The following is a 115,343-nucleotide window of genomic DNA, read 5'->3' as shown; positions in this document are numbered from 1 at the left end:
CAGCGGTGTTGAAAATGGGTGGAAATTGTGCGAAGCACCAGCATTCCGGTTAGCACCAGTGCAGCCATGAATAGCTCCAGGTGATTAAATACCCAGAAAATCGAATAGCCCGCAGCCGCAAAGCCGGGCTCGGTCAGCATTCCTGCCATCGACAGCATGGGCATAATCACCAGATCAAGCAGCAGACTAGCACTGAGCCAGAAGGCGAGTACAGCCAAAACCATTGTGCGCCAGCGGGGACGCAGAGCTTCCGAATGAACAATCGCTGACATATTTTTAATGAATGAAGCGTGTTATAAATTCCTTCTCTGAGCTTAGCGAATCTGGCTCTGCAGTAGCGTAAACGATTATTGCGCGGGTGTTAAGGGTTGTGGCGAACTGAGCGTTTGGCTGGCAGCAGATTCGTCCGCAGGATAATAGGTAAACGTGAAATTGACTCGCAACTGCGATTCAGTCGTCTGAGTCGGAAAGGGGGCAAAGGGCGCAGCCACCCGCACTGCCTGAAGCGCAACCGTATCTGCGGATGGGTCGCCGGAAGACTCCACCAGACGCAGATTGATTAAGCGACCCTGGCGATCGATCTCAAACTGCACCTTTGCCTGACGCAGTGCTGAAACCGTAATTCTTTGCCAGTTCTGGTCAATTTGGCGATTGAGCGTCGAGACATACGCACCCCACAGCTCATCGCCAGCAGCATCAAGGCTAGCGGGCCCAGGGGCTGTGCGATCGGGGTTGATTTGCCCGTCGAGCCCCTGCCCAGACTGAGGATTGATTGGCGGGGCTGCCCCCCCCACTGGAGCCGCAGGACGGGGAACCATTGCGGTCTGGGGAACGGCAGGTTGGGCAGAACGGGGGACGGCAGGCGATCGAGTCGTTCTCTGAATTTCAGATGGCTCTGAAGTTGCAGGGCTGGGACGGGGAGATGGAGGAACGGAGGACGGGGCAGGATTGGCAGCAGCAGGCTGAGGCGCAGACTGAGGCACAGATTGAGACACAGACTGAGGCGGATTAGGGGTACTGGGTCGATCGGGAATCGGTTGGGGGGCTGTGCTCTGGCTCGTCTTTCCGGCACTAGGTGGCAAAGCTTCATTTCTTGAGCCGCCTGCATTGGAATTAATTTGTGCGCGACGCGAGGATTCGGTTTCTTTGGACGGGTTGATCGCCGGATCAAGGTAAACAAATTCAACGCCGATCGGGTCTTTTTGAGCCTGCCGATTTTCGCGCTGCTCTAGCGACCATCCGACAAACAGTAGCGCATGGGCGACGATCGCGACTCCAAGACAAAGGGTGAGGCGTTTTTTCTGCCGGGTGTGGTGTTGCGATCGGGCGAGTTGGGAGAGGGACATGGGAAGAGGGGTGGGGGAAGGGGAAAGGGGGAATCTGCTTGGCGTGACGACCCTGAGTGAAGACCGTTTGCATTATGATCAGATTTGTAATACTTCGATGTCTCTCTTGATTAACTGCTCATGGATATTTTGACTTTAGGATGGGTTTCTCTGCTGTCCGTATTCACATTTTCGATCGCGCTCGTTGTTTGGGCACGAAACGGACTCTAATTCTGGAGGCATCCCGATTGAGTGATGCGGGTGTGTTGATGAAATTTATTCGGGCGGAGCGGCTATGAGTGAATCCTCTCCTCTGCTTACCGTTTTGGCGTTTGCAACTTTGGGACTTTTAATCGCGGTGACCGGTGGTGTTGCGTATCTGACCACAATCGAGTGGCGCGATCGACGCAGCAGAGAAAAAGAAAAGCGGGGAAAATAACTTTCTCCGCTCTGAATCAAAATAAAGGGCAGCGCGTCGACTCGACCTGCTGCTTTTTTGTGAGTTGCGATCATGAACTGTGTTGAGCAGTATTCATGAAATTTCGTGAAACCTTGTTTTTAAGGCAGTTTGGAGTAAAAACAGCGTGACTAAGGAGCAAGCTCAGTGCTGATTTCATTGACGGGTCGCCGTCTCAGCTCTGTTGACTCCGATCGCGGCAGCAGGTTAAACACTTCACGCAACACATCATCAATCCGCTCCAGGGAAATCGAGCCTTTTTCGTTCAGCACAATTTTGTTGGATTGATCGAATATTACGGTTTGAGGCACATAGCCTTTGTAATAGTAGCCAGGTTCATCCGAGCGATAGCGGTCTTTGAGTGGCAGCGGGTCTACGCTTAGCGCAATCATGTTCATTGCCCACCCATACAGCCCATCGATCCGAGAAACGACGAGCGCGTATTCTTTGCAGTCCAGGCTGTCGTCTGTATAAAGCATCAGCAGCGTTGGCTTTTCATTTTTGAATGCTTCTGCCAGCGTGATGTTGGGCGGAACGAGGGAGCCGTTGCCCGCATAGAGAGGGAAGATGTTGCCGTCGAAGCGATCGTCGGTCAGGAGTGCGGATGCAGGCGCAGTATGGGCACAAAAAATAACCAGCCCCAGCAGAAGGCTCAAACATAGACGAGCGATAGATCGACGGGTCAGAGAGGGTTGCCAGAATTGAAAACGCATGAACAAATCACCCGAATGGTGAATGATGGGCAATGTAGCTTGAGAGGATGTTTGAAAGTTGTCATCCGAACCGCCCGTCTAGCCCTCTTCTGAGGGGAAACCTCGCTCTTCTTCTGAATCTCAAAGTCCCCACATTAGAGAAGTTAGGGGGCGATGTAGAATACCAAATCCTGTTCAAACAACCTCGAATCAGCCACTCTCCTGATTGTAAAGCGTCAGGTGATTGTAAAGCGTCAGGGCATCGGGCATCCGACAAGGTGAGGTTCGGCAATTTGTCAGTTAGAGATTCAGTTAGAGATACTGCTATTTTCGAGGGGGGCGATCGTCTTGCATCACATTGCCAATGCCTTCGACGATGCCGCGACCGATTAAGCCAATCCCCCGCCCGATCACGTTGGTCAGGACATAGATTAAACCATTGCCGACAAACGCAACCACATTTTGCAGGCGCGGGGCAACGGCATCGCGGGTTTCGAGGGCGAGGGTGACGACAAAGGGAATGCCGCTAAGCTGCACGAGTTCGGGGTTGCGCGGTGCGTAGATTGGCACTTGCTTGATGCTGCGTCCGGTAAAGACAAACAGGCGATACTGGCTTTCAAAGATATCCTTTGGCTCACTGTAGAGCCGCTGAAGCCGATATCGCCAGGATAGATCGTTGCGAAACCGCTCGACTTCGCGGGTGGACAGCAGGCGGCGATCGTAAAAGTTTTGCTTGATTGCTTCCACATTGGCAAAACGATTCAGCAGGGGCTGAATTACGGCATTTGCGACCTGAATCATCAAGTTCTCCAGCAGAATTTCGGTTCGCGCCAGGGATTCGGGGTTGCCTGCCAGGTAGGGTGTACTGTCCACCAGGAGCGGCGTTTGAAACAGCAAATGAGACAGCAGCTCAACCACGCCCGGAACTTTGTTGAGAATGGCAGCCTGCACCGTTTCTTCGTCTTGCAGCAGCACATTGACCAGATCAAACTCGATGCCGTCTACCATCAGCGTGGCATAGCGTCCAAAAAAATCCGAGGTAGTGTTTTGCCACAAATCCCGCAGGAGGGACGATCGCTTCTGATCCAGCAGATCCGGCGATACCTGGGAATAGCGCAGCTCCGACAGCAAATCTTCCAGCTTTCTTAGAATCAGGTAGAACAGTTCGCGCTTTTTGTCTTCTCGCAGAATGTCCGTTTCCAGCGGAACGTCGGTCTGATTGACCAAACTGGTTTGCAGCTTTGAAAAAACCGCATCAAAGACGATCGACTGCACGGTGCGGGAATCCGCAGGGACGATTGCCCCAGCAGCAGCAGGGCTTTGAATCGCAGTGGTTGTCGCTCCAGGCAGCGCGAGAGAACGGCTTGCAGGGTTCGGGACATCCGCAGCGGAGCCAGCTGAGGAAGGGACTCCCTGGGCAGTACTGGGCAGGCGATCCTGCAATTCATCAGCCCCTGGAACAGGCGGCAGCAGGCGATTGAGTACCCAACGGGCAGCTCGTAGCTCACGCGATTGCCCCGCCAGAACTGCCCGATCGATCGCTGATAAATCTAAATCTTGCAGGGAAGCGCTGATTTCAGCGAGGGCACGATCGATTTGACGGTTGCCAGAGCTTCGCCAGCGTTGCAGCAGCCGAGTCACGGCAGAAGAAGGCGCGGTTCGAGGATTGGGTAAGGTTTGGGGCGATTGCTTCGCAGTTCTCCGAAGGGGTAATTGTTGCTCCAGTCTTTGATCAAATAGGCTTTCTGTTGCGTTTGCCGCCTCGACCGTTTCAGAAAAACTGCCTCGCCCGGCTGCTTGCCGAATCGCTGTTACCAAGACAGGCACATCAGCAGTTTTGGCACAGTAGCCGCTTGCCCCTGCCTGTTGCGCTGCCGCTCGGACGATCGGTTCGGAATTGGCACTGAGCAGCAGCACGGGCAAATCGGGATACAGAGCTTTGATTTGCTGACAGAGGGCTAGTCCCTGAATTTGGGTGGGGTCTGTACGTCCCAACCCGACATCGAGCAACACCAAATCAATTCCTGCGGTCAGGTTGGGATTGGCATCGATCGGAGCATCAGCAGGACGCTCGGGCACCGAATCAACCACCACCGCAATATCCGTCACGCTAAAGCGATCGGCAAGCGTAACGCTAAAGCGATCGGCAAGCAGTTGCAGAGCAGTTTCACCGTCTGAAGCCTCGGTCACCAGTTCCAAATCACGAAACGGCGCGAGTGCCAGCCGAAATCCCAGCCGAAACACGGGGTCGGCATCAATCAGCAGCAGCCGCAGCAAACGGCTTGGCAAAGCATCGCGCATGAAGGCACAACGTCACACAAGAATTATGGGACACACCATACCAGAACTGGAGTGCGAGATATAGTCTAGGGGTAAGTAATTCTAATCATGACTAGCCCTAGTTGTTGTAGCGACTGTCGTAGTAGCCGTCAAACGGAGGTTCTTCGGGGGATGGCTCTGCCTGAGGGGTGGGGGCTGGTTCGATCGCCTCTGGCGGGGGTGGCGGGGCGGGCTCGGTTTCAACGACCACTGGCGAGGATTCTGGAGCGGGCACAGTTTCGATCGCCGAGGGCAGTCCTCCGGTTGCCGGATCAGTAGAATTGGGAAATGGTTCCGGCGAGGGACTCCACTGGCTGTCCGGTGCAGGACTATATTCGGAATCGTCGAGCAATGGCTCACTGTAATCGTCAGAAACATCAGGCTGGGGGTTCCAAAGCCGATCGCGTTCTGCCTGCCAGCCTCCGATCGCACTTTGCGCCTCGCCGTACAGGGCACGTCCAGGGTCGATCTGGCTTGCCACGCTGATTGCAGTGGACAGGTCGCCATTTGCTGCCAGCGATCGCGCTCGATCGAGAATGGGACGATCGGCGGCAATTTGCGCTCGAACGATGAGTTCGGTGTTCCAGCGATCGACCAGGGATTGTGCCTCACGATAAAGTACTCGTCCGGGAGCCACCTTCTTCACCACGGTAATTGCGGTGTCGAGGTCGCCATTTTCCGCCAGTAGCCACGCCTGGTCGAGCAGCGGCTGATCTTCGATCCGTTCGATCTGATCCTGCCAGGAGGCAATCAGGGTTTGCGCCTGGAGCCGTAGTGAGCGTCTGGGCTGGACTCGTCGGGCTTGCTCAATTGCATTTTTTAGCGATCGGCTATCTCCCGGTTTTGCCAGTGCCAAGGCGCGCTCGAGAATTGGCTGGTCTTCGATCCGCTCTGATTCTTTCTGCCAGTGAGAAACCAGCGTTTGTGCCAGGAGACGGCGCGGATTTTTGGGGGGAATCTGACTTGCCTGAGCGATCGCCCACTGCAAACTATTGTGCTGTCCCACTTCTGCCGTCATGTAGGCGAATTGAAGCTGAGTCAAATCCTGAAGCTGTGCCTGCCAGTTTTTCTGGAGGCTTTGGGCCTGGGCATAAAACGGACTGCCAGAGGGAATTTGCTTGAGTGCGCCGATCGCTTCCATCAAGCGATAGAGCTGCTCTAGCGACGGCATCCATTTCGAGGTTGCCCCGCCGATCGCAAGCTGATATGCCTGCGCGAATCGGACGAGATCCTGCACTTCTGGCAGTTTGACGGTTGCGGGAACCGAGCGAAGCAGATCGACTGCTGCCTGCGGGTTGCCCTGCTGCCATTTCTGGTTTGCCAGCGTCAGCAGCTTTTGGCTCCACTGTTTCAGCAAAGGACTGGCTTCTTCAGCCGCATAGGTTCCGCCCGAAATTTGGGAAGCGGTGGCGATCGCTACTCCAAGTTGAAGCGAATCGGGATTGGCAGCCAGTCTGCGTGCCTGGGAAAGCGTTTGGCGTGCCTGTTTTTCTGCTCCAAGCTGTTGACTCAGAGCCGTTGAGCCTTTCTCAAGCTGCCAGTAGGTTTGCTCAAAATCAGACAGAGCGAGAATCTGTTCGGCAACAATATCCCATTGCTGCTGCTTGAGCGCGGTTTGGGCTTTGGCATACATCACGGCTGCCTGCTGCGCGTATTTTTGCCAGATCGCCACCGATTTTTGTGCCTCTGCGTAAACAGGCGTCGTTTTCGGAATTTTCTGAACGGCAGCCAGTGCGCCTTTGAGATCATTTTGCTTGACCTTGGCGCGGGCGATTTCGAGAAGCTGCCCAGACCACGTGGCAATTAAATCCTGGGCTTGTCCGTGAAGCGGATGATCAGAAGACCATTGATTCAGCGTCTCGATTCCTGCGACCAAATCTTTTAATTCGCCCGATCGCGCTGCTTCTTGAGCACAGTAAAGCCGCTCCATATCTGTACTCTGGTCAGACATCTGCTTGCATTCAACAGGCGGCGGCAGCATCACCAGCCAGATAAACGCCGAAGTTCCCATGCCGCAAAAGATCGCCAGCACAACCAGCCAGGTCAACGACCATCGCCAGCCCGGAACAGAACCAGCTCTTGCGGTCGAGCCTTCCATCGGTGAGCTGTCCGGCTCTGCAACTCCCTCAGCCGGAGACAAATCTGCCGGAGTATTCTGTCGCGCTGCAAAGAAGCTTCGCAGAACAGGCGGTGTTCTTTTTTTCTCCAAACGATCCCAAAACGGATTTTTCACCATATCGCCTTCATACACCCCTTCAGAGCATCTGTCAGGTTAATTTTTGAACAGCGACACCAACTGAAGAAAACGAATTTGTTTTGAATCAAGCGTGACTCTAACCGTAGCAAAGGTACAGCTATCAAAACCTTTTATTGAATCTGTCTACCGAATAGTAAACCGATCGCCCCTCGATCGCTAACCTATCTTTTGACAGAGGAAGGGCGAAGAGCTGCCTAAAACAAATCATCCGCTTCGTCTGCATCGCTGCTAAACGCATCACCATCTCGCTGCTTCAGCCATTGCCCGATCGCCCCCTGCGCTTCGAGATACAAATCCCGACCCGGCTGGATTTCAGCTGCGGTTGCAATTGCTCCGGTCAAATCCCCTTTCGCTGCAAACGCTTTTGCCCGATTCAGGATTATACGATCGGCTGCCATTTCTGCGCTGCGAATCGCCATCTTCCAGGTTTCGATCGCCTGTTGCACCTGGGGATACAGGGCACGGCTGCTGCCAATCTTCCCAACAAGGGCAATGGCTTCGGTGTATTGTTCCCGCTTTGCCAGAGTTTGCGCCTCGTTCCAAATCGGCTGATCTTCAAGCAGTTGGATCTGCTGCTGCCATTGAGACGTTAGACGCTGAGTTTCGCTCCAGGTTGCCCGATCGGACGGAATTTGTCGCAGGTGAGCGATCGCCTGTTGCAAGTCGGGAATCGTGTTTCGGGCGGCGACCGTCTCTGCTGCATTCAGAATGGGCTGATCTTCGATAATTTGAATTTGCTTTTGCCACTGAGCGATCAAATTTTGCCCCTCGTTCGTCATCGAACTTCGACCAACGATCGGTTTCGTTTGCTCGATCGCCCAATTCAACGTCGATTGCTGCCCTAGCTGTGCTCCCAAGGTTGCCCACTGAAGCTGAACACCGTCTTGAAACTGTTTTTCCCAGGTTTGCTGCCTTGCCTGCGCCTGCGGATAGAGCGGACTCGAAGTAGAAATTTGACTCATTGCCGAGATGCCTTCGATCAGGCTCCAGATCTGCTGCCAGGAGGAATCTTCATTGACCTGAGCTACCTGCTTCTCCGCATGGCTGAACTTGACTAAATCCTGCACTTCGGACGGCAGCGGCACATTCAAGGGAACCTGCTGAACGGCAACGATCGCCCCATTCAGATCGCCCTGCTGCCACTGACGCATTGCCAGATCAAGCAGCGATCGCCCCCATTGTTCAAGATCTGCCTGCGCTGCTTGCCAGGCATAGGTTTGGGGCACAATGTCTTTCACCAGCCCGATCGCCCCTGCTAAATCCGAAATCGATCGGCTTTGCGCCACTTTTCGCGCTTTGTTGAGTGCCTGCCAGCCCTGCTTTTCTGCCTGAATTTGCTGCGCCAAACGATCGGCTTGAGTCACCCGCCAGTAGTCTTGCTGAAGCTCATTCAGCGTCGCAATCCAATCAGATGCCTCTGTCCAATTTTTTGCCTGCATTGCGGCTTGAGCGGCGGCATAAATCTGCTCTCCCTTTTGCCACTGCTGTTCCCAGTGGGCGATCGTTTCCTGCGCTTCGGGATACACCGCGCTCGATGCTGGAATCTGGTTTGCCGTATCAATCGCACCCTTCAAGTCGTTTTGCGCCATTTGATCGCGAGCCGCAATCAGCACCAGTGTTGACCAATCCGAAATCGATCGCTGCACCTCATCGTACAAAGGTTCCTGCTCTGACCAGCCGTTGATTAGTGCCATTGCCGCCAGGAGATCTGGAAGCTGACCCGATCGCGCCTTTTCCTGAGCGCAGTACAGCCGCAGGTTTCCGGGCGAAGTCCGGGCTATGGAACGGCATTCGGGCAAGGGAGGCAGACTTGCCATCCAGGCAAAAGCAACAATGCCCAAGCCACCGAACGCGCCCAGTGCCCAGAGCCAGACGATCGACCACTCCCACGGTTTCGGCTGGGTCTTCAGGAAAGCGGGCATCGGGGGCAGGGGAATCGCAGGCAATTTGACCGCAGGAACGGTGAGTTTTGGTTGGGGCAGTCGTTTGAGCTGGGCTGCTGCTGGGTTGAGTAAGCCTGTTTTGAGATTGAATTTGAGATTGAACTTTGGCTTGGGCTTTGATTTTGATTGCCGCTTCCCGACTTTCCCCACCGTTGACTTTGCGGGTGGCGGCTGAACCGCTTCTGAAGGCTGTAGGGGGTGATTCGGCTCAGGGAGGGGCTGCGCCTGCTGCACTGGAGGCAGTTCGACCGATCGCCTGCCCTGGCCAGACCCATCCAACCGAGGTTTTAGAATGGGGGGCAAATTGAACTGAGACTGGGAAACATTCCTCACACCGACACTCCGCCTGAACGCACCATGAACTGATCGAACTCAATCGACATTTGCGATCGGTCTGGATGATCAGCTTACTCACAGATCACAAAATTGGATCACAGTTCAGGCAGAAATTGTGCAACTTTTTATGATTTTGACCCTACCAGTGCCGCAGTAATCGCATCTACCACTCTAGATACGGACACGATCTCCATTCCAGGGATCGAGATACCGTGGCTCGACGGAATAATCGCCCGCTTAAAGCCCAGCTTTGCCGCTTCCTTCAAACGCGGTTCCATCTGGGAGACAGGACGAATCTGTCCGCCTAATCCGACTTCCCCAATCACCACCGTTTCCGGGTCAACCACTCGATCGCGGAAGCTGGCCGCAATCGCCACTGCTACGCCCAGATCGGCAGCGGGTTCCGCCACGTTCAGCCCCCCCGATGACGCAACGTACGCATCCAGCTTCGACAAGGGAATACCAACGCGCTTTTCCAGCACCGCCAGAATTTGCAGCAAACGGTTGTATTCCAGCCCCGTCGTCGATCGCCTCGGTGAGGTATAGCTTGTCGGGCTGACCAACGCCTGAAGCTCCACCACGAGCGGACGGGTTCCTTCGCAAGCCACGATCGTCGCCGTGCCCGGAGACTGCTCATCCCGGTTGCCCAAAAACAGCTCCGACGGATTGCGGACTTCTTCTAAGCCACGGTCTGCCATTTCAAACACGCCCAGTTCATGGGTCGCGCCAAAGCGGTTTTTTACCGATCGCAAGAGACGATGGCTGGCAAATCGATCGCCTTCAAAGTACAGCACTGTATCCACCAGGTGTTCCAGCACTTTCGGTCCGGCGATCGCGCCTTCTTTCGTGACGTGCCCGACAATGAACAGCGTAATGTGGTCGCGCTTGGCAACCTGCATCAGTGCCGAGGTACACTCCCGCACCTGAGACACCGAGCCCGGAGCGGATGCAATTTCCGTATCGTAGATTGCCTGGATACTGTCGATAATGGCAACCTGAGGACGGAGCGATTCCAGTTCACGCACGATCGATTGCATATCGATCTCGGGCAGCAGGTAAAGGTCGGCATCCTCAGACCGGGGCGAATCATCCACCAGCAGCTTTGGATGAATGGGTTGGGCATCTTCGGCGAGTTCAGCCAGCCCAATTCCCAATCGCTGCGATCGAAGTTTCACCTGCTGCCCAGATTCCTCCGCACAGACGTAGAGGGTTCGATGCCGTTGAGCAAGCTGATTTGCAACTTGTAATAGCAGGGTTGATTTCCCGATGCCAGGGTCGCCACCAATCAAAACCAGCGAACCGGGGACAATGCCACCGCCCAACACGCGATCGAGTTCCCCATAGCCCGAGGAAATACGCGATCGGGGATGGTCATGAATTTGGGCAAAAGTCAGCGAGGCAACGGCTTGAGGAGCATCTGTTTTCGATCGGCTACCATTGCGGGCAGCAACTGCGGTAGCGCGTCGGTTAATCGCGGCAGGCGCGGCAACCACCTGTTCAACTAGGGTGTCCCACTCGCCGCAGTTCGGACATCTGCCAAAATGTTGCAGCGATTCTCCACCGCAGGCATTACAGACATAGAGCTTTTTGGGTTTAGGCATTCTTGGAGAGAAAATAATTTGAGAGTGCTTAAAGAATCTTCAGAAGCGAAATGACTCTTAAGAAAGAGTGAAATGTTAGAACAATGGGAGATGAAGGTCTCTCTGTTGAATTAAGTGAGCTAATATCTTAATGATAAAGTGACAAAAATTTATTGATAAAAACACGCTTCAAGGAGTGTTAAGTCAGTTGGAAAGCCATAAAGAAAAAATCCTGGTGGTCGATGATGAAGCCAGTATCCGCCGCATTCTCGAAACTCGCCTTTCGATGATTGGCTACGATGTCGTCACGGCAGCCGACGGTGAAGAAGCCCTCGAAACATTTCGCAATGCAGACCCCGATCTGGTCGTGCTAGATGTGATGATGCCCAAGCTCGACGGCTATGGCGTTTGTCAGGAGCTTCGCAAAGAGTCTGACGTGCCGATTATTATGTTGACTGCGCTAGGAGACGTTGCCGATCGCATCACAGGCTTAGAGCTTGGCGCAGATGATTATGTCGTAAAACCTTTCTCCCCCAAAGAACTGGAAGCCCGAATTCGATCGGTGCTGCGTCGCGTTGAAAAAACGGGCACGTCCGGCATTCCCAGCTCTGGTGTCATTCAAATCAACAACATTCGCATCGATACCAATAAACGCCAGGTCTACAAAGGCGATGAGCGCATTCGGCTCACGGGTATGGAATTTAGCCTGCTCGAACTGCTGGTGGGGCGATCAGGTGAGCCATTTTCTCGCGCTGAAATCTTGCAGGAAGTCTGGGGTTATACGCCAGAGCGTCACGTCGATACGCGAGTGGTGGATGTGCATATCTCCCGCCTGCGCGCCAAGCTCGAAGATGACCCCAGCAACCCGGAGCTAATTCTGACCGCTCGCGGCACGGGCTATCTGTTTCAGCGGATTGTACCACCCGGAGAAACGGAGTAATCCGCAGTGTGCAGCTCCAATTTTTTGGTAGGATGAGCCTCTTGCCCGTCCGGGTTCGGGCACCGGTAAGATAGTGACTCCAGAAGGTAAACCCAGAAGGCACGCTTATAAAACACAAGAGTTTCGCTCATCCAACAGTACAGAGCATGAAAATTTGAGCTTCTCTCCGTGAGATCTCTGCTAAATCTCTGCGTTAAGGAGTAGATTTCATCTGATAAAATTTGTGAGGTTTCTATCACTTTGATCAATGGGATCGACTCAGGCACGGATCGCAGTGGACGCGATGGGAGGGGATTTTGCCCCAGGCGAAATCGTAGCGGGCGCATTACGAGCACAGGCAGAGCTAGGGGTAGAAGTCCTTTTGGTGGGCGACCCTGAGCAAATCAAAGCTGTGATGAAGCAGCACAACACTTCGCTTCAGCTGGAGATTGTTCCGGCTGAGGGCATCATCGAGATGCATGAGGAGCCGTTGAGCGGTCTGCGACGCAAGCCCAAAGCATCTATCAACGTTGCAATGGATTTGGTAAAGCAGGGACGGGCCGATGCGGTCGTTTCGGCAGGTCATTCGGGGGCGGCAATGGCAGCAGCTCTGCTGCGCCTGGGTCGAATCAGGGGCATCGATCGCCCCGCCATTGGAACTGTCCTACCCACGATGGATGCGAATAAATCGGTGCTGATTCTGGATGTGGGCGCAAACGTAGATTGCCGTCCGAAGTTTCTGGAGCAGTTTGCGGTGATGGGAAATGTCTATTCTCAGTACGTACTGGGTGTAGATGCGCCGAAGGTCGGCTTACTCAACATCGGCGAAGAGTCTTCCAAGGGCAATGAACTGGCCCTCCGCACCTACGAATTATTAGAAAAGAATTCCAGCCTCTCGTTTGTGGGCAATGCTGAAGGGCGCGATGTGCTTTCCGGTCGGTTTGATGTGATTGTCTGCGATGGCTTTGTCGGCAACGTGCTGCTGAAATTTGCCGAGGCGGTTGGAGAAGTGCTGCTGCAAATTCTACGGGAAGAACTGCCGCGCGGCTGGCGGGGGCGTTTGGGCGCGATGCTGCTGAAGCCCAACCTGCGCCGGATCAAGCAAAGAGTTGACCACGCAGAACACGGTGGCGGACTGCTGCTGGGCGTGGATGGCATCTGCATTATCAGTCATGGCAGCTCTCAGGCTCCGTCAGTTTTTAATGCGATCCGGCTGGCAAAAGAAGCGGTGGATCATGATGTCCTCGATCGCATCCGATCGCAGTATCAAAAAATCCAGGCAACTGCCACCAACGAGGAATAATGTCAAACCAATCAGGAATCGGGGTTGCCTTCACCGGAAGCGGCTCGGCTGCACCGGAGGCAGTTCTAGATAACGAGAATATGAGCCGGGTCGTTGAAACCTCGGACGAGTGGATTGCCAGCCGTACCGGAATTCATCAGCGGCATCTGGCAGCCCCGGGGGAATCGCTCAAGCAGTTCGCAGCGCAGGCAGCTCAAAATGCCCTCAACATGGCAGGCATCTCCGCTGCCGATGTGGATCTGATCATCCTGGCAACTTCCACAGCAGACGATCTGTTTGGCAGTGCCAGTCAAATTCAGATGGCGATCGGTGCCCATCGAGCCGCAGCTTTTGACCTGACCGCAGCCTGTTCCGGTTTCGTTTTCGGCATGGTGACTGCTGCCCAGTATATTCGCACTGGAGCTTATCAAACCGTGCTGCTGATCGGGGCAGATGTCTTATCGCGCTGGGTAGACTGGGGCGATCGTCGCACCTGCGTTTTGTTTGGAGACGGGGCAGGCGCAGTCGTGATGCAGGCTTCGAGCGTGGGCGATCGACTCCTGGGATTTGAGCTTCGCAGCGACGGCAGCCTGAGCAATTATCTGACGTTGGCCCATGAGGGACAGCCAAGAGAATTAGTTGATGATGTGGCGATCGGACAGGGTAGTTATCAACCCATTCAAATGAACGGACAGGAAGTCTATCGCTTTGCGGTGCGAAAAGTGCCGGAAGTGATCGAGAAAGCCTTATTTCGGGCAAACCTGGCTGCGGAGCAAATCGACTGGCTGCTGCTACATCAGGCAAACCAGCGCATTCTTGATGCTGTAGCGGATCGGCTCGCGCTGCCTAAAGAAAAGGTAATCAGCAACATGGCGCGATACGGCAATACCTCAGCGGCATCGATACCGCTCGCCCTGGATGAAGCAGTGCGGGCAGAACATGTGAAACCCGGAGACGTAATTGCCTCTGCCGGATTTGGGGCAGGTATGTCCTGGGGCGCAGCTATTTTTCAATGGGGCAAATAGCGACTGTTGTATCACTGCCCTGAAATTTAAGTCGAACCAATCAACCCGATCGATCAATTCACTCAATTCACTAAAAATTTAGATCAAGAACTCGGACAAATTGCAATGAAAACAGCATGGGTGTTTCCGGGACAAGGTTCCCAGGCTAGCGGCATGGGCAGCGATCTGCTCGAAATCGAGTCTGCGAAAGCGCGGTTTGTTCAGGCAGAGAAAATTCTTGGCTGGTCTGTGCCCGAAATTTGCCAGAGCGCAGAAGATAAGCTCTCCAAAACGCTGTACACCCAGCCTTGCCTGTATGTGATTGAGGCAGTTCTCACCGATTTGATGCGCGATCGCGGACTCACCCCAGATGTTGTTGCCGGACATAGCCTGGGTGAATACAGCGCACTCTATGCCGCAGGCGTGTTTGATTTTGAATCGGGACTGCGCTTAGTAAAGCGGCGATCGGAGCTAATGGAACAGGCTTCTGGTGGTCTGATGGCAGCTTTGATCGGGTTCGATCGCGCCCAGCTTGAAGCGCAGCTTGCCCAAACGCCTAGCGTCGTCCTTGCCAACGACAACAGCGATGCCCAGGTCGTCATCTCCGGCACTCCCGAAGCAGTTGAGACAATCATGGCAAACGTGAAGTCTAAGAAAGCAGTGAAGCTGAACGTCAGCGGGGCATTTCATTCGCCGCAGATGAGCGACGCGGCAGCAGAATTTAATCAGGTGTTAGAGACGATCGCCTTTCAATCCGCTCAGGTTCCCGTGCTGTCGAACGTTGACCCCACCCCTGCCACCGATGCTGCGCTGCTGAGGGATCGGCTGATGCGGCAGATGACTGGCTCAGTACGCTGGCGCGAAATTTCCCTGGCGTTTACAAACCTGGAAATTAATCAGGCGATCGAAGTGGGTCCAGGCAAAGTACTGACCGGACTGCTAAAGCGTGCCTGTCCCGGAATGGAACTGGCCAATGTGAGCAGTCTTGCCGAGATCCCAGCTCAAGCCTTTTGAGGAATACAAATCCAGCATTGTTAGGATGGGTTAGGCAAAGCCGTAACGCATCAATCTTGGAAGCTTAAAGCCCCATGCCTTACGCTTTGCTAAAGTATCCTACGCGATAATCAATTTGCCATTTTGAGCAGAATCTATGCGTCAGCGTGAACCCCGAATCAGCCTTGCGCTCTACCACCTATTCAAATGGTCAGTGGTGGCTCCGATGCTGCACGGCTACTTTAGAGGGCGAATTCATGGCGCAGAAAACGTGCCTAAAGCAGGACCGCTGCTGGTGGTTGCGAATCACGCTAGCGATTTCGACCCGCCAATCGTCTCTTGTTGTGTACGTCGTCCGGTATCTTACATGGCAAAGGAAGAGTTGTTCAATGTTCCTGTGCTGAGTCAGGCAATCCGGCTTTATGGGGCGTATCCGGTCAAGCGGGGTTCAGCTGATCGCAGCGCAATTCGAGCCGCTTTGGCACAGTTAGAGCAAGGTTGGGCAGTGGGCGTATTTTTGGAAGGGACACGCACCCCAGATGCCCGGATTCATTCTCCGAAACTGGGAGCCGCAATGCTGGCCGCTAAAACACAGGTTCCGCTGCTGCCCATCAGCCTTTGGGGAACTGAGAAGATTCTTCACAAAGGGGATAAGCGACCTCGGCGTGTGCCCATTACCGTGCGAATTGGGGAGCCAATTTTGCCTCCGGTGTCTAACAAGCGAGAAGAGCTAGAAGCCGTGACGCAGCATTGTGTCGATCGCATTCATGGCCTGCATAACCTGGGACGATAACGGGGTCAAACTGCCGCTTGTTAGAATTGTGAAATGCCGATTATCCCTTTGGATTATGGACTTAAGAGCTGATTTAGAAAAAATGGTGGACGAGGCAGAGTGGGACTGGCTGATTCCCCATGCTCAGCGCGATGCCGTCGTTCTGGTCGATCCGGCTCTGGATTTAGTCGATGTGGGCATTGCGATCGCGAATGATCAGGTGGCGATCGTGCAGGAGTGGATCGTGGCTCAAAAAATTCAAAAACCCTCTCAGCAGCAGCTTTCTGACTGGGGACAGGAGCGATCACGCCGCTTTAATGCGCTGATTGTGCAGCCTTATGTGCTGATTCAAAGTCGATAAGCAAACTTTGCACAAGCCTTGAGAAAATAGCCTTCCTGCCAGAGTCAGAGCGGAATTCTTTGAATTTGTACCGCTTTGCGTCATGCTAGATCGCGTTTGTCCTGCAAATGAGAGGCAGGTCGAAGCACAAAAGACATGAGCAGAGGAGGCGTTTGATATGACGGCAGGAGTTGATCCGGTCAAGGTGATGAAGCAGGAAGTGGGCAGATTAGCCGCTAGCCGGGTGCAGTCAGGGGCGATCGTCGGTTTGGGCACAGGGTCAACCGCAGCCTTTATGATTCAGTTTTTGGGCGATCGGCTCAAATCGGGCGAACTGAAGGACATCAAAGGCATTCCCACATCGTTTCAGGCTTCAGTGCTGGCAAAGCAATACGGCATTCCGCTCACCACGCTGGATGAAGTCGATCGCATCGATATTGCCATTGACGGCGCAGACGAAGTTGATCCCCAGAAAAACCTGATTAAAGGCGGCGGCGCAGCCCACACCCGCGAAAAAATTGTTGACGGGCTAGCAGAACAGTTTATTGTCGTCGTTGATAGCTCTAAACTCGTCGATCGCCTGGGAGCTTTCCCGCTACCGATCGAAGTGCTGCCAATGGCAATGACCCCCGTAATGAAGGCGATCGAGAAGCTGGGCGGTCAACCCGAAATCCGGATGGCGGTTAAAAAAGATGGTCCGGTGATTACTGATCAAGGCAACCTGATCATCGATGTCAAGTTTGGCACGATCGACAATCCGGCTGAACTGGAAAAAACACTCAATAACATTCCGGGTGTGCTGGACAACGGGCTGTTTGTGGGCGTTGCCGATATTGTGCTGGTGGGCGAACTCAAGGATGGGCAGCCCAGTGTGCGGGAGTTTTAGGCAAGGATTGGGGGATGAGGAGACAGGGAGATGAAAGGGTGAGTGGGGAGCAGGTTGGGGAAGGGAAGGGGCAGGCCTGTGAATGGGTGAAACTATCCCTCACTCCCTTGCCCCCTTTACTCAAGCCGGCTTCGAGAGATGATTATGACGGCGGGCAAACTGTTTCATCTTTAGCCCGTATTCGATCGCCTCTAGCACCCGCACCACTCCGGTAGTGTTAATCATTTCAACGGCTTTTCCGGTTCGCTGGGCTGCCTGAGTTGCCTTGTCGGTTAGTTTGTGGCTGGTATAGGCGGTCATGACCAGAACTAGATCTGCTGTGGCGATGTGGCTTTCTGCCTGCTCTGCGATCTGGGGTCCTGCCTGAGCGGTACACCAGATTAAATTCACCTCTGAGTCGCGCAAGCGGTTGCGAATTGCGGTTTCAAGGCGATCGTGTCCGCCAAAAATTACCACCTTGCCTTCCAGGGAACTGTAAGGATTGGGGCGTTTTTCAAAAGTGCGATGGCGAACGCGAAGCTGAACATCCGGGGCACGTTCGACTCTTGCCCGGTTTTCTAGAGCCTTGTTGTAGATGAAGCCGAGCGTCTGTTCATAGCTGCCTCTGAGCCGGGCAACCGGACCTTCTTCGCTGCGGTGGTTAATCTGGGCAATCAGCGCACCCACGACGTCCTCCAGTGCCCCGATCGCTTTCAAATCATGCAGATAGGCACGCACGGCGATCGACGCCTCCGTGGCGCTATAGAAATCCTCCTGTTCAGCAATCATCTCTAGCAGGTCGGCTTTGAGTCCCTGTCGCCAGCGATTTGTCTGCTCGGCGAGCCGTTCATCAAGCAATCTTTCTTCGTGGAGAATAAGCTGGCGATCGACGGTTTGAGCTGCCAGCAGCGGGGCGTTTTCGATTTTTTCTCTTAAATCTGCAGCTTTTTCCTCCAGTTTGAGCCGCGTCATGCTTTCACCAAATGCCTCTAGGGTAAGCTGAGCCAGCATTTGTTCAACCTGCGCTAGCAGCGGCTCCAGCCGTTCCTTGATTCGGGCGGTTTCCTGATCAATCTGTGCCTGACGCTGCTGCTGTAGGCGGCTTTCTTCTAGCTCTATTTGCGCCATCGACAGTAAATCCTGGACAGCATTTTCAAGTTCATCTAAATCTGAGGGGTCCATATCAAAAGAAATAATGCGATCGTTAAGAGACAGTCTGGCTTTTCCTGTAGAAAATGCTCAAGAATTGCCGACTGCATAAAGTTTCGTTAGTTTTATTATTGCCAGTTTTAGGGCGGAGCGGCTTGCCTTCGCCATGATACCTTCCTGACGAGTCGTGGGCGAAACCTTGATGGAATACCGAAGATTTGGACGAACCAACCTGTTGATGCCTGTGTTCTCCTGCGGTGGAATGCGCTATCAGTACAAGTGGCAGGACGTTTCACCGGGCGATATCCCGGTAGATAACCAGGCAAATTTAGAGGCAACAATTCGGCGGGCACTCGAAGTTGGCATTACTCATATTGAAACCGCGCGAGGCTACGGCACATCCGAAATGCAGCTTGGACGCATTTTGCCCAAACTCCCTCGCGACCAAATCATCGTACAAACAAAAGTTGCCCCGACTGATAGCCCCAAGGAATTCGAGGACACTTTTCACCGATCGCTGGCTTACCTGAAGCTCGATCACGTCGATCTACTGGGGCTGCACGGCATCAACAACGCAGAGCTACTGCATCAATCGATTCGCCCCGGCGGCTGCCTGGAGGTGGCGCAGAAGCTTCAGCAACAGGGTAAGGTGCGCTTCATTGGCTTTTCGACCCATGCCCCGCTCGATGTGATCATCCGGGCGATCGACACCGACCAATTCGATTACGTCAATCTGCACTGGTATTACATTAATCAGACCAACTGGGCAGCGATCGAGGCAGCAACCCGGCATGAGATGGGCGTGTTTATCATCAGCCCCTCCAATAAGGGTGGAATGCTCTATCAGCCCTCGCAAAAGCTGATCGACCTTTGTGCGCCCCTGAGCCCGATCGTCTTTAACAATCTGTTTTGCCTCAGTCAGCCGCAGGTGCATACCCTAAGCGTCGGAGCCGCCCGTCCACAGGATTTTGACGAACATCTGAAAACGCTGGCTTTGCTGGAGCGCGCTGGGGAACTGCTGCCGCCCATTTTGAATCGATTAGAGCAGGCGGCGATCGAGGCACTTGGTGAATCCTGGTATCGAACCTGGCATGTTGGCTTACCGCAGCCCGAAGAAACCCCATACCATATCAACATTCCTATAATTCTCTGGCTGTTTAATCTGGTTCAAGCATACGATATGCACGACTTTGCCAAAATGCGGTACAACCTGCTGGGAAACGGCGGACACTGGTTCTTCGGCAGAAAAGCCGATTGCGCCAGCGAAGTTGACTTCACGCAATGCCTGCGAAATAGCCCCCATGCCAGCGAGATTCCTCAGATTCTGCGGTCTGCCGATCGGCTACTGGGGGGTGAAAGCGTGCGTCGCCTTTCGCAGCAGTCGTCTTAAACACGTTTTCAAGTTCTAGAGCGTGCCATTCGGAAAAAGGAGCCGAGGGATGAGCAAAAAGGTAAAATTGGGAATTCTCTTTCGCAGCATCCCTTTGCAGTATTGACGAACGGTTGATTCAAGGCTGCGGCAGTTTTGTTGTCCTTCCAATCTTTTTTCTCTGAGTTTGCTACATTCCGTTCAGGAATTCATGCTTGAGTAACGTCAGCGATAAAAGTCTGGCTGGCAATGAGGAAGCACCGCTTTCACAAAACGACTGTCCGCTATATAAATGTTTCAAGTCACTATCGTCTGGAGGTTCAATGAAAGTCGAAAAGCGCGGATTAACAGTCTGGTTCACCGGGTTGAGTGGAGCAGGTAAAACCACCATTTGCCAGGCAGTTGAAAAAGAATTGCGGGCACAAGGCTACAAGCTAGAGGTGCTGGATGGCGATGTCGTCCGTGAAAATTTGACAAAAGGGTTGGGCTTCAGTAAAGCCGATCGGGATGAGAACATTCGCCGGATTGGCTTTGTGGCGAATCTGCTGACCCGGAATGGGGTCATTGTTTTGGTCTCCGCGATTTCGCCTTACCGTGAAATTCGGAATGAAGTGCGAGAGAAAATTGGTGACTTTATGGAAGTCTACGTCAGCACGCCGATCGAAGTGTGCGAACAGCGTGACGTAAAAGGACTCTATAAGCGGGCAAGAGCAGGCGAAATCAAGAATTTTACCGGAATCGATGATCCTTACGAGCCGCCGCTCAATCCAGAAGTTAACTGCCAGACGCACCTGGAAATGGTGGAAGAGAGCGTTAACAAAGTAATGGCTCAGATCAAGTCCTACCTTCATCCTGAAGCACCGATCAGAATGGAGCCTAATTCGGCACAGCGCAGCGTCGCGTAGGGTCTGAGCTGAGGCGCGTTTTATTCGATGCTACAAGCAGGTGCGGAAGCGGGGTGAAAGTTCAGGGTAAGCGAGGGCACATCCCGTTTCCGTCCTTGCAGCGACTTATGCCACGGTTGCCGGGCTCCAGCCAGCGATCGTTCCATTGGCTGAATCAACGCCGCAGACTGCCTTTGATCTAGCAGGAGTTCGCGTCTTGGCAGTGGATGATGAAGTGCCGACGCTTCAGTTTGTCCGGTTTGTGCTGGAGCATGAAGGGGCGATCGTTAAGACGGTCACTTCTGCCGAGGCAGCTTTGCAGGCACTTGCCGCAGACGAATCAGAAAGCCAATTTGATCTGCTGATTAGCAACATCAGAATGCAGGAAATGGACGGCTATCGGCTAATGCAGGAGATTCGCAGCCGTTCGGAACTTCAGAACCATGCCCTTCCCGGAATTGTCCTGACTGCCTACACCTCTGCTAACAAACGGCAGGAAGCCCTTGCCGCCGGATACCAGTGCCACCTGGCAAAGCCTTTTGATCCTGAGGCTCTGATTCAGGCGATTGGGCAGGTTTTGAGCAGGCAGGAATCGGCTTAGGAACAGGCGCGAATTTGCTCGATCGCTTCCTGGAGCCAGTCCAGATAGGTTTGCTCTTTACGGCGGAGCAGTTCCAGCACGAGCTGATGAATCACCTTTTCGCGGCGGGCAGGCAGCTGGAGTGAGGGCATTTCCTGAGCAAGAGGAACATCGCGCTGCACGGCTTCACACTTTGCCAGCCGCATTTGATGGGCAGTTTGCTCTTGTTCGAGTAGGGCAACGATTGCTTCATTCGATAGGTCTGAGGCGAGGTAAAGCTGCATGAGCAACGGTTCCCGCACGATCGGCAAGGATTGGTGAGTCTGAAGCCACTGATTCAGTTCGGCTTTGCCTGCCTGGGTGATTTGGTAAACCTTGCGATTGGGGCGATCGTGCTGAATCTCGACGGTGCAGTCTACCCAGCCCTGGGCCTCCAGTTTTTCGAGTGTGCGGTAAATCTGCGACTGGTCTGCCTGCCAGACATGAGCGATGCAGTCGTCAAAACAGCCTGTTTTCAGGTCGTAGCCCGTCCTTTGCTGCTGCTGAAGCAGACCGAGAATGATGTGCGCGATAGACATTGATTCTTGTTAGGACGGCGACCCACCACAGGCAACGGATGAGCAGGCGGCAGTTAGTGAGCAGGGTCTGGGGTGAGAACGCCATTCAGGAAAATATCTGCCATCCCTTCTGCCATTTCGATAAATGCCTGCGGCGATGCGCCATCGGGAATAATCGAATCCTGGCTAAATCCGGCGATCGTAAACATTCCTAGAAACACCTGAGCCACAACACGCGGATTCATACGGCGATAAATTCCCTGATCCATGGCGGTTTGAAAGAAGGCTTCTGCCACGTCAGTCATTTTGACAATCACATCGGTTTGAATCTGCTGGCGCAAATCGGGGTGAAATTGCGCTTCTAGAAAGCAGACTCGCAGCAGGTCAGCGTTTTTGTGCAGGTTGAGCATTCGCTTTTTCATCACTTGAGCGATCGCTTTATAGCTGCCCATTTCGCTCAGCTCCGTCAGCAGATCGGTGAGCAGTTCCACCCAGCCTTGCGTTGCGACTTCGATCAGAATCGCCTTCTTACTTTCGAAGTGACGAAAAATTGTGCCTTCTGCCACGCCCGCAGCTTGCGCCAGATCTCGCGTCGTCGTCCCGTCATAGCCCCGCCGAGCAAACAGCTTTTTGGCTGCCTCCAGGATTCGGGTTTGCGTTTCCACTTCAGGCGGAACAGAGGGACGTGAGAAGCGCATAGTCGATCGGCATCCGGTTATGAGAAGGGATATGGCGATACTAGCGAGATTTGCGATCGAAGGGATTAATCAATCCGTAAAACTTTACAGAAGGTTAGGAAGGGGGGAGTTTGTTAAGTGAAGGAAAACAATAAAGGTTAGGGCAAATGTTGAAGGCGATCGTGATTAGCCGTTCGTGGTGATTGGCAACTGGTAATGGATCATGATTCATCAGGGTCACGAATGACCAATGACGAATAACAATTACTAAAGTACTCCCCCTGCCCTGGTTCTCCCACAATCCTTCCCTGAGTCTGCTCTCGAAACGGCTGCTCTTTCCATTGATGGATTCTCTGCTTTGGCGATCGAGGTAGGCTGAGTGCCTGTTCTGCTTTGCCTTCGCAGTTTTTTTCAGGAACTATGCAACTCGAACCGATTGTTTCCTTTGCTCTGCTGCTGGCAGTCATTCTCATTGTGCCGATCGCATTTGAGCGGATTCGGCTACCCGGACTGCTCGGACTGCTCATTGCGGGCGTGATTTTAGGTCCAAATGCGCTGCGGCTGCTCAGCAATGAGTCGGAAACAATGCACTTGCTGTCGGATATCGGCTTGGTGTACCTGCTGTTTGTTGCCGGGTTAGAAATTGACCTGGAACAGTTTCGTGCAACCAAGCATCGATCGGCGGGGTTTGGGTTTTTGACGTTTCTGTTTCCCCTGCTTACGGGAATTGCGGTCGGGCGAGTGTTTGGCTTTGGCTGGAATTCCTCGGTGCTGATTGGATCGCTGCTGGCATCTCATACGCTGCTGGCGTATCCGATCGTGAGTCGCCTGGGTTTAGTGAACAATGAAGCCGTGACGGTGACGATCGGCGCAACCATTTTTACGGACATTGGTGCGCTGCTGGTGCTGGCGATTTGTGTAGGCATCAATAAAGGAGATTTCAGCGTTTTTAGTCTGGCGAGCTTGCTGCTATCGCTGCTGATCTATTCTGCGGTTATTCTGTTTGGCTTTAACTGGTTGGGCAAGGAGTTTTTTCGGCGATCGGGCGATGCAGAGGGCAATCAGTTTTTGTTTGTGCTGCTGGTGGTGTTCATTGCGTCGATCAGTGCAGAACTCATTGGCATTGAAAAAATTGTCGGTGCGTTTTTAGCCGGGCTGGCAGTCAACACTGCGGTGGGAGAAGGTTCAGTCAAGGAAAAGATCCTGTTTGTGGGAAGTGTGCTGTTTATTCCCATCTTTTTTGTCAATACGGGGCTGATTATTAACATTCCCGGTTTTATCCGCAGCCTGGGCAATATCGAACTGACGCTGGCGATCGTCCTGGGCTTGATCGGCAGTAAGTTTTTGGCAGCACTCGGTACTAAGTTTCTCTTTGGCTACGGCTGGCGAGAAATGATTACCATGTGGTCGCTGTCGCTTCCTCAAGTTGCGGCTACTCTGGCAGCAGCGTTTGTAGGCTTTCGGGCAAACATTATCAGCGAAGATGTGCTAAATACCGTCATTGTCATGTTTGTGGTGACGGCAACGCTGGGACCGATTATTACTGCCCGTGCAGCCAGTGGCTTAACCCCCAGCACTAACCTACCCGAAGCTTTGGCGATCGACTCTTTCAGCGACGCCCCAGAAGCGCATCGCCCATTAACGATCGTTGTGCCGATTTACAACCCCCAAACGCAGCGTAACTTGCTGGAAATGGCGGCTCTTTTCGCACGGCATGAGGCAGGCAGAATTGTGCCTTTGTCGATCGCGTCAGGTCATGTCCATATGGATTCGCCCCAAGTTGACTCTGACATTCAGCAAGGCGAAGCATTTTTGCGGCAGGCAACCGAAACTTGTCAAAGCCTGGGTGCAAACGCAACGCCCGTTTTAAGAATTGACGATGACACCGCTCAGGGCATTAGCCGTGCCAGCCGAGAACAAAACGCCAATCTGATCGCGATGGGCTGGGGCAGAACGCAGGGCATCCGCGCCCGACTATTTGGTAACGTGATCGATCGCGTTTTATGGGCATCTCACTGTCCGGTGGCGATTATGCGCCTGCTCGATTCGCCCTCGAATTTCCGGCGAATTCTGGTTCCGATCGACAATCCTACTCGTGAGTCCATCCAGCTTCTGCTGTTTGCTGACATTCTGGAAGATGCCAACAATGCAAGCATTACCTTGCTGCATGTTTGCGATCGCTACAGTCCACCAGAGCGCGAAGCCTGGATCGAATCTCAGCTCAGGATGCTCGTTGCTAAATATGTGCCCTTTGTCTATCCCAATATTCAGATTGTGCGATCGGGCGATATTGCGGGGGCGATCATCGAAGCTTCACGCGCTCACGATCTGGTGGTGATGCGAAATTCACGACGACGCGATCGGGCGGCAGGCGAACTGATTCTGAGCGATATTACCAATCGCGCCCTGCGACACATCCCCTGCTCTGTTGTGATGATTGGCGAACCCCATGGCCACAAAGGACTGATGATGATGCGGCGGGCGCGACCGGTTCAAGAAGTAGGCGGGTCAATCACCTGAGGCAACCAGTCGAGGCAATTAACGAGGCAACTAATCGAGGCAATCCAGCCTAAAAGTTTCAATAAAAAACCCAGCAGCCCCCTGCTGGGTCAATTCCATGAACGTCACTTATCTTTCCTTAAGATACGGGGGTCGATCGACGTTCTACCTCGTTAGAGTGGATCACCCAGGCGGGTGATCTTGCAATTGCAGTTATTCCACGCCTTCGATCCGGTCTTCCACTTCTTGATACAGCTCCCGCAGCAGATCCAGGTTTTCCTCGGAGGTTTCCCAGTAGCCGCGCCCGTTCACTTCCAGCAGGGTTGTGACGACCTTGCGGAACGAGTGGGGGTTGAGGTTCATCAGGCGATTCCGCATCTCCTCGTCTTTGATGAACGTGGTGTTGGTGTCTTCATAGATCCAGTTGTCTACTGCCCCTGCGGTCGCAGACCAGCCCATTGTGTTCACCAATCGCTTCGAGAGTTCGCGGACTCCTTCGTAGCCGTGGGACAGCATTCCCTCATACCACTTGGGATTCAAGAGTTTGGTACGAGCATCGAGACGAACGGTTTCCGAGAGAGTACGCACCTGGGCATTTGCCGTCGTCGTGTCTGCGATGTAGGCAGTAGGCTTTTTGCCGTCCTTCCGCAGCGTTTCCACCAGCTTTGTCGGGTCAGAGTCGAAGTAGTGGGATACGTCCGTCAGCGAAATCTCCGAGGAGTCGAGATTCTGGAACGTCACGTCTACCGTCTTCAGGGCAGAGGTGAACAAATCCTGGTTTTGATCCATCATGCCCGGATTGTCCGAGTTGAAGGCAAAGGATTTGCGCGACAGGTACATATTTTGTAGCTCTGCCTCGTTTTCCCAGGTGCTGTTTTCCACCGCCAGGTTGATGTTCGACGAATAGGAGCCAGAAGCATTCGAGAAGACGCGGCTGGCTGCCTGACGCAGGTTGATGCCCATGTCTTCTGCTTGCTTGATCGCGTGTTTGCGAACAAAGTTCATTTCCACAGGCTCATCGGCTTCCGCTGCCATTTTGATGGCGCGATCGAGCAGATTCATCTGGTTAATAAACAGATCGCGGAACACACCAGAGCAGTTCACCACCACATCGATCCGGGGGCGACCCAGTTCTTCTAAGGGAATCATTTCCAGCTTGTTCACGCGGCCCAGCGCATCGGGGACCGGACGCACGCCGACGAGCATCATTACCTGCGCTAGGGATTCGCCGTAGGTCTTGATGTTGTCTGTCCCCCAGAGGACGAAGGAAATCGTTTCCGGGTACGCACCGCCGTTTTCAGCCTTTTGGCGATCGAGCAGTCTTTCAACCACAATTTGCGCGCCCTGAACGGCTGCGGTCGTCGGGATGGATTGGGGATCCAGCGCGTGGATGTTCTTACCTGTGGGCAGCACATCCGGGTTCCGAATCGGGTCGCCGCCAGGACCAGGCAGAATGTATTCGCCTTCCAGACCTTTGAGCAGTGCGCCCAGCTCGTTATCCGCAATCACCTGCTTCAGACAAAACTCCAGATACTCGAACAGGGGCTTGATATCGTCGGCATTGACCTTCGGATAGCCCGATTGGGTCAGCGATTCAATCCAGGGTTCCTTGCGTCCGATGTTGAAGAAATTGAGCTTGGTGACTTTGGAGACGCGCCCTTCGGCATCGGTTTGTTCTTTCACCATGGCTGCGACTGCCGATCGCACCGCCTGATTGATGTTGAACAGCAGCTCCACATCCACCAGCACACCCCGATCGGAGTTTCGGTAAATCTCGTCCATCTCGCGTCCGATGCTTTCGGCAATAATGCGCTGAAGGCTCTTGATGCTTTCTTCGGGGCGATCGAGTCCGGCGATATTCACCAGAGTTGCGACGGCTTCTTCGGCAGACGGCGGTTTACCCACCACATGCAGACCACAGGGCAGCAGGCGCGACTCGATTTCCATCAGTTTGATGTAGACCTTGCCGATTAGCGAATCGCGATCGTCCAGACTCAGTTCAGAAGCGTCATTTTCAGGCAGAGTGATGTCCTTATCGAGGTTGACCTGGCGGCACTTCTCGATAATCGCATTCACGATCGGAATCGCCCGTCCGCTCTCCTTCGAGGTTTGATAAGACGCGATCAGTTCGCTCAGTTCCTTCAACCCTTTGTAGAGTCCGGCGTTTTCGGCAGGCGGGGTGAGGTAGCTGATCGTTTCGGCATAGCCTCGACGCTTGGCGATCGTCGCTTCGGACGGGTTATTTGCTGCGTAGTAGTAGAGGTTGGGAATTGTGCCAATCAGCGAATCGGGATAGCACTCATTCGACATCCCCATTTGCTTACCAGGCATAAACTCCAGCGAACCGTGGGTTCCAAAGTGCAGCACGGCATCTGCCTGCCAAACCCGCTCCAGGTAAGTGTAGTATGCCGCGAAACCGTGGTGAGGACTTGCCGATCGCGAGAACAAAAGCCGCATCGGGTCGCCTTCGTAGCCAAAGGTGGGCTGAATGCCAATAAAGACGTTGCCGAAGTGCTTACCAAATACCAGCAGATTTTCGCCGTCGGTATTCAGATGTCCGGGAGGCGCACCCCAGTTTTCTTCAAGTCGCTGTGAGTAGGGGGTTAATGCCTCGTATTCAGGAACCGACATCCGGTAGGCGATATTCAGCTCTGGGCTGGTGTACTGCGCCTGAGCATCGTGGATCACTTCCTGCATCAGAGCTTCTGCTGACTCGGGCACGTCCTGCACGTCGTAGCCGTTGTCGCGCAGAGCTTTTAGCACTTCGTAAATGGAGCCGAACACATCCAGGTAAGCCGCTGTACCCACGTTGCCCTTATCCGGCGGGAAGCTGAACACCGTGATCGCTACTTTCTTGTGCAGCTTCGGCTTACGGCGCAGGTTTGCCCACTTCATTGCCCGCTGCGTGATTGCCTCGATCCGGTCTTGCAGCGCGATCGCCTTGCCTGTTGCGCCATCTCGCCCAGAGAGAATGATCGGTTCGATCGCCCCATCCAATTCGGGGATCGCAATCTGCAACGCCACCTGAATCGGGTGCAGACCCAGATCGCTGTCCTGCCATTCTTCGGTCGTCTGGAACACCAGCGGCAACGCCACCATATAGGGACGGTTCAATCGCTTGAGGGAGTCGATCGCCTTCGGGTGATCCTGACGAGCGGGACCGCCCACCAGCGCAAATCCGGTGAGGGAAATCACCACGTCTACCAAGGCCTGGTCTTTCTTGATCGGGTCATAGAAGTAGGCATCGACGGGCTTCGAGAAATCCAGACCGCCTGCAAAGACGGGCACGACTTTTGCACCCATGCATTCCAATTCCTGCACCATTGCCACATAGTGCGCGTCATCACCTGTCACCAGGTGAGTTCGCTGAAGCACCAGACCGACGCAGGGAGCCAGGGGATCTTTCACATCTTCGGGGACATCCTGACGGGTGCTGTACCAGTTCAGGTACTCCTTCAGGTCTTCGTACATCTGGGGCGCGAGGGGATGCCAGATGCCCATGTCGGGATAGGTGACGGGATCCCGATAGACGATCGCCTTCCCAGACGGATTGCCAGAGGGTTTGACGTACTTATCCGCCAGCATCAGCAAAAAGTTTTCCAGGTTCTCAGAGGAGCCGCCCAGCCAGTACTGGAAGCTGAGCATAAAGTTCCGGGCATCCTGCGCCTTGTCCATCGGCAGGTATTTCAGCACCTTCGGCAGCGTATTGAGGAGCTTTAGCATTGCGTCCTGGAAGCTGCTGCCCGACTGCTCTTTGCGCTTCCGCATGAACTGGGCGATCGCACTCTTCGACTGACCCAACTGCGCCATTGAGAAAGTCCCCATCTTGTTCAGGCGCATCACCTGCGGCATTGAGGGAAAGACCACTGCCACATCTAAGCGATCGCGGTGGGGTTCGACCGCAGCAACAACTTTTTCTGCCAGTTCTTCAATAAAGATCAGCGAGGCGATAAAGACATTGGCTTCTGAAACATCCTTCTGAAGGGCTTCGTAGTTTTCAGGGCTGCGAAGTTCTTCTAACAAATAGCCGCTAATTTCGATCGCCAGATTAGGATTGTTCGCGTTGATCGATCGGACAGCCGCCGAGAGGGCACTCTGGTACTGCGGCTCTAGCACGACATAGACCACTTTGATCAGCGATCGCCCATTGAGGTTGTCGGGCGCGATATGCCTGATCGCGGGCTTGACGTGGGTGAACATGCGGTTAGGCTCCTTGGATTCTAGGCTGAGGCACGGGCTGTCGGGGTCGGGCTGCAACTGCGGAACGCAATAAACGCCTACAGGAAGATAGCAGTTCAGTCCAAGGCTAGATGATGAGACGAACCGCCGACAGTTTGAGGTACATAGGTGTTTGTACCATGAAAAGCCTTACCAAAAGGGCGATCGGGCGCTTAAGTGACACAAATTGATAAAAAAACTGTGCGATTTCTTTACACTCCGTTACAAAATCGTGAGTGAATGCTCATTGAATATAAATTCAACTTAATCAATATTTTGGGATTGTTCTGATTAAGGGAATTTATAGAAAGGGGAGAGGATGGTTGAATCTTTGCGAATGTTTTGCATCGCCCCCTAAATCCCCCAATTTTGGGGGACTTTGAGAAGAGTTAGTTTTTTCGGAATTAAGGGCGGGGGACAACCTTAGCCCTATGCGTCGTAGAAAACGCTTTTGAACATGGCTACCATGACGATCGCTGCCTCTACTCAGTTCTGTCCCTCAGCGAGGTCTGTATCGCCTGTATTTAGCCTGTAATTAGGAAGTCTGCATCTGAGGCTGATCGCACAGGCTAAAAACTTGGCGTGTTTGGGATCTTGTAGGGAAATCAATGGATAAATTAACATCCACGCAGTTTGGAAAGGCATCCAGTAGCTCAAAGGGCTGATCTCTTGTTTTTTGCGTTAATCGAAATTTGCGCTTGCTCAATACTTCCTTATACTCGACCAGGATTTCCTGCGAGACGACCCACTCAAACTCACGCTGTTAACAATGAACTGAATTGTCAGTTCTGGATCTCGATCGCGCAAAACAGCAGAAACAAGAACGTTTGTGTCAATGACACCTCTCATTCGCCTCTGCGATCGCCCGATAGGATTTTTCACGATTCGGAGATTGGGACGATCGCTGCCGTGTTCATTTCCTAGATAAGGGATGCATCAGTTTCCACTGATTCTGTCAGGGCTTACATTATGGTTGCAGCTCGATACATTACGATTGCGACTGCTTACATTAAGATTGTGGCCCAATGCAAAGAGAATGCAAGCCGTGACATTGTGAATGGATTGCGATCGCCTCTTGTAGAGCAGGAGAAAGATTCATAGAACAGCGTCAGAGCAAAATAGTTCTATTACATCATTGGGTCGATCGCGCAAAACAGCAGTGATGAGAATGTTTGTGTCGATAACAACTCTCATTCACCTCCAATCGCCTAATAGGATTTCTCACCGTTTACACCAAAGATTGGGACGATCGCTACTGTGGTCATAATCCTTGCTTGAAATCGTTTGGCTTAAATTATAGCTCTACTCAAATTCATGCCAGGTTGTTGAAATAGGCGATCAAGACCTCAATCTTTTTCGCCAACGTTCAGCTAACGGTGCAGTTGTGCGGCGGCAGACAAGCTTGAATACTCATCAATAACCTCTGTACCGTCCGCACTAACGAAGTGTTGGACTACTGCCGGCACAAATCTAGAGAAATTAGAAGCTTTCCAGAATCTTCACCGCCAGTTTCAACACTAAAACCCAGTTTCCGCAGGTGAGACAGGATTATTTTCAGAAGTTGATCTCTAGATGCCTTGCTAAGCAAGGGGTATAGATAATGATTACTAATAGCGATTAAGTCAACGCGTCTCATGAGTGAGAATTGGTTAAGACAAGCGCAGCTTCCGAAAGCCTTGCATGGAAGTACTTTCTAGTATTCCATTCTTTATCAATCTCAATCTGCGGAATGCCGGTTGAAAAGCTCGTGAGGTAGAATAGACAGCTATCTTAATACCAGGTTAACTCTCAAGCCATCTTGTGAGACAATATAGTATAAATGAACTAACCCGAGATTGATAAGGTGCTAAATCGGCAAAAAGCTTTACTGATGATACTTCAGCAAATTGGGGGGACAGCCTCTAGTGTGCAAATGATGAAGTGGGCTTTTTTGTTGTCTTGTGAAACACCGTCTCATGGAGGCAAAACATTTTATCAATTTATTCCATATCGATACGGTCCCTATTCTTTTACTCTCAATCAGGAAACTGATTCACTCATTCGCAATGGTTTCTTAGAAAAAGGGACTGATAATCGTTGGAGACTTACTCCTTTAGGAGAAAGCCTAGATGTGACATTGCCTAGTGATGTTAGTAAAGATATTTGTCAAATTATTGCAACCTACGGAAAGCTATCTGGGCAGAAGTTAATAAATTTAATTTATGACAAATACTCTTGGTTCACGATCAATAGTGAGCTTCCCGGTAGAAGAAAAGAAAAACGCCCAGTTGCAAAGAGATGTATTTATACTGCTGGCTATGAAGGGAAAACCGTTGATGAGTTCCTGAACCTCCTTATGGAGTCCGGCATATCTCGGTTAATTGACGTGCGACACAATCCTATCTCGCGTCGGTATGGCTTCCATAAGAGTACTCTGTCTCGCTTATGTAGTTCCCTCAATATAGACTATCAACACTTTCCTGGCTTGGGAATACCGGGTTCAGAACGTGAATGTATAGGTTCTGAGAATCAATACATAACGTTGTTTGAGAATTACCGTTTGAATCTTTCTTCCTGTGAAAAGGATCTAGCTAATGTAATTAGGATGTTGCAATCGGAGCCTAGCGTCTTAGTTTGTATGGAAGCCAATCCAAATTGCTGTCATCGTAATGTTTTAGCTCAACATTTGGCAATTTCAATTGATATGTCAATTAAACACTTGGGATATTCAACATGAGTAACCAAGCAATCAGAACCAAAGTTTTTATAAATGTAATGACCTACCCACATCCATCTAGGGGTTATCAAGAGCTTGTTTGTACGGCTGGTATAACTGAGCAGGGTGAGTGGGTAAGGCTTTATCCAATCGATTACCGATATAGACCAAGAAACCAACAATTCCGAAAATATCAATGGATAGAAGTTGATTTATTCCCATATGGAGCTGGTAATGATCGAAGGAAGGAAAGCAGAAAACCAATTTTAGATACGCTCCGCGTTTTAGGAGAACCACTTTCCACGAAAAACGGATGGAGAGAACGTCGTCAGATTATTGATCCAGTTCCAGTTTACACAGTAAAGCAATTACGAGAGTTGCATGAATCCGAGCGCGTATCGCTTGGTATTGTTCAGCCTACAAAAGTACTTGATTTGAAGATAGAATCCGCTGATCCCGAATGGAAACCAGAATGGCAGTCACTGTTTGATCAATTGACTCTTTTTGGACCTGTTCAGAAGCCTCTTCGCAAGATACCCTACAAGTTTAGTTACGTCTTCGAATGCAACGATAGCAGCAGACCTCATAACGCTATGATTGAGGACTGGGAACTAGGGGTACTTTGGCTAAATGAAGTGGCTCGTTTAGGTGATGAAGAGCAAGCAGCTTTGAGCGTTCGTCGCAAATTCCTTGATGAACTATGTAACGAAACTAAAGATACCCGTTTCTTCATGGGTACAGTGTTTCCGTATAACACATGGGTTGTACTCGGTGTCTTTTGGCCACCTAAACCAAAAACTCCTCAGCCTGATGTAATTCAAGGAACTTTGTTCTAAAGAATGGGAAATTGAATTACCTTAAAATTTTAACTCTGCACCAACGTTTCCTGAGGGGTGTCTCAACCGGGAACTTAAGCAGCCCAACGGCTAGCATCACCGGCGGCAAGTAAGTATTAAAGCGAAGACAGAGGTTTTTAATTCGTCCGGTACATGCAATGGTTAGCCTGCCGCAAAAAGGTTAAAGAAACTCGAAACAAATGCAATTATAAGACCGATTGTAACCACTAAAAATAGCTTGCTACTTTGCTCTAAGAACAGATGAAGAATCTCAACATGGGGTCTTCCTGGAAGATTTAGTTGTGAACGAATATAGTCAAGCCAATCAGCTAAATCCTTATTTTGACGCGCTCCGACTTTAAAAATTTGAGAAAATCCGAAACTCAAAACGGCAGGCAGCAGGAGAGCGTATCTGAGATGAGGATTCTTTGGTGCGTGATCAAAGTAATACACAAGGATTGCACCTGTAATTGCGTAAAACCAAGTTATCACTTGCCACGTTGTGTTTACATAAAACTTGAATAAGTCAGTAAAAACGTTGTACTGCCTCCATAGCAGATTGTCTTCTTCTAAATTTTCTGATTTTTTAGCCCAGGAATTTTCTAGGTCAGGTCTATTCACAGTAAACTAATCCAAAAACTAATCCAAAACGCATCTATGTTTGTTTAGATATTACCCATTCCTGATGCCGAGTTTTTCGTTGGAATTAATCCAGTTATAATAAAACCTAATGTGATGAGGACTGTTGCTGAAAATAACAGCCACATATAGACCTGTGCCAAAGTAGACCAATTTGACCAACTTCCCTTGAAGCCAAATACTCCTAGAATTATTGCAGCAACACCATTACTAACAAATCCCATCTGAACTGTTGCTATAGCAGAGCCACCATTTCTAGCCTCTACTAGCCCATACCAATATGCCACGACAAGCGCAGCGTAGGCACTACCTAATAAGCGGTTAAATATTCCAGGTTCACAAAAAGGAATTCCCACCCAATCAAAAAAAGTCTTCGGAGCAAAAAGTAAAGGCAAGCACCAAAGTAACAAGGTTATAAAAATCTTTGCAGCGATAACATGCCAGAGCTTAATCATATTACAGAAATTTAGGGAAAAAATACTTCATTAAAATCAGGATGTGAAGGCTAACTATTCATAGACCGAATCTTTCAGCCTATCCATCTGGTTTCGAAGGATAGACTGAATCCTTCTATAGATCATTCTAATCAGGTAGATCGATAGAAATTTTCTGTATATTGGGCGATTTTGGCTGGATAGGAAGAATTCTTCCGTATATTTTCAGGTGTAGTATCTGTACATATTAGTATCATTTGCCGCAGGGTGTATCATCCTTACTGGCTCTTCTCATGCAGCAACCTCCTAAAAAGCTTCTGGATCAAGTGTGAGATGCAATCCGACTCAAACACTATGCCTCCCGCACCGAAGAAACTTCCCACTACGCTTGCATGCAGCGAATCCTTCCCTTATGCTGATCAACACTGGTTATTGAGTACCAGTAGACAAAGCTTAAGGTGAGGACGCTGATTAGGAGTGTTACGAGCACCACTAACCAGCTAACCTAACTTCCTGAGATGAGCAGGAGGCTAGGCTGTGATGATCTTACGATCGATCGCCTTGCTAATGCGAAATGAGTGGTTGGGAAAACCACGCCTTAGGCTTTTCTTCTCTACAAATCAACGCTTAGCGAGGCAAAAATATCATGTCTACAGAGTTCAGTGAACTGCTGCCGTTTTCCGATGGCGAGAAAGGGCAAATTTGGATCATTGGTTCACGAGAATGGGTGAATCACCGGATTAACGAGTTCTATGTAAAGCGGATTGCAACCGATCGCGTTCAATTCACGCCCATTATTCCGGCTCCGTTTGCGCCAGGGAAGTTTATGAGTGTGCTGGAGCAATAAGCGAGGCAAAAAAATCAGGAGTGGAACAATTCCACCCCTGATCGAAGGCTCAAACAAATTTGTCGATCGCCTGAAGCGTTACAGCTCTACTTTGACTCAGGCAGCATACATTTGTCGCTGTCACAGCCTGCCGGACCCGCTTCGCTCAGTTCTCCCGAATCGTAGCGGCTGAGGGCATAGTGGAAGTCATCAGTTTGACGACGTTCGACCACTTCACGGCTGAGGCGATCGTACTCTTCTTTTGTAATCGGCTCAAAGGGCAGACGCGGGAAGGTCTGGTGATCATCGAACCGTGCCAGCAGTGCAGCAGAGATATAGCCTTCGTTGTTCTGGATTGCGTCGTAGATTCGCTGTGCCAGTAGCTCAACTTCGGCTTCGCGGAGTTCGATCGTTGCAGACGTGTTGTGCGTCGTGTAGTGCCGCTGCACCTGCATATAAAAATCCATCTGCGCCAATGCGTTGAACTTAGAGATCTCGACGCGATCGGCTCCTGGAATATTTGCCCAGGGCACTTCGACCGGAATCTCGACCAGCCACTCGGTACAGCGCGGATCAAAAGCATCGTCTAGCAGCCGTCCCTGTTCGTCTTTGTCGGACTGAGAGGGAACAATCTTGTAGCCGTACTCCAGACAAGCAAGCGCGACCGGATCGTTTTTGCGGAACGTGATGCGGCGAATAAACCGCTGCGCTTTGGGCGGATGCCAGCCCGGACTTGCACTCGTCAGGAGCGACTTGGTTCCCGCAGGCTGAACCGTCGTACAGCGATTGGGACGCTGCAATTTGTGGCGATCGCAGTAATCCCACACCACGCGCTGCACCGTTTCCTTCCATCGCATCAGATATTCTTTTTCGCGCTGCTTGAACTGCAAACCCGTCATCGTATCAGGACGACCCTGCTCCCACCAGTGCAGCCACTCCACGCCAAATGCCTGCACAAAGAAGTCAAACAGCCCGGTGAACGAAACGCCCACAATTGGGTCGATCGATCGAGAGTAGCGATAGCGCGGCTCCTGGAACTGGTGATTCAGCAGGGCAGCAACCGAAAGGGCAGCAGCAGTAAAGGCAGCTTCCTGGTCTTCCAGATTGTTGGGATTGAGCTGATTGAGATGGACTTCCGCTAAGTTGCAGTGGAAATTTTCGCCCAGGATCTCACCACAGGGGTTTAGCCCATAGCGTCCTAGTCGATGCTGTATCTCCTCGTCAGCAATTCCTGGAACCTGCTGCTGAATCCAGGCAGCGCCATTACCCTGCACATAAGCCTGGAGGAATTCAGATTTTAATTCAGCCGTTTTTAGCAAATCGGCATTGCTGCGGGCGATCGCCTCTGGCGCAAACTGAATCGCTCCTTCTCCTGAATAGAACTGTTTACGAACGGCATCAGTGCATTCTTCCAGGGTTGGCTTGCGATGGAAGACGCGAGTGTGGTTTGCCATTCGCAGCACGTCACGTTCCGGGTCGATGCGCCAGTTCCCTTCCGCATCCTGCATCCAGAGGTTGTCTTTTGCAGTTGCGCCGAGCTGATCATCAGCATCAAACTGTCTCATCCCTGCACTGCGCCGAATGTTTCCGGCAACCACACAGGCAGCCGCTTCATCGATCAGCAAGCAGCACTCCACCGAAGTCAGCTTTCGTCCGCTCCCTCCATTCTGCGAAGCACTCGCCTTGTTCAAAATTGTCGCGCAGCGATCGTAAAGGGCAGGCAGACGAATTGGGTTTGCCATGCCGCCAAAGCCCTTGAGCCGTTCACCTGCGGGACGCACCTGGCTGAGATCGATCGTGACTTCTACAGTGTCAGTAAAGCGTTCATCTGTAGAGAGTTCCAGCAAAGTCTGGTAGGAATCGACCCATCCTTTACGGCTATCGCCCACGCGAATGAGCACCTGATTCCCGTTGATTTCAACCGTCGTTTCATCTTGTCGGGTTTCAGCGGAAGCCATCCCAACGTCGCCCTGCATTTTTACCGTGAGGCGATTGCGGATAGCAGGCAGCAGAGAAATGTATTTGGGTTCCAGCATTGCGCCTGTACCGCAGCCCATCATGGCGAGATCCATCATCAAGCCAAAGGCACGCCAATCCGTGACGTTTGTGCTGGTGCAGTTGTATGCGCCGGAGAAGTTTTCGGGCTTTTGAATCCAGCTCGTGCCGCCCACCCACAGCCAGCGACCGGAAGGTAAGCTTTTTAGCTCTTGCTGCATTCGCCGCAGCAGGTCGGCTTCTTCGGGAGTCAGGGTGCCCAGTTCAACAATGCCGCGCAGCGTTCGATCGCAAACCTCATCCCAGGATTCGCGCAGATTTGCCGTTTTCTCACCGCGACGGCTATAGGTGCGGAAAAACACTGGGTTGGCAGCAGGAGCCGCTTCAGGGAATGGTTGAACGGTGCGGTTGCGTTCGAGGTCTTGAACCATGGTGCGTCCTCGTTGGGATGACAGCAAGCGTAAATGACAGGTGATTAAAAAACGAAATCAGGCGGCAAGAAAACCCTATGGGTAGGGATGTCTGGCGTTAAGCAAAACTATCCTACTCTAGATCTAGAGATTTGACACCGATCGATCAAGAACCGATTGGAGAAAGCTTAAACGCTAATTCTGGGCAAAAATCGCAGTCCTTCTCCGCTTTATTGTGACAACTCTCCCAGGGGGGATGATCTGCCGCAAGGGACAGACTATGGGTTCGGAGAAAGTTTGAAAAGCCGTCGGGGGTTGAAACTGCAGATTGAAACTGCAAAACGCCTACGCCACATTTGCCCGTGCGCCACACTGAGCAGCATAAGCGATCGCCAATCCATCCGCACTGTCATCGGGGGAAGGCGGCTTGGGCAAGCCAAAAATGTGCATCACAGCCTGCTTAATATCGTTTTTGCTGGCTCCATACTGAGCAACGGCAGCTTTCACCTGGGACTGGTGTAGAAACGTGATCTCGCTCAATCCCCAGTCGCCTAACGCAAGTTCGATAACGCCCAACGCCCGCAGCACCTTTCCCGCATTAGTGTTATCGCGCCCAAAAAAGGGCATCTCGACCGCCGCAACATCGGGCTTCACCATGTCGCACAGAGCTTTAATATCGGTGTGAATCTGGCTGAGGCGATCATACATGGGCGATTTTGCCGGGGTTTTAATGACGCCGTATTCTAGTGCCTCACTGCCACGAATCACACCAAAGCCAATGGTCGCGATCGCAGGGTCGATGCCGAGAATCACGCAGTTGTTGAGATCGAGTGGGATAGTCATACGAGCAATTGTACTGCTCATCACGATGGTAATGAGTGATTTACTCGTTTAAGCCGCTTTTTTCGTCATTTTCTTCGTCACTACCGACTCGAAGCAAATCCGGCGATTTGGAAAGGCAGTAAAGGTCTTTCGATAGCGTGTAATCGGAGATCGACTGACCTCAAAGCCAGTAATTTTGTCAACGCTCATTGCGCGATCGAATGGAGTTAATTGATCACCTCTCCATAATGCAGCCCCCTAAATAAATAAGTAGAGTCGAGATCAGGCATTTTTTCGCCTTTCAATGGTAAATTAGACGGGATTGAAAAGCATTTAGATCGTGAGAATTATCATTCGGAGAGAGGTCTCGGAGCAAGGTTTAAAGAGTTTTAGTTCAATCAAAAATTCGGCAGAACTGGATGAGCTAAGCCTCCAATTGCTGCCGAAATTTGCAATCTTTTGTTTTTAATCGAGGATTGTCCTAAAATCCTCCAAACCCAAAAGGGGTTAGAGAATTATTCGTCAAGATAAATCTTTTCACCGTGTTCTTCGATATACATCGGCGGCTCGATCGCAAAGTTATCAATTCTGCCGGACTCGTCGATCACATAACCGTCGGTCGTGTGAAGGTCGTCTTCGCCACCTTCCTGCTTTGCAAACTCTTCGAGCTGGTGAATATTTTGCTCAACATCGACGTTGGAGGGAATCCGCGCTTCAGGGTCATTCACCGCGATCGACTGAGCGGTTTGAACGCCCCACTGGTCGCCAGGTGCGCCTCGACCGGGTTCTGCTTCTGCCGGATCACCCATGTTCGGATTTTGATTCGTTGTTTCTTCCATGACTTTTCTCCTTAAATTCAGCGCAGTATTGCTCTTTTTCTAGCAACCCGCTTTTACAACACTTCTTAGATAAGGGTGCTAATTTCGCTCGGCAATGTCCTTTTATCAGTCCTCAAAAGAGTACAGCGATCGTGAAATCGAGCGATTCTCCCGTTTGAGATAAATCCAATCGATCGTCTTCTCTCTCCCAGGTGGAATTTCATCCTGGCGTTTTACCCTGAATGAGGGTGTAACCGATTACGGCTCAAGAATTGTCGGGATTAGCACTGAATCGATCGCGTGAATCACTCCGTTATCGGTCAGAATATCCATTTGTATTACCTGAGCATCATTCACCTTAATGCAGTCTGCATTCTGCTCCACAATCACGATCGATCCTTCTGCCGTGGGTGCTTCGTGAATTTCTGCCAGATCATCCGATCGCACATCGCCAAACAAAACGTGATACAGCAAAACCTGCTTCAGCTTGTAGGTATCCTGCATCAAATCGTTCACAGTTTCTTCGGACAGCTTTGCAAAGGCTTCGTCAGTGGGAGCCAGAATCGTATAAGGTCCTTCTCCCTGGAACATTTGCTCAATATCAGCCGTTTTAAACGCATTCATGAGTTGGCTAAAAGAGCCAGCCTGCGCTGCGGTTTCAAGGATCGCGGTCATGGATTATTCTCCTGCTCAAAAGAGGGTCTCTTCCTAAGAGATAGATGGAATTAGGAAGCTCTACATCCTTCAAAGGGCAGTGTTGTGGGAGGAGAAAATATAGCCGGACCTAAACTACCCCCTACGACCCAAACGGCTTCGGCTCGATCGCCATCTTTTGCTCGATCGCCTTAAAAAACCGTTCTGCTAACACAGCATTTGCCTCATCGGTAACGCTGGTGGGACTGAGGAAAACCTGCCCGGGGGTGTTAGCGTAAAGTTGATGCAGGTCTAGCACAGTGGAGTTGGCAGTGCCTTTGGTGACCTGCTGAGCCGCAGCGACAAGTTTGGGGTAAGCCGTCTGGACTCGCTTCGCGTAGCTGTCGCCCAGTTCCGTCAGGATGGCTTTTTCTTCGGGCGTGAGGACGCTTTGCTGACGGGTGCTGATTTCGGGCTGGAGTCCGATCAGGAGCCGCTTTTTGCTGGCGGTGGTCCAGCGCACCATTTGCAAGAGATGATTTCGGTAGCGAGAAATTCGCTGATCCAGCTCGGTGGTATCGGTGGGCAGGCTAGCATCAATCGTCCCTGTTGCCGAGAGCAGATTAAGCGGAGCTGTAGGCGTTGTTGATTCTGAAGGCGATCGCAGCACAAATCGCTGTGTTCCCTGCACCAAATAAAGCTGATTCAACCAGCCCTGAACGGTTTCTTTCGCTTTTGCTCCTACTGGGTCACGATCGCCCTTCAGCAGGGCATCCAGCCCGGGAATGTCAACGCCTGCCTGAGCGCTGGGCAATAGCAGATCCTCGTAGCTGTTGAGGATAATGATCCAATCAGGATTGTAGTTCGCGACCTGCTGCATCAGCATCGACAGATCGTTGCCGGAGGCGTAGCCGGGAACCGCCGCATTAATCACGCGATACTGGCGTTCCTGAATCCGGGGAGGACGGGTAAGCACCTGCTCGACCTGATCAGCACGGTAAGGCAAAACCGTAGGCTGAAACTGGTTGGGTTTACCGCGCTGTGCCTTAACGCGATCGTTGAGCAGCGTTTCCAGCCGATGGGTAAAGGTTGCCTGATCGTTGGAGCTAAGCTGTCCAAATGCCATGCCGCCGCCCAGCACAAAGATTCGCATCTCGCCTTCTGGCTTCTGAAGCGGAACCGGATCGGGGTCACGAAATCCCTGAGCGTTAATCGTCCAAAAAGAAGTTTTTTGATTGGGCTGAAGCTGGTAGCTCATGAGCGGATTTCGCAGCGCACGCAGGTTTCCCTGATAGGGCAAATCCTCATAGGCTTGTCCACGCGGGTCAGCAAAGCCAAGCTGGTACGCCTGCACTTGCTTTGCCCAGGCGGATTCGTCGCCAAACCACCGCGTTGCACCACCCGTTGTCCCAACGATCGCCCGCATCAAAAACTCTAAGCCGATCGGCAAACTGAGAATCAGCAGCACATAGAGCCACCAGGGGCGAGACTGCGTTTTGCGTTTCCAGGGGCGATAACGAGGGGAACGGCGAAACATAGTAGCAATCCTCATTCACAACTGAACTGCATTGGTCTGTTTTTGGTCTGTTGGTTGAAGGGCGATCGATTCCAATCATTCAACCTCGATTCCGATCATTCAACCTTGCGATTGAGAACGCTGATATTGAATTCTCGGACAACTCCCTTCGGCAGCACCCAGACTAAATACAATCATTCGTCTTCGTCCTAATCTCACGAATTCTTTTCAACCCTGCTGGCAAACTGACTGAAACCTACTCCTCTAGCCCGAACCAGTAATCGATCGAGAATAGAACTCATATCGGCTAAAATTTGCGATCGACTTTCCTTGGTTACAACAGGAATATGCACAAACAAACAGTCGCAGGCTGAAGCTTGATCCCAATCATTCAAGGTGTAATCCAACATTGCATAATACAGGCTATTGCAGACATACCGCCCTGCATCTTGACTAATTTCTGTAATCAACAGCCCTTCCACCAAAGAATTGAGATCAATCAAAGTTTGATACGTCCTGCCCCGAACCGTCGCCTGCTGCTCTAAACTAATCCGCGATCGAGACTCCGCCAAGCCGCACAACACCAAAATTTTAGGCTGAAGCTGCTTGAGTTTAGCGATTGTGATTTCTTTCGCCACGGGCAAATTTACAGGTAACTGCCGCACCAGTGATACCGACTCAGGCAACCCCCGCTCCTGCAAACCCACCAGCACATCATCCGACGCATTCGATCGCTGATGCTTCCGCCAGGGCGCAAAAGAAGTCAAAATCAACGCAGTTTCCATCGCAATTCGCACCGCTTATTCAAAAATCACCAGAAGCTAGCCAAAGCGGATGTTTGAAAGAGTAATAATCCTGACTCAAACCACCTCCGTGACCCCAATCCTGGTGAAACCAAACCGCCCTCACGCTCAAAATCCCCCAGAACATCCTCAAACCCGCACAACAAATCCTACCTCATCTCCCATCCCCTCATCTCCCCATCCCCCCTCATCTCCCACCCCTCACCCCCATTCCCTGCTATAACTAAAAACATCCCAATGGAGAACGATCAATGACGATCATCGCTGTGGTGGATTACGACATGGGCAACCTGCACTCTGCCTGCAAAGGCTTAGAGCGAGCAGGCGCAACGCCTCTGATCACAGACTCAGTGAAAGACCTGGAGCGGGCAGATGGGGTGGTGCTGCCGGGTGTGGGTGCGTTTGATCCAGCCATTCAGCATCTTCGATCGCGTGACCTGATCCAACCCATTCGCGACATCATTGCCAGCGGCAAGCCATTTTTGGGAATTTGTCTGGGGCTGCAAATTCTGCTGGAAGGCAGTGAAGAAGGGCGAGAACCGGGGATTGGCGCAGTGCGCGGCGTAGTGCGTCGATTTCAGCCAGAACCCGGGCTGACGATTCCCCACATGGGCTGGAATCAGCTTCAGTTGACGCAGCCGCAGTCGCCGCTCTGGAAAGATTTGCCGAATTCCTGGGTGTATTTCGTTCACTCTTTTTATGCTGACCCAGTGCGAAGCACTTCCCTTTCTGAGGGAATCGATCCTTCTGTCACAGCAGCCACCATTACCCACGGCAGCCAAACGGTGACGGCAGCCATTGCCCAGCAAAACTTGATGGCAGTTCAGTTCCACCCAGAAAAATCCTCTTCTGCCGGACTGCAAATTCTCTCGAACTTTGTTGCTTTTGTGAAACAGCAGCAGCCTGTGGGAGCAGTTTCTCGCTAGCGTTCATGTCGCTTCGGATCTACGGCAATCGTCTCCTCAAAACCTTACCGGGACAGGCAACTCGTCCGACTCCGGCACGGGTCCGAGAGGCAGTATTTAACATCTGGCAGGGCACGATCGCTGGCTGTCGCTGGCTGGATCTTTGCTCTGGCAGTGGGGCAATGGCAGCAGAGGCTCTTTGTCGCGGTGCATCGTCGGTTGTGGGCATCGAGCAGTCGAGTCGGGCTTGCGCGGTGATTCGGCAAAACTGGCAGCAGGTCGCCAAACCCGATCAGACCTTTCAGTTACTCCAAGGCGACGTGGTGCAGCGATTGCTCACCCTCAAGGGACAGCAGTTCGATCGCATCTATTTTGACCCGCCCTATGACGGCAATTTGTATGAGCCCGTGCTGCAAGCGATCGACCAGCATGATCTGCTTGCTCCAGCAGGAGAGCTAGCTGCCGAACACAATCCCAGCCGGGCAATGCCAGAAGCGATCGGCACACTGGTGCGCGACCGGCAAAAAGTCTACGGCAATACGGCAGTGAGCTTTTATCGATCGCAGGCGTAGGACATCAGCTACAGCAGCGAATTCACAAAATCGGTGAGACGCTGCATTCCCTCATGAATGGCATCCAGGCTGGCGGCATAAGAAAGGCGAATACAGTCATCTGCGCCAAAGGCAATTCCCGGCACGGCAGCAACCTGCTTTTTCTCTAGCAGCGCATCGCAGAAATCGAGCGACTTCACTCCCAGCTTGCCAATGTTGGGAAACACATAAAATGCTCCGTTGGGCGGCGGACAGGCAAAGCCAGGAATGGCATTGACATAATCTAAAACCACCTTGCGCCGCTCTGCAAAAGCATTCACCATTTCGGTCACACAGTCCTGGGAGCCTTCGTAAGCCGCGATCGCCCCATACTGAGCAAAGGTGCAAACGTTTGAAGTGCTGTGTCCCTGAAGCGTGGAAACCGCTTTGACGATCGGCAGGGGAGCTGCCAGAAAGCCAATTCGCCATCCAGTCATCGCATAGGTTTTGGCAAAGCCGCTGCTGACGATCGTTTTTTCAAACAGTTCGGGACTCACCGCGCCAATGCTGAGATGCTCCGCTCCGTCGTATAGAATCTTTTCATAGATTTCATCGGATACCACCCAAATATCATGCTGAGCCACGATCGCCGCCAGCGCCCGCACTTCTGCCGGAGCGTACACCATTCCGGTCGGGTTAGACGGCGAGTTGAGGATAAACATCCGGGTGCGCGGCGTGATTGCCTGCTGAAGCTGCTCTGGCGAGATCTTAAAGCCGCCTTCGACCGTGGTGGAGACGATCACGGGTGTGCCGCCTGCTAGCTTCACCATTTCGGGGTAGCTGACCCAGTAAGGCGCAGGAATGATCACCTCGTCGCCCGGTTCGATCAGCGTCATCAGCAGGTTAAACAGCGAGTGCTTGCCGCCATTCGTCACAACGATATTTTCCGGCTGATAGGGCAAGGCATTATCTTGCTGAAGCTTGTGAGCGATCGCTTCTCTGAGCCTCGGTTCGCCTGCCACTGCCCCATAGCGGGTTTTACCTTGCTTTAAGGCGGCTTCTGCGGCGGCTCGAATATGCGCTGGAGTATCAAAATCGGGTTCGCCTACGCTGAAGCTCAGCACGTCGATGCCTTCCCGCTTCATTGCCTTTGCTTTGGTATCGATCGCTAACGTCAGCGATGGTGTGACATCCCCAATCCGTGCTGCCAGTTTCATGCTTACCCCAAGACTCACAAAACTCTGAAGGTTAATCGCCGCGATGCGCGTTGCCAGTTTCCCCTACCGGGTCATCGACTTGCGATCGGGTCTTTTCCACTGTAATTCAATCCACCCTACTGTATTGCAAAAGCAGGTATCAGAATGTCATGCCATCGTTATATTTATTAAGCCTAAGATATTTATTCTGGTTCTTTTTCTTTAGCGAATGCCGTCCTTGCAGTACCACACCGTTTTTGTTGCCCTTGCCGATCGCGATGGCCGGCTTGTCCCCTTCTATCAAAATCTGCTTGGACAGCCTCCTGACTTAGAGCTTCCGGGCGTTTATGCCGAGTTTCAGCTTGCCGGACTGCGGCTTGGTATTTTTCAGCCCAAAACCAATCACCAATCCGAATTTGAATCGCTATCCAGCGGCAGTATGAGCCTTTGTTTTGAAGTGCCGCAGCTTGAAGTGGCGATCGATCGACTCACCGCAATCGGATATCCACCCCCCGGAACAATCACCACTGCTTCCCACGGGCGCGAAATTTATGCCTATGACCCCGCCGGAAATCGGCTAATTTTGCACGAATCTTTGCAATAAACTAAGCTTTTGCCCAATCAGATGCCATTGAATGATCGCAAGTAGTAAGTTAGTGAGAGCCTTTCCAATGTTCTTTTCGCTTACTTTTTCTCATGCTTACGTCGGGATTGTCTCTCTGCTTTGCCGTTTTCCTGACCCTGATGCTTTGGTTAGGAGCCGCTGCAAATGTGACCGCTCAAACCTTGTTTCCGGGTCCTCTGTCTTCGCCTGCGATCGCCTCAACACTGTTTCCAGATGAAATTGCAATGGCAGGAAAACCGCTCTTTCACTTTTCTGGTCAGCGTCCCGACCATTTAGGCGCTGCATCGGGTAAATTCACCCCCTGCCCTGCCACGCCAAACTGCGTTAACAGCCAGACTACTCCCACCGATCAGGAGCATTTTATTCAGCCGATCGCCGTTCGCTCTAACCCCAGCCAAGCAATGGCAACGCTGAAGAACGTGATTCAAGCCCTCGATCGCACCGAAATCATCGCTGATTCACCCGGCTATCTTTACGCTGAGTTTACCAGTGCCCTGATGGGCTTTGTGGATGACGTCGAATTTGCGATCGACCCAGCAGCAAGGGTGATTAATGTGCGCTCTGCTTCTCGTCTGGGCGAGTCTGACCTGGGCGTTAATCGCAAGCGCATTGAAACGATCCGGGCGAAGTTTGCACAGCTAGAAGCGAATTCTCCTAGCTAAATCCAGCAAGTACCAGCACCGCGGCTGCGACCAGCGCCAGAATCGTCAATACTCGCCCCGCATTCGGACTGCCTTTCCAGGAGTAATTTTTATCTTTCATCAGGTTATTCCTGCCCGTTAACGTGCTGCCTTGGATTTGCCTTATTTTCCCACGTTTGCCCTACTTGTCTTCTGCTTCAAGAAGGACTACCTGCTCTAGGCAAAGCCCTTTCTAATGGAAACCTCACTGCACTCCGAAGACAAGGTGATCGCGCGGTGACGAAGATCACACCAAAGGATGATTACGATCCTGTTACCCGCGCTTGTAGAACTGCATACTGTAGAAGACTCAACTCTAGCCGAGTCATCAACAGGGAACACACGACTTGCCGACAGCTTCTTTTTGGACTGTCGGTTTTTTGTTGGCTAACTTTGCAACCTTGTATTCCCAAATTTCCCCCCTCGTTATCTGCCAATCTCCAGCCATCCCCTCCCAATTCCCCCTTTGGCAGTTGGACGATCGCCCTTAGATGCCTTAAGATACAGTCTTTGCAAAGAGAAATTCTTATCCGACTGAGCGCACCCCCACGCAAGACTCATGGCTAGTGATGATCAAATGGATCTGTTTAACCTGGCGGGAATGGCTCCTGCCGCAGATTCGGCTCCGGCTGCTAACTTTAACCCTGATCTAATTCCCACCGATGTCAAAGTTCCGATTCCATCTGGGATCTATCGCTCAATGGAGCAGATCTCAGAGCACTGCAATCGGTGTCATCGCTGCGAACTGGGCAAAAATCGAACCCATGCAGTCGTGGGGCGAGGCAATGATAAGGCTCCGATCCTGATTGTGGGAGAAGGTCCGGGGCAAACCGAGGATGAAACCGGACTGGCGTTTGTAGGAAAAGCAGGACAGCTCCTGGACAAAATTCTGGCATCGGTGCAGATCACCGAAGACGACTACTTTGTAAGCAATATCGTCAAGTGCCGTCCTCCCGACAACCGAACTCCAACCGTGCAGGAAATGGATGCCTGCCGTCCGTATTTGATGGAGCAGATTCGCATGATCGACCCCAAGATTATTCTGCTGTTGGGAGCGGCATCAGTGCGGGGGATAACGGGCGACAAGCGCGGCATTACCAAGATTCGCGGGCAGTGGATTGAGTGGGACAATCGGCTCTGTATGCCCATGCTGCATCCGGCGTACCTGCTGCGAAACCCTTCCCGGGATAAGGGCAGCCCCAAGTGGCTTACCTGGCAAGATATTCAAACCGTGCGATCGAAGCTCGACGAAATTCGACAGGAAATGAGTTAATCCGATCGCCAGGAAACCTGATAGAGTAAGGCAGCCTGCGGGAACGATAGCCAAATCAGGGAGCCATTTTCGCTCCCGGGACTTCCACTAACGCTTAATAAGCACACCAAAAGAAGCACACCAAAACTCTGAGCCAGCTTTTGCAGGGCAGTAGAATCTACGATCGCTCAGCGGTTTGCTTAGGCGTACTGTTTGATACTGGCATTGGTTGATGGTGGCATCGGGAATGCTTAGCGATGCGAAGCCGTTTTTCCTTCTGGGCAATCAGAACATTTCCTGAGCGTCCAACCTTGAAATGCATCTATTCTCTAGTTTTGAGCCGGACTCGCCCCATGACTTAACTGCGACTTGACAGGGACTACAATCGTAGCCTTTAATCTATTTTGCTCTTGATGAATCGCCCTGCTAACTGAGCCGTTAGGAGCGCGACAGCACAGTATTTTCCATAATCAGGATGTGATTTTATGACACCCACCGAAACGCCCGTGGCGGCTGATTCTGCTGCGACCCTTTCTTCTGCCACGGTTCCTGCTGTAACTTCTCCTCTAGCCCCTGCTGCACCTGCGACTGTGATTGAAGCTGCAAGCGTTGAAGCCACCCCAATTCAGTCTTCTGCCTACCGCGATCGCCTTAATCCCTGGTGCGTGGTACGCCTGTCGGAGCAAGCTCCGATGACGGTGGCTCGCTTCCGTCGTCGTCCCGATGCCGAGGCACATTTGCGGCTGCTGAGCCAGGCAAAACGCGATAATTTTGCGATCGTGTTTAACAATCCTTCCGAGATTGTCCCTGAGTAAAATTGTTACTGAGTAAAACTATCACTGAGTAAAAACGCTAGGTGCGCCTCACTGTTGCCCCGATCGCTGAAGTGGTTTTAAGCCACACTAACGCGATCGGGGTTTGCTTTGTCGCTGATTCAATACTCCCTTCTAGGGATAAACGCTTCCGGCTTCACAATCCCTCAACCATAGCCGAATTGCCTGAGCAATCACCCCCTGACTGCTATCTTGAGGCGGCGTAGGAGGTTCGGGGTTTACCGGATCAGGCGCATGACCAATCGCAGACTGCATTAGAACTAATCGCCAGCCCACCCGCGTCTGCGTGAGAAATAGCCAGTGGAAGACTTGCAGGTTGACGGGGCGATCGTGAATGTACAGTCGTTCTAGCGTCGTGAAAAATACCTGTGGCAGGTCGCTCTCGGTCGCGGGCAAATATTCTCCCGGTCCCTGAGTCAACGGCTCATACTCAGCGCGACCCGCAAGCAGCACATAGGTCGCACTATCCGCTGGATCGTCTGATAGGGCAGCCCGTTGACTGACACGATTGGCATAGCCGGGCAAATCCCGCAGCATTGGGGAAATGAGTTCTGATAAGCGGGTAGGGCAGGTAGCACGAGGACGAATATAACTGGAAGCTGCAATTCTTTCGCTCACGTCACTTTGATCGATCGCCATAAGTGGACGTGATGCAGCCAGCGCGATCGGGGACTGAAGCACTCCATTGCTCAAACCCACGATCGCCCCTACCACTTTAGTAATCCAGCCCGATCGCTTCAGCATTCGGTTGTCTGCGTTCATTTCCTTGATCAATTCAGCCCAATTCCTCGCAGATCCGCGCAAAAGCAGCAACGGGATCATCGGCAGCCGTAATCGGACGACCAATCACTAGATAATTTGCTCCTGCTTTCAGTGCCTCTGAGGGGGTGAGCGAGCGTTTTTGATCCCCGGCTTCTGCCCAAGTCGGACGAACGCCCGGGGTCACCAGTAGAAAGTCTTCGCCGCAAACCGATCGAAGTTGGCTTGCCTCCTGGGGCGAACACACTGCCCCCGCCAGACCGCTTTCCTTTGCCAGTAATGCCATCTGAAGCGCGTAGTCGTTTAGCTCCAGCGGAATCTTTAGCTCGAATGCCAGTGCCCGTGGCGTAATGCTGGTCAGCAGCGTAATCGCGATCAGATTCGGCGGCGAACACCCAGCAGCTTCGGCTCCCGCGATCGCGGCTTGTTGTGCCTTCTGGAGGGCAATTTCCCCGGCAGCAGCATGAACCGTGAGCAAATCAACGCCATATTGAGCAGCCGATCGACAGGCTCCTGCCATCGTGTTTGGAATATCGTGAAACTTCAAATCCAAGAAGATGCGCTTTTGTCGAGCCTTGAGCTGCTGGAGCACTGTACCGCCCGTGCTGACAAACAGTTCCAAACCCACTTTCCAGAAGGTGACCTTTGGCAGGCGATCGACCAAAGCCAGAGCCTCTTTCTCGGTGGGCACATCCAGGGGAACAATAATGCGATCGGCAGGAGACAGATGAAGCATTGCGGCAGACCCTAAGCGACCAGACGAACAAACTTGCGCTTGCCGACCTGCAAAATCTTACCGTTCAGTTCCTCCGGCTGGTTGAAGGTCAGATCCACATTGTCGATCGGCTGTCCGTCGAGCTTGACTGCTTTGCCCTGAATCTGGCGGCGGGCTTCAGAGCTGCTGCTGCAGAGTTTAGTTGCACTGAGCAGGTAAAACAGCTTGACCGGAAACTGCATCAAGGCGATCGAAAATTCCTCTGCATTCGCCGCTTCAGCAACGTTTCCGCCCGCAACCGCACTCGCCGCCTGTTGTGCGTTCTGGGCAGCTTCCGCTCCATGGTATTGGGTCACGACTTCCAGAGCAAGGTTAATCTGGCGATCGCGAGGCTGTTCGGGAAGCTGATCCAGCGGCAGGTTCGTCAGCAGCTCGTAGTAGTTCGTGAGCTGACTATCGGCAACCTTTTGCAGCTTGTTGTACATCTCCTGCGCCGACTCGTTCAAGCCCACATAGTTGCCCAGGGATTTCGACATTTTCTGCACCCCGTCTATACCAATCAAAATCGGCATCAGCAGACCGAACTGGGGACGCTGCCCAAAATGACGCTGCAAATCGCGCCCAACCGCCAGGTTAAATTTCTGATCGGTTCCGCCCAGCTCCACGTCTGCTTCGACTGCCACCGAGTCGTATCCCTGCATCAGCGGATAGAGAAACTCGTGCAGGTAGATCGGCGTCTGTTTTTCGTAGCGTTCGGCGAAGCCTTCTTTTGCCAGCATTTGTCCTACCGTCATCGTTGCCAGCAAATCCTGAATCTTGTCCAAATGCAGTTTGGACAGCCACTCGGAGTTATAGCGAATTTCCAGCTTTTCCGGGCTAAAGTCGAGAATGGGGCGCACTTGGTCGAGGTAGGTCTGGGCGTTTTGAGCTACCTGTTCCGCCGTAAGCTGCTTACGGACTTCCGATTTTCCCGTCGGATCGCCAATCCGGGCAGTAAAATCGCCGATAATCAAAACGGCTTTGTGTCCGGCATCCTGAAACGATCGCAATTTGCGGAAGACAATACTATGCCCCAAATGGATATCGCTGCCCGTCGGGTCGATGCCAAATTTGATTCGTAAGGGGCGATCGGCTTGCAGAATGCGCTGGGTAATATTTTCGTTCGGATCGGTGGAGTCTGGCTGATTGGGGAAAACTTCGCTTGTGCCGCGCCAGAGCCAGGAAAAAGAGGATTTGGAGGAGTCGATCGAGTGTTCAGCAGGCATAGGCGGCAAGATTTAACGAAAACAGAGTCTTCCAGGAAGAAAGACGTGGTCAAGATAAAACAAGATTGGTTACACTTCCAGCATTAGCCTCTGCCAGAAGGGTCACTCGCTACGCTATAAATGGGCAACCAGACTACTATAATTGCAAAATTCTAGGGAAATAACACGACTGTGTCTTCCAACACCGCTAAACCGAACCCGGTCAATCCGCGAAAAAGCGCGAAGAAGCCCCATCGAGCAGGCAAGTCTTCTCCTGTCCTGCAATACCTTCAGGGAGTTGCTCAAGTCAGTGCAGGGACACTGCTGGCGCTCACGATGCTCTCCAGTTCGGTCGTGGCGGGAGGACTGGTCGGGCTGGCGTTGAGCTTTCGCAACCTGCCAGATGTACGCGTCCTGCGGAACTATGTGCCTTCTGAAACCAGCTATATCTACGACATGAAGGGGGGGCTACTTGCCAGTCTGCACGGCGAAGCCAACCGGGAAGTCGTTGACCTGGATAAAATTTCCCCCCAACTGAAGCGGGCTGTGCTGGCGATCGAAGACAGCTATTACTTCTCGCATCATGGCATTAATCCCCCCAGCGTTGCCCGTGCCTTTCTCGCCAACCTGGAAGAAGGGCGAACCGTGGAAGGCGGCTCCACCGTCACCATGCAGCTTGTAAAAAACCTCTTCCTCGACCCGCGCCGCACGATCAACCGTAAGGTGGCAGAAGCAGTGCTGGCTTTACGGCTAGAGCAGGTGTTTACCAAAGACCAGATTCTCGAAATGTATCTGAATCAGGTTTACTGGGGGCACAACAACTATGGGGTTGAAACGGCAGCAATGAGCTATTTCAACAAACATGCCTCAGAGCTGACCCTGGGAGAGTCTGCAATGATGGCAGGGCTGATCCAGGCTCCCGAAGACTACAGCCCGTTTGTTGATTTGCAGCTTGCCAAGCAGCGGCAGGCAACAGTACTAAACCGAATGCGCGGCTTGGGCTGGATTACCGCTGCAGAAATGAAGGCAGCGCAGGCAGAACAAATTAAGCTCGGACAAATTACGGCATTTCGCGGCAGTCAGGCTCCCTATATCACCGATGCGGTGGGGCAGGAACTCAGCGATCGCTTTGGCAAAGATGCCGTCCTTAAAGGCGGAATGCGGATTCAAACCACAGTGGACATGAACCTTCAGCGCATCGCTGAGGAAACCGTGCGCCAGGGCATGGCTTCGATTCAGGGACAAGGCGTTTATGCCGATCAGATGTCACTGGTTGCTGTCGATCCGCGAACCCACTATGTGAAAGCAATGGTGGGCGGCATAGACTACAGCAAGAGCCAGTTCAACCGCGCCACCCAGGCACTCCGTCAGCCCGGATCAGCCTTTAAGCCGTTTGTTTACTACGCTGCCTTTGCAGCCGGACAATACGACCCCAATTCCACAATTTCTGATACGCCTGTCAGCTATCCTGATGGCGATGGCTACTACTCACCACAAAACTATGACGGCAGTTTCTACGGACCAATCTCGATTCGGCAGGCACTCGCCGTTTCGCGTAACATTCCCGCCATTCGTCTGGGTCAGTCAGTAGGGATTAACCGTGTAATTGAGATTTGCCGTACGCTGGGAATCAAGAGTCCGATGGATCCGGTAACATCGCTGCCGCTCGGTTCGGTCGATCTGACTCCGCTCGAAATGGCAGGGGCTTATGCCACGTTTGCAAGCGGCGGCTGGCAATCTCCCACAACGACGATCGTTCAAGTAACCGACAGTCAGGGCGCAGTCTTGCTGGACAACACACCCAAGCCTCAGCTTGTGCTAGACCCCTGGGCAACTGCTGCGCTGAATGACGTGATGCAAAGCGTGATCAGCAGCGGAACGGCAACCTCTGCTCGGATTGGTCGCCCGGCAGCAGGCAAGACAGGAACCACCTCCTCTGAGCGCGACATCTGGTTTGCGGGCTATGTGCCTCAGCTCTCTACGGCAATCTGGGTCGGAAACGATGACTATACCCCGATCGGGATTGGCGCAACTGGTGGAACGCTGGTGGCTCCGGTCTGGCGCAATTTCATGAACCGAGCTTTAGAAGGCGTACCTGTCGAGACCTTCAAGCCGATGTCAAACTTTACTCGTCCACAGTAGGCTTACACTCGGCCCCGATCGCGCTCCAGGTCATAAATCACTTTTTCAACGTACCAGTTTGGAGATTGACCAGGATAGCGAATCTGTGCCTGAGCCACGAGCCGGGAGGCCGCAGCGCGATCGTCATGCAGCAGGCGAACCAGCCTTTGCTGAAGCCGGGGACTGGCAGTGTGAAACTGGGTGCCCGAAGAATAATTCACAGCCCCACGATTTCTCCGGCTACGCGGCTCTAGATGCTCTTCTGCCCAGTTGGGGTGCATCTGTCGGTGAATGGCACTTAGGCCCACGCCTGTGGCAATGCTTCCAGCCAAAGCCAGCGCGAGGACAGCTTCTCGATTCACCCCGACGGGTTCTCCCGCACGATTCAAGCGAACCTCGGCAGACGTGAGAAGCACAGGTTGGGTAGCATGGGCGGCGTGATCAGCCGGATTTGCAAACAAACTTCCAAAGAGGGTGGCTGCCAGCAGCGAAACAGCAAACCCAGCGTGATTCAGGGAACGGGTTGAAACCATAGTGGGATGGAGCGACCGGAGCAAAAGACGATCGCAAGCAATGTTCTTTTATTATGAACAAATTTTGTGACGGAGGTGTGTCACTTGTGCTGCTTTAGTCAATCGCTGACCGTACCGTAAAACCCGTACCCGCTCGCAGTTTTAGCCTTTAGCCTGCTTTCACAATCGCTCCAAAATCTGCCAGAACGCGGGCATGGTTTCGCAGCAGCCCCAGCAGATTCAAACGGTTTTTGCGAATGTCGAGATTTTCGTCCATCACCAGCACGCTCTGCGAACCGTCAAAGAAATTGCTGACCACAGGCGCACTCTGACCGAGAGCCTCCACCAGCTTTTGATAATCGCGGCGATCACGGGCAGCAGTCGTTTGTGGCAAGAGTTGCATCAGCGCGTCGTAGAATGCCTGCTCAGAAGGCTGCTGAAATAACCCCGGCTGAATGACCAATTGCGGATCGAGCTGCTGCGTATCCAGGTTGCCCTGCGCTGCCAGCCGAGAAGCCCGATTGACCGTTTCGTAGATTTTATCGAGCATTCCGTTTCGGCGAATCGTCTGAAGGAACTGCGCTCGATCGCGTAAATCCAGCAAATCATGCAGGGCACGGTCGGTATATTCGGGGTCGTTTTCGCCCAGCACAGCATTAATCAGGTCATAGTCGATGGCGCGATCGTCCTCTAACAGAGTGCGGATGCGCTGTAAGAAGAAATTGCGGAGCTGAATTTGCAGGCTGTCTGCCTGGTCAATGCCTTTAGGCAGAGCGGTTTTGAGGAGATGGATGACCTGCCCAATCAGGCGATCGAGATCGATCGATAGGTTTGCCGCCCAGATAATATTTACGATCGCGGTGGCAGCCCGCCGCAACGCAAATGGATCAGCAGAACCTGTTGGAATTTGCCCGATGCTAAAAATGCTTACCAGCGTATCCATTCGGTCTGCCAGCCCCACGACTTGACCCAGCAGCGATATCGGCAGGCGATCGGCTGCACTGCGCGGCAGGTAATGCTCGTAAATTGCCTTCGCAACAGCAATCGGCTCTCCGCTGACCAAGGCATATTTTTCGCCCATCACCCCCTGCAATTCAGGGAACTCACCCACCATTTGCGTCACCAGATCAGCTTTGCACAGCAGGGCAGCCCGTTGAACACTCGCCCGATCGGATTCGCTCACTCCAAGCTGATCGGCAATGGCAGCGGCAATTTGCACAATTCGATCGACCTTCTGGCGCACCGAACCAAGCTGTTCCTGAAAAGTGACGGTTTCTAACCGGGGCAGATAGGCTTCTAGAGGCTGTTTGCGATCGACATCAAAGAAATATTTGCCGTCCGAGAGCCTTGCCCGAATCACGCGCCCATTTCCGGCAGCGATAATATCTGCTTTTTGCGGGTCGCCATTGGAAATCGTAATAAAGTAGGGCAGCAAATCAGACGATTCCTCAGACTTCAGCACCGGGAAATATCGCTGATGGCTTTCCATCTCGGTTACGATAACTTCTGCCGGAAGCTCTAGAAATGCTGCGTCAAATTTGCCGACCACTGCAGTGGGATACTCCACTAGATCGCGCACTTCTTCCAGCAGACCTGGATCGATCGAGGCATACCCTCCCACGGACTGAGCCACCGCCTGTGCCTGATCCTGAATTTTGATTTCACGCTGCGTCGAGTCTACCTCGACAAAAGCATCTCGCAAGCTAGACACATACGATTCTGCCTGACTAAGGCTAATGGGCTCAGGATGCAGCACCCGATGCCCCTGAGAAATTCGATCGCTTGTGTAAGTTTCGGAGCCATTTACGAGCGTAAGCGGCAAAACGGCATCGTTCAACAAGGCAACCAGCCAGCGAATTGGACGAGGAAAGCGCAAATCGCCATCGCCCCAGCGCATAAACCGCTTGCCTTCTAACCCAGAAATCCATTGCGGCACGAGTTCGGTCAGCACCTCGGCGGTTGGACGACCCGCGATCTTTTGCTGCACAAACACAAACTCGCCTTTGTCGGTCGATCGAATTTCTAGTGCAGACAGATCCACCCCCCGCGATCGCGCAAATCCCTCAGCCGCCTTGGTGGGCTTGCCGTCTTTAAAAGCTACCTGAGCCGCCGGACCCTTAATTTCTTCTTCGCGGTCGGGTTGCTGGGCGGGCAGTCCTTTCACCAGAACCGCCAAACGGCGCGGTGTCGCGTAAACTTCAACGGCATCGAACCCCAAAAACACTTCCGTCAGGCTTGCGGGAACGATCGATCGCCACTGAGTCAGCGCGTCGTTCACAAAACTAGCGGGTAATTCCTCGGTTCCAACTTCCAACAAAAACGATGTCATAGCTCCCACTCGCCCAAACAGACACGGTCAGCCTAAAAGCCAATTTTTCTAGTTTAACCTGCTCTGTCCACTTGAACCTTGCCGTAGCGCAGTAATTCGGCAGAGCAAAGTAAAATAGCCCCGATCGCCCCAGGGCAGAAGTGGGCAAAGCAATCTTTTGATATTGACCTGAGATTGAAGCGATCGATCCAAATTTGACTTGAATCAACCCTAACCTGAACTTTTAGAAGCGGGCACCGGGAATCGAACCCGGATCAATAGCTTGGAAGGCTATGGTTTTACCACTAAACTATGCCCGCAGGAGCCTTTTCAAGGCTTACGTTCAAATCTTGATCAGAGCCTAAATGCCGAATCAAAGTCGATTAAAGACTTGATTTGAAACTCTGCATTCGTAAAGTCACGTGCGATCACCGTTTCATCAATTGCAGGAAGACCCGCAATATCAGGAAAGCAAGACTTGAAAACAGTCTGTATCGCACGATTTCCAATCTTAAACAACCTGCTGCATTTTTGCAACTCTTTTCTGCGCGGTTTTGGATAAAGCTTTTTCGAATGACTGGTTTTCCACTACAAAGATTTTGTAAAGCTTGCGGATAAGCAGGGGCAACCCTGGAAAAACTTTTATAGTCTCAGTAGGGTCTTTTGCCAGTCACTCTGGGCTGAGCATTGGCTTGTGGTTGGTCATCGATCCAGGATTTTATGAAGCAGAGGAATATGCCTTGATGATTTTTGGCTGTTTCTCCTAGTTTTTGGATGCCGATTCGATCGCGCACCCCTTCACTGCTCCAGGTAGAGCCTTAACTTCTCCAGCAGAGTAATGATGCACTTGATGATATGGTGAGAAGCATTGTTTCTAAAATTCTTCAATCTGGCAGATTTGCAGTCTGGAACGATCGCATCTGTCTGTTTTTTCCTGCGGTTCAGCCAGTGTTCCTGATTGAGTTGGTGTGCAGTCCTGTCTTTACTGCTTCTCCTTAAGAGATTACAAGAACGAGATAACAGAATTTTTTACTGAATTATATTGCTCCAAAAAGGGCACATTAACGCCTGATAAAGGATGTTGACCAGGCAATGACTGGTTTGTGTATCCTTGCTTTTTGGTTTGTTGCTATCGGCATCTGTTCGGTTCGCTCATGCTAACAGTCCTCTCCGCTCTTTCCCTCGCGCAAATTATTGCCCCTCGTCCTGGGGTTCCTGTTATTCCCCCCACTGAAATTAGAAGATCCCCTGCCGCCCCCATTCAACCGCCTCCAACCATTCCCCAGCTGCCGCTGAATCCTCGTCCGATCGAAGGTCCGATCGAGATTGTGCAGGGGCAGGAAGTCCGTCCACTTCCAGGGCAGCTTGATGACACCCCTGTATTTAACAGCAATAGTCCAGAGCTGATTCAAACTGAGGGGATTTTGCTTTCGACCTTTTCTCCCACGGGGATGAGAAGTCCAGCCGCCCACCTGAACTATCCATTTCAGGGGCGATTTGATATCTTTGCCCATCACATTGCCAGGGGCACCACGCCTGACGACGTGCGAACCCTTTATGTGGGAATTCTGATCGCCAATCCCAGCAGGCAGCCCGTCAAAATTGAGATTGGGCAGGGAGCTAGCTACCTGAGTCAGGAGGCTCCTTTCCTCGACTTGCCCGCTTATGTGGCGAACCCGATGGGAACCGTCTTTGCAGGACCAGGTAGCCGCACCACCAACGATGTGCTGCGAGGGCAGAGACAGACGCACTGGCCCACTCAAATTACCATTCCGCCTGGGGGAACCTATCTTCTGGCAAACGTGCCGATTCCGCTGCGGCGATTAACCGTGGCAACCAACGGCACACTGCCCCCTGGCTACATTATTCCCGGCTTACCCGCCCCTCCCGCTGCATCCGAAGAAGCGCAGACCGATCCAGAAGGCAATCCGGTAGCGCGTCCGCTGGCGACCGGTATCAGCACAAACAACGCGGCCGCGGTCAGTCGTCCGCCTGTGCGAGATAATCGTCCGCTCCCTAGCAATGGTCGAACGATTCTGATGCAGTTAAACAGCAATGGACCTGTTTATGTCGCCAGCCTTGCGATGTACGCACCCCAAATTACAAGAGGGGTAGAACGAGTTCCGACTCAGGTGGAATGGGAAAATTTGCTGAGGAACGGAACGTTTGCGGGTCCGCGTGATCGAATTCCGACGCCGCCCAATAGCCGATCGTTTACACGATTCTTCTACGGCCGAGTGGCAGGTGTTTCGCAGGGGACGCAGTGGACTGCAACAGCGACTGATAACTCCTCGGTAGACTATCTCAGCATTCCGCAGCCGGGACGGGCTTTTTCCTATGTCCTCAGCACGGTCGATCGCAATACGTTTGGCACAGGGCAGATTCAAAGTGCCCCGATGCTGGTACGCTACCCGGACACGGCTTATCGGGCCCATGGCAACTATGGCGTGCAGTACAACGTGACGCTGCCGCTGCAAAACAATACCGACACGACACAGCAAGTTGCCGTGATGATGCAAACTCCGATGCAGGACGAGCGACAGCGCGATGGGTTACGGTTCCGCAATCCGCCCTATGATCAGATCTTTTTCCGGGGGACGGTGCGGATTCGCTTCATTAACGACTTTGGCATTCCCCAGACTCGCTATATGCACCTTGTGCAGCGACGCGGACAGGAAGGGCAGCCGCTCATCCGAATGACAGTGCCACGCGGGGCAAGGCGACAAGTTGAGCTGCAATTTATTTATCCGCCTGACGCAACGCCTCCACAAGTCGTTACGGTAAGAACGATCGAGAATCGCAGTGTTGCTGATGCCGCCCCGTCTACGACTCCTTAGAGAGTGGTTGAGCTAGAGGGTGGTTGAGCCTTGTGCGAGGGGCTTATCGGGTGGATGAATTCCTCTGGATGAATTCCTCAACAGCAGTTCGCGAACCACCCGATCGCAAACAAACCACAAACGTACTAAAGATGGCTGTCGTTTATCTAAACTAGCTCCAGCTCGTTTTCGCGCAGGTGCACCTTAAATTTATTGTCAAACCTAACCAGAAGCGGATAGTTTGCGCTGATCGGCTTGCCATGCCATTCGTTAGCGAGTGCCATTATCTCTCCTTCCATGCCCTGAATGTCAAACGCTTGGTTACGGTGAGTGGGATTGTTGTAAACCACAACTGATTCTTTGACTCGTACACGATCGCCAACTTTCATAAACAACGTCTCAAAAAATAACCTCGCAACTGCATCCTGCACCCGAAGCGGCACAGTTTGATTTGCGTTCAAATCACTTTCCTATCTTTGCATAGGTTGATCCTGGTAATTAAGGGCACTATAAAGTCGGTTGCCCCGTCTGCTATACAGCAAACTTGACCGAATGAAGTGTAACCTGCGGATACGGAGATGCTAGGATAATGGACTGGGCAGACTCCCGCAATTGTGCTACACCATTTTGCTTCACCCTAGTTTTGCTCCATACTGGGCAAATCCAACTGAGCAATCTACTCTGGGCAAATCTACCCGGGTAAAGTATGGTTTGCTAGAATCTCTGCTGATTTTTCTTTTTGAGGGTAATGCAAGCAAGTAGTCCACCCACCCCATCAGTTCCGGCAGTTTTATCACTCCTCCCTGACCCCAATGTGCCGGAAGGAGTTTGTCCGCGTCGGACTCGTCAAGATATTGATTTGCTGCTGCTGGCGATCGAAGCTCTGGATCTAGGCGGTTCCGAAGCAATTTTAGCGGCTGCCCGACAGCTGGAGCTAAGCGACGTGATTCCGAACCGCGTGGCACTGTGGAAACTGCGAGCAACAAACCCGCTCCGACGAAACAGTCAGCGTCGTCCGCTCAGCCTTACCGAGGGCAAAGCATTAGTCGTGATTACCTGCCATCTTGCCCGTCGGCTCACGGTGCTAGTGCGGCAGCTTATGTTTGCCTACGAGCAAATGGTCGAAAAACAGTTTACTCCCGACCACCATTTGCGCTTATCGAATTACCTGGAGCGGTTTCGCGCCCATTTTCGATCGCGGATGAACCCAAAACGATCGGCGGTCACGGCCTACAGCTCTGATGAAAAGCTCAACGAACTGGCACTTACCCTGCTGGGTCAGCTCCTGTTTTGTACAGGCACGGCAGGAAGCCAGCGGCTCTGGAGCAGCTTGTTTGATGGAGAAGTGTCATGACGATTCAACGGCAATATAGTTTGCCGAATTGCACCCTAGTTCTGCAAGGGGTAGGCGATCCGGCTGCTAGCGGCGGTATGGCTCATTCTTTGCTATCGATGGTTACAGGCTTTCAGTGCTATCTGGCAGGACAGGAAAAGCCGTTGTCCGGCGGGCGAGATTTGCTCAACCAGCTCATAACCACCGTGAGCGACTATGCCCAAACCTACCTCAGCGGCATTCCCCATCGATCTAAGCTTGCTAGCAATGCGGCAGGAGTTGGGCAGCGCGGCGGATCGTCAGTTCAAATTGCCCAGGTCAGTCCTACGCTGCATCGCCTTTTGGTTCAGCCGCAGGAAGTTCACGTTGATAGCCCCGTCAATCCCACGGCTGCCCAGTTTGACCTGACCACCACTCAGTTTTTTGATCTGGTTGAGGCGATCGACCAAATGCTAGCAGATGGTCAAACGCTGCCCGATCTGACGCTGAATCTATCGCCGCTCCCGAAACGACAGGCTGCGGTGCAAAAACCTGCGACTCAGCAAACCGTGCCTGCCTTGCTAGGGATTGCGGGACTGGCTGCTGCTGCCGCCGCGCTGTTCTTTGTGCCAATTCCCGAAGTGCGCCGACCGGAGCCTGTGCCGAACGCCACCAGCCAAACGCAGCCCGGAGCCTCGCCTGCTGCCAGCCCTTCTCCCGGCAGTTCCCCTGCCCCAACCGAGTCGCCTTCGCCTGAGGCAACTAACAGCCCGACCGAATCTTCGCCGATCGCTTCTCCTGTTGAGTCGCCTGCCGCAAACGCCAGTGCCGGAGCCGCTACGGAATCTGCAAATGCAGCAACCAATCCAGCGGCAGCTGCCATTCTCACAAACCGACCTGAGATTACAGAGCCAATCGAGCTTGAGCGGCTGCAAGTTGCCCTGTACGATCGCCTCGATCGCGCCTGGAGAACTGAGCCAACTTTCAAAGAAGCGTTAATTTACCGGGTCGGGGTTTCCCCGTCAGGAGAAGTGCTGGGCTTTAGGTTTGCCAATGACCCTGCACTCAACTTTGTTAACGAAACGCCCCTGGTCGATCTACGCTATCCCCCCAACGAGGCAAACAGCCAGGAACCGCTGGCTCAGTTTCGCGTGGTGTTTCAACCGGATGGTGTGCTGGAGGTAAGCCCGTGGAATGGACAGGCAGAAGTCTTACCCTCACCTTCGCCCTCGCCCTGATCGGATATTTGAGCAGGGGCAGAATCTAGAGCAGAATCAAGGATGAACGTACGCCTGTGGTCCTGCCCAAATGCTGTTGACCGTTTGCCCGAACACGATCGGCTGATCTTGAGCCATCTGGCGGGTTTGACCGCTTGCATCGACCGCATAGAGCAACCATTCGGGATCGCCCAAATTGCCTGCTCGAAAGAGCACCTGATTAGGATCAGTCTGGCTCCAGCCCAGCAGCACGGCATTGCTGTAGTCTACCTGGGTTGGGGCGATCGTGCGGGTCAGGTTAGACGATCGATGCCAGACAACGGCAAAATCAGACGCAATATCGCTGCCAAAAATCGACTCAAACTCACGGGCAAGCACGCGATCGCCCGACTCAGACCAGGCAACCGGAATCAGAATGGCAATGCGCCCTGCCTCTTCTGGCTCAGCTTCTGCCATAAATGGGTTATCGGCAAACGGGGAAGAAGCGGTAATTGTGTGCAGATCACCCGTTTTCAAATTCTCAAGGAACAGAACGCTTGCCACTCGGCTCTGAGTGAAGTGCGTTCCCAGTTCCACCTGAATCCGGCTGTAAGCGGCGTACTCTCCGTCGGGCGAAATCAGGGAAGGACTGCGGTAGTAGCGAAATCGCGGCGTTGCGTCTGCTTTTGCTTCGGTCAGCACTGCCATAATCCAGCTCCAGGGAACCGGATAAGGACTATCGAGCGGGTCAAGCTGCACAGGGGTCATGGAATTATCGGTGTGAGGAGGATGGTCAGACTGGGGAACAGAAGTATCGGTAAAAAGCGGAGCGTGATTTCCCGATTGGTCAGTTGTGAAACCAACCGTGGAAATCGAAGCAGAAGTCGAGGTAGAAGTCGAAATCGAGTCAAAAACTGAGCGAGATAAAGCCCAGCGCGAACCTGCACCCCACACGGCACACGATAGCAAAAGTACTGACAAACACAGCCGGGACGGGCATTGCGCCGATCCCGTAGGAAGCCGTGAAACCATAGAAGTAGCCTCTGGACGACGGTAATTGAAACAGTGCGCCCAAACAGCAAAAGCTTTCTACTTCCATGTATAGCAAGGGATTACCGTTCAGGATGGTTTGCTTAGAAAATCTTTCAACTTGCCTTAATGTTGCGAAATACAGCTTTGCTACGGGCTGCTCAATCCTCAGCGATGATTCATTTCACCTCGATTACAGGTATTATTCCCGGAAAGTTTATTTTTAGCGCGAGTCCTGATCGGGAAGAAAAAACTGCCGCAAAATGCTGGACTTTGTGACCAATTGAGTTAGCATCATCAGGAATGTAAGGACGTGCATGAGGTGTGTATGACGCAATCCCCCTCGACTTCTCCCTCTAACACCGCAGAGCCAGTGCAAAGCAGTTCGACCGGGGTCAATGAGCCAATTCCCCCGCAGGCAGCACTGCTTGACCCGCCAGCAAAAACAGTCGTCGCGAAACCTCGTAAGCGCGGGTCAGCCCTGGTTTGGCTATTTCGGCTGATGCTGCTGGGCACAGGCGGGAGCTTTGCGGTGATTGCAGGCGTGGCGATCGCTCATTTTTATCCGGCTCAAACGCAGGAAATGCCCTTTGTCGAGCGGTTGCTGAATAGCTCGGAGACCCTGCTGAGACAGATTGAGCGATTGCCCCAGACCTGGCAGGGCAAGACTGCTTCGCCTGATACCTCGATCGTCGCTGGCAATTCGCCTGCCGCGAGTCCTGCTCCTGCAACAACCACCGTAACCGATGCGGCTGCACTGCCCCTGGCCAATGCCGATCGTCAAAAGCTGCAAACCGAACTCACCAAGCTTGAGCAGGAGCTAGACCGGATTAGCGATCGCGCCACTACAATTGAAAATCGCCTGGGAACGCCGAATCGCAGCAGCGATATTACCGCCCGGCTTCAGGCAATTCAGCAGCAGCTTAATCCGGGTGTTTCCCGTTCGACTGCCAGCCCCAATCCAGCAACAGCTGTTCCTCCGGCAGCAACCAGTACGGTGTCTCAGGACGATCGGCTAATGGTGACGCTGCCCAGTGATGCTTTATTTGAGTCAGACCAGACGACGCTGAAGCCGGGAACCGATGCGATTTTAAACAGCATTGTCAGTGACCTTAAGCAGTATTCAGGCGCGACGATTCGCGTGACTGCCCATCTGGATGCTCAAAGCACCGAAGCTGCCGATCGAGAGCGATCGTTTCAACAGGCAAAGGCGATCGAGCAGTATCTGGGAGGTCAGCTCAAGGAGGGCTATCACTGGCTGGTCGAAGGCTATGGGCACAGTCGCCCGATTTCAGCCAACGATACGCCAATCAATCGCCAGCGCAATCGCCGAATTGAAATTATTATCGAGCCAAAATAAATCAAACCCGAAGTCTATCCCATTAGAAGTTCGGCAACTCAATCGTTCAGCAGCATGATTCGGCGTGATTGCGATCGCCTGCTTTTTTCCTGTGGTCTCCTATGAAAATTATCTTTTTTGGAACTCCTCAGTTTGCCGTGCCCAGCCTGGAACGGTTGGTTCGTCATGAGGCGATCGAGGTGTTGGGCGTGGTGACGCAGCCCGATAAGCGACGGGGACGCGGCAATGAGGTCACGCCTTCTCCGGTGAAAGCTCTGGCGATCGAGCAGGGGCTAACGGTGTGGCAGCCGCAGCGCATCAAAAAAGATGAAACGGTGCTGCAAACTTTGCGTCAGGCAGGGGCAGATGCTTTTATGGTCGTGGCATACGGTCAGATTTTGTCACAGGAAATTCTTGATATGCCGCGTCTGGGCTGCATCAATGCCCACGGGTCGATTTTGCCGAAGTATCGCGGAGCTGCGCCGATTCAGTGGAGCCTTTATCACGGCGAAGCAGAAACCGGAATTACCACGATGCTGATGGACGCGGGAATGGACACAGGCGCGATGCTGCTCAAGTCTGTGACGCCGATCGCCCTTAGCGACCATGCCCTCGACCTGGCAAAAACCCTGTCCTTTGATGCGGCGACGCTGCTAGTAAACACACTGTTTGGTTTGGAGCAAAACCTGATTCAGCCTGTGCCGCAGAATGATGCCGAGGCAACCTACGCGCCGCTGATCAAAAAAGAAGACTATCAGCTTCACTGGACGCGATCGGCTCTGGAGCTACACAATCAGATTCGCGGCTTTTATCCGAGCTGCGTGACTCAGTTTCGAGATGCGCCCCTCAAGATTAGCGTTACTCTTCCCCTGGACTGTTCACTTTCCGTTATGCCGCCAGAACTCGGCAAGATCCAGCAGGAATGGACCCAGGCTGATGCACTGCAAGACGCGGAACCGGGAACGATCGTGGGATTGCTGAAAGGTCAGGGCGCGGTGGTGCAAACCGGGGCAGGGGTGCTGTTGCTCAAAGAGGTGCAGCCTGCCGGAAAACGATCGCAGTCCGGCTGGGATTTTGTCAACGGGATGCGGCTCCAGGTAGGCGAAAAGCTGGACAGGCTGTGAGGCGATTATCTCTCCAGGAACGTGCGAAGCAATCGGTGGGGCCGTTTGGCAAAAGCCACTTCAGGCTTCGGCGATCGTTTCATAGTGGCTGCATCCTTCACAGGGACCAGACGGATTAATCGCACACCGAATTAGCTCCGATCGCGCACTGTAGCGACAGGTCGCATCGCCAATAATCCACAGTCCATTAAACTCACTCTGCTCAGCCGGACGCTGAATGGACTGGACATAAAGGGCAATTTTTTGCAGACAGTATTTGCCTGCCTTGAACTGATAGCGATGATGACGCTCCAGCACTGCATAGGTTTTACCTTCGAGATCGAGATATGCCCCTGGCTGTGGATTCCAATTCAGGTGCAGGCTACCAAGCGATCGTTTTGGGTGGCTGAGAATCACCTCAGTGGGCAGTGATGGCTCCATAGGAAGTAAGGAAGTTAAAAAGTGTAGTGTTGCCAATCCATTATTTAAGGATGGTATCGTACCAGCCCCTCGATCGACTTCAAGCTCCATCAAATTCTCTGAAAGCTGCTGCATCGTCAAGCTAATGGACTCGCTGCATCGCGATTCACCGAACTCGAAGCTACCCAGCTACAAAAATTAAGACAGCAGGAGAACCTATCAGGAAAATCATAGGGGATGAAAAGGGATCAAGGATTATCTGCACCGAAGCATCATTAATTTGTAGATAATTTATAAATAGTTTGTAGATAGCTTATAGATGATTTGTACAGTTTTAGATTGAGTATGTAGAACTGAAAGAACGTTCGCAGTGACGATCGCGTGAACATTATTGCTTGCAAAAAAGTGTAGAAAACTGAGAGCACCGAGGCGATCGCATTCTGCCACGGCTGGCAGTTCATTAAGGGCTGAAATACCAATACCCCGCTCAATGCTTCAGCGAATGCTTTTAGACATGCGATAGGAATTCCTTTCGCAGCCGTGTTGTTTGCTCGCAGTTATGTTGTTTACTCGCAGTCGTGTTGTTTACGGATGCAGTGGAGCTACAGCGCGCTTCAAAGGCAAGGATAAGGTGAGGACAAAGCAAGGATAAAGGCAAGAAAGGAGGGCGATCGTAGCCGCGTGTCCTGCCTGTTACCCTGAAGGGGAATGTTGCTCGATTAACATCGCGATTAAGATTGGAGAATATCAGGCAGTCGGGCTGCTTGAGTGCTTTGGAGGATGCCATAATGCAACACAACAGTCATGCAGTCGTGATTGGGGGCAGTCTGTCAGGGCTGCTCATGAGTCGGGTTCTGGCAAATCATTTCGATCGCGTTACCGTCATCGAGCGCGATATTTATCCAGATGAGCCTGCCCCCCGCAAGGGAGTGCCCCACTCTCGCTTTCCCCACACACTGATGCTGCGAGGGCAACAAATCCTGGAACAGCTCTTTCCCGGACTGAAATCAGAACTGCTCGACAAGGGTGCGATCGAGCTAGACAGCATAAAAGACGTTGCCTTCCTCACACCGAACGGCTGGGCAGCCCAGCGTGACTCGGAGCTGGCACTGCTTGCCTTTAGCCGGGACTTGCTGGACTGGAGCATTCGCCGCCGATTAGCCGCTTTTTCCCAGGTGCAGTTTCTAACAGGAGCCAGCGTAACTGAACTGTTAACTGACCCGAAACGCCAAAAAATTCTGGGGGTATCGCTGCATCAACATAAAAAATTCAATCCTGAATCTAATCCTGAATCTAATCCTGAATCCAAATCTGAACTCAATTTTGAATCCAACTCTGAATCCAATCAGAATTTGTACGCGGATCTGGTTGTGGATGCCAGCGGTAAGGCTTCTCATACGCCGCAGTGGTTACGGAAACTAGGGTATGAAGCACCGCCCGAAACCGAGATTAATGCCTTTGTGGGTTATGTAGCTCGGATTTATCAGCCCCCGCCCGATTGGGATGTGAATTGGAAAATGGTGTTTATGCCCACTGCCCCCCCTCAGCAAATTCGAGGCGGAGCCATCTTTCCAATTGAAGGCGATCGCGACAATCCCCACCAGTGTCGCTGGATTGTGAGTTTAGTCGGCGGCGATCGCGATTATCCTCCGACTGATGATGCAGGATTTTTAGCGTTTGCCCGCAGTTTGCCCTCGCCTGTTTTGGCAGAGGCGATCGAGCGAGCAACCCCACTAACGCCACCTTATGCCTATTACGGCAACGAAAATCGCCAGCATTACTATGAGCAGTCCCCGCTGCCTGCCCGTTTAGTTGTCGTCGGACATGCGGCTTGCTTGCTGAATCCTACCTATGGGCAAGCCATGACCGTTGCTGCCCTTGAAGCCATGACACTGGATCAGTTTCTTCGGCACCAGGCGATCGACAAGCTCGACCAGCAAACTCACGCGCTGCAAAAACAGCTTGCCAAGGCGCATCAAGAGGCATGGACGGCTGCAATCAGCATTGACTACCGCTATCACAGCACTCAGGGCAAACCAATAAACGCTGCCACCCGGTTCACAAACTGGTACTGGGATCAGCTACTAGAACTGATCGTCGATCGCGCTAGCATTCATCACACCTTCCTGGAAGTGCTGCATTTGCTCAAACCCTCGAGCGTACTGTTGCAGCCGTCGATTTTCGGTCAAATTTTAGCGCATTCCTTTAGCAAGCGTTGGCAGCGATTTACATCGCCCTCGGAATCAGCCATTTCCACCCGTTGATTGATGCGGCTGATGGTGCAGCAAGTCCTTCCCAAAAGCGCAGAACTACAATTCAAGCATTCTGTAACACTCAATCACAGCTCTGATTGCAACCCTGGCGATCGAGATAAGATGCGGATGAAGTTACCCACGGTAGCCATCTGGGGAGGAACCCATGACACCTGCGATCGGAGAACGTCCCAGCTTTAACATCCCAGGTCCGCGTCCATTGCCCCTCCTGGGTTCTACGTTCAACAGCCTCCGGTTTGCCAGAGATTCGATCGGTTATAGCCGCCAGCTTTTTCGCGACTATGGCACGCTTGTTGCCCTGTCCCGGAATGGAGGAACCCGCATCTACTCCCCCCGTACTCACTGTCCCGGAACGGTCTTCGCTTATGGTCCTGATCTGGTGCGTCAGGTGGCAACTCAGCACGACGTTTATTACAAGTATCCGCTGACCGGACCACTATACCGCTTCCGAAACACCTCAGAGCGCACCAAGCCACTTCAGCATTTTCTTGCCGGACTCTTTGGGGTCAATGAAGACCACCACCTGCAACAGCGCAAATTGATGATGCCTGCCTTTCATCGTCAGCGGCTCGAAACCTATGCCAGCGACATGATCACCATTACAGAGAACGAGCTGAACCGCATGCAGCCAGGGCAGGTTCATGAGATTGCTGACTGGATGCGACAGCTCACCCTTCGCATTGCAACCAAATCTTTGTTTGAAGAAGATATTGGAACCGATCGTGGCGCAGGGCAAATCATCTACGATGCATTGCATTTGCAGGGGAGTCTGCTACCGCAGCTCTTTCCCTTGGATGTGCCCGGTTCACCGTGGTGGCAATACTTAAACCGGGTGGCTCAATACGAAGCGAAAATGGGCGCGTTAATCAAAGCCAAACAGCAGCGGGGTGGCGATGAACCCGATGTGCTATCGATGCTGATTCAGGTACGGGATGAGGAAAGCGGCTCTCGCCTGAGCGAAGCAGAACTGCTGGGGCACGTTGGGGTGATATTTGTAGCAGGGCATGAAACCAGTGCCAACGCCCTAACCTGGACTTTATTCCTGCTCTCACAGCATCCGCAGATTTTAGGAGATTTGGTCGATGAGCTAGACTCCGTTCTGCACGGAAGTGCGCCGTCGCTAGAGCAGTTGCAGCAGTTGCCCTTGCTGGAGCGAGTGATTAAAGAAAGTATGCGAATCTTGCCCCCCGTTCCCTGGAATGGTCGCGTCACTGCTAAGCCAACTGAACTAGGCGGTTATGCCCTGCCCGAAGGAACCGAGGTGCTGGTCAGCATTTACCAGACGCACCAAATGCCCGACCTTTATCCTGACCCTGCCTCTTTTAACCCCGATCGCTGGACAACGATTACCCCAACCGCATACGAATACAATCCCTTTAGTGCGGGTCCTCGGATTTGTATTGGCGCAGGCTTTGCCATGATGGAGATCAAGATCATTCTGGCGATGCTGCTCCAGCGATACCGTCTTCAGTTTGTGCCCCGCCGCTCGATCGAGCGCTCAGGTGTGATTGTGATGGCTCCCAAATACGGGCTGCCAATGATAGTACAAGCACAGGATCGCCAGTTTTATCAGGGTGTGGGCGGGGTACGGGGCGATATCCGCGAGATGGTGAATTTGCCTTAAGAGTTGCCTTAAGGGTTTGCTTTCAGGGTTTGTCTAAGGTTTGTCTTAAGAGAATGACGGGCTATAGTCGATCGATCGGAGCTTTTCTTCCCAAACCCACCAGGACAACTACGATAAACGCCGTCCCAATCGTGAAGAAGGTAATCGGTTCGTGCAGCAGCAGGGCAGAGGCAAAAAGCGTCAAGAAAGGCTGCAAAAGCTGAACTTGACTAACTCGCGCCACGCCGCCGATCGCCAGCCCGTGGTTCCAGGCAAAAAAGCCCAGAAACATACTGAACACGCTGACATAACCAAAGCCTAACCACGATTCAAAGGAGGCGTGCAGTCCTCGCTCAGCAACGGTCAACGCAACGGGCACAGCCAGAAACGGCGCAGACAAAACTAACGCCCAGCAAATCGTCTGCCAGCCGCCTAGCTCACGCGATAAGCGTCCGCCCTCGGCATACCCGATCGCCGCCGATGCAACTGCCCCCAGCAGTGCAAAATCTCCAAGTTGAACGTGTCCCCCGCCTGCTAACACCGCAAACAGCACAACCACTGCACTTCCTAGACTGCTCCAGAGCCAGAACAGCGCAGAGGGACGATCGCCCGTTCTCAGTACACCCGCCCCAGCAGTCGCCAACGGCAAAATGCCCAGGATAATTGCTCCGTGAGACGCAGGAAGCGATCGCATTGCCCAGGCAGAAAGCAGCGGAAACCCCACCACTACGCCAGCCGCAATCACAACCAGGCTTGTAAGATGACGCTGAGCAGGTCGCGGTTGCCGAGTCACTTTCAGCAGCCCGGCTGCCAGAATCGCTGCAACGATCGCTCGTCCTAACCCAACGATGATTGGATCAAGTCCAACGACTGCCATGCGGGTTGCCGGAAGCGTCAGACTAAACGTAAGTACTCCTAAAAATCCGTAGGCTAAACCGATCGTTTCAGGCTGAAATCTTTTGGACAAGTCACCCAGCAAATACCTGAATTTCGCGCTCATTCCGCCGTCTCCAGCGGACTCCTGCTGTACTGCTGCACCGAAGACGGCACATCCACATTGACCGAGAGCTGAGGATCGGCAACGGGAGCCAGGGGAGTCAGGCGTAAAGGCAATTCTCCTGCCCAGATCGGCAATTCATAATCGGCTTCATCGTCTTTGGGCGGTCCCGTTCTCACCTTGGCAGAGGCTTCGTTCAACGGCAGCGAGAGCACCAGCGTTCCGGCGATTTCCTGTTGTGTAGCAGGACGCAACTCCGACCAGCGACCCGGCATGACGTGTTCTGTAAAGGCTTTCAATGCTGCTATTTTCTCGGCGGCATCTTCAACAACTTCTGCTCGCCCAAAGACCACCACCGAACGGTAATTCATGGAATGGTGAAACGCCGATCGCGCCAGTACCAGTCCATCGAGCAGCGTCACCGTTACGCACATCTCAACGCCCTGCTTCAGCGTCCGCAGCATTCGGCTAGCAGGCGATCCGTGAAGATAGAGGCGATCGTCTACTCTACCGTAAGCCGTGGGAATGACAAAGGGCTGACCCTCCACGACAAATCCAACCTGGCAAATTAAGCCTTCATCCAGGATTTGGTGAATCAAAGGGCGATCGTAGTTGCCGCGCTGCGGGAGTCGCTTGATTTGGGTGCGCTGAGTGATCTCCAATGAGTTCGATCCTGTATCCCTATCGTTTGTCTCTGGATTCATTCCGGTATTGATTGAAGTCATCGCATTTGTTCTCAACTTTTAGTTTCTTTTAGTCCCTTTTGGTCTCAACTTTTAGTCTCTTTTGGTCTGAATTAATGCAGATTGACATTTTGCTGCTGTAAATCAAGCCGCATCAAATTACCCTCCACAAACCCCAGGCGAGCGTAAACCGGCTTGCCCGATGGAGAAGCATTGAGGACGGCATGGGTGCAGCCGATCGTCTTCAGATAAGCCATTAGCTGCTGGGTAAGTTGGGTTGCAATTCCGCGACCTCGATGGGCAGACTCCACGTAAACGCCCCAGATGTATCCATCACATCGATCGCAAGTTTTAATCACATTAGGATAAAGTCCGGCAAAGCGCTGACCTCCGGCAGAACCAACCACTCGTCCTTCGAACTCTGCCACAAACGCCTGATATCCCAAGGTATGACGAGCCTGCTGGATAAATTCGAGGGTAATTTCTAACCAGTCAGGTGCGATCGATTCTTCAGCAATCTGGTTGTCTAACCACATCTGATAAAAGTGATGGGCAATTAAGGCATCTTCTGCGGGAACGGCTGCCCGAATCTGGAAGCACTGTTGCATCTGGTGTTGCATTGAGTGGCATCGCTTAACATCCTGGTATTCTGAGCCTAGCCCGCCTGAGTGGACTTTCACAATAGCCAATTGTATGCTTTTCTACCAGTCCACTTTGAACACAAAGGAGCGAAACCGGAGATGGACTTAGCCATTACCCTCGATAGCAACGCTGCCCTGCCGCTCCATCAGCAGCTTTATGAGGAACTGCGGCGATCGATTCTCACCGGACGATTGCTGCCCCGCCAAAAGGTTCCCTCTACTCGATCGCTGGCTCAGTCTCTGCACATTTCGCGCACCACCGTCACGCAGAGCTACGATCGATTGCTCAGCGAGGGCTATCTGGAAACGATCGGGGGTTCTGGAACCTATGTTTGCGCTCAGCTTCCTGATGATCTGATGCAGTCTGCGCCGATCGAAATAGAACCCGTTTCTCCTACCCAATCCGTTGCGCTGTCTCACTACGGCACTCGCCTGAGCCAAACTTCTTTTTTACCGCAGCCTAGTTCAAATTTGCCGATCAGCTTCCGCTATGGGCAACCCGCACTTCAGCATTTTCCGATCGCGCTCTGGCGCAAATTGTTGTCGCGCTACTGTTTGTCAAACGATCGCTGGTTAGACTACACCACTGATTTTCAGGGCGAGCAGGCATTGCGGCAGGCGATCGCCGGGTATTTGTCGCGGGCAAGAGCGGTGCAGTGTGACCCTCAACAAATCATCCTCACCAACGGCACGCAGCAGGCTCTCGATTTGATCATGCGATTGCTGATTAATGCCGGGGATGGAATTGCGATCGAAGATCCGGGGTATTTGAGTGCGCGTCGCGTTTTTCTCAGTCACGGAGCCACCCTCTTTCCGGTCCCGGTCGATGAGTCAGGCTTAAGGGTCGAAAAACTTGCCAGTTTGAATTCGGATACTTTGCGATTAGATACTTTACGATTAGTCTATGTCACGCCGTCGCATCAGTTTCCCACCGGATCAATTCTGTCGCTTTCCCGCCGCCTGGAACTATTGAGCTGGGCACAAAAGCATCGCTGTTTAATTCTCGAAGATGACTACGATAGTGAGTACCGCTATGGCGATCGACCAATTCCCGCATTACAGGGATTAGATCAAAATCATTCTGTTATTTATATCGGCACGTTCTCCAAAGTTCTATTTCCTGCGTTGCGAATCGGTTATCTTGTGGTTCCTCGATCGCTGGTGTCTTTGTTCACCCAGGCAAAATGGCTAAGCAATCGTCAGCTTCCCACACTCGAACAGCAAGTTTTAACCGAATTTATCAAAGCGGGACATCTGGAGAGCCACATTCGCAAAATGCGATCGCACTATGACCAGCTTCGCCAAACGCTTGTACAAGCTTTGAAAACCCATTTTGGCGATCGGGCGATCGTTTTTGGTGAAAAGGCGGGAATTCATATTATGGTCAAGCTCGATTCGCCCTGGAGTGATGCAGAAGTGATCGAACGGGCTGCGAAAGCCGGTGTAGGAATCATGCCTGCTCAATTTCACTATCTCGATTCCGGCGATCGAGGTGAATTTATCTTGGGCTATGGAGACCTGGATGCAGAAACAATTGCAGTCGGGATCGATCGTCTGGCTCAAGGGCTAAAGGGGTAGCGCATCACCCCAATATTCTTTAAAACTTATCTCTGTCCAACAAAAAGACGGCTGTTGGACTTTCAGCCTGATCCCGCATAATGACATGGCTTACCAGATTCAACAAAGGAAATTGACGCTCCATTGGGGGCAGGCATTGAACTTTATTGAGCGGAAGCTTCATCAAATTTGGCGGCTCATGCACCAGAATTCCATACAATTTCTTTTCAATGCCAGCAATGACAATCAAAAAGTTCTGGCTTTTCCGGGACGACTCAACCGAATCGATGTCTGGCCACCGATCTAGATTAACGACCCGAATGAGATGTTGCCCGATCCGTAGCAATCCAATTTTGCTCAGCTCATCTTGAGCAATTGCCGGGCAGTTCACAACCTGTAATACAATTTCGATCGGCAGAGCTAAGTGATATCCTACGATCGCAAATACAACAAACGTTCGTTCTTCTTGCTCGCGCTGTATCATTTCTTCTTTGCTCGTCGAATGGTTGATTAAAAATCACCTCATCATTGCTTGCTCAGGATGATTTTCTTAAGACGGTTTTCTCAAGATAGTTCTCTCAAGCAAGTTCTCAACCATTTCTAGCAGCTTATGTTCCATGTAAGGCTTTGTCATATACGCGGCTGCCCCTAGCTGTGAAGCCACCAAACGGTAGCTTTGATCATTACGTGAGGTCAGCATCAGAATAGGAATATTGGCAAGGTTTGGCTGTTGCTGAACCCGTCTCAAAAACTCAAAGCCATTCATTCCCGGCATTTCTAGATCGCACAGCACAAGCTCAATTTTCTGTTTTTCGAGCTGTGTTAACGCTTCGTATCCATTCTGCGCCTGATAGACCTGATAACCCGCTTTTTGCAGCATCAAGACGATCGCCTGACGGGTTGTGATGGAATCTTCCACCACCAAAATCTTGCGACTGGGATTAGCCGGAATCACAAAATTGGGCAAGCCTGGTAAAGCAGCTTGAGCCTGGGGCTGAAGCAGAGCGATTGCGGCATCGTCCTGAGACATTTGGCTCACTTGATTGTTCCAAGGGCGATCGATACTGGAATCCACCGGGCTCTCAAGTGCTTTTTGCATTAATAATGCACCATCAATGACCAGAGCTAAGCGCCGATCGGGTAAAACGCTAACGCCGTGAATGTAGTCAGGAGATTTCAGCAAACTTCCAAAAGGACGAATGACTAATTCTTGTTCGCCAATCAACTGATCCACCTCTAGACCTAATAGCGTATCTCGAAAGCGAATCAGAATCACAGGTCTAATTCCTTCTTGAACAGGCAAATTTTGAATTTGAAACTGAGTCAAGTCAGGAATTAAAGCATCATAGTTCAGAAGATCTTTTAGCTTGTAAAGTGGAACTAATTTTGTATCGTTCCCTTTGCCCCACTGCAAAATTCTGCGATCGTTTCGCATTAGAACCTGAGCAGCTTGAGGAATCACAATTTGTTCGATCGCGTCATCAAGCAGCGCATATCGTTTCGCATCAGCTTCAAAAACCAGCAGGGGAGCAACAGTCAAATTGAGCGGAATTTGCAGTACAAAACAGGTGCTTTCTCCCCTTTGCGATTCAACCGTGACAGAGCCGCCCAGGGCTTGAATCTGATCTCGTACAACATCTAGCCCAACGCCGCGCCCCGACAAATCACTGACGCGATCGGCAGTGGAAAACCCCGGCTCAAACAAAAGATCAATCAACTGGGACGGTTTAACGCTCATTGCCGCGTCTGCTGAAATGATTTGACGCTCGATCGCCCGTTTCAGAATCTGGTCAAAGTCCAACCCTTTTCCATCATCCTGGACTTCAATCATCAGGTATTTGCCCTGATTCCGCGCAGAGATTCTAATCGTGCCATAGCCAACTTTACCCTGCTGCTGCCGGAGCAATTGCGGTTCGATGCCATGATCAAACGCATTCCGAACCAGATGCAACAATGGGTTGTATAGCTTCTCAGCCACCACCTTATCGACCAGCACTTCAGTGCCATTGAATTCCAGCGTTACCTGTTTATTGTGAAGGGTTTCAAGCTGCTGCACGATCGGCGGCAGGCGATTGAGAATTTCGCCCAGCGGCAGCATTCGAGCTTCAATCAGAGCGCGGCGCGTGCTGGTTAATAGCGATCGCTGATTTTCTAAAGTCTGGCTGGATGTCCGGGTGAATAAATCGATCGCATCTGCAACTTCAGTAAGCTGAACGATGTCATCCAGCAAAGACTGAATGAGCTGTGAATTAATCGGGTTAGAGCCTGGAGAATCTTGAATCCTATCCTTTCGATTGATACGATCGGTCGCTTGTTGATGAGCTGCGCCATTTCGCGATGAACGTTTTTTTGATTTTCGCGGCTTGCGTTCTAATCCGCTCGTTTGCCAGATCGACGGGCTTCGGAGCGGGTTGAGGCGTTGTTGATGCTGCCGGATTCGGCTGATTAATGCCTGGGCAGCCCCCTGAAGCTGTTCGATCTGAAGGGATTGGCGACTGTGATTGGTTAATAGCTCACCTGCTAAATAAGTTAATTCATCAAGGTGTTTAACGTTCACCCGAACATGGACAGGCGGATTGCCCGGCTCCTTCGGGAAAGGCATCGCCGAAGTATCGCTGGCGATCGGGGATACATCAATTTGATAAGTTGAATTGTTCTCGGCCGGAGGCACAACGGTGATTGCAGCGAGTTGCTCTGTCTCCTCTTCAGAATTGAGACTCTCGAGGTCGGTCAATTGACCCCAAATATTCTCAATCAGAGAGCCTTCTGAGGCATCTGAAGACGGGTCTGGCTCCTGCGAATTAGACGGGTCTGATAGATCTAATGCATCTGATAGATCTGATAAATCTAATGCATTTGATAAATCTGATAAATCCGCTAAATCCGACTGATTCGGTAGCTCTAATTCAGGAGCCGAAATTTCCGCGACACCGAAGATTGCCTCATCAACATTCTGGCCTGCCAGTTGCTGCAACGCCTCTGAAGGGAACCCGCCCTGACTTCGATCGCCTTCAAGCACTGCACTTTGCCCGGCTCGAAAATCATCCAATGCGAGGGCTGCGATCGTTGTCGCCTGCTCAGGGTAATGGTTGAGTGCCAGCAACGTTGCCTGAGCAATTGCGCCAAATCCCCGAAGGTTGAGCGACTCTGCCAAACCCTGAAACACCTCTGCCTGAGTTTGGAGCATTGCCACTAATTCGTCGGGCTGGGCATTGGACAAGGCGGCTGTCATCTGATCTAATCGCTGAGCCACGCCGACTTCAAAAATCGATTGTGTGACATCGAAACCCAGTTCGGCCGAGGTAGGCAAGGAAACCGTTTGATCAAAACAATCGCCGAGCTGCTCCTGCAACTGAGCAAAAATCGTAGCGGCTCGATCGAGAATCTCGGAATGGTCAACCGCGCCTCCGGTAAGTTCTGCCACGAGCGGCAAACGCAGACACTCCACGCCTTCAAAAAGCAACGCTTCGGTTTCAGAATCAATCGGGGCCTGAGGATTACACAAGGCTCTAAAAATATCTTCTAGAGAGTGAGCAACAGTGGCGATCGTTTCCAGTCCTACGCTGGTTGCTGCCCCTTTTAGCGTATGCGTCACTCGCATCAAGTTATTGACTTGATTGATACCATGTTCTTCTTTGAAGCTGAGCAATCCCTGTTCTAATGCTTGAAGCAATTCTGGTGCTTCTTGAAGAAAATATTGATAAGTTCTCTCGCGAATCTCTGAATCTGTAGTCATTATTTTGCTAATAACTGATCGCTTTTACTAATAATTGCTGTGCTAATTGCTGTGCTAGTTGCTGTGCTAAGTAGGTAGGCGTAATTAACCGTAGAGTAGGTTGGGCAAAACCGTAACGCATCAATTTCCAGAAGCCCTGACGATAACGCGTTACACTGCGCTAACACATCTGACAAAGACAACAAAGACTCCTGAGAAAAGGCGATCCTTGTGTTCTCAAAGTCCTCTAGAGTTGAGGAATATAGGGGGCACTGTAGGATCTCTAAGACTCCTCAAATTCCCCCAAAACTTTACTCAACTCCTGAGGAGCGATCGCATCAATCCACCTTGAACTGTTCACTCTTCGACTGCAGATCTTGCGCCATAGTCAGCAGATGCTTAAAGGAGGTTGCAATTTCCACCGCATCACCTGAGGTTTTATTGGCGATCGCTGCGACTTCTGTCATTGTTTGTGTCACCGACTGGCACTGGTGCGTTTGCTCTTGCGTTGCCTGAGTAATTCCCGCAACCAGATAGCTAATTTGGCTCGTCGCATCCACGATCGCATTCAGATTTTCACGCGCATCATTCACCACTTCCGTTCCTGAGACCACCCGTTTAATGCCCGTCTCCATCGCGGTAGACACTTCTGCGGTTCCCGCCTGAATTTCCTGGACAAGCTGTTCGATCTCAGTTGCAGCATTGGCGGACTGGCGAGCTAGCGATCGGACTTCATCCGCAACGACTGCAAAACCCCGTCCATATTCTCCGGCGCGAGTTGCCTCGATCGCAGCATTCAGTGCCAGGAGTTGAGTCTGCGTTGTGAAGTTACTAATTAAGCTCACCACTCTGGAAATCTTGCGGGACGATTCGCTCAATCGCTGAAGCCGATCGTTTGTTTCGGCAACGGTTTCACGGATGCCTTCCATTTCATCGACGGTACGATCCATTGCGGCATCCCCGGTGATCACAATCTGGTTTGCCTGTTGAACGGCAGCTTCGACCTGTTGCGCGTTGGTTTCTACGGCTTGCGTCGAGCTGACCATCTGCTGAACTCGTTGGAGCGCCTGCGTTAACGCCTGAAACTGCTCCTGTGCCTGAGCCGTGAGGCTGGCGATCGAAGATTCGCTATCTTGAGAAGTCTGAGCGACCTGATTCGCTGCGGTCTGCATCTGCATGACAATCTGCCGTAGACTGCCCAGAGTATTGTTATAGGCGGCAGCGATGGTGCCAACCTCGTCGTCGGTCACTGGGGCGCGAACGGTGAGATCGCCATCCAGCGCAGGACGAACGGCAGAGAGAAGCTGAATGACCTCTTGCTGGAGCTGCTCTTTGGCAACTTTCTCTCGATCGGCAACTTCTGCAAGCTGTGCGGACTGAGCCTGCAATCGCTCCACATATTCGCCCTGCTGAATCGCCACGTTGAGTTGAGCCGCAATCTGCTTGGCAAATTCAATCTCAGTTTCCTGCCATTCTCTGGCTCCGCTGCACTGGTGAATACAGAACAAGCCCCAGAGTTCCTCACCTTTTAACAGCGGAATCACCAGATTTGCTCTGACCTGAAATTGGCCCAAGACTTCGATGTAGCACGCTTGCAGGTTTGCCTGATAAATATCGGCAGTTGCCCAGACTCGTCCCTTTCGGTATTCCTCGGCATAGCGTTCATTAAAGCAGTGATCAACCACCTGAACTGCTAAAGCAGAGGTGTAGCCGGGGCGCACGTCTTCAGCGATCGTTTCTCCGGTGGTGTAATGGGAATCCGCATGGAACTTGAAAATCGCAACGCGATCGACCTCCAGAAAATTGCGAATTTCTCGTGCGGTGGTTTTGAAAACCTGCTGCAAATCGAGCGATCGACGAATCCGATCCACAACTGAAAGAATAAAGCGACCCTGCTCCGCCGATTGAGCCATTCGCATCGATTGTCCTCGAAGCTGCTCGAAGGATTCTGCAAGCTGCAAGGCCAGCCCGACCTGCACTCCGACCTGAGCCAGCAAGTTGATATCAATCTGTTCCCAGTGACGCGGACCGTCGTTCTGAAATGCAACAATCAATCCCCAAAGCTGTTCTTCTTTGACGATCGGCGCAGCCAGATAGGCACTCGCGCCCCATTCCTGTAAAAGCGTCACCGGAAAATCTGACGACTCATTCACCGAAATATCATCAACGCAAAGCGTTTCCCTGCGACGATAGCGTCCTCCCTGGCTCGTTTGCAGACTATCTTCGCCAAATACTTTGAGATGTGCTCCCACGATCGAATAACAGTTACGATCGGCATCTTCGATAATAAATTCACCGCTCCAGTCTTCATTGAAGCGATAGAGCGCAACACGATGGTTGCCCAACTGTTGTCGCACTTCTTTAACAACGAATTGCAGGATGTGATCGATCGAGAAATTCTCCTGAAGCAGAGCAGAACCAAGCTTGTACGTCAACTTGCTGTAGGAAACGCCCCGTTCGACTATCTGGGCTAACCGCTGAGATTGGCTTTCAAGCTGTGCTGACTTTTCCTGAACTCGACCAATAGATTCGAGCTGCCGCAAAACGGTACTGAGCCGATCGCTCAACAACGAAAGTAGCATCACTTCAGAATCCGTCCAAACTCGCGGAGCCGTACACTGATAGACCGCAATTAAACCCCACAGGCTATCTCGCTCAAACACAGGCGCGATAATGTAAGCTTTCGCTTGATACTTTTCCAGGGTGTTAATATAGCAGCTCGAAAAGCCAGCACTGTAGATGTCATTCACCCGCTTCACCTGCTGCCGTCTAGTGTAACTGCCGCCCTGCGTATCTTCCAGGATTTTGTCTCGATCATCATTAAACGCGGGCGCACCGTTTCGCTTGCTCACACAGCGATCGTGGCTGACGATTTCAGACGAGGTCAGGCTAGGATCATCTGCCTGAGCATCCACCAGCGAGAGCCAGCCCGCCCCAACTGATTCGGCAACGAATTCCCCCTGCCATTCCGGGTAGAAGCGATACACCACAACCCGATCCGCTTTATAAAACCGTCGCAACTGTTCACAGAGATTCGCCAGGGCAGTATAGGTATCTGAAGAAGAGTTCGTTGATTCTATTATCTGAGCCAGAACGGGTTCCATTCTTGCCTTTTGCTGCCGTCGATCGCGATATTCGATCGGCTGCATTTGCAGTTGCAGTTCCGTCGCGATTTGACGCAGCACTAGAATTTCCATATCCTGCCACTGTCGCACCCGATTGCACTGCTGCACCACGAGCAGTCCCCACAGTTCATCTTCGAGCCAGATCGGTAAGCTTAAGCTCGCCTGCACCTGAAATCGATCGAGCAATTGCACTTGGTGGGGGGTGAGCGATGCCCTTGAAGTCAGATCCACGGTCATAAAGGGCTGGGGATCTTGCGACATTGCCGCCCCAAAAGCGATCGCGGGCAGCGTTTCCTCCAGGGTGGGGGTATAACCTCCGGTAAGCGATTCTGCCAGCACAATGCCCTGATTCTCGCTTTGAAACTGATAGACGATCGCCCGATCGACTTGCAGATATTGATGAATTTCTTTGACAGTTGTTGCCAGCAGCGTATTCAGGTTGTCTGCCTGCTGCATCTGTTTGACGATGGTAAAGGCTTGGTTCAGATCAACCGTTTTTATTTCATTCCGTAGACTGTTACCACCGGGGATCGCAAATTCATCCACCTTTGTTTCGACGCTCGTCGTGGGCTGCATTCTGGAACTATAGTCCTGCTGGTATTTTTCATGAGATCTTTCAAAGGCTCGCATCGTCGTATCCTCCGCAGTCGTGGTATCGCTATTCTGAATTGCTGAAAAGTCCTGATCGGAACTCGCCACGATTTGCCGGGCGAATCGCATCAGGGGCGAGGCATTGGGATTCAAAAATTTCAAACGCCTTTTTTCGGGTATCTGTTCCATAAAGGGTATTGAACGATCGCTTGAAGATTTAAGACCGCATCACAGCTTTCGGGCAGAACTCCCAAAACAAGCGGCAGCAAATTGGGAGAAAATAAGCCAGCAACTACGGGCTGAAGCTGCTGCAAATTATGTAATTCAATATCCTTAACCTGTAATACTCGAATTCCAACAAAGGCATGGTTGATTTGAACCACAAGAACCGTGAAATAAGAGCAAGCCTGCGCGTGGAACGGGGAACCAGGAAACCCAATGAAATGATTCAGATCGATCAGCCATAGCATTTCCCCTCTCCAGTTGCCAATTCCCAACACATAACCCGGCATTTCGGGAATGGGTAAAATATCGACCGGATCGATGTGAAGCACTTCGGTCACTTGCTCTAAAGGAAGGAGAACTTCGTCCCGATCGCTCAGGACAAAGCGCAGTAATCGTTGGCGAACTTCGGGCGGGAGCGGGTCCAGCAGCAATGTATCAAGGCTGCTTGCGGTTAGCTCCAGGTGCAATGATTTTTCCATCTAGTTATTCAGCCCTTTTAACCGGATGAGTTCTGCGATCGTGTCTAGCAATTTGTGTTTATTAATTGGTTTGGGTAGATAGGCATCCGCACCTAATAAGCATCCCCAAAGTTTATCCACATCGGTTTGCTTCGTTGAGCATAGAACGACTGGAATATGTCCTGTCGCGACGTTGGTTTTAAATTCATGGCAAAGTTCAAATCCGCTTTGTCCTGGCAGCATCACATCTAAAACCACCAGATCAAGTTTGTGTAACTTGAGCGTTGTACGAGCTTCTTCGCCGTTCGTGACTTTGACAACAGCAATGCCGATTTGTTGAAGGTAGGAAATTAATATCTCAGCATCGGTCAAACTATCTTCAACCAGGAGAACTTTTGGCATTCGATCTAATCCTAAATTCATTGGAATTGGCTTGGAGCATTCCTTTTAATTCTTGGAGAATGTTTGAGGACTATCAAAGGTGCGACCTTGTCCCCTAAATTCTCTAATACTGACTACTGTATAGACACAAATTCATTTTGCTAGCCTTTCAGTTTTTGCAGCTCCCTAAATCGGTCAACGCTGTAAAATTTTGAAAGTAGCACTGAAAAGCAACCCTGAAAAGTAATCGTAGTTGGCTTTTTCCCAACATTGACCTGGGAGCAGCATCGTTCAAGGCATCATCGCAATTGTTCAAATATCCTCTTCGATCACCTCTTCAATCATCGCTTTGGTAAAGCGCGTTACTTCCTGAGTAAAACATAAAAGTCCGTATAGATTTCACACCAAGGCTGTATCTTTAATACACTCCTACTTTGTTCACCGTTTGTTTGCAAATGTCATGCCAGCAGACACTATTCAATCTACTGTCGATTGAGAGACGTTCAGCAACTTTTTAGATAATTTTCTAAAACACTCAATACTTTGTCTCGCTCGATCGGTTTAGTAATGAACTCTGAAGACCCTGCCAGCTTTGCCCGAACGCGATCGACGATTCCATCTTTGCTCGTCACGATAATGATCGGCGTGTCTTTAAAGGCTGAGATTCGTCGAATTTGGGTGCAGACTTCATAGCCATTGGTCACGGGCATCAGCAAATCTAGAAAGATGAGACTTGGCTTCTGCTCCAGCAAAATGGGCAATGCCTCGATCGGGTTTCGCACATTAATAAATCGGTAGCCTGCTTGAGCCACAATTTGACTCATGGCAACACTGTCAAAGCGGCTATCTTCGATATAGACAATTAGCGGCGTTGATCGCGCCTGAGCAGCAACAGCCGTTGGCGGAGTTATGCTGGGCGGAGTTACGCTGGGCGGAGTTGTGCTTGGTGGAGTTGTGCGACGATTCGACAAAGACATTCGATCGCGATCCCAATCCCCAACCTGGTCTAGACCAACAATTCTGCTCTGAAGGTAGGGCAACAGGGAGCGGGTTAGCGGCACGAGGGGCTGTTTTAGCTGAATTGCAATGTCTCTCAGAGTGCGATCGCCGTCTGCCAATAATGTGAGATTGTGATACGCCAGGAATGACATTTGCTGCCGGAGTTCCTCAGCGTCCCAAATTACCGGGGCTAAATTGGGAGACCACGGGCTCAGGTTAGACTCTTGCCAAACTTGCCAAATTTGCTGCGCTTGCTGATGAATGCGACTGATTGAAGGAAAAACCAAGTAGGGAGGCAGTAGATTTTCTGTGAGCGGTTTGCAGGTGAGCTGCATTTCTGCATTCGTTTGGGCAGCGGTTTGAGTAATATCAAACAAAATCTCAATCAGGTTGCCTTCAACCACTGCAGCCAGCTGCTCATGGGTTATCCTGCCTTGTTTTGTGAACTCAATTAAGCCATTCTGACTCCAATACTGAAATTGAGGAGATTGCTGTGAAGAAGATGCCGTGAGGTGGGGACAGTATTGAGCCACTTGGCGACACCACCGACGAACTGGATGGAGGCTACTGCTTCCTGCGAATAGACGACCTGATCTGAAGAACAGGTTTGCCTGGAAGCTTTGTTGACCCTTGACCGTTATCTCTAAGCAGCCTGTAAACTGTGTTTGGATAAACACCTGAACTGCTTGTTTCAGCTCATTGATGCTGTTTGTGTTGTTGACGTTCAAAGACTTATCGATCGGACTAATGGACAAGGAAGTATTCATTCGTTAAGCGGGCGAGACTCACAGTTCACCGAGGCGGAGGGAGAAATTATTGAGTGGACAAGCACCTCAACTGCATCCCTGATCACTGCACCGCAGACTGAGCGAAACGCGGAGTCTTGATTGGAGCTGTGCAGCCGTTAGACGACCCATGCCCCAATCCTAGATAGAATCTTTTACTCTGTGGTTCTGAATTGTGTGGGTAGATGAGGTCACTCCAGAACGAATCACGTTCGGCACCATAAGCCTCAGATATCTTGCATCTTTGCACTTCTTAATAATTACAACAAAACTTTTGTGGCGCAAGGATTTCAAGTAATCTTCATAGTGTTTATCAGTAATTCGCCCTATAAACACTAGATTGATTGATTTGTCAATCCTCCCCTGGATAGGTCTATAAAGAAATAACAGCCTTATTTTTGACGATCGCAGGTACTTGGGATACTTTACCTTTACAACTGTAAAGCCATGCTTAAGGTTGTTTGAAACGCTACAAAAAGACGGCTGACATTGCTGAATTGGACCCGATCGCATCTTGCCGGGGTAAGACCTGCTGCGCGAGTGCTCAATCCGCAGCGATAACAGCACGGTCAACCGCAAACGACCGCTAGCAATCAGATCGCCAACAGTTCAATGAATTCAGCACTGGATTCAGCAAGCAATGGACTCAGCCGTTGATTCAGCAATTCACTCAGCAGAATCGATCAAGCAAAACCGCTCAAGCAAAACCGAAGCCCAACCTTTAGAATGATAGACGTTGGATCATGACCACTCAAAAGTAGTAGACAGAAAACTCTTACTAGCCCTCTCAAGTGGCTCCTCCAGCGATGGCTGCTTAAATAAAACACTCCAATACAACAACTTGGGAAAACGGACATGGGAAAAACGGACACGCAACCCCTTCTCATAATTTATTGAGAATTTTCGTTTCTGATAGTTTGTAACTTTATTTGTAATTTGCTATGGCAGAAGCCGTGCCCCCGCCCATTCCTAAGTCTGCTGCTCGACCTGTCGATGAAACGGAACGATTAGAGGCACTGCGGTACTACAACATTCTCGATACGCCTTCCGAAGCAGCATTCGATCGCATCACGGCTCTGGCTGCGCGGCTATTTGATGTGCCGATGGTGTTTGTATCTCTGATGGATGAGTCAAGGGCATGGTTCAAGTCCTGTTACGGGTTTGATCAGCAGGAAATTCCGCGAGATGTTTCTCTGTGCAGCTTCGCGCTATTGGGTGACGATGTTTTGATCATCCCTGATGCGCTGCAAGACGATCGCTTTAGTCGCAATCCTTTTGTGCAGGGTGAACCAGGCGTGCGCTTTTATGCAAGTGCACCGCTGCTAACTGAAAACAGAGTGAATCTGGGCACGCTTTCTCTGGTAGATACGAAACCGCGTCCGGGTCTGACCGATGAGCAGCAAGCAACCCTGATTGACTTAGCCGCAATAGTAATGGATGAGCTGGAGCTACGGTTGGCGGCTCGTAGAATGGCTCAGGTTGATGCAGCTCTGCTAAAGGTCACGCAGGGCGTTTCGGCAGTAACAGGCAAGGCTTTTTTTACTGCGCTGGTACAGCATCTCGCCACCGCTCTGGGGGTGAATTACGCCTGCATTACTTTGCTGATGGACGACAGCCCGGAAACGATCAAAACGATCGCCTTTTATGCTGAAGGCAAAATTGCTGACAACCTGGAATATCCGCTCAAGAATACGCCCTGTCTCGAAGTGATTCGTCAACGGAAAATTGTCTGCTATGGCAGTCAGGCTCAGGCGTTGTTTCCTGACGATCGCTTTCTGGTTTCATTGGGAATTGAAAGCTATGCCGCGATTCCATTCTTTAATTCACAGGGCACGCTGTTAGGCTTACTGGGCGTAATGGACAACAAGCCGATAGAAAATGTCCAGCTTGTTGAATCCTTACTGACCCTGTTTGCCGTGCAAATTGCAGCAGAGCTAGAGCGACAGCAGGCAGAAGACATTCAGCAGGAATCCGCACAGCGTTTGCAGCTTTATGCGGATATCGTTCGCAATACTCAAGTGGGGATTGTCGTCTGGCAACTGGAAGACCCCAATAACCCCGAATCGTTTCGACTGCTCATTGCCAATCCTGCCGCTTCGCAAACGGTTGGGCTGAATTTTGAACCGCTGATCGGCAAAACGATGGCAGAAAGCTTTCCGAAGCTGCTGCAAACCCCATTGGTACAGCAATACCTGGAGGTGATTCAGACTGGACGATCAATCGATCTTGGCGAAGTTTCCTACAGTGAAGACGGTATCTCGACCGGATTTTATGCGCTCAAAGCGTTTGCCCTTCCCGATCGCTGCCTTGGACTTGCCTTTGAAAACATTACGGTTCGCAAACAGATTGAAACCCAACTTAAGGAAAGCCAGCGTTACAGCCAGCAGATCGCCGAAGCGATGCCCGGTGTCCTGTTTGTCTATGACATTCTGGAACAGAGAAATATTTATACAAACCGCCAAATTGCTGATTTGTTGGGATACTCTTCTGAACAGATTCAGGCAATGGGAACAGACGTTATCGCAATCCTGATTCATCCTGACGATCGGCAGCGTGTATTAACCTATTTTGAATTGTTCCAGACAGCAGCCGACAATGAGGTGCTGGGCATTGAGTATCGCGCACATCATGCCAATGACGAGTGGCGTTGGTTTTATACGCAAAGCGTTGTGTTTAACCGCACTACAGATGGTTTGCCTTGCCAAATTTTGGGAGTCTCGATCGACATTAGCGATCGCAAGCAGTCCGAACAAGCTCTGCAAGAAAGTGAAGCATGGACTCGGATAGCAACCCAGGTAGCACAGGTAGGAGGATGGCGGCTGCATCTGGAGACAAATCTGGTTGAAATTGATCAACGAATGCGTCGAATTTGGGGGGAGCCAGATGACATGGTCATGATTCCGCTCTCGACCGTGCTGGAGCGCGTTCATCCCGACGATCGCACATCGGTTACGGAAGCGGTGGCGGCTGCACTCGATCCCGCTTCATCGGGAATGTATGAAATTGAGTATCGGGTGGTGTGGAATGACGGCACCGAGCGATGGATATCTGCTAGAGGGCAGGCTCGATTTGAAGGGGAAGGATCAGCCCGACGAACTGTTGACTTTTTTGGCACAGCACTGGATATTACCCCAGCAAAGCACGGCGAAGCAGAACGCAAACGGGCACAATCAGAATTAGTAGAACAGGAACAGCGTTATCGCTATATCTTCGAATCGGTGAGCGTGGCAATTTGGGAAGAGGATTTTTCGGAAGCAAAGGTTGCGATCGACCAGCTCAAGGCAGCAGGAGTTCAGGATTTTCGTCAGTATTTTGCGGATCATCCCGAATTTGTTCAGCAAATGGCACGGCTCACCAAACCTCAGGATGTGAACCAGGCTGCCCTAACCATGTTTGGCGCTCAAGAAAAGAGAGAACTGCTTGCGTCCTTAGAGCAAATCTTTGTCCCGGAAACGCAAGCCGCTTTTGCCGAAGAGCTACTCGCGATCGCCAACGAAGAAACCTTTTTTGCCACAGAAACCGTTCTGCAAACTTTGCAGGGTGAGCGGCTCCATGTCTGGTTTAGCATCACGTTTCCACCTGCCTCAGAGTCGTATGATCATGTGCTGGTTTCGCTACTCGACATCACCCAGCGGAAGCAGGTAGAGCAAGCCCTCCAGCAGCAAACCGAGGATTTAGTGCAAGCCAATCACATCAAGGATGAATTTCTGGCAGTGCTATCCCATGAATTACGATCGCCCCTGAATCCGATTCTGGGATGGTCAAAGCTGTTACAAACAGGCAGGTTTGATGCTCAAAAAACACAGCAAGCATTAGCAATTATTGAGCGCAATGCAAAACAGCAAACGCAGCTCATTGATGATTTGCTAGACATCTCTAAAATTCTGCGCGGCAAGCTCGCTTCAAACAAAGCCCCTGTTAATTTAGTCCTGACGATCGAAGCCGCGTTAGAAACCGTGCGATTGGCAGCCGAAGCCAAAAATATTCAGATTAAAACTGGCTTTGATTCATCCTTCCTCCCTGTCCTGGGAGATAGCGGACGTTTACAGCAAGTTGTGTCAAATCTGCTTTCCAATGCCATCAAATTTACTCCCAGTGACGGGCAGGTCGAGGTGCAATTAAAGCGGGTTGGGTCAGAGGCGCAGCTTCAAGTCAGAGATACGGGCAAAGGCATCGCGCTAGACTTTTTACCTTATGTCTTTGAGTCGTTCCGGCAAGAGGATGGGAAGACCACCCGTAGGTTTGGTGGCTTGGGGCTGGGGCTGGCGATCGTGCGTCAACTGGTCGAACTGCATGGAGGAACCGTTCGGGCTGAGAGTAAAGGAGAAGGCACAGGAGCTACATTTACCGTCAGGCTACCGCTGCTGAAGCGAATCAGAGCCGGGGAGATGGGGCAATGGGATGCAAACAGATCGCTGACTTCCTTACCCCTCCAACCCCTCACCGGACTCCGAATCCTAGTAGTCGATGATGAAGCAGATATGCGAGAGTTAGCCGTCACCATTCTGGAACAGGCAGGAGCGATCGTCCAGATTACAGCGTCAGCAGCCGAAGCTCTGGAAGTTTTAACCGGAGTCGATCGCTTTCAGCCCGCCCTGCTCATCAGTGACATTGGAATGCCAGACATCGATGGCTATTCGCTGATACAGCAGGTGAGAGCCTTACCTCCAGACCAGGGAGGACAAATTCCGGCGATCGCGCTGACTGCCTATGCCAGCAAACTCGATCAGCAGCAGGCACTCCAAGCCGGGTTCCAGAAGCACATTTCCAAGCCGATCGAACCCGAAGTCTTTATCCAGGCAATTGTCAATTTAGTTGGATCTGCCACAGTGCAGCGAGAGCCTGTTCTCTTTCAACAAGATGTCTATGAATGAATTTGAGAATGATCTGAATTCAGTTAACTTTTGGCAGTTTATCGCGGCGATTGAATGGGGCAATTTCATACACCAACTTTTAAGGAATGATCTTCAAGGGTGTATAAATCGCATTGAGCACGATTTTCGAAATCAATAACCGCATGATTGTCAAAATCGATAACTGCCCATTCTCTACAGTGTTCTCAGGATTTCAAGATCACGGTGAATAAAGCACTGGGAATCGGCATTGAAAACTGGCTTGGCAAACTCCAGGCCTTCCACAAGGAAACCACGCCATTATCGATAGCGTTCTTCTAACCATTGACGAACTTCCAGTTCAGAACCTAAGAAAGCAGTTCTCCCAGTTTCCGGGTCAAAGACCTGCCAGCCCATCCTCAATCCCTGGCGATCGAACTTTTCTGTGATCCGGGGTTCAGGACGAGCCGCAGCCCAGTTCAAAAAAGCCTGCCAGAGCGAACTCAGCGATCGCCGCAGCGAAATAGAAGACTGGCGCGAAATTCTGGCTTGAAGCAGGGCAAGATCTTCATCGGTCAAGTAGCGATACTCTGGCGTATTCATCGCAGCCTCCTTAAAGGGGAATTGGGGTGAATAAGGTTAATCAGTCATGAGTAAAGTGAATCGGGGTGAATGAGTCGTGAATCAGTATTGTTCTAATTTGCGCTGACTTTTCTTTGAGGAGAAGGTACAGATTCGATCGCTTTTGCTAGTACAGTTCAAGATTTCTAAAACTGTTCTGTTCAAAATTTAAGAAACTGTACCAGGACATTTCCAGGCGAATGAGCGATAAAAGCGATAAGGTTCAATTCTTTGCATTGTTGAATGCACTTGCGCTATGCAAATTCCCCTCGATCGCCAGGCAGAGCAGCCAATTTATTTGCAGATTCGCGATCGCATTCGTCGTCTGATCAGTTCCGGGGCACTGCAACCGGGCGATCGTTTGCCCTCGGTACGCGAATTGGCGAAAGAAGCCGCAGTCAACAAGCTCACCGTGATCGAGGCGTACAGCGTTTTAGAAGCAGACGGGCTAATTCACGCTCGTCAGGGGTCGGGCTACTTTGTTAACTGCTGCCCTGAAATCCCGCTCAATCTAGTTTCTAGCTTTGCCCCGGCTCAAAGGGTAGTCATTCCTCCACCCCAATATGGAACATTCTGTAAGTCTTACATGACTTCTTTTGAGGCACAGCGACAGCCAGGCATTCTGGACTTTAGCAGTGGTTTTCCTCAGGCATTTGGCTTAGAAGACTTGCAGCGGATTGCCCGTCGTGCCATGAGTCAGATTGCCGATACGCTTTATCAGTACGACACGCCACGCGGATTGCAAACCCTCCGGCAGCAAATTGCCCAACTGCTGGTGCAGCGCGGTCTGATCGTTTCTGCGGATAATCTGATGATCACCACTGGCTCAATGCAGGGAATTTCGCTGGCACTGCGCTACTTTGTGCAGCCGGGAGATTGGGTAATTGTGGAAACGCCCTGCTATCACGGCGCACTATCGATTTTGGAAAACCTGCGAGCCAGGACGATCGGCATTCCCATGACCCCCGCTGGAATGAATCTGGAACTGCTTGAACAATACTTAAAAAGCCATCGTCCAAAATTAATCTACACCGTCAGCACGCTGCATAATCCTACGGGCATCACCACGTTGCTTGCCCACCGCAAACAGCTTCTCGCCCTGGCACAGCAGTATGACTGCTTCATTCTAGAAGACAACGCCTATGAAGGACTCCAGTTTGAACCCGTGCCGCCGCCCATCAAAGCCCTCGATCAGCAAAATCGGGTGATTTATGTCAGCACCTTTTCTAAAACGCTGATGGGCAGTTTGCGGGTGGGCTATATGGTGGTGACGGGCGAGCATTTGCAACCCCTGATCGAGCAAAAGCTGATCAACGATCTGCACACGCCCACTCCTTCACAGGCGATCGTCAGCGAATATTTGGCATCGGGGCACTATCGCCATCGGCTTCGCGACTTGCAGACCTATCACCTTCAGAGCCGCAATCAAATGCTGCAAGCCCTGGAAGATCATTTTCCCGCAGAGGTAACCTGGACTGTGCCCATCGGAGGACTGCTGCTGTGGGTACAGCTCCCCGATCGGCTACCGTTAGAGCAAATCTGCCACACCCTGCGCGAACAGGGCATCCTCACCACGCCCGCAACCGCCTTCTTTCCCGATCGCAAAGGCTATAACGCGATGCGCCTCAACTTCTCTCACCCGCCAGAGTCGATCGCCTGGGGAATTGCAGCGATCGGAAAGGAGCTAAAGTCTCATTGATCATCTTGAGCCGTTCCTACTTGAGCCGTTCTTGAAGGAGGGTTTGAAAATAAGGGTTTGAAAATATGGCACTCTGCAGGCGGCTCAAAGCATTTCTCCCAGCAGTTCTTTGCAAATAAATCTAGCATTCGTAGATAGATCTATCAAAAGTCAGTTGTGCCAACTGCTCTCACACTCTTCGATAGAGAGTACATTCCCTAACGCATTTTCCCTGAGGATCTTGCGAGTATTTTTCCGTTAAGGTAAAACGACAAAGTTAAACGGCCAATCGGCATGATTCAGTACATGATTCAGTATGAATACAGCCAACACGGACTTTGCCAGTATTGATATTCTGATTCCCCCTGAGCGCGACTTGTGTAGATTAACGCAGGAGCAGTTTGCTGCTAAATTAGGTGTGTCCTTAGTTACAATCAATCGGTGGGAGAATGATCGTGCCAAGCCAATTCCGATCGTCCTGCGGCAAGTCAAATCATTGCGGGTTGAGCTGACCCAGCCTGAACGGGCATTGGGCAGAACTCCGAAGAAATCGAGGCAAACCAAGCTACGGCGAGTCGGTTATTAAAGCAATATTTCTCAGAAGAGTTTTAGCTTGTCCTGACTTGTTCCCAATCTCGGATGCTAACGACTCTCAAGCCACAGCGGGGGTATCACCAATGATGGAATTGTCTACAGGCACAAGTCAGTTTCAATCGCAGCAGTCTGATCCCGATGCGGCAGGATTTAACCAGCAGCAGGCACTTCAGGCAGGGTTTCAATGCCATCTGGCAAAGCCGATCGAACCAGTGGTGCTCATCATAGAGATTACCAGGCTCTTGAAAACTCGCCCGCCAGTTTGATGGGTCATAAATCGATCATTTGTTAGGGTGATTGAATGAACCACACTAGGCAGCACTTTGCTCAAACACAGCTTCAGCAACGGCTAACGAAGGCGTTCGTCCTTCCGATTGTGCTGCTGTTACTGGTATCGGGCATCTTCATCGGGCAAACGCTGCACCTGATGACAGCCCTGCAATGGGTCGATCACACCGATCGCGTCATTTCCCACGCCAATCGGGTGCAAAAGCTGCTGCTCGACATGGAGACCGGCAATCGCGGCTATTTGCTCACCAGAGAGCCAATCTTTTTAGAACCCTACGAGCAAGCCCGCAGCCAGATTGGGACTGCCACAAATCAGTTGAAACGTCTGGTGAGCGACAATCCGAGGCAGGTGCAGCAAGCCGAAGATCTACAGCAGCAGCAAATTCAATGGACGCGGGGTGTGCCGCAAGTCCTTGCCCTGGTGGACAGCGATCGAGTCACCCTGCGAGCCACCCTGCTGCGCCGCAAAGGGGAAATGGACAGGATGCGAAGCCTGATCACAAACTTCATTGCCATAGAAGAACAGCTCCGAGCCAAGCGCGTTCAAACGGTAAGCCAAAGAACGGGCTTTGTGATCACCAGCAGCATCGGGCTAGCAATCGCGAGCGGGGCAATCTTGGCATACCTTAGCGGGCAGCAGCTCCGAAAAGTTGCGCGAACCTATACTCAGCTTGTGAATTCGCTTCAGCAAAGTCTGGACGATCGCGATCTGGCGGAAGAGGCACTGCGGGACAGCGAAGAACGATTTCGCCGCGCCATTTTAGAAGCTCCGCTGCCGATTATGCTGCATTCCGAAACCGGAGAAGTGCTTCAGATCAATCACCAGTGGGAACAGATCACAGGCTATCAGCTTTCGGACATTCCCACGATCGCCGACTGGACAGAACGCGCCTACGGCGATCGTCGCCAAACGGTTCAGGCTGAGATCGATCGACTGTATGACTTCCAGAAAAGCCTTGCCGAAGGAGAATTTGTGGTGATGACTCGCGCCGGAGAAGAGCGCATCTGGGAATTTTTCTCTTCTCCAGTCGGGAGGTTGGCAGACGGACGGCGATTAGTGATTAGCACCGCGATCGATGTCACAGAGCGCAAACGCATTGAACGGCAAGTTCAGGAAAATTACATCCTGTTACAATCTGTGATTAACGGAACCACTGACGCGATTTTCATGAAAGATTGCCAGGGGCGATACCAGCTTGTTAATCAAAGAGTGGCTCAAATTATGGGTCAATCGGTTGAAGGGATGCTGGGCAAAGATGATGCTGAATTTTTACCGCCTGATTTACTCAGTCAGATCCAAGCCATCGATCGCACGGTGATGACCACAGGACGATCGCAAATTTTTGAAGAACAAATTCCAGAGAATGGCGAGATACGCACCTATCTCAGCACCAAAGATCCCTACATCGATGCTCAGGGAAATATTACAGGGATTATTGGCATCTCGCGTGACATTACCGATCGCAAACTTGCCGAAGCACAGCAGCAAAAATCAGCTCAGCGACTCGCCGCCCTGCAAGCGATCGATCGGGCAATTTTGCGCCTTGATGCTCCCGCAAGGATTGCTGAAGCAGCGCTGTCGCGGCTCGTGCAAGTTGTCCCGGCAGATCAGGCGGCGGTGCTAGTGTTTGACTTGGCGCAAAGTCAGCTTCAAGTGTTAGCCGGAGAGATTGATACTAACCCTGCCGGAACCGTTCGCCCCATCCTCGATTTCACCACGCCAGAGGTTCTGGTCAATCGAGAAGCGATCGGCTACATCAAAAATTTAGCCACCCTGATTCAAACGCAACAATCCCCCCTGCTTCAGCGATTGCTGGCAAAGGGCTATCACAGCTTTCTTGCTGTCGCCCTGCGTGCAGATGGACACTTTTTGGGGGATGTGGTATTGATTCACCGGGAAGTAGATGCGTTTTCAGCAGGAGATTTAGAAATTGTGGGCGAAGTCGCAAACCAATTGGCGATCGCGATTCAGCAATCTCAACTCCGCGACCAGCTTCAACACTACGCCGCCGACCTCGAACAGCGGGTTGCAGAACGCACCGCTAAGCTCAAAGCCACCAATCAAGAACTCGAAGCCTTTACTTACTCGGTATCACACGATCTGCGGGCACCGCTCCGCACCATGCAGGGCTTTGCTCAGGCCCTCATCGAAGACTATGGCGACCTGCTCGACGACACTGCCAAAAGCTATATCGAATCGATCGTCGAAGATGCGGTTCAAATGAGCGGCTTAATCACAGACCTGCTTGCCTACAGCCGTCTTAGCCGAAGTCAAATTAACCTTCAGGAAGTGAACTTAAAAGAAGCAATCAACGATGCGATAAAGCAGTTGGCGGTTGAAATCCAGGAAAAACAAGCAGAAATCATCCTGCCGGAGGAACTGCCCTCGGTAGCGGCACATCGATCGACGCTGGTTCAAGTTATGGCAAATCTGTTTAGTAATGCGATGAAGTTTGTCGAACCGGGAACAGTGCCGCAAATTCACACCTATTTTCGCGAGGAGCAGCACGAGCATCAACGCTGGGTTAAATTGTTCATTGAAGACAACGGTATTGGTATTGCTCCTGAGCATCAAGAAAGGATCTTCCACGTATTTGAGCGGCTGCACGGCGCAGAAAGCTATCCCGGCACGGGCATTGGACTTGCCATTGTGCGGAAAGGGCTGGAGCGCATGGACGGTAAAGTGGGCGTAGAGTCTGCGCTTGGACAAGGAAGCCGATTTTGGATTGCACTGCCAAAAGCTGTTCTCCCGGATCGAGGAACTCATGACCCAACCCATTCAACTGCTACTCATTGATGACAACCGCAGCGATCGACTCCTGGTTCTGCGCGAACTCCAGCGCGAATTCGAGCAGTTAAATGTACAGGAAATTATTAGCTCTGGTGAGTTCAATCGTGCCATCAGACAGGGCGGTTTCGATGCCGTGGTTACTGATTTTCAGCTTCGATGGACAACGGGTTTAGAAATTCTTGAAGCCATTAAGGAACGATATCCCGATTGTCCGGTGATTATGTTTACTAATACGGGAACCGAAGAAATCGCTGTCGAAGCGATGAAGCTGGGACTCGATGACTACATTCTCAAAGAGCCAAATCGATATGTGCGAGTTCCGTCATCGGTGCGGGCTGGGATCGAACGGGCGATTGCTAAAAAACAGGCTGCACTGCTTGAAATTCGCTTTCGTGCCTTGCTAGAGAAGCTGAAAATTGGCGTGTTTCGGGTGAGCGAAGCCCATGAATTGCTAGAGTGTAATCCGGCTTTTCTGACGCTGCTGGGCGTTGAGTCGATCGAGCAGGCACGATCGCTGCTGAGATTCAGCTTTTTCTCCAGCTTGATTCAGTCAGCGTCAACCGCGGAGATCGAAAAGCAGGAGCTTGACCTGCAACGGGGGGATGGACAGCACATTAAAGTGCTACTCACCATGATCGTAACTCGGGCTGGAAACACAACCGTCATTGATGGGATACTTGAAGAATCAGTATAATCTTTCCAAATCAATACAGGATGCGTTAAACAGGATGCACTAATTAACTAAAATTTGAGTGAAGTCATTTCGATAAAGTAAGCCATCATGGGTTTAGCAAATGCTAAAGGGATATTTGAGAAGTACCGAAAGTTTTAAATTGAATGATCATTTGAAAAATATCGGATACACATCTACCATGCAGCGAATACACATCAAATACGCAGCGAATACACACCGAACCGAAAGTTCTACCGAGGCAATGGTGGAGAAATCATATCGTAGAGAAATCGTATCGTGGAGAAACAAGAGTGAGTGCAGATCAAACAATCTTGTTAGTTGAAGACAATCCCAAAGATGTATTTCTCGTTCAGCGCGCATTTCGCAAAGCCGAGATTACAGTGTCTATTCAGGTGGTCAATGATGGCGATAGCGCAGTGATGTATCTGTCAGGACACGCCCCCTATACCGATCGTAGTCTTCACCCGTTTCCCGCACTGATTTTGCTCGATCTAAAACTGCCACGTCGATCGGGCGCAGAAGTGCTCATGTGGCTTCGCCAACAGCCCACGATTAGGCGTATTCCCGTTGTAATTCTCACGTCTTCCCGGGAGTTTACTGATGTCAACCACGTCTACGATTTAGGAGCAAACGCTTATATGGTCAAACCGCCCACGTTCGATGATCTGGTCACAATGCTAAAAACGCTCGATTTGCACTGGCTTAAGTACAACGAAAAACCCCAGCTCGGCACAAATTAAGGCCAGAACTTCTGCTCAGAAAGCGCGAGGCAAGATCAAATTTCTGATGCCGCTTTTCACATTGTCCGGCAAGCGGGTGGCGATCGCGTTAAAAGGATATTTGAGCAGGCTCATCGCTTTGTCTACAGAGTAGGAAATACTGCCATCTCTGTAGAATTCGATGTTTTCTGCGATCGAAAATCTTCCTTTCAGTTTCGTTAACGGCTGTCGAATTCCCCGAACGCGATTAGAAACATTTTTGTCGTGAATCACTTGAAGCCAGCTCGGCTCGGTCTTGATTTGCTTTAGGGTTCCGATTTTCGCAACCTGAGTATGACTTCCACACAAAACGGTTTTAAATCCACTCACGGTTCGATCGCGAATGCACTCAATTAAGCTCATAAAAGGATTGCTCAAGTATTCAAAAGAGTACAGTTTTCCATCCTGCCACACATAGCCATTAGGCAAGTTAATAAACTGCATCTCCTGTTGGGCAAAATGACTCTGAACAATTGCAATAAATTTGTCGCAGATTGCATCGTCATTATCCAAACGAGTTGTGATTAAAAAATCAGTTTGCCCATCAAGATAGCTGAGAATTACCGATCGATTCACTTCATCAGTAAACGGTTCGCTCAGAAAAATAGGGATAAAATTTTGCCATTTTGAATATTCAGAAATCTTTGCTTTGAAACAATCAGGGGTATCCGCATCAAAGTACACCAACCACTGAAAGTTTTGATTAGACTGCGCTCGAACTGAGGGATAACAAAAGCGATCGAATAAATCGAACCGATGCGCCAGCCATTCTGGATCAAGCCCGGCAGAAGAGCTGAAATTGACCTTTACATTGAATCGGGTAATAAGAAAGTGCTGAAACTTTTTCATGGTTAGAAGTCAATCGATTAAAAGAAGATGAACTGAACGTTTTAGAGATTGTTAGAAAAATCGCAGGGGTACTACATTGCTCCCTGGATTTGCCCTGAACGGAAAACTTTCAAATTCTTGTGAGTCATCGCAAAACTCTTCAAACATCTTTTTAGAGCGTGAACCGCAGAAAACTTTCAACGGACGATCGCGCCTAAACCAATGCGATCGAGCAAAATTGACAGCCTCAAAGAAAGCAAAAATAAAACAATCCATCCGATAAGTTTAATCAGCAAAATTTCTGCCAGGTCAAAAGTAAAGCCGCCTGCCACACGGCTACCCACAGACAGAAAAATCTCACTTGCAATTCCATTAATACAAAAGATTCCCAAACTATAGCGAGACACCAGCATAATGCAGTTGCTCATAGGTCCAGGCAGATGCTCCTGCTTAATCGATGCAGCACACAAAAAGATAATGGGAGCCATCAGAATACAAATTAGCAAATTGTAGTCAAAAGGCGGAATATCACCGTTTGATATCGTAAAGAATATCGATCGCTCAACGATCACCAGCAAAACTCCAGCTCCTAGAAATGCAAGCTTTACAGAAATCGGGATGCGGCGCGATCGCTCTACTAATTTTGACCAGTGCTGCCAGAGATAAATCCCCAATACGCCATAAACAAGCCAGTAAATCAAAAAAGGACGACCAACCCCTTCCAGAGATGATAAAAGGGCCGAGAATTGATTTGCCTTAGCAAGAATGAAATAGATTAACAAAAAAATAATAGTCTGGAGAGCTATGACAAATCCGACTGCTTTCCGATATTTAAACCGGCGTCCGCATAGGATTAACAGCGGCATCATCTGAAACAGAACCAGGAAATAGTAAGCCCCCTGAAAAATCGTTCCATTTGCAACAGCCAGCAAAAGATCAGGAAATGAATTGCGACCCGTGCTGAGTTTAAGAATGACAGCCAGACTGAACCAAAATAGAGTAGGAATGGCGAGACGGGAAATTCTCTTCTTCAAGATTTGCCAGTCGGACTGATCAGCAGACTGCTCAATTCCTCTTTCAAACAATAGAAATGAAATTGTAAATAAAATAGGAACGCAGAATCGGAGTGGAGCAGATGCAATATCGAGAAAAAATAGGCTGTCTTGATAGGCTGAGCGAGGAACAAAAATCGCGTGAAACGAGACAACCGATAGAATACTTGCTGCTTTTAATAAATCGAGGCAAAAAAGCCGATCAACAGAGTGAGAAATGACTTTTTTAGGTAGTACGCCCTGGCTCAAAGATTTCTGATTCATATTCACTTTAAGAACTGGGATAAAGCTCGTGATAAACCTTCAGCGTTTGCTCCACAACGCGATCGACCCTGAACCATTCAAGATTTTTTTTCGATCGCTGTTTGTACAGGTTCAATCGCTCAGGATCTTGAAGCAACTGCTTTAATGCTTCTGCCAGCGCACCGCTATTTTTGGGAGGCACTAAAACTCCGGCTTGTCCACGATCAAGTGCTTCAGGAATTCCATCAACATCAGTTGCCACAATTGCACAGCCTGCCTTACGCGCTTCTGTTAACACCAGCCCAAAAGGTTCTTGGTGGGATGCCAGCACAAAAATATCTGCGGAGGCGTAGTATTGCTCAGGCTGGGGCTGAAATCCCTCAAAGTGAATCCGATCGCTCACTGCTGTTTGCTGAACTTGACGTTCAAATTGAAGGCGATCGGGACCATCTCCAACCAAATAGAGGTGAGCTTGAGGAAACTTAGGAGCAATGATTTTAAAGGCATCAATCAAATCGGCAATTCCTTTGCGCTGCTGCATTCCTGCCACTGTTAAAATTGCAGGTTGATGTAGCTTCTTAGGGGGATAATCCTCAATCGATCGCTTACGAGGGCTGTCTAACGTTCCATTCAAAATGATTCTGACTTTCTCCGCAGGAATTCCACGACGAATCATTGATTGACCTACTGCTTGGCTAACCGCGATAACGCGATCGGCTAAACCCGTAAAAATTGCTCTCCACTGAAACTCGTTGTGGACTGTAGAAACGATCGCATATTGCAACCTGAACTGAAGGATACGGGAGAGTATAACTTCCCTTGGAATGTGGGCGTGAACAATATCTGGCTGAAATTGATTAAAAATGTGCCAGTAAAGCTTGAGCGCGTTGAAATGACGAAGCAATTTGCCGCCTTTTTCTTTGCGGAGAAAATGCTTAACACCATAAGTTTCCAGCAGTTCTTCATATTCGCCTCCGCTAGAGATAACACTCACCTCATGCCCATATTTAGCCTGAAGACAAGCCAAATCAACTGCTGCATTGACAAAGCCATTGCCCGCTTCTCGAATATGACCAACGATGTGTAATATTTTCATCTGCGGTGCCTGAAAAACTGCCTCAAAAAGTGCCCCAACAATTGAGTAATTCTGAAAGTCTTATGCGTTTTTAGCTCTCGCCACCTCTCGTTTTCAACAGCTCCTTAATAGGTGAAATAATCTGAGCAATCTCTTTAGGAAAAAGGATAATAGAGCCACCTGCATATAGAACAATCAGAGCAAAGGGCTGTAGATAGATTTGCCAGGGATTGATGATGGGTATAGAGAGAACAATCGCCATCGCGATCAAAATCATAAAGGTTGGCAACAGGATAGGCTTTGCCAAAAAGCGAATTTCATACTTCGCCGACCTGCAAATTACTAGCAGAAACCAGAGGGTTGCCAAAATTCCCATGACTAGGGCAACGGCAATCGCAACTCCCGCAATTCCGCCGACCAAAGCACCTGCAAGATAAGAAGGAACAGAAACTAAAACCAGTGCCCAGTTAATCATGGCATTGGTTCTTGTCTTGTTTAAGGAATCTAAAACGGCTCCCAAAATTGACATAAATCCGCGCGCATAAGCAAAGATCAAAATGAGCTGAAAAATCTTCGCTGCTTCTGTCCACTGGGCACCAAAAGTTATGGGCAGTAGCCAAGGAGCAACTAGAAAAGCAACCCCATAAATCGGAGCAGAAATTACGCCGTAAAACCGCAGCGCATGACCCGCATATATCTTTTTCTCAGCATGATTTTTCTGGGTTAAGACGGAGAAATTAACGCGATTAATTTGGGTCAGCGCAAAGACAGGCAGCATCGCGAGCTGATAAGCCAGGTTGTAATAGCCCAGTTTTTCCGCTCCTAGCAATCTGCCGATCACTAAATTATCGCTGTTGGTATTGGTATAAACCGCCAGGTTAGATCCAATAATGCCGCTGATGTAATTTTTGACCTCTGAAAGCGCGGCTGTATCAGGGAAAAGATGGTACTGAAATGTATAACGGCTTGACCAACGTTTCATCACAGAATCAACCGTTGCCATCGACAGTTCACCGATCGCAAACGCCCAGACTCCGCCTCCTAATCCTGCACAAGCTAACGCGCCGGCACATCGGGCAAACGCAGCCGCTGCATCACACAGGGCTAAATCCTTGAATCGCATCTGTCTCTGCATCACGGCAGCGTGAGAGCCTGCTCCTGCACCGATCAGAAAGACCAGCGACACACACACCGTCAGCGGTAAAAGAACAGGCACATTAAAAAAACGCGCTAGCGCAATCCCGCTAACCGCCTGCAAAATGCCCATGCCGATCGAAACGTTTACCCCCAGACTATACACGGCATTCACTAGCTTGCGATCGTCCAGCCCCTTATAAACCAAAACGCCTGCGATCGCCCAATCTTTGAATAAATTCGAGAGGGTGGTTACCAGCAACACCATCGCCCAAATACCGAATTCTGCTGGGGATAGCAAGCGGGCAAGCACGATTTGGGTTAAAAGCTGGGAGGCACGAATGAATACAAAACCACCCGTGACCCAGAAACTTCCACCAACGACTTTAGCCGCACTTACTTTTGACATATTCATCGGGCGATCGCTTTATCATAAAGGGCTTCCAGCTTTATCGACTGCTTGCGAATGTCAAAGTGTTCACAAACGAAGCTGCGTCCCTGCCGTCCTAAATCAAGAGCTTGCCCTGGCTGTTCTAGCAATGCATTGAGCTTCTCGGCAAATAGCTCATCGTTCTTCTCAGGAACTAAAAAACCTGTTTGTTCGTTCAAAACCGCTTCTGGAATGCCGCTATGCCAGGTAGAAACCACCGGAATTCCTGACGCAGAAGCCTCCAAAATCACAAAGGGTAATCCTTCGCTGTTTCCGTCTTCTGCCATTTGGCTGGGTAGGGCAAAAATTGTGGCATTTCGCATTAAATTTTGCACAACATCATAGGACTGTGCTCCCAAAAACCGAACTCGATGCTCGATGCCGAGCTGCTGTGCCAGAGTGTGCAAATCATGGCTCATTTCTCCTGTCCCAACCTGGACAAGAGACACATCAGGATGATGATGGGCAATGCGAGCAAAAGCCCGTAAAAGTGTATCAATTCCTTTCTTTGGCGTATGTCTACCCACGCACAAAATATAGCGTTCTTCACCTATGTTTGTAGAGGGAGAAAACTTTTGGGTATCGATGCCAATGTAATGCAATATCACCTTGTCGGGGGGATAGCCAAACTCGATCAGTTTCTTGCGGATGTAGTCTGAAACCGCAATGAAGAGTGATGCTTTTTGCTTCAGTTCATTTTCATGCCGAAGAAACTGATAATACGCAATTTTTCCAGAGCGGAGCATTGCTTTTCGAGAAACAGTAATGTCATGACCGTGGAATGTCACAATCAGCGGGATCTTAAACTGCTCTGCGATCCGCATTGCATAGATTCCATCAGGTCCGAAATGAGCATGAATCAGAGCCAGCTTTCGCAGATGTTCGATCGCTTTAAAGGAACGGGCTGAAGTCGTGAGGATATGAAACGCTTGCTTGACCTTCCAAAAATCAATTTCGCTCAGAGCAACGCAGGGTTGAGGAATGGGTTTGACTAACTGGCAGGTAATAAAAGTAGGGTGATAGCGAGTGAGGCTGAGCGACTGCTCCTGAATAAAAGTTTCAGAAACTCTTGGAAATGCTTTTCTATAGATTCCAACGTCTTTCATTGAATTCATTGCAGGAATAGGAAAAGAATAAGAACTTAGAGATTATTTGAGGGATATTAAAGGTTCTACATTACCCTCTAAACCTCCTAACAGGGAAACTTTGAAGCTTGGAGAAGAGCCAGTTTTTTAGAATTCAATCTTCAATCTCGTTGCAGGCTCTTGCAAACATTTCTAAGTCCTGATTCCGACAATTTCCAATAATTGATTTTGATATTCCGAAATACTACAACGTTTTTGCACCCAGGCTTGCGCTTGCACTTTTACGGCATCTTGAGAACCGGAGGTCACTTCTAAAATTTGGTCTACGATCGCCCCAATATCTCCCGGATCAACCGCCCACAGAGCAGCGCACTGCTGAAGAATTTCGCCAATTCCGCCTGTACAACTTCCAACGACAGGCACACCGCAGCTAATCGCTTCGACAATCACCCGACCAAACGGCTCTCTGGGGGCAAGGGTCACGACCACATCGGCGTGGCGATAGTAATTTTCAATCTCGATCGCCGCAGGCAGAATCGTCAGACGATCAGCAACTCCCGCATCAGTAGCACGATTGAACAGGGATTGGGTATTGATTTTCCCAGGCGATCGATCTTCTCCAATAATGACGCTGTGATAATGAAATCCTCTAGTCTTTAGCTCGGCAAGTACAGGAATCAGAGTTCGCAAATTTTTATCATTCATGATGCCTGCCTGACTAATTCGAGAAGGCGTGAGCATAATTTTTGCGCCCGACTCTAGAATGGGCTTAAGCGAAGCAGGAGGCAAAACCGGAGCAGAATTAAATCGATCGAAATCAACAGGCTGATACAAAATGCCCTGAATATTGGGCATGATTCTGGAAATATGCTTTGCTGTAAAACCTGAGTTACAAATTGCCTGAGGGGCAAGCCAAGCAAAAGTCATTTTTCGCAGCACATTTCCAAGCAAATTATTAGAAAGTGCCAGATCATGACAGAAGTGATAGATCGGACGACGGCTCAACCGGAGTGACGGGATAGATAGAAGTAAGGTTGGGAGAAGCGATCGTTCAACGCAGTTATCCAGCAGTAAAGGATAAGACTGGGGTTGATGATTGACCCAATCGAGTGCCCGACGCAGAAATTGCTGTTGACTAGATGCAGAAATCAAATGGAGATAATTAGACTGTCCGGCTTCCTGTAAATAGCGGTGCATCACAGAATCCTTCCGGACTAGAACTGTTACCGGATTCAGGCTCGATTGCTCAATTCCCTTAAGCAGCATTGAAAGCGTGATTAAAGTGCCGCTCAACGCATCACAGGATCCTGGCAGGATCAAAAGCTTAGACATATCGATACTTCGGGCGATACTTCGGTTTCGGCTGAGCCAGCTTCGGAACGTAAGTAATGGCGCACAGAATCAAGATGATCGCTTCTAGCGGCGAAAACTCTGTAACGGCAGAAGAAAGAGCCAGCAGCAGCAGCATTAGAAAACAGCACAGCGGGCGATCGTCACGGGTTCGCCAAAGCCAAGCCAGGAAAGAGATTAGAAACACTAGAAACATCCCTGTTCCAAGAAAGCCTGCCCGATAAACCGTCCCCAAGATGAAGCTCTCTGTGCCAACTCGACCAAATTCGTAGCCGGGAACAACCTCTTCACCGGGGACGGCATGACCAATCACGGGAGGCTCAGTCAGAATGCTTGCCCAGGTTTTGATATAGATATCTCTCCGAACATCTGTGGAATCCTTACGGAGATTGCCCGTTGCCTCTGCGGTTGTTGTGACTCGATCGGCAAGCTTTTCTGTCACCTGCGGAATCGAAAGCGTCACAAAACTAACGACTGCCAGAGCTGCCATGAGAGCCGAAAGTCCTCTCGTTTTTCCGGTTGTGATCAGCCAGTGAACCAGAACTACGATCGGCAGCACCAACCAGACATTGCGCGACTGACAAACCAGAATCAAAAAAGCAGATGCCCCGATTACCGTACTCGACCACAGCCGATTTTTGAGATCGAGTGCAATCAGCACCGCAAATGCAAACACCTGGGAGGAGATAGTTGGATGCTGAAAGAAGAAGGTGTAGCGGACTAAACCGCCGGGTCCCCTCACCGAAGGATTATAGGGGTTCAGAAAATTGCCAACCGCACCCAGCTGTGTCGATCGAAACGTTGTATTCCCCAGAAATGTTGCGATCAGGTTTGGGGATGGAATAAAAAAGGGTTCTCCAAGCACAAAGCGAGCAAACAACCAGTAAAGAACCGCCTCAAGGACGACGACCGAAAATGCCCATGCTACAACGGTGAGCCGAATCCGAATTTTCTGGCTCTGGACATACCAGAGCAATGCTGTCGCCGTTCCCCACATTTGCAGCAGTCCGATGATTCCTGTCGGTCCTGCATCCGGCACTCTCAAGCGGTATAGAACAATGAGATAGCCAGTAAATAACAGAAGGGCTACCACAGGAAGGCTGGGACGAGTTAACCCCAACTGCTTATGACGAACAAGGTGGTATGCAAAAAGCCCGAGCGTCATGAAGAGTGGCATGTAGCTCCAGCTAATGAACCACCAGACCGGAGCCAGAACAATTGCAAGACCCACAAATCGCTCCGCTCCAGTCAAAGCCTGCCAGCGAATCAAACCATTGTGAAAGAGCTGATTTCCCCCTTGGGGAACTGCGAAGCAATCGTTCTGCTGATCCTGAGCGGGCTTTTGCCAGAAGGATTGGGACGCAGAAATTTTGGGATGTCGATTCATGAGGAAGTACTAGAACGGCTAAGTTCGTAACGATAGGCTTCGCGCGGCTCAACGCCATTCACCGCCAAACCAATGACGTGTGACTCTTGGCGAATCAGTTGCTCTAAAGCCTCTTGAACCATCTGACGATCGCTCACTTCCAGCCGCACAATCATCAACACATTTTGAATCGCTTTTGCAACCAAAGTCGTTTCGCTGGTTAAACCGATCGGCGCACTGTCCACAATCACATAGTCGTAGTTTCCATTTGCCTGAACTGCATTGAGGTGCTGTTCAAACTGACCCCGCGCCACAAACTCCAGTGCTTTTTGCTGGGTTCCCCTAGCGGCAGGCAGCAAGTCTAACCGAGAACGAACCGGAACCGGGCTGGAAAGACATCCCATTTCGGAAGACAGGGTATAGCCCAGACGTTCGCTCAAGTCGGCTTTGTGAAAATCGGCGTCTACCACCAAAACGCGAAAGCCCAATTCCACCAGTGCCATCGCCAGCACTAGGGCAACCGTTGTTTTTCCTTCTCCGTTAATGGAACTACCGACCATCAATCGCCGATTTGATAGCTGCATCAGGCTAATTTTTGAGGCAAGCCGCTGAACTTCAACCTCCGTTAGCCCAGTTTCAGCAAGGGCTTTGGCGGTTTGCTTCATCTGCGGGATGCGAACTAAAACGGGAAGCTCGCTATTTTCAATATCCTTCGGCTTGAGGAAGGGATTCCGTGACTCCATAAAGGACACGAGGGCGGCACTTCCCAACAGTGAGCTGAGCAACCCGCCGAGAAGGATAAACGACAGTTTGGGGCTGATGGGCTTTGGATTGACCGCAGGCTTATCCAGCACCTGCACATTGGGATAGGAATCAAACGCAGTCAGACGAGTCTGCCCTAGCTGTGCCACAAGCCCCTTGTACAATCCCTCTGCAATTTCATAGCGACGCTCAAGATCCGATAGCTTTGACTGTTGGCCTGCGATTCTACTGAGATTGCCCTTGAGCTGGTTAATTCGCTGTTGAATCTGGTTTGCCTGCTGCTGATAGGATTGACCCTCGCTTTCTGCCTGAATCAGCTGAGTGATGAGTTCAACCGTCCCGTCACCAGACGCGTCTCCGCCCAAACTCACATCGACGCCTACTGTATTGGGGACAATGGCAGCAACGCGCTGATTAATCGCTGTCCTCAGTTCATCCCGCTGTCCCAGAAGCGCTACAACTTGGGGATCATTATCGGTAAAGGCACCCCGACGAGTTGCCAGCTCAGCTTCAACCTCCGTTAGCGCCGTCCGCAGGTTCTGATATTCCTTATCCTGCCCGAGGCGCATTGAATCGATCGCTTTAGCAGGGGAGAGATTAAGCCGGCTTGCAAGCGCGCTCGTGCGAGTTTGGGCTGCTTTGCCCTGAGCTGCAATTTGCGCCTGAATTGCCACCAGCGTATTGATGCTAGCATCCAGATTCTTAGCTTGCTCTTCGCTATCTACCAGCCCAGTCGCTTGCCGAAAGGCAGCTAATTCGTTTCTGGCTTTTGCCAATTCCCGTTCAGCCTGGGTGAGCTGATCCTGACTAAACCGCTGACGGGAAGCAGAAGTCCCCTGGCGCAGTTCATTTAAGCGTTTTTGGTAACTGCTGATTAATTTCTCAACTCGCTCTTGCGCGAGCTCAGGCTTCGATGCCGTGACTTCGACCTGAATCGATGTGGCTTGATCGATCGGTTTCGCCTTAAAAAGCTTTCTGTAGCTCTCCAGATTACTGAATTCTTCCCGTTCCGGGTCAGATTCCCAAACTGAACTGATCACATCATTGCTGGTGATAATTGAAGCTTGCACTTTCAGCGGACTCAGTTCATTGGTAAACGCAACTCCTTGCTCTCGTAACTCCCCAAGCGTGCCCAGACTAGCATTCAAGTTAGTCGATGTATCGGGGAGAATAAGCTGGGCATTCGCCTGCCAAGTGCGAGAAGCGTACATTACATTAAAAGCGGTCGCACCGATCAGAAGCCCATTTAACAACAGTAGATGCTTCCAGTATCGACGCACGACTGCAATTGCATTGTTCATAATTAACCTTCCCAACTTCGTGCTTAACAGTACTGAATGCGTTCCGCCTGCCTGGCTTTGCAGGTACGCCCCAGATAGACTAATCCTTAAACGATCGAGTAATCATTCTTAAATCAAGATTGACCTCCATAGGTTTCTAGCAAATGTTGCGACAGGCTGGGTTCGGTAAATAGGGTCTGCCGAAAGCGCGAGGGTGGATTCAGCACTGCCTGTTCTAGCTGCTCTAACGAGAGACAGTGCCGCACACCAAACGCCTCAACTGCCTGAGCAAAACTGAGCTGATGATCGTCTACGTGCTCACCGTAGCTCTTTAAGCGAGGCAGCAAAATAAAAGAGCAACCCCTCGATGCAAGCATCTGAGTCGAACCCTGTCCTGCATGGGAGATCACCAGCCGCGCTCTGTCAATTAAACGAATGAGTTCTTTTGAATCAAGAATGGCATCAGCAGTGACCAGAGGACATTCAAGCAGAGTTGAAATGTCACTCACCCCGTATTGAATAAAGACAGGTTCTGCGATCGTTCCTTTCTCAATCAAAGTTTTTACCCAGGTCAATGCTCGGTTGAATGGGTATGGAATAGTTCCAAACGACACGACAATCATGCAGCATACCCTTTAAACACGGCTTTAGGATATTTCTGACACAGATCGGGCCACTGAACGTAGAATTCGTCTGCGATCGGATACACCAATCTTCCAGAGATACTGAGTTCTTGTGATCTCGAAATGCTCTCGACATAAACGATACGAATGCCTAAAAGCCACGCAGCAAAAGCAAAATTAACCGCAACACTTGCGCCAGTCGAGATTACTACATCGGGCTTTTCGATCCATAAAATTCTGAAGGTGGCAGGCAGATTGGCAATCATGCGAATGACATCTCGTGGCGGCTGGTAAGGAAGCCAGTGAACCGCTTCGGATTGTTCTAGAATCTGCGTATCTTTTTTGAAATCCGTTGCCCAAACGCGATCGTGCTGCGACCAGAAAGGCTTTAGCCTACGCATTGTTGCAAAATGACCACCCGATGAACATGCAAGAAGTACCTTCATTTCCCTACCGAATAGATAGACAACCCATTTTTAACGGAAAGTGAAAAGTTTGCTGTAGATAGCCGGGATATGCCCATCAGGTTGAGTCAACCCGATGACTATCTCACGCAGCAGACAGTCTCACTCATGCGGCAGACAGGATTGTGGATTGAGTGTACGACATTGGCGTAAGGCAGTGATACACAAAACCTTTTGAAAACCTGTTCTGCGCCTTTTTCGAACTAAATGATTTTGAGCAGAGCAGCTTCCGGGGTTGCCGCCCAATTAGAGCGGTTATCTAAAAGCATTTGCTTTCCCATCACACAGCTTTTCATCCCAAAATCCTCAGCTTCGCTACAACCCATCTGAAGGGAAGCATCTGGATGAACGGAGTGAAGCTCACTAAATTCATTCACTTTCCGCTGAGCATTTCCCATCAGAATTTGTTTCGTCATCGCGCAATATGCCCTCACTGCATTAGCGAAAGGAAACTATACTGCTTAAATGGCGAACTCACAATAGGGAACAACTGAAGATAAACCTGAAAGAATCGATCGCTTGAACTAACGACTCAGATCCTCTAAAGAACTTCTCCGAATTCAGAGAACAATCAATTTAGAGGATTCAGAGCGTCAAAGGTTAGGAATTGATACAACCTAACCTCAAGCTTTTAAGTAGCATTACTCGGACTGGCTTGCGTAATCCACCGAAGAGTAGCTTACTCTTCCCAATATAATAGTCAAGCTTGATACATTTTGCAAAAAATCTGAAAATTAGCAAATTCATGGTAACGATAAGCCCCTACTGATGGTTTTCGGTGTTTCGTACGCTCATGAACTAGACAAGAAACTTGAATCCCTGAAGGATAGGGCAGGCAATCCTAGAAAATACCTGAACAATACGGAGGAAAGCAGCAACAGCGTTCAACGCTTAATCACAGCAAGAGAGAAAAGCGACTTGTACTGGGTCATTTTGATAAAACTCCAGGATGACGGAGCAGGGAACCCCAAGTATTGCAAGTTCGATCAAATTAGAGAGTTACCCTGGGAATGGAGTTAGGTAGTCTCTAGACCAGAAGTTCCATTTATACTGCGGTATTTTCGAGGGAACCAGCAGTGAGCTACGTCACTCCCCAACCTAATAAATCTACGAATACTGTATCTTAATAACGCTCTAATTCCCTGGAGGTTACTTGAATATGCACTTCAGTATGAGCAGCGGGGGATTCGGTGTAGACGGTATAGAACGAGTCAAACAAGGAGCTGACAACACGCTGATGAAAAGATTGACGATCGATCCTAATTGCAGGTTAGACTATTCGCGTTTGTAAAATCGATCGCACAAGAGACTGACCTAAGTAATCCTTAATACAATAATCCTTGACACATCCTCAACTCAACAGGAAGCAAGTATGAAGAAACCTGTAAGTCGGATCATGAGTATGACCGTATTAACGCTTGCAGCCCTCTGGGGGAATGGGACTGTTGCACAGGCGCAAACACAGGCGGAACAAGCACCGCAAGCACCACAAGCCGCACCAAATTTAACGGTTCAGGGCTCGGCAAACCAGACGGGAACTGAAACTCCTTCCCTGGATGCTTACATGTTAGGGGCAGGCGATCAAATTAGTATCATCACGTTTGGCGCAGAGGAATATAGCGGCGAAACACTCGTATTGCCTGACGGATCGCTGAGCCTACCCGTGGCAGGAACCGTGATGGTGGGGGGAATGACACTGAGGCAGGCAGCAGATGCGATCGCGACTCAGTACAGCACTTATATTAAGCGTCCAGTCGTTACCGTCAGTCTGATTGAAATGCGCCCGATGCGCGTAGGCATCGCAGGCCAGGTCAACCGTCCCGGAACCTATAACCTTTCGAGCGGGGAAGAAGCTGCTCAATTCCCAACCGTGACTGAAGCACTTCAAATTGCAGGTGGCATCACCCCTAAAGCAGATTTACGTCAGGTACAAGTGCAGCGGGTTCAGCGAGATGGCTCCCGGCAAACAATTAATGTGAACCTGTGGGATTTGTTAATGACAGGTGATCTGGGCAAAGATGTCATACTCCATGCTGGAGATTCAATTTTTATTCCCACCGCAACAGCAGTGAATCCATCAGAGGCAGTTCAGCTTGGGGCAGCAAGTTTTTCGCCAGAGTCGATTCCGGTCTACGTGGTGGGTGAAGTAATGACACCGGGTATGGTAGAAGTGCCGCCCAATACGCCCATGAATCAGGCACTGATGGCAGCAGGTGGCTTTAATCTCAGGCGTGCCAGAACCGGTGAGGTCAAGCTTGTTCGCTTAAATCCGGATGGCACGGTCAGCCAAAGCGAAGTGGAGATCGATTTGAGCCAGGGAGCCGAGTCTGCCAGTAATCCGCCTTTACAAAGAGGAGATGTAATCGTCGTCGGGCGATCGGGGCTTGCCAGCTTCTCCGATGCCACCGAAGACACGCTGGGACCGCTGGGACGAATTGTATCCGGCATCTTAGGACTATTTCCGTTGTTCAGGTAGGACGCGCTCAACTTTTGCCAAGGCACGCAGGAAATCCAGAGCCCGCCTGCAAACAGGTCTTTCAATCACCCTAGATCTACCATCGGTTAGCCATTGGGCAAAAGGCATTTTGCAGCCGTGTGCCCAAACCGATCGCCATTCGGCTCAGGGTTGAAAGCCGTGCCTTTGTCCGATTCCCCCTCAAATTCACTGGCTAATTCACTGGCTGATTCACCCTCTGATTTAATAAACCTCCTACCTAAATCGGAAAGCCAATCTCAAAGTTCCTCTTCTAATTCTGGGCGAAGAATTTTAGGGGGAGGGCGAGCATTCATGCAGGAGGTTTACTGTCTGAATTCACTGTCTGATTCACCTTCTGATTCACTGTCTAATTCGCTCTCTGATTCACCTTTTGATTCAAACGTTCCACCCAGTGGTGTAGCGATCGAGCCGACGCTGCTGAAATTCCTGCTGTGCGCCATTTTCATCAATTAGACATCAATCAAACCTCAGCATCTAATTTTTTCTACCTTTTTCTGGCTTTTTCGAACTGGCAAAACTGAACCGATTGCTTAATCTGGATCTTGGATGCAGAGACAAAACATTTTCTCGCATCCTTCCCTCGGAATTTTACTTTCAGCATCTTATGAGCCTCGTGGGTTGCAGGCTGTTGCCCTCATTTCAGCGATCGCACTTTACAAAAACAAGCACGGAGATAGAACAATGGCTAACAAAAGAATTATTAAGGTGATTCAAAAGGAAAAAAGATAAATTTGAAGGAGATCAATTGAATTCAATTGAATGATGAATATGATGGACGGGGAGAAACCGATCGACTGCATGGATAGGGTAGAGATGATATTTGTAGTGGCGGAGCCGGAAATGGTCTTGTTGATGGTGGCGAGGGCGGTGACGATATTACTGGAAGAACCAGAAACGATCGACTAATTGACGGCTTGGGTGACGATGCCATAAACGGCAATGCCAGAAACGATCGCCCTGAATCAGCTTGCTTAGCAGGCACAAAAAACCATGCTCAAAGCGCTGGGGGCGATCGATAAGTAGAATTCCTATTCAAGAAGAGCTTGCTTAGCTCTCTTTCTTTACCTAGCTTTTCTGTTTAGCTTTTACGGGACTGACGGGGCTCGAACCCGCAACTTCCGCCGTGACAGGGCGGTGCTCTAACCAATTGAACTACAGTCCCTTAACTTCGCCTTTATTTGGCGCGATTTCTATTATGCAGACTCTCTGGAGGTTTGTCAAACAATTTCTGCCAGATTCCTACGAGTCCTACGAAAATGAGATTTTATCTAGCTCCTGACTGCTTCAGCCCAAAGGAAATTTAGAATCTGCAGCATCGAAGGCGATCGAGACTCGCTAGAATTCTAAGAATGTCCAAGCGCGGGAAAAATTACCGCCTGTTCTTTCACTGTTGGATTTTTATGTCTGTTCGCGTTCGTATTGCTCCCAGTCCCACCGGAAATCTGCACATTGGTACTGCCCGTACTGCGGTCTTTAACTGGCTGTTTGCCCGCCATCAGGGGGGACAGTTCATTCTGCGGGTGGAAGACACCGATCTGGAACGATCGCGCCCCGAATATACCCAAAATATTCTCGATGGCTTGACCTGGCTGGGGCTGACCTGGGACGAAGGACCGTTTTACCAGACGAAGCGGCTCGATCTGTACCGCGCCAAAGTGAAGGAACTGCTCGACAAAGGCTTAGCCTATCGCGCCTACGACACCCCCGAAGAGCTGGACGCGATGCGCGAGGCACAAAAAGCGCGAAACGAAGCCCCCCGCTACGACAATCGCCACCGCAACCTCACCCCCGAACAAGAAGCCGCTTTTGTGGCAGAAGGACGCAAGCCCGTAATTCGCTTCAAGATCGAGGACGATCGTGAAATCACCTGGAATGACCTTGTGCGCGGAACCGTCACCTGGAAAGGGCGCGATCTGGGCGGCGATATGGTGATTGCGCGGGCAGCAGCAGCAGAGGATGTCGGACAACCGCTCTATAACTTCGTGGTGGTCGTAGACGATATTGATATGCAGATTAGCCACGTCATTCGCGGCGAAGACCACATTGGCAACACGCCCAAGCAAATCCTGCTGTATGAAGCGTTAGGAGCCACCGTGCCCCAGTTTGGACACAGCCCGCTGATCCTGAATCAGGCAGGCGCAAAACTCTCGAAACGAGACGGGGTGACTTCGATTTCTGACTTTCAGCGCATGGGCTACACCGCAGAAGCGATCGTCAACTACATGACTCTGCTGGGTTGGTCGCCGCCAGAAGGAATGTCTGAGCTGTTTTCTCTGCAGGAAGCGGCACAGCAGTTCAGCTTCGATCGCGTCAATAAAGCAGGCGCAAAGTTTGACTGGGACAAGCTCAACTGGATCAACAGCCAGTATATCCACGCCATGCCGATCGATCGGCTAACGGATTTGCTAATTCCCCATTGGCAGCAGGCAGGCTACCCGGTGAATGCAGAAGGCGGTTCCTTCGGAGTTGCGCGAATCGCTAATCGCCCCTGGCTAGAACAGCTCACCGCACTGATTGCTGCCAGTCTAGAACGGCTCGAAGACGCAGTTCCCATGACGCGTTATCTGTTTGACCCGGAGCTAGAGTACAGCGAAGCCGCCCGAACGCAACTCGTTTCGGCAGGCGTGGGAGACGCGCTCAAAGGCGTAATCACGGAATTGGAAAGCGTCACTGATTTAACCGCAGAAGGGGCACAGGCGATCGTGCAAACGGTGGTGAAAGCGCAGAACATCAAAAAAGGACTGTTGATGAAATCTCTGCGGGCGGCTCTCACCTGTGACCTTCAGGGACCGGATCTGGTCGAGTCCTGGCTGCTGCTGCATCAGCACCAAATGGCGTTGCCCCGGCTTAAGCAGGCAGTGGCGATCGCTGAGTCTGGTCAATAAAAGCACAGGTTAAGAAAAGCACAGGTTAAGGAACAGTTTAGGATTGCCTCTGGTCATGTTCCCTGGTTCACTTGAGCTTAGGGAAATAAAATTTGCACGTTTTTCCCTGCATCACCAGACTTTCCATGAACGAAGTTCTTTAAATCACACTATGAATCAGCCAGGGTTGAAAATCACTCGTCGATCGACAGGATTTGCATTTGTTTTAGCTGGGCTGCTGCCCGGAGTCTTTAACATGACTTTTGACATTGCGGCTGCCAGTGCCCAAACTTCACCCGCTCAACCCTTGACGATTTTTGAGAACGTCACGCTCAGCCCCAATTTCACGCCTGATCCCACAACCCTTCGCGGCATTAGCGGTGGCGATCGGGCTGCCAATCAAATTACTGGGCGACCCAATACGGCGACGGGCCCCTGCAATGGCTTTGTTGATGCCCAACCGGATCACACGATCGTCCTGACTCAGTTTTTTAGCCGTCTCAGCCTGCAAGTGCAAAGCACCGAAGACACCACGATCGTGGTTCGTGGACCGGGCGGAACCTGGTGCAACGATGACACTTCCGGCAAAAATCCTGGGATTGCAGGACAGTGGCTCTCCGGCACGTATCAGGTTTGGGTTGGCTCCTTTGCTCAAAATACCTACTCGCCTTACGTCATTCGCATCAGTGAAATCAACCCCTAAAAGTAAAGTTCTTCTCATCCTGCTTAAAAATCCTCTAGCAGGGCAACCAGGCGATTGAGCAAAGGATCGGCTTCACGAACTGGCATCCCGGGAACCGCAATTTTTGTACAGTCCTGTGGCAGTTCCAGCGGGTCGCCCTCGGCAGCGCACTGCTCCAGGTGAGCCACTCTCTCCATCAGTGCGGTAACTTGCGCTTCGAGGACAACGATCGGTTCAGCCGGGGCAGGGGCAGGAGCCTGAGACAATTGCTGCGAAAGCTGATTCACCTGAAGCTGCAAAGCTACTATCTGCTGCTGAAGCACAATCAGCGTTGAATCTGCCTGCGGATCATCGGGCAGCAGCCAAGCCCGGAGTGCCTGTTTACACAGCTCGCTAAAACTGCTGTAGTCTCCTGCCTCCAGAAGGTGGTCGATCGTTTGCAGCAAAAGCTGGTCGGCATCGGTCACAGCAAACCATACCGATCGATTGCAGTAGGAAGTTTGATTGCCGATGAAATGAGTTCCTGTTGAAAGTTGCTGGCGATCGAGCATAGGTCAATCTCCGGTGAAGGATATTGGGCAAGGCAGGAGGCGTGCTGTCAGTACATGAAGGGACATTCAGCAAAGGCGAACCAGTTCAGGCTGCTTGTTCAGGCTTTCGCGGCTGCCTGGCTCAGCAAAATTAAGGCTTGTGCCTCGCCATAAAGAAATTGACCCAGCGCATTCGCTTTGCGGGAAGGCTTTGCCAGATGTCCTTTCAGTCGAGCTTCCTTTAACAGGGGACGCAGCTCGTTCCAGAAAAATTCGCCGCCGCCGCCACTCACAATGACATCTGTTACTCGCTCCGGTAACCATTCCACAAAGCGAACAGATAACTCGCGGGCGAAGCTACGCCGCAGACTGGGCAGAATGTCATCTAAATTCGTGGGAGTCGTTGCGCCACGCGGACGGAAGAAGCGTTCGCCTTCCGATCGGTTCACTGCCTCGATCAACGAGAGCGACTGGCTATCTGCGCCCTGAATCTGAGCCGCCACCTGCTCATAAAACTGGCTCATTGCAAACGGTTCGCTTTTAGACGCGCCTCGGGCAAACCGGAAGCGATCGATCGTCAGGAAGTCAGTGGTTTGATGCCCGATATCGACCACGGCAACGGAAAGGTTCGGAAAATCTGCACCGGATGCCTTTTTGTCTGCCTCGCACCAAATCAGACTGCCGTAGCCTTCCGGCATCACCCAGACCTGCTCAACGTCGATCGCGACCAGTTCCCCGCGATAGCTCATCACATGGGGACCGCGCAGCAGGCTAGTCAAATGCTCTTTTTCTCGATCGAACTGCTCTTGTGAGTAGTAAGGTAGCCCTAGCACCACCGAGATTCGATCGCGCAGCCCAAAATAGCCGACGCAAGCCAGCACCTTAATCAGCGCATCCTCAACCTTCGATCGCCCTACGCCCAAATCCGCTCCAAAGTCTGCGCCCAGTTGGCCGACCGCATAGCCCCGTCCCTGAAACTCTAGCCAAACATCCAGCAAAGGATCGCTGGGCTGAGATTCAAAGCCACCGCGCCGCACCTGCTCAACTGTGAGATGGGCAACATTCGCGGGAATTAAAATCACCTGATCGGGATGCCGTCCAACACTTGCTTTCGTTGAGGTGCGCCCTAAATCGACGCTCAGAATAGACGGGGACACCAATTGGGAACTTGCGGGAGAAGATTTACCTGCCATAGGGTTCGATCGCCTCATTGCATAATTGTTGATAAAGGGGGCTATCAATAGGAGATTTAATGGGAGATTTGCCAGATCTGCCACAGACCAGCTCCAACCGAATTTGATACGTTTGTTCTATCACGATTCCTTAAATTAGTACACCCGTTCCAGGTATTTTCATTTTTTCCTCACTCTGACGAATCCTACCCGTTTCGCGACTGCTCATCGATCGCAGGCATCAAAGCATCAACGGCAGAGCTGAAGCAGGAAGACAGGGCAGAAGACCAGAGGAGAAGTTGCCCGAAATCTCGTAATTACGTTAAATTTAGTTAAGATTCGTTCTCAGCAATTTCGGCAGCGTCTCTGCTTCGCCTGTCCTTCGCGGAACAGCAGAGGAGAATTACACTGAAATTACAAGCGACTAAATCCAACTGATGAATCCGCTCCACAAGTGGAATTCGCATACTCCTATAGCAAATCCTTTTGATTCAGTCGCTGCTGAACCTGCTGCATCCATAAGAGGCAACACACCACTATGAAACTTTCCTGGAGAGCCATCCTTCTCTGGACAATGCCAGCCCTGATTATTGGCTTCTTTCTGTGGCAGGGCGCATTTTCGACCGCTCCCATGAGTGCGGCGACTAACACAGCAAGCACTCGCATGACCTACGGACGCTTCCTCGATTATCTGAATCAGGGGCGCGTCACCAGCGTTGACCTGTACGAGGGCGGTAGAACGGCGATCGTTGAAGCGCTCGATCCCGATCTAGACGGTCGAATGCAGCGGCTCCGGGTTGATCTACCGGGCAACACGCCTGAGCTAATCACCCGCCTGCGGCAAGAAGACATTAGCTTTGACTTCCATCCGCCCCGCAACGATGGTGCAGTTTGGGGTTTACTGGGCAACCTGATCTTCCCGCTGCTGTTGATTGGTGGACTATTCTTTTTGTTCCGTCGCTCCAGCAACGTTCCTGGTGGTCCGGGTCAGGCAATGAACTTTGGCAAATCCAAAGCCCGCTTCATGATGGAAGCCAAAACGGGCGTTATGTTTGACGACGTAGCAGGCATCGAAGAAGCCAAAGAAGAACTCCAGGAAGTCGTGACCTTCCTCAAAAAACCCGAACGCTTCACTGCCGTCGGCGCAAAAATTCCGAAAGGGGTACTGCTCGTTGGTCCTCCCGGAACCGGAAAAACACTGCTGGCAAAGGCGATCGCCGGAGAAGCAGGGGTGCCCTTCTTCAGCATCTCTGGCTCGGAGTTCGTAGAGATGTTTGT

General features: G+C 51.2%; 97 protein-coding genes and 2 tRNA genes (1 of these 99 running past the window's edge). 44 read left to right on the top strand and 55 right to left on the bottom strand.

Going from position 1 to position 115,343, the window contains the following annotated elements:
* Window positions 1-272, bottom strand: partial view of a hypothetical protein gene (locus NDI45_RS12785; protein ID WP_190791029.1) — the 5' portion only. 229 nt of this gene lie to the left of the window's left edge; 272 of the gene's 501 nt are visible here — the first part of the coding sequence; the start codon lies at window positions 270-272; its stop codon lies off the left edge, out of view.
* Window positions 273-347: 75 nt separating this feature from the next.
* The gene (locus NDI45_RS12780; RefSeq protein ID WP_190791028.1) at window positions 348-1,346 is read right to left on the bottom strand and encodes an energy transducer TonB; all 999 of its coding nucleotides are present in this window, start codon (window positions 1,344-1,346) and stop codon (window positions 348-350) included.
* 120 nt (window positions 1,347-1,466) lie between these two features.
* Between NDI45_RS12780 and petN the strand changes: the two genes are divergently transcribed.
* A complete protein-coding gene (petN, locus tag NDI45_RS12775; RefSeq protein ID WP_088890440.1) occupies window positions 1,467-1,556 on the top strand; it encodes a cytochrome b6-f complex subunit PetN in 90 nt (29 codons plus the stop codon).
* A 64-nt stretch (window positions 1,557-1,620) separates the two neighbouring features.
* Window positions 1,621-1,764: a hypothetical protein gene (locus NDI45_RS12770; RefSeq protein ID WP_190791027.1), complete on the top strand. Its 144-nt coding sequence runs from the start codon at window positions 1,621-1,623 to the stop codon at window positions 1,762-1,764.
* A 149-nt stretch (window positions 1,765-1,913) separates the two neighbouring features.
* Here the strand turns inward: NDI45_RS12770 and NDI45_RS12765 are convergent, their stop codons facing one another.
* From NDI45_RS12765 to radA, 5 genes are all read right to left on the bottom strand, one after another.
* Entirely contained in the window at window positions 1,914-2,495 is a 582-nt protein-coding gene (locus NDI45_RS12765) for a thylakoid membrane photosystem I accumulation factor (protein ID WP_190791026.1), read from the bottom strand.
* A gap of 303 nt (window positions 2,496-2,798) precedes the next feature.
* Window positions 2,799-4,775 carry a DUF3685 domain-containing protein gene (locus NDI45_RS12760; RefSeq protein ID WP_348247549.1) on the bottom strand — a complete coding sequence of 659 codons (1,977 nt, stop codon included), beginning with the start codon at window positions 4,773-4,775 and terminating at the stop codon, window positions 2,799-2,801.
* A 97-nt stretch (window positions 4,776-4,872) separates the two neighbouring features.
* Window positions 4,873-7,029 (bottom strand): hypothetical protein, encoded by a 2,157-nt coding sequence (locus NDI45_RS12755; protein WP_348247548.1) that lies wholly within the window; start codon window positions 7,027-7,029, stop codon window positions 4,873-4,875.
* 215 nt (window positions 7,030-7,244) lie between these two features.
* On the bottom strand, window positions 7,245-9,326 hold the full coding sequence (locus tag NDI45_RS12750) for a hypothetical protein (protein ID WP_190791024.1): 2,082 nt from the start codon (window positions 9,324-9,326) through the stop codon (window positions 7,245-7,247).
* Window positions 9,327-9,454: 128 nt separating this feature from the next.
* Complete coding sequence (gene radA, locus NDI45_RS12745; RefSeq protein ID WP_190791023.1) at window positions 9,455-10,930, bottom strand: DNA repair protein RadA; 1,476 nt, start codon at window positions 10,928-10,930, stop codon at window positions 9,455-9,457.
* Window positions 10,931-11,117: 187 nt separating this feature from the next.
* Between radA and rpaB the strand changes: the two genes are divergently transcribed.
* The 7 genes from rpaB (at window position 11,118) to rpiA (ending at window position 17,105) form a co-directional block, all read left to right on the top strand.
* On the top strand, window positions 11,118-11,849 hold the full coding sequence (gene rpaB / locus NDI45_RS12740; protein WP_199296439.1) for a response regulator transcription factor RpaB: 732 nt from the start codon (window positions 11,118-11,120) through the stop codon (window positions 11,847-11,849).
* A 247-nt stretch (window positions 11,850-12,096) separates the two neighbouring features.
* On the top strand, window positions 12,097-13,131 hold the full coding sequence (gene plsX / locus NDI45_RS12735) for a phosphate acyltransferase PlsX (protein ID WP_190791021.1): 1,035 nt from the start codon (window positions 12,097-12,099) through the stop codon (window positions 13,129-13,131).
* Window positions 13,131-14,135 (top strand): beta-ketoacyl-ACP synthase 3, encoded by a 1,005-nt coding sequence (locus tag NDI45_RS12730; protein ID WP_348247547.1) that lies wholly within the window; start codon window positions 13,131-13,133, stop codon window positions 14,133-14,135. The genes plsX and NDI45_RS12730 overlap by 1 nt, the downstream gene beginning before the upstream one ends.
* Before the next feature lie 105 nt (window positions 14,136-14,240).
* Complete coding sequence (gene fabD, locus NDI45_RS12725; protein ID WP_348247546.1) at window positions 14,241-15,128, top strand: ACP S-malonyltransferase; 888 nt, start codon at window positions 14,241-14,243, stop codon at window positions 15,126-15,128.
* A gap of 136 nt (window positions 15,129-15,264) precedes the next feature.
* A complete protein-coding gene (locus NDI45_RS12720; protein WP_348247545.1) occupies window positions 15,265-15,900 on the top strand; it encodes a lysophospholipid acyltransferase family protein in 636 nt (211 codons plus the stop codon).
* A gap of 52 nt (window positions 15,901-15,952) precedes the next feature.
* Window positions 15,953-16,240 carry a DUF2288 family protein gene (locus NDI45_RS12715; protein ID WP_190791032.1) on the top strand — a complete coding sequence of 96 codons (288 nt, stop codon included), beginning with the start codon at window positions 15,953-15,955 and terminating at the stop codon, window positions 16,238-16,240.
* Between the two features lie 157 nt (window positions 16,241-16,397).
* Complete coding sequence (gene rpiA, locus NDI45_RS12710) at window positions 16,398-17,105, top strand: ribose-5-phosphate isomerase RpiA (RefSeq protein ID WP_348247544.1); 708 nt, start codon at window positions 16,398-16,400, stop codon at window positions 17,103-17,105.
* Between the two features lie 120 nt (window positions 17,106-17,225).
* Here the strand turns inward: rpiA and NDI45_RS12705 are convergent, their stop codons facing one another.
* Window positions 17,226-18,266, bottom strand: a complete 1,041-nt coding sequence (locus NDI45_RS12705; RefSeq protein WP_348247543.1) for a DUF2325 domain-containing protein — start codon at window positions 18,264-18,266, stop codon at window positions 17,226-17,228.
* A gap of 169 nt (window positions 18,267-18,435) precedes the next feature.
* Here NDI45_RS12705 and NDI45_RS12700 point away from each other — a divergent pair, with 169 nt between their 5' ends.
* From NDI45_RS12700 to NDI45_RS12690, 3 genes are all read left to right on the top strand, one after another.
* Window positions 18,436-19,623, top strand: coding sequence for an aldo/keto reductase (locus tag NDI45_RS12700; RefSeq protein WP_348247542.1), 1,188 nt, complete (start codon window positions 18,436-18,438; stop codon window positions 19,621-19,623).
* A gap of 302 nt (window positions 19,624-19,925) precedes the next feature.
* The gene (cysC, locus tag NDI45_RS12695) at window positions 19,926-20,507 is read left to right on the top strand and encodes an adenylyl-sulfate kinase (RefSeq protein WP_190791016.1); all 582 of its coding nucleotides are present in this window, start codon (window positions 19,926-19,928) and stop codon (window positions 20,505-20,507) included.
* 145 nt (window positions 20,508-20,652) lie between these two features.
* Entirely contained in the window at window positions 20,653-21,087 is a 435-nt protein-coding gene (locus NDI45_RS12690; protein WP_348247541.1) for a response regulator, read from the top strand.
* Here NDI45_RS12690 and NDI45_RS12685 read toward each other — a convergent pair.
* Together NDI45_RS12685 and NDI45_RS12680 are read right to left on the bottom strand one after the other, a co-directional pair.
* Window positions 21,084-21,644, bottom strand: a complete 561-nt coding sequence (locus tag NDI45_RS12685; protein WP_348247540.1) for a PadR family transcriptional regulator — start codon at window positions 21,642-21,644, stop codon at window positions 21,084-21,086. The genes NDI45_RS12690 and NDI45_RS12685 overlap by 4 nt on opposite strands.
* 53 nt (window positions 21,645-21,697) lie before the next feature.
* The gene (locus NDI45_RS12680) at window positions 21,698-22,321 is read right to left on the bottom strand and encodes a helix-turn-helix domain-containing protein (protein WP_348247539.1); all 624 of its coding nucleotides are present in this window, start codon (window positions 22,319-22,321) and stop codon (window positions 21,698-21,700) included.
* 399 nt (window positions 22,322-22,720) lie between these two features.
* Between NDI45_RS12680 and NDI45_RS12675 the strand changes: the two genes are divergently transcribed.
* Window positions 22,721-24,820: a cation:proton antiporter gene (locus NDI45_RS12675; protein WP_348247538.1), complete on the top strand. Its 2,100-nt coding sequence runs from the start codon at window positions 22,721-22,723 to the stop codon at window positions 24,818-24,820.
* A 192-nt stretch (window positions 24,821-25,012) separates the two neighbouring features.
* Here the strand turns inward: NDI45_RS12675 and NDI45_RS12670 are convergent, their stop codons facing one another.
* Window positions 25,013-28,999 carry a magnesium chelatase subunit H gene (locus tag NDI45_RS12670; protein ID WP_348247537.1) on the bottom strand — a complete coding sequence of 1,329 codons (3,987 nt, stop codon included), beginning with the start codon at window positions 28,997-28,999 and terminating at the stop codon, window positions 25,013-25,015.
* Between the two features lie 987 nt (window positions 29,000-29,986).
* Here NDI45_RS12670 and NDI45_RS12665 point away from each other — a divergent pair.
* The 3 genes from NDI45_RS12665 to NDI45_RS12655 all read left to right on the top strand — a co-directional run bounded on the left by NDI45_RS12665 (window position 29,987) and on the right by NDI45_RS12655 (window position 32,548).
* Entirely contained in the window at window positions 29,987-30,118 is a 132-nt protein-coding gene (locus NDI45_RS12665) for a hypothetical protein (protein WP_348247536.1), read from the top strand.
* 742 nt (window positions 30,119-30,860) lie between these two features.
* Complete coding sequence (locus NDI45_RS12660; RefSeq protein ID WP_348247535.1) at window positions 30,861-31,733, top strand: DUF488 domain-containing protein; 873 nt, start codon at window positions 30,861-30,863, stop codon at window positions 31,731-31,733.
* The gene (locus tag NDI45_RS12655) at window positions 31,730-32,548 is read left to right on the top strand and encodes a hypothetical protein (protein WP_348247534.1); all 819 of its coding nucleotides are present in this window, start codon (window positions 31,730-31,732) and stop codon (window positions 32,546-32,548) included. Before NDI45_RS12660 ends, NDI45_RS12655 begins: the two co-directional genes overlap by 4 nt.
* 162 nt (window positions 32,549-32,710) lie before the next feature.
* Here the strand turns inward: NDI45_RS12655 and NDI45_RS12650 are convergent, their stop codons facing one another.
* Both NDI45_RS12650 and NDI45_RS12645 read right to left on the bottom strand, forming a co-directional pair.
* Window positions 32,711-33,169 (bottom strand): hypothetical protein, encoded by a 459-nt coding sequence (locus NDI45_RS12650; RefSeq protein WP_348247533.1) that lies wholly within the window; start codon window positions 33,167-33,169, stop codon window positions 32,711-32,713.
* A gap of 44 nt (window positions 33,170-33,213) precedes the next feature.
* Entirely contained in the window at window positions 33,214-33,642 is a 429-nt protein-coding gene (locus NDI45_RS12645) for a hypothetical protein (RefSeq protein ID WP_348247532.1), read from the bottom strand.
* Between the two features lie 625 nt (window positions 33,643-34,267).
* On the opposite strand from NDI45_RS12645, the gene NDI45_RS12640 reads away from it, so the two are divergent.
* Entirely contained in the window at window positions 34,268-34,468 is a 201-nt protein-coding gene (locus NDI45_RS12640; RefSeq protein ID WP_190791673.1) for a hypothetical protein, read from the top strand.
* Between the two features lie 86 nt (window positions 34,469-34,554).
* Here NDI45_RS12640 and nrdJ read toward each other — a convergent pair whose 3' ends face one another.
* From nrdJ to NDI45_RS12605, 7 genes are all read right to left on the bottom strand, one after another.
* The gene (nrdJ, locus tag NDI45_RS12635; RefSeq protein WP_190791672.1) at window positions 34,555-36,873 is read right to left on the bottom strand and encodes a ribonucleoside-triphosphate reductase, adenosylcobalamin-dependent; all 2,319 of its coding nucleotides are present in this window, start codon (window positions 36,871-36,873) and stop codon (window positions 34,555-34,557) included.
* Between the two features lie 324 nt (window positions 36,874-37,197).
* Complete coding sequence (locus NDI45_RS12630) at window positions 37,198-37,695, bottom strand: crossover junction endodeoxyribonuclease RuvC (RefSeq protein ID WP_348247531.1); 498 nt, start codon at window positions 37,693-37,695, stop codon at window positions 37,198-37,200.
* 48 nt (window positions 37,696-37,743) lie between these two features.
* A complete protein-coding gene (locus tag NDI45_RS12625; RefSeq protein ID WP_348247530.1) occupies window positions 37,744-37,884 on the bottom strand; it encodes a hypothetical protein in 141 nt (46 codons plus the stop codon).
* Between the two features lie 305 nt (window positions 37,885-38,189).
* The gene (locus NDI45_RS12620; protein ID WP_190791671.1) at window positions 38,190-38,513 is read right to left on the bottom strand and encodes a hypothetical protein; all 324 of its coding nucleotides are present in this window, start codon (window positions 38,511-38,513) and stop codon (window positions 38,190-38,192) included.
* Window positions 38,514-38,750: 237 nt separating this feature from the next.
* Entirely contained in the window at window positions 38,751-39,167 is a 417-nt protein-coding gene (locus NDI45_RS12615; protein WP_190791670.1) for a fasciclin domain-containing protein, read from the bottom strand.
* A 121-nt stretch (window positions 39,168-39,288) separates the two neighbouring features.
* Entirely contained in the window at window positions 39,289-40,662 is a 1,374-nt protein-coding gene (locus NDI45_RS12610) for an SGNH/GDSL hydrolase family protein (protein ID WP_348247529.1), read from the bottom strand.
* Between the two features lie 194 nt (window positions 40,663-40,856).
* Window positions 40,857-41,426 carry a peptidase C15 gene (locus NDI45_RS12605; protein ID WP_190792835.1) on the bottom strand — a complete coding sequence of 190 codons (570 nt, stop codon included), beginning with the start codon at window positions 41,424-41,426 and terminating at the stop codon, window positions 40,857-40,859.
* Window positions 41,427-41,695: 269 nt separating this feature from the next.
* Here NDI45_RS12605 and hisH point away from each other — a divergent pair, with 269 nt between their 5' ends.
* On the top strand, window positions 41,696-42,370 hold the full coding sequence (gene hisH / locus NDI45_RS12600) for an imidazole glycerol phosphate synthase subunit HisH (RefSeq protein WP_190792834.1): 675 nt from the start codon (window positions 41,696-41,698) through the stop codon (window positions 42,368-42,370).
* A 5-nt stretch (window positions 42,371-42,375) separates the two neighbouring features.
* Window positions 42,376-42,921: a 16S rRNA (guanine(966)-N(2))-methyltransferase RsmD gene (gene rsmD / locus NDI45_RS12595; RefSeq protein WP_348247528.1), complete on the top strand. Its 546-nt coding sequence runs from the start codon at window positions 42,376-42,378 to the stop codon at window positions 42,919-42,921.
* An 8-nt stretch (window positions 42,922-42,929) separates the two neighbouring features.
* Here rsmD and NDI45_RS12590 read toward each other — a convergent pair whose 3' ends face one another.
* Window positions 42,930-44,096 (bottom strand): pyridoxal phosphate-dependent aminotransferase, encoded by a 1,167-nt coding sequence (locus NDI45_RS12590; RefSeq protein ID WP_348247527.1) that lies wholly within the window; start codon window positions 44,094-44,096, stop codon window positions 42,930-42,932.
* Between the two features lie 208 nt (window positions 44,097-44,304).
* Between NDI45_RS12590 and NDI45_RS12585 the strand changes: the two genes are divergently transcribed.
* The 4 genes from NDI45_RS12585 to NDI45_RS12570 all read left to right on the top strand — a co-directional run bounded on the left by NDI45_RS12585 (window position 44,305) and on the right by NDI45_RS12570 (window position 47,447).
* Entirely contained in the window at window positions 44,305-44,679 is a 375-nt protein-coding gene (locus NDI45_RS12585; protein ID WP_348247526.1) for a VOC family protein, read from the top strand.
* Between the two features lie 92 nt (window positions 44,680-44,771).
* Window positions 44,772-45,362 carry a DUF1499 domain-containing protein gene (locus NDI45_RS12580; protein WP_348247525.1) on the top strand — a complete coding sequence of 197 codons (591 nt, stop codon included), beginning with the start codon at window positions 44,772-44,774 and terminating at the stop codon, window positions 45,360-45,362.
* Window positions 45,363-45,939: 577 nt separating this feature from the next.
* Window positions 45,940-46,653 (top strand): uracil-DNA glycosylase, encoded by a 714-nt coding sequence (locus tag NDI45_RS12575; RefSeq protein ID WP_190792830.1) that lies wholly within the window; start codon window positions 45,940-45,942, stop codon window positions 46,651-46,653.
* 464 nt (window positions 46,654-47,117) lie between these two features.
* Complete coding sequence (locus tag NDI45_RS12570) at window positions 47,118-47,447, top strand: hypothetical protein (protein WP_348247524.1); 330 nt, start codon at window positions 47,118-47,120, stop codon at window positions 47,445-47,447.
* Window positions 47,448-47,579: 132 nt separating this feature from the next.
* On the opposite strand, the gene NDI45_RS12565 is transcribed toward NDI45_RS12570, so the two are convergent.
* The 3 genes from NDI45_RS12565 to tyrS are packed head-to-tail and all read right to left on the bottom strand — an operon-like array spanning window position 47,580 to window position 50,204.
* The gene (locus tag NDI45_RS12565) at window positions 47,580-48,227 is read right to left on the bottom strand and encodes a hypothetical protein (RefSeq protein WP_199296651.1); all 648 of its coding nucleotides are present in this window, start codon (window positions 48,225-48,227) and stop codon (window positions 47,580-47,582) included.
* Between the two features lie 13 nt (window positions 48,228-48,240).
* The gene (gene pyrF, locus NDI45_RS12560; RefSeq protein WP_190792829.1) at window positions 48,241-48,960 is read right to left on the bottom strand and encodes an orotidine-5'-phosphate decarboxylase; all 720 of its coding nucleotides are present in this window, start codon (window positions 48,958-48,960) and stop codon (window positions 48,241-48,243) included.
* Window positions 48,961-48,971: 11 nt separating this feature from the next.
* Window positions 48,972-50,204 (bottom strand): tyrosine--tRNA ligase, encoded by a 1,233-nt coding sequence (gene tyrS, locus NDI45_RS12555; protein ID WP_348247523.1) that lies wholly within the window; start codon window positions 50,202-50,204, stop codon window positions 48,972-48,974.
* Window positions 50,205-50,519: 315 nt separating this feature from the next.
* Between tyrS and NDI45_RS12550 the strand changes: the two genes are divergently transcribed.
* The gene (locus tag NDI45_RS12550) at window positions 50,520-52,325 is read left to right on the top strand and encodes a penicillin-binding protein 1A (RefSeq protein WP_190792841.1); all 1,806 of its coding nucleotides are present in this window, start codon (window positions 50,520-50,522) and stop codon (window positions 52,323-52,325) included.
* A 2-nt stretch (window positions 52,326-52,327) separates the two neighbouring features.
* Here the strand turns inward: NDI45_RS12550 and NDI45_RS12545 are convergent, their stop codons facing one another.
* The 4 genes from NDI45_RS12545 to NDI45_RS12530 form a co-directional block, all read right to left on the bottom strand.
* Entirely contained in the window at window positions 52,328-52,837 is a 510-nt protein-coding gene (locus tag NDI45_RS12545; protein WP_190792827.1) for a hypothetical protein, read from the bottom strand.
* A gap of 148 nt (window positions 52,838-52,985) precedes the next feature.
* Window positions 52,986-55,145, bottom strand: a complete 2,160-nt coding sequence (glyS, locus tag NDI45_RS12540; protein ID WP_190792826.1) for a glycine--tRNA ligase subunit beta — start codon at window positions 55,143-55,145, stop codon at window positions 52,986-52,988.
* A complete protein-coding gene (locus NDI45_RS12535) occupies window positions 55,099-55,353 on the bottom strand; it encodes a hypothetical protein (protein ID WP_348247522.1) in 255 nt (84 codons plus the stop codon). The genes glyS and NDI45_RS12535 overlap by 47 nt, the downstream gene beginning before the upstream one ends.
* Before the next feature lie 20 nt (window positions 55,354-55,373).
* Window positions 55,374-55,444, bottom strand: a tRNA-Gly gene (locus tag NDI45_RS12530).
* Between the two features lie 834 nt (window positions 55,445-56,278).
* Here NDI45_RS12530 and NDI45_RS12525 point away from each other — a divergent pair.
* Window positions 56,279-57,961: a DUF3370 domain-containing protein gene (locus tag NDI45_RS12525; protein ID WP_190792825.1), complete on the top strand. Its 1,683-nt coding sequence runs from the start codon at window positions 56,279-56,281 to the stop codon at window positions 57,959-57,961.
* A 146-nt stretch (window positions 57,962-58,107) separates the two neighbouring features.
* On the opposite strand, the gene NDI45_RS12520 is transcribed toward NDI45_RS12525, so the two are convergent.
* Window positions 58,108-58,329 (bottom strand): ferredoxin-thioredoxin reductase variable chain, encoded by a 222-nt coding sequence (locus tag NDI45_RS12520; protein WP_190792840.1) that lies wholly within the window; start codon window positions 58,327-58,329, stop codon window positions 58,108-58,110.
* 359 nt (window positions 58,330-58,688) lie between these two features.
* On the opposite strand from NDI45_RS12520, the gene NDI45_RS12515 reads away from it, so the two are divergent.
* Together NDI45_RS12515 and NDI45_RS12510 are read left to right on the top strand one after the other, a co-directional pair.
* A complete protein-coding gene (locus tag NDI45_RS12515; RefSeq protein WP_190792824.1) occupies window positions 58,689-59,294 on the top strand; it encodes a DUF3038 domain-containing protein in 606 nt (201 codons plus the stop codon).
* Window positions 59,291-60,490, top strand: coding sequence for a DUF4335 domain-containing protein (locus NDI45_RS12510; protein WP_348247521.1), 1,200 nt, complete (start codon window positions 59,291-59,293; stop codon window positions 60,488-60,490). Before NDI45_RS12515 ends, NDI45_RS12510 begins: the two co-directional genes overlap by 4 nt.
* Before the next feature lie 36 nt (window positions 60,491-60,526).
* On the opposite strand, the gene NDI45_RS12505 is transcribed toward NDI45_RS12510, so the two are convergent.
* The gene (locus NDI45_RS12505) at window positions 60,527-61,480 is read right to left on the bottom strand and encodes a hypothetical protein (RefSeq protein WP_348247520.1); all 954 of its coding nucleotides are present in this window, start codon (window positions 61,478-61,480) and stop codon (window positions 60,527-60,529) included.
* 325 nt (window positions 61,481-61,805) lie between these two features.
* On the opposite strand from NDI45_RS12505, the gene NDI45_RS12500 reads away from it, so the two are divergent.
* On the top strand, window positions 61,806-62,837 hold the full coding sequence (locus tag NDI45_RS12500; protein WP_348247519.1) for an OmpA family protein: 1,032 nt from the start codon (window positions 61,806-61,808) through the stop codon (window positions 62,835-62,837).
* Window positions 62,838-62,938: 101 nt separating this feature from the next.
* Window positions 62,939-63,940, top strand: a complete 1,002-nt coding sequence (fmt, locus tag NDI45_RS12495; RefSeq protein WP_190792821.1) for a methionyl-tRNA formyltransferase — start codon at window positions 62,939-62,941, stop codon at window positions 63,938-63,940.
* A 60-nt stretch (window positions 63,941-64,000) separates the two neighbouring features.
* Here the strand turns inward: fmt and NDI45_RS12490 are convergent, their stop codons facing one another.
* Window positions 64,001-64,360, bottom strand: coding sequence for a DUF6464 family protein (locus NDI45_RS12490; protein ID WP_190792820.1), 360 nt, complete (start codon window positions 64,358-64,360; stop codon window positions 64,001-64,003).
* Between the two features lie 767 nt (window positions 64,361-65,127).
* Between NDI45_RS12490 and NDI45_RS12485 the strand changes: the two genes are divergently transcribed.
* Both NDI45_RS12485 and NDI45_RS12480 read left to right on the top strand, forming a co-directional pair.
* Window positions 65,128-66,603 (top strand): 2-polyprenyl-6-methoxyphenol hydroxylase-like oxidoreductase, encoded by a 1,476-nt coding sequence (locus tag NDI45_RS12485; protein WP_348247518.1) that lies wholly within the window; start codon window positions 65,128-65,130, stop codon window positions 66,601-66,603.
* A 154-nt stretch (window positions 66,604-66,757) separates the two neighbouring features.
* On the top strand, window positions 66,758-68,236 hold the full coding sequence (locus NDI45_RS12480) for a cytochrome P450 (protein WP_348247517.1): 1,479 nt from the start codon (window positions 66,758-66,760) through the stop codon (window positions 68,234-68,236).
* Window positions 68,237-68,297: 61 nt separating this feature from the next.
* Here the strand turns inward: NDI45_RS12480 and NDI45_RS12475 are convergent, their stop codons facing one another.
* From NDI45_RS12475 to NDI45_RS12465, 3 genes are all read right to left on the bottom strand, one after another.
* Window positions 68,298-69,215, bottom strand: coding sequence for a DMT family transporter (locus NDI45_RS12475; RefSeq protein WP_348247516.1), 918 nt, complete (start codon window positions 69,213-69,215; stop codon window positions 68,298-68,300).
* Window positions 69,212-69,916 (bottom strand): pyridoxamine 5'-phosphate oxidase family protein, encoded by a 705-nt coding sequence (locus NDI45_RS12470; protein ID WP_348247590.1) that lies wholly within the window; start codon window positions 69,914-69,916, stop codon window positions 69,212-69,214. Before NDI45_RS12470 ends, NDI45_RS12475 begins: the two co-directional genes overlap by 4 nt.
* Before the next feature lie 92 nt (window positions 69,917-70,008).
* Entirely contained in the window at window positions 70,009-70,503 is a 495-nt protein-coding gene (locus NDI45_RS12465; protein ID WP_348247515.1) for a GNAT family N-acetyltransferase, read from the bottom strand.
* 132 nt (window positions 70,504-70,635) lie between these two features.
* Here NDI45_RS12465 and NDI45_RS12460 point away from each other — a divergent pair, with 132 nt between their 5' ends.
* A complete protein-coding gene (locus tag NDI45_RS12460) occupies window positions 70,636-72,114 on the top strand; it encodes a PLP-dependent aminotransferase family protein (RefSeq protein ID WP_190792815.1) in 1,479 nt (492 codons plus the stop codon).
* A 19-nt stretch (window positions 72,115-72,133) separates the two neighbouring features.
* Here the strand turns inward: NDI45_RS12460 and NDI45_RS12455 are convergent, their stop codons facing one another.
* From NDI45_RS12455 to NDI45_RS12430, 6 genes are all read right to left on the bottom strand, one after another.
* Complete coding sequence (locus NDI45_RS12455; protein ID WP_190792814.1) at window positions 72,134-72,577, bottom strand: chemotaxis protein CheW; 444 nt, start codon at window positions 72,575-72,577, stop codon at window positions 72,134-72,136.
* A 66-nt stretch (window positions 72,578-72,643) separates the two neighbouring features.
* Window positions 72,644-75,829: a hybrid sensor histidine kinase/response regulator gene (locus NDI45_RS12450; protein ID WP_348247514.1), complete on the bottom strand. Its 3,186-nt coding sequence runs from the start codon at window positions 75,827-75,829 to the stop codon at window positions 72,644-72,646.
* A 317-nt stretch (window positions 75,830-76,146) separates the two neighbouring features.
* On the bottom strand, window positions 76,147-79,686 hold the full coding sequence (locus tag NDI45_RS12445; RefSeq protein WP_190792812.1) for a GAF domain-containing protein: 3,540 nt from the start codon (window positions 79,684-79,686) through the stop codon (window positions 76,147-76,149).
* A complete protein-coding gene (locus NDI45_RS12440) occupies window positions 79,683-80,228 on the bottom strand; it encodes a chemotaxis protein CheW (RefSeq protein WP_190792811.1) in 546 nt (181 codons plus the stop codon). The genes NDI45_RS12445 and NDI45_RS12440 overlap by 4 nt, the downstream gene beginning before the upstream one ends.
* Window positions 80,229-80,609, bottom strand: coding sequence for a response regulator (locus tag NDI45_RS12435; RefSeq protein ID WP_190792810.1), 381 nt, complete (start codon window positions 80,607-80,609; stop codon window positions 80,229-80,231).
* A gap of 482 nt (window positions 80,610-81,091) precedes the next feature.
* Window positions 81,092-82,354 (bottom strand): response regulator, encoded by a 1,263-nt coding sequence (locus NDI45_RS12430; protein WP_348247513.1) that lies wholly within the window; start codon window positions 82,352-82,354, stop codon window positions 81,092-81,094.
* A gap of 959 nt (window positions 82,355-83,313) precedes the next feature.
* Between NDI45_RS12430 and NDI45_RS12425 the strand changes: the two genes are divergently transcribed.
* Window positions 83,314-87,246 carry a PAS domain-containing protein gene (locus NDI45_RS12425; RefSeq protein WP_348247512.1) on the top strand — a complete coding sequence of 1,311 codons (3,933 nt, stop codon included), beginning with the start codon at window positions 83,314-83,316 and terminating at the stop codon, window positions 87,244-87,246.
* A 279-nt stretch (window positions 87,247-87,525) separates the two neighbouring features.
* Here NDI45_RS12425 and NDI45_RS12420 read toward each other — a convergent pair whose 3' ends face one another.
* Complete coding sequence (locus NDI45_RS12420) at window positions 87,526-87,807, bottom strand: hypothetical protein (protein WP_190792808.1); 282 nt, start codon at window positions 87,805-87,807, stop codon at window positions 87,526-87,528.
* Window positions 87,808-88,081: 274 nt separating this feature from the next.
* Between NDI45_RS12420 and NDI45_RS12415 the strand changes: the two genes are divergently transcribed.
* From NDI45_RS12415 to NDI45_RS12390, 6 genes are all read left to right on the top strand, one after another.
* Window positions 88,082-89,524, top strand: coding sequence for a PLP-dependent aminotransferase family protein (locus NDI45_RS12415; RefSeq protein WP_348247511.1), 1,443 nt, complete (start codon window positions 88,082-88,084; stop codon window positions 89,522-89,524).
* A 295-nt stretch (window positions 89,525-89,819) separates the two neighbouring features.
* Window positions 89,820-90,089 (top strand): helix-turn-helix transcriptional regulator, encoded by a 270-nt coding sequence (locus NDI45_RS12410; protein ID WP_348247510.1) that lies wholly within the window; start codon window positions 89,820-89,822, stop codon window positions 90,087-90,089.
* 91 nt (window positions 90,090-90,180) lie between these two features.
* Window positions 90,181-90,363, top strand: a complete 183-nt coding sequence (locus NDI45_RS12405; RefSeq protein ID WP_348247509.1) for a hypothetical protein — start codon at window positions 90,181-90,183, stop codon at window positions 90,361-90,363.
* 35 nt (window positions 90,364-90,398) lie between these two features.
* Window positions 90,399-93,182, top strand: coding sequence for a CHASE3 domain-containing protein (locus NDI45_RS12400; protein ID WP_348247508.1), 2,784 nt, complete (start codon window positions 90,399-90,401; stop codon window positions 93,180-93,182).
* Complete coding sequence (locus tag NDI45_RS12395) at window positions 93,151-93,870, top strand: response regulator (RefSeq protein WP_348247507.1); 720 nt, start codon at window positions 93,151-93,153, stop codon at window positions 93,868-93,870. The genes NDI45_RS12400 and NDI45_RS12395 overlap by 32 nt, the downstream gene beginning before the upstream one ends.
* Before the next feature lie 290 nt (window positions 93,871-94,160).
* A complete protein-coding gene (locus tag NDI45_RS12390; protein ID WP_348247506.1) occupies window positions 94,161-94,610 on the top strand; it encodes a response regulator in 450 nt (149 codons plus the stop codon).
* Window positions 94,611-94,625: 15 nt separating this feature from the next.
* Here NDI45_RS12390 and NDI45_RS12385 read toward each other — a convergent pair whose 3' ends face one another.
* The 11 genes from NDI45_RS12385 to NDI45_RS12335 all read right to left on the bottom strand — a co-directional run bounded on the left by NDI45_RS12385 (window position 94,626) and on the right by NDI45_RS12335 (window position 106,736).
* Complete coding sequence (locus NDI45_RS12385) at window positions 94,626-95,477, bottom strand: glycosyltransferase (protein WP_348247505.1); 852 nt, start codon at window positions 95,475-95,477, stop codon at window positions 94,626-94,628.
* Between the two features lie 176 nt (window positions 95,478-95,653).
* Window positions 95,654-96,772 carry an acyltransferase gene (locus NDI45_RS12380; protein ID WP_190792800.1) on the bottom strand — a complete coding sequence of 373 codons (1,119 nt, stop codon included), beginning with the start codon at window positions 96,770-96,772 and terminating at the stop codon, window positions 95,654-95,656.
* A 7-nt stretch (window positions 96,773-96,779) separates the two neighbouring features.
* Window positions 96,780-97,847 (bottom strand): glycosyltransferase family 4 protein, encoded by a 1,068-nt coding sequence (locus NDI45_RS12375; protein ID WP_348247504.1) that lies wholly within the window; start codon window positions 97,845-97,847, stop codon window positions 96,780-96,782.
* Window positions 97,848-97,917: 70 nt separating this feature from the next.
* Window positions 97,918-99,375, bottom strand: coding sequence for an oligosaccharide flippase family protein (locus NDI45_RS12370; RefSeq protein ID WP_348247503.1), 1,458 nt, complete (start codon window positions 99,373-99,375; stop codon window positions 97,918-97,920).
* Window positions 99,372-100,505, bottom strand: coding sequence for a glycosyltransferase (locus tag NDI45_RS12365; RefSeq protein WP_348247502.1), 1,134 nt, complete (start codon window positions 100,503-100,505; stop codon window positions 99,372-99,374). The genes NDI45_RS12370 and NDI45_RS12365 overlap by 4 nt, the downstream gene beginning before the upstream one ends.
* Window positions 100,506-100,667: 162 nt before the next feature.
* The gene (locus NDI45_RS12360; RefSeq protein ID WP_348247501.1) at window positions 100,668-101,807 is read right to left on the bottom strand and encodes a glycosyltransferase family 4 protein; all 1,140 of its coding nucleotides are present in this window, start codon (window positions 101,805-101,807) and stop codon (window positions 100,668-100,670) included.
* Window positions 101,800-103,212 carry an O-antigen ligase family protein gene (locus NDI45_RS12355; protein WP_190794004.1) on the bottom strand — a complete coding sequence of 471 codons (1,413 nt, stop codon included), beginning with the start codon at window positions 103,210-103,212 and terminating at the stop codon, window positions 101,800-101,802. Before NDI45_RS12355 ends, NDI45_RS12360 begins: the two co-directional genes overlap by 8 nt.
* Window positions 103,209-105,254, bottom strand: coding sequence for a tyrosine-protein kinase domain-containing protein (locus tag NDI45_RS12350; RefSeq protein ID WP_190794005.1), 2,046 nt, complete (start codon window positions 105,252-105,254; stop codon window positions 103,209-103,211). Before NDI45_RS12350 ends, NDI45_RS12355 begins: the two co-directional genes overlap by 4 nt.
* Window positions 105,255-105,367: 113 nt before the next feature.
* Entirely contained in the window at window positions 105,368-105,856 is a 489-nt protein-coding gene (locus tag NDI45_RS12345) for a glycosyltransferase (protein ID WP_190794006.1), read from the bottom strand.
* Window positions 105,853-106,302, bottom strand: a complete 450-nt coding sequence (gene pssD / locus NDI45_RS12340) for a PssD/Cps14F family polysaccharide biosynthesis glycosyltransferase (RefSeq protein WP_190794007.1) — start codon at window positions 106,300-106,302, stop codon at window positions 105,853-105,855. The genes NDI45_RS12345 and pssD overlap by 4 nt, the downstream gene beginning before the upstream one ends.
* Before the next feature lie 221 nt (window positions 106,303-106,523).
* On the bottom strand, window positions 106,524-106,736 hold the full coding sequence (locus NDI45_RS12335) for a hypothetical protein (protein WP_190794008.1): 213 nt from the start codon (window positions 106,734-106,736) through the stop codon (window positions 106,524-106,526).
* Window positions 106,737-107,692: 956 nt separating this feature from the next.
* Here NDI45_RS12335 and NDI45_RS12330 point away from each other — a divergent pair.
* Window positions 107,693-108,796, top strand: a complete 1,104-nt coding sequence (locus NDI45_RS12330; RefSeq protein ID WP_348247500.1) for an SLBB domain-containing protein — start codon at window positions 107,693-107,695, stop codon at window positions 108,794-108,796.
* 789 nt (window positions 108,797-109,585) lie between these two features.
* Complete coding sequence (locus tag NDI45_RS12325) at window positions 109,586-109,723, top strand: hypothetical protein (protein ID WP_348247499.1); 138 nt, start codon at window positions 109,586-109,588, stop codon at window positions 109,721-109,723.
* Window positions 109,724-109,905: 182 nt separating this feature from the next.
* Here the strand turns inward: NDI45_RS12325 and NDI45_RS12320 are convergent.
* Window positions 109,906-109,979, bottom strand: a tRNA-Asp gene (locus NDI45_RS12320).
* Window positions 109,980-110,217: 238 nt separating this feature from the next.
* Here NDI45_RS12320 and gltX point away from each other — a divergent pair.
* The gene (gltX, locus tag NDI45_RS12315) at window positions 110,218-111,702 is read left to right on the top strand and encodes a glutamate--tRNA ligase (protein ID WP_348247498.1); all 1,485 of its coding nucleotides are present in this window, start codon (window positions 110,218-110,220) and stop codon (window positions 111,700-111,702) included.
* A gap of 235 nt (window positions 111,703-111,937) precedes the next feature.
* Entirely contained in the window at window positions 111,938-112,384 is a 447-nt protein-coding gene (locus NDI45_RS12310; protein WP_199296794.1) for a hypothetical protein, read from the top strand.
* A gap of 23 nt (window positions 112,385-112,407) precedes the next feature.
* Here the strand turns inward: NDI45_RS12310 and NDI45_RS12305 are convergent, their stop codons facing one another.
* Window positions 112,408-112,914 (bottom strand): ribbon-helix-helix domain-containing protein, encoded by a 507-nt coding sequence (locus NDI45_RS12305; RefSeq protein WP_348247497.1) that lies wholly within the window; start codon window positions 112,912-112,914, stop codon window positions 112,408-112,410.
* A 98-nt stretch (window positions 112,915-113,012) separates the two neighbouring features.
* Window positions 113,013-114,086: a ParM/StbA family protein gene (locus NDI45_RS12300; RefSeq protein WP_199296793.1), complete on the bottom strand. Its 1,074-nt coding sequence runs from the start codon at window positions 114,084-114,086 to the stop codon at window positions 113,013-113,015.
* A 517-nt stretch (window positions 114,087-114,603) separates the two neighbouring features.
* Here NDI45_RS12300 and NDI45_RS12295 point away from each other — a divergent pair.
* Window positions 114,604-115,343 (top strand): ATP-dependent metallopeptidase FtsH/Yme1/Tma family protein (locus NDI45_RS12295; protein ID WP_348247496.1); only part of this gene is annotated, 740 nt, incomplete at its 3' end.

Source organism: Leptolyngbya sp. GB1-A1, assembly GCF_039962475.1.
Classification (GTDB): Bacteria; Cyanobacteriota; Cyanobacteriia; order Elainellales; family Elainellaceae; genus Leptolyngbya_A.
The sequence above is the reverse complement of the archived record's forward strand: the minus strand, read 5'-3'. Positions and strand labels throughout refer to the sequence as shown.

What these genes read in the sequence shown, in the direction of transcription:
- NDI45_RS12780 (WP_190791028.1), bottom strand. Translation starts at nt 1,346, where the DNA reads ATGTCCCTCTCCCAACTCGCCCGATCGCAACACCACACCCGGCAGAAA.
- petN (WP_088890440.1), top strand. Translation starts at nt 1,467, where the DNA reads ATGGATATTTTGACTTTAGGATGGGTTTCTCTGCTGTCCGTATTCACA.
- NDI45_RS12770 (WP_190791027.1), top strand. Translation starts at nt 1,621, where the DNA reads ATGAGTGAATCCTCTCCTCTGCTTACCGTTTTGGCGTTTGCAACTTTG.
- NDI45_RS12765 (WP_190791026.1), bottom strand. Translation starts at nt 2,495, where the DNA reads ATGCGTTTTCAATTCTGGCAACCCTCTCTGACCCGTCGATCTATCGCT.
- NDI45_RS12760 (WP_348247549.1), bottom strand. Translation starts at nt 4,775, where the DNA reads ATGCGCGATGCTTTGCCAAGCCGTTTGCTGCGGCTGCTGCTGATTGAT.
- NDI45_RS12755 (WP_348247548.1), bottom strand. Translation starts at nt 7,029, where the DNA reads ATGGTGAAAAATCCGTTTTGGGATCGTTTGGAGAAAAAAAGAACACCG.
- radA (WP_190791023.1), bottom strand. Translation starts at nt 10,930, where the DNA reads ATGCCTAAACCCAAAAAGCTCTATGTCTGTAATGCCTGCGGTGGAGAA.
- plsX (WP_190791021.1), top strand. Translation starts at nt 12,097, where the DNA reads ATGGGATCGACTCAGGCACGGATCGCAGTGGACGCGATGGGAGGGGAT.
- NDI45_RS12730 (WP_348247547.1), top strand. Translation starts at nt 13,131, where the DNA reads ATGTCAAACCAATCAGGAATCGGGGTTGCCTTCACCGGAAGCGGCTCG.
- fabD (WP_348247546.1), top strand. Translation starts at nt 14,241, where the DNA reads ATGAAAACAGCATGGGTGTTTCCGGGACAAGGTTCCCAGGCTAGCGGC.
- NDI45_RS12720 (WP_348247545.1), top strand. Translation starts at nt 15,265, where the DNA reads ATGCGTCAGCGTGAACCCCGAATCAGCCTTGCGCTCTACCACCTATTC.
- rpiA (WP_348247544.1), top strand. Translation starts at nt 16,398, where the DNA reads ATGACGGCAGGAGTTGATCCGGTCAAGGTGATGAAGCAGGAAGTGGGC.
- NDI45_RS12705 (WP_348247543.1), bottom strand. Translation starts at nt 18,266, where the DNA reads ATGGACCCCTCAGATTTAGATGAACTTGAAAATGCTGTCCAGGATTTA.
- NDI45_RS12700 (WP_348247542.1), top strand. Translation starts at nt 18,436, where the DNA reads ATGGAATACCGAAGATTTGGACGAACCAACCTGTTGATGCCTGTGTTC.
- cysC (WP_190791016.1), top strand. Translation starts at nt 19,926, where the DNA reads ATGAAAGTCGAAAAGCGCGGATTAACAGTCTGGTTCACCGGGTTGAGT.
- NDI45_RS12685 (WP_348247540.1), bottom strand. Translation starts at nt 21,644, where the DNA reads ATGTCTATCGCGCACATCATTCTCGGTCTGCTTCAGCAGCAGCAAAGG.
- NDI45_RS12680 (WP_348247539.1), bottom strand. Translation starts at nt 22,321, where the DNA reads ATGCGCTTCTCACGTCCCTCTGTTCCGCCTGAAGTGGAAACGCAAACC.
- NDI45_RS12675 (WP_348247538.1), top strand. Translation starts at nt 22,721, where the DNA reads ATGCAACTCGAACCGATTGTTTCCTTTGCTCTGCTGCTGGCAGTCATT.
- NDI45_RS12670 (WP_348247537.1), bottom strand. Translation starts at nt 28,999, where the DNA reads ATGTTCACCCACGTCAAGCCCGCGATCAGGCATATCGCGCCCGACAAC.
- NDI45_RS12665 (WP_348247536.1), top strand. Translation starts at nt 29,987, where the DNA reads ATGGTTGCAGCTCGATACATTACGATTGCGACTGCTTACATTAAGATT.
- NDI45_RS12655 (WP_348247534.1), top strand. Translation starts at nt 31,730, where the DNA reads ATGAGTAACCAAGCAATCAGAACCAAAGTTTTTATAAATGTAATGACC.
- NDI45_RS12645 (WP_348247532.1), bottom strand. Translation starts at nt 33,642, where the DNA reads ATGATTAAGCTCTGGCATGTTATCGCTGCAAAGATTTTTATAACCTTG.
- NDI45_RS12640 (WP_190791673.1), top strand. Translation starts at nt 34,268, where the DNA reads ATGTCTACAGAGTTCAGTGAACTGCTGCCGTTTTCCGATGGCGAGAAA.
- nrdJ (WP_190791672.1), bottom strand. Translation starts at nt 36,873, where the DNA reads ATGGTTCAAGACCTCGAACGCAACCGCACCGTTCAACCATTCCCTGAA.
- NDI45_RS12630 (WP_348247531.1), bottom strand. Translation starts at nt 37,695, where the DNA reads ATGACTATCCCACTCGATCTCAACAACTGCGTGATTCTCGGCATCGAC.
- NDI45_RS12625 (WP_348247530.1), bottom strand. Translation starts at nt 37,884, where the DNA reads ATGAGCGTTGACAAAATTACTGGCTTTGAGGTCAGTCGATCTCCGATT.
- NDI45_RS12620 (WP_190791671.1), bottom strand. Translation starts at nt 38,513, where the DNA reads ATGGAAGAAACAACGAATCAAAATCCGAACATGGGTGATCCGGCAGAA.
- NDI45_RS12615 (WP_190791670.1), bottom strand. Translation starts at nt 39,167, where the DNA reads ATGACCGCGATCCTTGAAACCGCAGCGCAGGCTGGCTCTTTTAGCCAA.
- NDI45_RS12610 (WP_348247529.1), bottom strand. Translation starts at nt 40,662, where the DNA reads ATGTTTCGCCGTTCCCCTCGTTATCGCCCCTGGAAACGCAAAACGCAG.
- NDI45_RS12605 (WP_190792835.1), bottom strand. Translation starts at nt 41,426, where the DNA reads ATGGAAACTGCGTTGATTTTGACTTCTTTTGCGCCCTGGCGGAAGCAT.
- hisH (WP_190792834.1), top strand. Translation starts at nt 41,696, where the DNA reads ATGACGATCATCGCTGTGGTGGATTACGACATGGGCAACCTGCACTCT.
- rsmD (WP_348247528.1), top strand. Translation starts at nt 42,376, where the DNA reads ATGTCGCTTCGGATCTACGGCAATCGTCTCCTCAAAACCTTACCGGGA.
- NDI45_RS12590 (WP_348247527.1), bottom strand. Translation starts at nt 44,096, where the DNA reads ATGAAACTGGCAGCACGGATTGGGGATGTCACACCATCGCTGACGTTA.
- NDI45_RS12585 (WP_348247526.1), top strand. Translation starts at nt 44,305, where the DNA reads ATGCCGTCCTTGCAGTACCACACCGTTTTTGTTGCCCTTGCCGATCGC.
- NDI45_RS12580 (WP_348247525.1), top strand. Translation starts at nt 44,772, where the DNA reads ATGCTTACGTCGGGATTGTCTCTCTGCTTTGCCGTTTTCCTGACCCTG.
- NDI45_RS12575 (WP_190792830.1), top strand. Translation starts at nt 45,940, where the DNA reads ATGGCTAGTGATGATCAAATGGATCTGTTTAACCTGGCGGGAATGGCT.
- NDI45_RS12570 (WP_348247524.1), top strand. Translation starts at nt 47,118, where the DNA reads ATGACACCCACCGAAACGCCCGTGGCGGCTGATTCTGCTGCGACCCTT.
- NDI45_RS12565 (WP_199296651.1), bottom strand. Translation starts at nt 48,227, where the DNA reads ATGAACGCAGACAACCGAATGCTGAAGCGATCGGGCTGGATTACTAAA.
- pyrF (WP_190792829.1), bottom strand. Translation starts at nt 48,960, where the DNA reads ATGCTTCATCTGTCTCCTGCCGATCGCATTATTGTTCCCCTGGATGTG.
- tyrS (WP_348247523.1), bottom strand. Translation starts at nt 50,204, where the DNA reads ATGCCTGCTGAACACTCGATCGACTCCTCCAAATCCTCTTTTTCCTGG.
- NDI45_RS12550 (WP_190792841.1), top strand. Translation starts at nt 50,520, where the DNA reads ATGCTCTCCAGTTCGGTCGTGGCGGGAGGACTGGTCGGGCTGGCGTTG.
- NDI45_RS12545 (WP_190792827.1), bottom strand. Translation starts at nt 52,837, where the DNA reads ATGGTTTCAACCCGTTCCCTGAATCACGCTGGGTTTGCTGTTTCGCTG.
- glyS (WP_190792826.1), bottom strand. Translation starts at nt 55,145, where the DNA reads ATGACATCGTTTTTGTTGGAAGTTGGAACCGAGGAATTACCCGCTAGT.
- NDI45_RS12525 (WP_190792825.1), top strand. Translation starts at nt 56,279, where the DNA reads ATGCTAACAGTCCTCTCCGCTCTTTCCCTCGCGCAAATTATTGCCCCT.
- NDI45_RS12520 (WP_190792840.1), bottom strand. Translation starts at nt 58,329, where the DNA reads ATGAAAGTTGGCGATCGTGTACGAGTCAAAGAATCAGTTGTGGTTTAC.
- NDI45_RS12515 (WP_190792824.1), top strand. Translation starts at nt 58,689, where the DNA reads ATGCAAGCAAGTAGTCCACCCACCCCATCAGTTCCGGCAGTTTTATCA.
- NDI45_RS12510 (WP_348247521.1), top strand. Translation starts at nt 59,291, where the DNA reads ATGACGATTCAACGGCAATATAGTTTGCCGAATTGCACCCTAGTTCTG.
- NDI45_RS12505 (WP_348247520.1), bottom strand. Translation starts at nt 61,480, where the DNA reads ATGGTTTCACGGCTTCCTACGGGATCGGCGCAATGCCCGTCCCGGCTG.
- NDI45_RS12500 (WP_348247519.1), top strand. Translation starts at nt 61,806, where the DNA reads ATGACGCAATCCCCCTCGACTTCTCCCTCTAACACCGCAGAGCCAGTG.
- fmt (WP_190792821.1), top strand. Translation starts at nt 62,939, where the DNA reads ATGAAAATTATCTTTTTTGGAACTCCTCAGTTTGCCGTGCCCAGCCTG.
- NDI45_RS12490 (WP_190792820.1), bottom strand. Translation starts at nt 64,360, where the DNA reads ATGGAGCCATCACTGCCCACTGAGGTGATTCTCAGCCACCCAAAACGA.
- NDI45_RS12485 (WP_348247518.1), top strand. Translation starts at nt 65,128, where the DNA reads ATGCAACACAACAGTCATGCAGTCGTGATTGGGGGCAGTCTGTCAGGG.
- NDI45_RS12480 (WP_348247517.1), top strand. Translation starts at nt 66,758, where the DNA reads ATGACACCTGCGATCGGAGAACGTCCCAGCTTTAACATCCCAGGTCCG.
- NDI45_RS12475 (WP_348247516.1), bottom strand. Translation starts at nt 69,215, where the DNA reads ATGAGCGCGAAATTCAGGTATTTGCTGGGTGACTTGTCCAAAAGATTT.
- NDI45_RS12470 (WP_348247590.1), bottom strand. Translation starts at nt 69,916, where the DNA reads ATGAATCCAGAGACAAACGATAGGGATACAGGATCGAACTCATTGGAG.
- NDI45_RS12465 (WP_348247515.1), bottom strand. Translation starts at nt 70,503, where the DNA reads ATGCAACAGTGCTTCCAGATTCGGGCAGCCGTTCCCGCAGAAGATGCC.
- NDI45_RS12460 (WP_190792815.1), top strand. Translation starts at nt 70,636, where the DNA reads ATGGACTTAGCCATTACCCTCGATAGCAACGCTGCCCTGCCGCTCCAT.
- NDI45_RS12455 (WP_190792814.1), bottom strand. Translation starts at nt 72,577, where the DNA reads ATGATACAGCGCGAGCAAGAAGAACGAACGTTTGTTGTATTTGCGATC.
- NDI45_RS12450 (WP_348247514.1), bottom strand. Translation starts at nt 75,829, where the DNA reads ATGACTACAGATTCAGAGATTCGCGAGAGAACTTATCAATATTTTCTT.
- NDI45_RS12440 (WP_190792811.1), bottom strand. Translation starts at nt 80,228, where the DNA reads ATGGAAAAATCATTGCACCTGGAGCTAACCGCAAGCAGCCTTGATACA.
- NDI45_RS12435 (WP_190792810.1), bottom strand. Translation starts at nt 80,609, where the DNA reads ATGCCAAAAGTTCTCCTGGTTGAAGATAGTTTGACCGATGCTGAGATA.
- NDI45_RS12430 (WP_348247513.1), bottom strand. Translation starts at nt 82,354, where the DNA reads ATGAATACTTCCTTGTCCATTAGTCCGATCGATAAGTCTTTGAACGTC.
- NDI45_RS12425 (WP_348247512.1), top strand. Translation starts at nt 83,314, where the DNA reads ATGGCAGAAGCCGTGCCCCCGCCCATTCCTAAGTCTGCTGCTCGACCT.
- NDI45_RS12420 (WP_190792808.1), bottom strand. Translation starts at nt 87,807, where the DNA reads ATGAATACGCCAGAGTATCGCTACTTGACCGATGAAGATCTTGCCCTG.
- NDI45_RS12415 (WP_348247511.1), top strand. Translation starts at nt 88,082, where the DNA reads ATGCAAATTCCCCTCGATCGCCAGGCAGAGCAGCCAATTTATTTGCAG.
- NDI45_RS12410 (WP_348247510.1), top strand. Translation starts at nt 89,820, where the DNA reads ATGAATACAGCCAACACGGACTTTGCCAGTATTGATATTCTGATTCCC.
- NDI45_RS12405 (WP_348247509.1), top strand. Translation starts at nt 90,181, where the DNA reads ATGATGGAATTGTCTACAGGCACAAGTCAGTTTCAATCGCAGCAGTCT.
- NDI45_RS12400 (WP_348247508.1), top strand. Translation starts at nt 90,399, where the DNA reads ATGAACCACACTAGGCAGCACTTTGCTCAAACACAGCTTCAGCAACGG.
- NDI45_RS12395 (WP_348247507.1), top strand. Translation starts at nt 93,151, where the DNA reads ATGACCCAACCCATTCAACTGCTACTCATTGATGACAACCGCAGCGAT.
- NDI45_RS12385 (WP_348247505.1), bottom strand. Translation starts at nt 95,477, where the DNA reads ATGAAAAAGTTTCAGCACTTTCTTATTACCCGATTCAATGTAAAGGTC.
- NDI45_RS12380 (WP_190792800.1), bottom strand. Translation starts at nt 96,772, where the DNA reads ATGAATCAGAAATCTTTGAGCCAGGGCGTACTACCTAAAAAAGTCATT.
- NDI45_RS12375 (WP_348247504.1), bottom strand. Translation starts at nt 97,847, where the DNA reads ATGAAAATATTACACATCGTTGGTCATATTCGAGAAGCGGGCAATGGC.
- NDI45_RS12370 (WP_348247503.1), bottom strand. Translation starts at nt 99,375, where the DNA reads ATGAATATGTCAAAAGTAAGTGCGGCTAAAGTCGTTGGTGGAAGTTTC.
- NDI45_RS12365 (WP_348247502.1), bottom strand. Translation starts at nt 100,505, where the DNA reads ATGAATTCAATGAAAGACGTTGGAATCTATAGAAAAGCATTTCCAAGA.
- NDI45_RS12360 (WP_348247501.1), bottom strand. Translation starts at nt 101,807, where the DNA reads ATGTCTAAGCTTTTGATCCTGCCAGGATCCTGTGATGCGTTGAGCGGC.
- NDI45_RS12355 (WP_190794004.1), bottom strand. Translation starts at nt 103,212, where the DNA reads ATGAATCGACATCCCAAAATTTCTGCGTCCCAATCCTTCTGGCAAAAG.
- NDI45_RS12350 (WP_190794005.1), bottom strand. Translation starts at nt 105,254, where the DNA reads ATGAACAATGCAATTGCAGTCGTGCGTCGATACTGGAAGCATCTACTG.
- NDI45_RS12345 (WP_190794006.1), bottom strand. Translation starts at nt 105,856, where the DNA reads ATGATTGTCGTGTCGTTTGGAACTATTCCATACCCATTCAACCGAGCA.
- pssD (WP_190794007.1), bottom strand. Translation starts at nt 106,302, where the DNA reads ATGAAGGTACTTCTTGCATGTTCATCGGGTGGTCATTTTGCAACAATG.
- NDI45_RS12335 (WP_190794008.1), bottom strand. Translation starts at nt 106,736, where the DNA reads ATGACGAAACAAATTCTGATGGGAAATGCTCAGCGGAAAGTGAATGAA.
- NDI45_RS12330 (WP_348247500.1), top strand. Translation starts at nt 107,693, where the DNA reads ATGAAGAAACCTGTAAGTCGGATCATGAGTATGACCGTATTAACGCTT.
- NDI45_RS12325 (WP_348247499.1), top strand. Translation starts at nt 109,586, where the DNA reads ATGATGGACGGGGAGAAACCGATCGACTGCATGGATAGGGTAGAGATG.
- gltX (WP_348247498.1), top strand. Translation starts at nt 110,218, where the DNA reads ATGTCTGTTCGCGTTCGTATTGCTCCCAGTCCCACCGGAAATCTGCAC.
- NDI45_RS12310 (WP_199296794.1), top strand. Translation starts at nt 111,938, where the DNA reads ATGACTTTTGACATTGCGGCTGCCAGTGCCCAAACTTCACCCGCTCAA.
- NDI45_RS12305 (WP_348247497.1), bottom strand. Translation starts at nt 112,914, where the DNA reads ATGCTCGATCGCCAGCAACTTTCAACAGGAACTCATTTCATCGGCAAT.
- NDI45_RS12300 (WP_199296793.1), bottom strand. Translation starts at nt 114,086, where the DNA reads ATGGCAGGTAAATCTTCTCCCGCAAGTTCCCAATTGGTGTCCCCGTCT.